Genomic DNA, 111,550 nt, shown 5'->3' with positions numbered 1-111,550 from the left:
TTCATCGACACGGCCGACGGCGCCCGCCTCGCCGTCGAGATCCACGGCTCTCCCGGGGCAGTGCCGGTCGTCGTGGTGCCCGGCGGACCATGCCGCGACCCCGCGTACCTCGGCGACCTCGCCGGCCTCGCCCAGACGCGGACGCTCGTCATCCTGCACCCGCGGGGCACTCCAGCGACCGGCGGGCTCTCACGCGGGTGGTGGACGGATGCCGCCGACCTCCTCGGCGTCGCCGACCACCTGCGGGCGCCGACCGTCGATGTCATCGCCCACTCCGCGGGCACGCGACTGGCCCTCGCGGGCGCTGCCCAGCACCCGGGGAGGATCCGATCTCTGGCGCTCGTGACACCCGCCGCCGCGTGGCTGACCGGTGCGCCGCACGACGGCGAGGCGCTGGCCGCGGAGCGCAACGAGCCCGAGATCGCCCGCGCGCTCGCGTCGATGAAGGGCGAAGCACCCACGGACGAGACCGCGTTCCAGCGAGCGGTCGCCGCCGAAGCGGCCGCCGGGTACGCCCGGTGGACGCCGACCGAGCGGCAGCACGCCGCCGTCGGTGCGATGACGTGGGCGGCGGCCTCGGCATGGTTCCGCGACATCCCGGGTGATGCGGCCGCGCGCATCAGGGCCGCTCCCCTGCCGCCGACGTTCGTCCTGGGCGGGCGCGCCGACATCCTCAGCGGCGTCGAGCCAGTGCGGGCCTACGCCGATGCGCTCGGCGCGGATCTGACGTTGCTGGAGAACTGCGGCCACTATCCCTGGGTGGAGCAGCCCGTCGCCTTCCGCGCCGCCCTCGACGACTGGCTGCTCTTGCGCACCAGTTCCGCGCCGTCGATCGGCAGCGTCTAGTCTCCTGGAATCCCTACGGACACCTGCCCGACGGCGTTCCGCGCTTCTCGGTGCAGCTGCAGGGTGGTGCGCCCGGACATGACGGCGAGGGTACCGAAGGTGAGAAGGATCCCAGCCCCCGTGAGGATCCCGAAGCTGCTGTCGCCCCTGACGAGGTGTGTGACCAAGATCGTCGCACCGGATGCGGCGGCGAGCACATAGACGATCGTCTGGGCGAGCGCGCCCCGGAAGCTGGTGGTCGTCGCGGACATGCCGCCACTGTATCGGCACCGATGAGGCGGACAGTAGCCTGTCGAGGTGTCCACTCGGTCAGACAAACTGCTCCTGCTCGACTCCGCGTCGCTGTACTTCCGGGCGTTCTACGGGGTGCCCGATTCGGTGCGCGCCGCGGACGGAACCCCCGTCAACGCCGTGCGGGGTCTCCTGGACATCGTGGCGAAGCTCGTGAGCACGTACCACCCGACGCATCTGGTGGCGTGCTGGGACGACGACTGGCGGCCGCAGTGGCGAGTCGACCTCATCCCGAGCTACAAGACGCATCGGGTCGCCGAGGTGGTGTCGGGCTCCCCTGATGTGGAGGTCGTACCCGATCCGCTCGAGGTGCAGGTCCCGATCATCCGCGAGGCGCTCGACGTCCTGGGGATCCCGATCGTCGGCGCCGCCGAGCACGAAGCGGACGACGTCATCGGCACCCTCGCGACGCGCGCCGACATGCCCGTCGACATCGTCACCGGCGACCGCGACCTCTTCCAGCTCATCGACGACGCCCGCGACGTCCGGGTCATCTACACCGCACGCGGCATGAGCAATCTCGAGATCGTGACGGATGCCACGGTCCTCACCAAGTACGGGGTGCATGCCGCCCAGTACGCCGACTACGCGGCGCTGCGGGGCGACAGCTCGGATGGGCTTCCCGGCGTCGCCGGCATCGGGGAGAAATCCGCTGCCACCCTCCTCACGGCGCACGGCGACCTCGCCGGGATCGTCGCCGCTGCCGAGGCGGGCGAGGGGATGCCGGCGGGCCAGCGTGCGAAGATCCTGGCCGGCGCCGACTACCTACGGGTCGCCCCGACGGTCGTGGAGGTCGTCCGTGACCTGGACCTGCCCCCGGTGGACGACCGTCTCCCGGACGTGGACGAATCGCGGCGCGCCGCCGCCGAGGCCCTCGCGCAGAAGTGGAATCTGGGCTCGTCCATGAACCGCGCCCTCGCCGCGCTCGCCGTCTGACGCTCCCCGAGCGGACGCGGGTTCAGCGGCCCGCGCGACGGACCGCGGCGAACGAGGCCGCCAGCAGGACGGTGTACACCGCCGCCACGACGATCAGCAGGGTCAGCACCCCCGACCAGTCCCCCGTGGCCGCGTACACGGCGCCCAGGACGGGCCCCGCCAGCGCGCCGATCGCGTAGCCACCGCCCTGCACGAGCGCCGACATGCCGGCCGCCTCGCTGTCCGAGCGTGCCCCCTGCACGAGCGCACTGAAGATCGCGACGAATCCGCCGGAATGGCCGATGGCGCCGATCGAGAGCCACAGGATCATGAGCGACGGCGCCGTGAGCACGCCCACGGTGAGGACGAGCCAGCTGCCGCTGATGATGGCGACGGTGACCCATGACGGCGCGACGCGCGTCAGCGCAGGGACCACGAAGGCACCGATGATGCCCGCCCCCTGGAAGATCGACGCCAAGGCGCCGGCGGCGGTCTGATCCAGCGCGAGCAGGTCGCCGGAGATCACCGGCAGCCACGTGGTGAGGCCGAAGTAGATGAACGTCTGGCACGCGAAGGTCGCCAGCAGCAGCCAGGGCACCGGGCGGCGCAGGAACGAGCCGCCCTTCGCCGAGATGACGGGCATGGGTCCGGTCAGGGTGCGCGGATCGATGTCGTCGGTCGGCCCCGGCCGCACGGCGTCCTCGCCGGAGTATCTCGTGGCGGGGTCGACGCCCGCGCGACGCCACCGGGCGAGGTGCGCTCCCCACAGGAGGATGCCCGCCACCGTCAGCAGCGACCACAGCAGCAGCGCCACCGGCCAGCCCGTGAGCGCGGCCAGTGGGGCCGTCAGCAGCGACGTCAGCAACGACCCGGCATTGAGCATCGCGACGTAGGCGGCGGTCACGAGGCTCACGCGCCCGGGCGGCACATCGCGGCGGATGATGACGGGGATCACGATATTGCCGACGGTGATCGCGGCGCCGATCACGACCGTGCCCGCCAGCATCCACCCGAAGCCCGGCACCGCCCGCATCACCGTGCCCACCAGCACACCGGCGAGGGTGATCAGCAGCGCCCGCTCGGGCCCGGAGCGGCGGATGACGAACGCGGCGACCGGCGTCAGGATCGCGAACATCAGCACGGGAACCGTCGTCAGCAGCGCGACGGATGCAGGCGTGAGCCCGAGGTCGCGCTCGATGTCGCGGAGCACGGGCGTCGGCGAGACAATGGGCCCGCGCAGGCTCAACGCCGCGACGAGCACACCCCAGATCAGCAGCCACGGGAGTGCCCGCCCGGCAGCAGGCGCACGCCCAGGGGTCATCCCCCCAGTTTACGAGCGCCTCATCGGTCGCGGCCGAGCCATTCCCGCAGCTTCGCGAGCGGCCACGTCGTCACGATCCGCTCGGCGGGAACCCCGGCACGCTCGGCGCGCGCCGCACCGTAGTCCAGCAGCGACAGCTGGCCGGGGGCATGCGCGTCGGAGTCGATGGCGAACAGGCAGCCCTTCTCCAGCGCGATCGCCAGCAGGTCATCGGGCGGATCCTGACGCTCCGGGCGGGAGTTGATCTCGACCGCGACGCCGTGCGCCGCACATGCCTCGAACACGGCCACCGGGTCGAACGTCGACGGCGGGCGGGTGCCCCGGGATCCCTCGACCAGCCGCCCCGTGACATGCCCGAGGACATCGACGTGCGGGCTGGAGACGGCGGCGACGAAACGCCGGGTCATGGGGCCGCGCTCCATCCGCAGCAGGGAATGCGCCGACGCGACCACGACATCCAGTTCATCCAGCAGGCCGGGCTCCTGGTCCAGGGCACCGTCTTCGAGGATGTCCACTTCGATTCCGCTGAGGAGCGTGAATCCGTCGCCGCGGAAACCCTCGACCACGCTCAGCTGTTCCCGCAGCCGCTCGGGAGACAGGCCGTTGGCCACGCGCAGCCGGGGCGAGTGGTCGGTCAGGGCCAGGTATTCGTGGCCCAGGCGCCGCGCGGCATCCACCATCGCCTCGATGGGCGTGAGCCCGTCGGACCACTCGCTGTGGCTGTGCAGATCCCCGCGGAGGGCGCCGCGCAGTTCTGAGGGGCCCGCCATGCCCGCTTTCTCGCGCAGGGTCGCCAGATACTCCGGCACGCCGCCGGCCAGCGCCTGCTGGATGACGGTGTAGGTCGACTCGCCGATGCCCTTGCGTCGGCGCAGAGCCGGATCGCGCAGCTGCGCGTCGTCGAGGCCGGCGATCGCGTCGGCGGCCGCACGGAACGCCTTGGACTTGTACCTGCTCGACCGCTCCCGCTCGAGCAGATACGCGATCTCGGTGAGGGCGTCGAGCGGGTCCACGGATCAGCCCGCCAGCTCCTGCGTGGCTGCGACCCACGCGTCCAGCTTCGCCGCGGCCCGGCCGTCGTCGATGGCAGCGGCCGCCTCGTCACGAGCCTGGGCGAGCCGCTCGACGATGGGCTGCTGGGCCTGCGCGGGGTCGCGGAACAGCCGGTAGGCGACGATGCCGGCGGCGGCGTTGAGCAGCACGATGTCGCGCACGGGACCCGGGTCGCCGGCGAGCACGCGGCGCACGACTGCGGCGTTGTGCGCGGGGTCTCCCCCGAGCAGATCGTCGATGTCGGCCAGGGGGATGTCGAGATCCCGCGGGTCGAGGTCGTGCTCGTGCACGTCGCCCAGGCTGATCTCCCACAGGCGGCTGTGGCCGGTCGTGGTCAGCTCGTCCAAGCCGTCGTCGCCGCGGAAGACCAGCGCCGTCGCCCCTCGCGTGCGGAAGACGCCGGTGATCAGCGGCACGCGATCCAGGTGCGCCACGCCGACGGCGTTGGCCTCGGCGCGGGCGGGGTTGCACAGCGGGCCGAGGAAGTTGAAGACGGTGGGCACGCCCAGTTCGGCGCGCGTGGGCCCCGCGTGGCGGAACCCGGGGTGGAATGCGGCGGCGAAAGCGAACGTGATGCCCGTGCGGGCGAGGGTCTCGGCGACGGCCTCGGGGCTCAGCGCGAGGTCGATGCCCAGTGCGGAGAGCACGTCCGAGGAGCCCGACGACGAACTGGCCGCCCGGTTGCCGTGCTTGACGACGGGCACACCGGATGCGGCGGCCACGATGGCCGCCATGCTCGAGACGTTCACAGTGCCGTAACGATCTCCGCCGGTGCCGACGATGTCGAGCACGCCGGCGGGGACGGGCAGCGGGAGCGCCGCCTCGAGGATCGCGTCGCGAAACCCCACGATCTCATCCACGGTCTCGCCCTTGGCCCGCAGCGCGACGAGGAAGCCGGCCAGCTGGGAGGGGGTCGCCTCACCGCGCATGATGCGGCGCATCGCCCAGGTCGACTCCGACACGCTCAGGTCTTCTCCGCCCAGAAGGCTCGTGAGAAGTTCGGGCCACGCATACTGCTCCGCCATGCAGCGATCCTATCCAGCGGCCCCGTCCCGGCGCCGGGACGGGCTCTGGGAGCACCCGCAGTCAACTCGCGGGGGATCCTTAGGCCTCCCTAAGTCCCGGGTAAGGCGAATCAGGCATCGCCGGTGCCAAACGACGGCCTCGGAATCGGCCATAATGGGGAGTGTGACCACGCCAGCGACATACCCCCAGGCCCTCCGGTCCGTGAAACGGCCCGACCCGGTCGCCGTTGGCACCATCGTCTGGCTGGGCAGCGAAGTCATGTTCTTCGCCGGCCTCTTCGCGATCTACTTCACCCTGCGCAGCACCTCCCCTGAGCTGTGGGCCGAAGAGACGCAACTGCTGAACGTCCCCTACGCGACCGTCAACACGATCATCCTCGTGCTGTCCTCGGTCACGTGCCAGATGGGTGTCTTCGCGGCCGAGCGCTACCAGCCGTACCGCACCGGCGGCAGCCCCCTGAAGTGGGGCATGGTCGAGTGGTTCTACCTCACCTTCTTCCTGGGCGCGATCTTCGTGTCGGGTCAGGTGTGGGAGTACGCGCAGCTGGTCGCCGAGGGCATGCCCATCACGGCCAACCCGTATGCGTCGGCGTTCTACCTGACCACCGGGTTCCACGCGCTGCACGTCACCGGCGGTCTCATCGCCTTCCTGTTCGTGATCGGCCGCGCGTACGCCGTCAAGAACTTCGGGCGCAAAGAGATGACCACCTCGATCGTCGTGTCCTACTACTGGCACTTCGTCGACGTCGTCTGGATCGCCCTGTTCCTCGTCATCTACTTCCTGAAATAGAGCGGAGCTGCACCTCGACATGGCACGTGAGAAGAAGCGACGCTCCACCGGCCGCCGGAGCCCCCTGGCCGCGGCCGTCCTGATCGGCGTGGGCCTGCTGATGACCGGCGGTCTCTACGCCGGTGCGACGGCAGCCATCGCCGCGACCGAAGACGAATCCCCCGCCAACGCCACCCTCACGGTGGAAGACGGCAAGAAGCTGTTCCAGGCGAACTGCGCGACCTGCCACGGACTCGACCTCCAGGGCAGCGAGAACGGCCCGTCGCTGTACGGCGTCGGTGAGCTGTCGGTGCACTTCCAGGTGTCCACCGGCCGCATGCCGATGCAGGCGCAGTCACCCCAGGCCCCGCAGAAGCCGGTGCAGTTCACCGAAGAGCAGATCGATGCGATGGCCGCCTTCGTGCAGTCCACCGCTCCCGGCCCGACCTACCCCGAGGCCGAGGTGCTCGAGGGTGAAGGCGCCGACCTGTCCCACGGTGCGGAGCTGTTCCGCATCAACTGCGCGATGTGCCACAACGTCGCCGGCGCCGGCGGTGCGCTCACCGAGGGCAAGTACGCCCCCGGCCTGCACACGACCACTCCGCTGAACATGTACGCGGCCATGGTCACCGGCCCGCAGAACATGCCCGTCTTCAACGACTTGAACCTGACCCTCGAGGACAAGCGCGACATCATCGCGTATCTGGTGTTCCTGCAGGAGAAGGACTCCCCCGGCGGCTACGCGCTCGGTTCGCTCGGCCCCGTCGCCGAGGGCCTGTTCATCTGGGTCTTCGGAATCGGCTCGCTGATCGCACTGACGGTGTGGATCACAGCGAAGTCCAACTGACACCCGCCGACCAACGACATTTCGGAACGCACGAGGAGCACCATGGCACACGAGGACGACGCGCTCGAGCACGAGAGGGCTTCATGGAAGCCGTCTTCCGGGCTCGCGGTCGCGGTGACGGATCCCGTGCGAAGCCCGGAACTCCCGCCGCACCGTGAGCGGATGACCGACAAGGACCCCAAGGCCATGCGCCGCGCGGTCCGCGTCGTCTACACGCTGTTCTACCTCTCGGTCGCCGCCAGCATCTGGGCCATCGCCGCCTACATGCTGTTCCCGATCGAGTCCGGCGCACTCATCGACATCCGCTACAACAACCTCTTCGTCGGACTCGGCATCGGTCTGGCCCTCCTGGCCATCGGCCTGGGCGCCATCCACTGGTCCAAGGCGATCATGTCCGACAAGGAGTACATCGAGCCGCGTCACGCCACGCGCGGTAAGGACTCCACGCGCGCCGCCGCAGTCCAGGCCTTCGCCGACGCCAACGAGGAGTCCGGCTTCGGACGGCGGACCATGATCCGCAACTCGCTGTTCGCCGCGCTGGCCGCGTCGATCCTGCCCGGCATCACGCTGTTCCGCGGCCTGGCACCGGAGAACACGCCGGAGCACCCGCACGCGGGTGACCCCGTGTACCTGATGAGCCACACGATGTGGAAGGAAGGCACGCGCCTGGCACACGACCCGTCGGGCCGCCCCATCCGCGCGTCCGAGGTCACCCTGGGATCGGCGTTCCACGTCATCCCCGAGGACCTCGCCGAGGTCAGCCATCACGACGGCTACCTCGAGGAGAAGGCCAAGGCCATCGTGCTGCTCATGCGCCTCATGCCCGAGGACCTCGTCGAGGCCGAGGACAAGAAGGACTGGTCGTACGACGGCATCGTCGCGTACTCCAAGGTCTGCACGCACGTCGGATGCCCCGTCGCCCTCTACGAACAGCACACGCACCACCTGCTGTGCCCCTGCCACCAGTCGCAGTTCGACGTCGCCAATGGTGCGGCCGTCATCTTCGGCCCCGCCGCCCGTCCCCTGCCGCAGCTTCCGATCACCGTGGATGACGAGGGTTACCTCGTCGCTCGCAGTGACTTCCACGAGCCCGTCGGCCCGAGCTTCTGGGAGCGCCATTGAGCACCACGACTCATCCCACGGATAACGTCACCACCGAACCGGCGAGCCACACCGGACCGGTGAACGCCGGCCGTGATGGAAAGCCCCTCGGCGGACGTTTCGTCGGCGCCGCGTCGAACTACATCGACGAGCGCACGAGCATCTCCGGTTTCGTCAAGGAACTCGGCCGCAAGATCTTCCCCGACCACTGGTCGTTCATGCTCGGTGAGATCGCGCTGTGGAGCTTCGTCGTCGTGCTGCTGTCCGGCACGTTCCTGACGTTCTTCTTCGACGCCTCGATGGTCGAGACCCACTACGACGGCGCCTACGAGCCCATGCGCGGCATCGCGATGTCGGCGGCGCTCGAGTCGACCCTCAGCATCTCCTTCGACCTGCGCGGTGGGCTCCTGGTCCGTCAGATCCACCACTGGGCCGCGCTCGTGTTCGTCGCCGGCATCGGCGTGCACATGCTGCGCGTGTTCTTCACCGGTGCCTTCCGCAAGCCGCGTGAGCTGAACTGGGTGGTCGGCTTCATCCTCTTCATCCTCGCGATGGGTGAGGGCTTCACCGGCTACTCCCTGCCCGACGACCTGCTCTCCGGCAACGGCCTGCGGATCATCGACGGCATGGTCAAGGGCATCCCGGTGGTGGGCACGTGGATCTCGTTCCTGCTGTTCGGCGGCGAGTTCCCCGGAACGGCGATCGTGGGACGCCTGTACACGCTGCACATCCTGCTGCTGCCGGCGATCCTGGTGGCGCTGCTGGTCGTGCACCTCATGCTCATGATCATCAACAAGCACACGCAGTTCGCCGGCCCCGGCCGCACGAACGACAACGTCGTGGGCTACCCGATGATGCCCGTCTACATGTCCAAGATGGGCGGGTTCTTCTTCATCACGTTCGGTGTGATCGTCCTGATCGCGTCGCTGTTCACGATCAACCCGATCTGGAACTACGGACCGTACGACCCGTCGCCGGTGTCTGCCGGTACGCAGCCCGACTGGTACATCGGATTCGCCGACGGTGCGCTGCGCCTGGTGCCCCCGCACCTCGAGTTCGTCCTGTGGGACCGCACGTGGTCGTGGAACATCCTGATCCCGCTGATCGTCCTGGGCCTGTTCATCGTGCTCGTCCTGATCTACCCCTTCATCGAGGCGTGGATCACCGGTGACAAGCGCGAGCACCACCTCGCCCAGCGTCCGCGCAACGCCCCGACCCGTACCGCCATCGGCGCCGCCGGTGTCACGTTCTACGCGGTCCTGTGGGCGGCGGCGTCCTCCGACATCATCGCGACCCACTTCTGGCTCACGATGGAGGGCGTCATCCACGCCCTGCAGGCTCTGCTGATCGTCGGGCCGATCATCGCCTACTTCGTCACGAAGCGCATCTGTCTCGCGCTGCAGAAGAAGGACCGCGAGATCGTCCTGCACGGCTACGAGTCCGGACGCATCGTGCGCCTCCCCGGTGGCGAGTACATCGAGGTGCACCAGCCCGTCGACGAGTACGAGCGCTGGAAGCTCATGGACGTCGACACCTACGCACCGCTGGTCGTGCGTCCCAACGCACAGGGACGCATCCCGTGGCACGAGCACCTGCGCGCCGGCTTCTCGCGGTGGTTCTTCGAAGACCGCCTCACCCCGCTCACGCAGGCGGAGCTGGATGCCGCGGCCGCACATCAGCACCACGACCTCGACCACGTCATGCACGACGCCGAGGAGGAGCTCGAGGCTTCCAACCAGCGCGCGATCGAGGAGGGACGCCCCGTGGCGGCCCCCCACGACCAGACCGCGGTCGGCGAATTCCCCTCGCCCAAGCGCCTGGACGAGATGAACGAACCGCGCGGCGACGACACCGCCAAGTAACATCCCCGGAAGGCCCCGGTCCGCCCTGCGGATCGGGGCCTTCCGCATGCCTGGCAGGATTCGAGCGCGGCTCGGCACCCGGGGCGGCGCACCGCTCGGTGGCGCTCCCCTAGCCTGAGGCCATGCCGCACCCCTCCGCATCTTCCGCGCGCGCCTGGCCGCGGAGACCGACCCCTCCGACGTCTACGCCGCACTGAACGCCGGCGAACCGCTCACCCTCGTCGATGTGCGAGGCGCCGATGCATGGGCCCAGGGCCGCATTCCCGGCGCCGTGCACCTCCCCTACCGCCAGATCGCCGAGCGCGCACCGTACGAGATCGATCCGGAGGTGCCGGTGGTGGTGTACTGCTGGAGCCCGGGCTGCAACGCCGGAGTGAAAGGCGCACTGGCCTTCGCCGAGCTCGGCTACTCCGTTCGGGAGATGATCGGCGGATACGAGTACTGGGTGCGCGAGGGCCAGCCCGTCGAGAACGACGAGGGACCCATCGCCCGGGTGTTCGACCCGCTCGTGATGACAGTGCGCTCCCCCGCGTCGCAGCCTGTGTAGCGACGGCTCTCCGCCCTGTAAAGCCCTTCCCTGCCCGGGGCGTGGACCGGGGAGGCTGGAATCATGACCACCTCCGACCCTGCCTCCGTCCCCTCGTCCGCCACGCTCCCCACTCCCGGGCAGCGGCGCGCCGCCCGGTCGGCCCAGAACGCCTGGTCGGGCGTGCTGTTCGGGTTGGGCCTCGTGGCCTTCGTCGACGAGGCCGTCTTCCATCAGCTCCTGCACTGGCACCACTTCTACGACCGGGGCACCACCGAGCTCGGCCTCGTCTCGGACGGCGTGTTCCACGCGATCAGCTGGTTCGCCACCATCGCGGGATTGTTCCTCCTCGCCGATCTCCGCCGACGGGATGCGCTGTGGTGGCCGCGCTGGCCCGGCGGCGTCCTGACGGGCGCAGGCGGCTTCCAGCTGTACGACGGTCTCATCCAGCACAAGGTGATGGGGCTGCATCAGATCCGGTATGTCGAGAACCTGTTGCCGTACGACATCGCCTGGAACCTCTCGGCGGCGGTGCTGCTGGCCGCAGGTGTGGTCCTGCTCGTGCGCACCTCCCCCGCCCGGGCGCTGGCGCGCGCGGAGGCGAGGTGAGCGTGCCCAGCATGGGCGGCCATGCCCACGGCGCCGCCGCCGGCGGCTTCCTGGACGGCGTCGTCGTCGCGCTGGCCGCCCTCGCGATCCTGAGCTACGTGGCGGCCGTGGTCGTCTCCCATCGGCGCGGGCGGGAATGGCCCCGGGTCCGGGTGGCCGCGTGGATCGCCGGCGTGGTCCTGGCGGCCGCCGCGGTGGCCGGGCCCCTCGCCGCCGCCGCGCATGGGGACTACGTCGCCCACATGGGCACGCACCTGCTGGCGGGCATGCTCGCGCCGGTGCTGCTCGTGCTGGCGGCGCCCGTCACCCTCGCCCTCCGCACGCTGTCCGTGACGCCTGCCCGGCGGCTGTCGGCGCTCCTGCGCTCCCCCGTGGCACGCGTGATCAGCCACCCCGTCACGGCGGCTCTCCTCAGCGCCGGCGGACTGTGGGTGATCTACCTGACACCCGTCTTCGAGGCGATGAGCGACCCCCTCGTGCACGTCCTCGTCCACGGGCACCTGCTGGCTGCGGGCTACCTCTTCACCTCGGCCGTCATCGGACGCGACCCCGCACCGCATCGGCCGTCGCGGCCGGTCGTCGCCGCCGTCCTGGTGCTCGCGATCGCGTCGCACGCGATCCTGGCGAAGTACCTGTACGCCCACCCACCGGCAGGCGTCCCGCTCGCCGACGCGCAGGCGGGGGCCCAGTTCATGTACTACGCCGGCGCGTGGGTCGAGGCGGCGATCATCCTCGTCTTCTGCGCCGACTGGTACCGCGCGGCCGGGCGCGACCTCCGCGTCGGTCCTCAGCCCGTCTCGACGTCCTCGGTGAAGTAGCCGGCGGCCGATCCGAAGAACACGGGGCCCGTCGCATCCGCGGAGTCGTCGACGACATCGCACACCACGGCCGTGACGTTGTCGGCGCTGCCGGCCTGCAGCGCGTATGCGACGATCTCCGCCGCCGTGTCGCGCGGGCTCCTACCGGCCGCCAGGAGCGCCGCCACTTCGGTCTCGGGGGCGTAGTCGGTGACCCCGTCGCTGCACAGCAGCCATCGGTCGCCGACCACCGGCTGCCGTTCGCTCACCGACACGACATCCTCCTCGCCGCCCCCGAGGGATGCCGTGATGATGTTGCGGCGAGGGTGTGTGGCTGCGGCCTCGGGGGCCAGCAGGCCGGAGTCCACGAGGGCCTGCACGTACGAGTCGTCACGCGTCTCGCGGGTGAACCACCCGTCGCGCAGGAGATAACCGCGGGAGTCGCCGGTGTGGGCGACGAGGAGGGAGCCGCCGGCGCCCACGAAGAGCCCCGTGAACGTCGTCGACATCCCCTGCAGCGAGGGATCGCGCAACACGTGCGCACGCAGGTCCCAATTCGCCTCGCGGATGCGGACGAGGAGCGCCTCCGCATCCGATGCGCCCACCGGGCCCGCCACCAGCCGGTGGACGAGTGCAGCGGAGGCCAGGTCGCCGGATGGCCCCCCGCCCACGCCGTCGGCCACCGCGGCACCCCAGGACGCCGTGAAGGCGGCGTCCTGGTTGGTCGCGCGGTGGGAGCCGATGTCGGAGACGGCGGCCGCGCTCAGGCGGATCGGCACGCGCCGCTCAGCGTGCGAAGTATCCGCGGTAGTACTCGAACACCCAGCCCACGATGGCCACGGCGAAGATGGCGATGCCGATGGGCATGAGCCACGCACCGACGGCCAGACCGATCATCGCGATGGCCGCCGAGAAGGCGAGCACGATCGGCCACCACGACCACGGGCTGAACTCGCCCATCTCGGGGTCGCCGTCGTCGATGTCGGCGGTGAGGGTGTCTTCGGGCAGCTCGCCGCCCTGTGCGCGGTGCACGCGCTGCACGTAGAACGCGATCAGCGCGGCCATCAGCGCGGCGAAGACGAGCGCGACGGTTCCGACCCACTCGATCCGTGTGAGGACGTCACCGGTGTAGAACAGCATCGCCCACACGGTGTAGGCGATGCCCACCACGAGGAAGAAGACCGACAGCAGCCACCACAGGCCCACGTTGGTGCGCATTTACTTGACCTCTCCCTCGGCGGCGTCGACGACCGGGGCGTCGGGGGCGTCCTTCGCCGGACCCACGCCGACCGGCACGCCGGCCTCGGGGTGGTTCAGGTCGAACGCCGGACGCTCGCTGCGAATGCGTGGGATCGACGTGAAGTTGTGGCGCGGCGGCGGGCACGACGTGGCCCACTCCAGCGACGCACCGTAGCCCCACGGGTCGTTGACGGTGATCTTCGGCGCCTTGCGGGCCGTGATCCACACGTTCAGCAGGAACGGGATCATCGAGGCGCCCAGGATCATCGCACCCACGGTGGAGACCTGGTTCTCCCACGTCCAGTTGTCCTGCGGCGAGTAGTCGGCGTACCGGCGGACCATGCCGTCGACGCCCAGCCAGTGCTGGATGAGGAACGTCATGTGGAAGCCGATGAACAGCATCCAGAAGTGGATGTAGCCCAGGCGCTCGTTGAGCATCCGCCCGGTCCACTTCGGCCACCAGAAGTAGAACCCGGCGAACATCGCGAACACGACCGTGCCGAACACGACGTAGTGGAAGTGCGCCACGACGAAGTAGGAGTCCGACAGGTGGAAGTCCAGGGGCGGCGAGGCGAGGATGACGCCGGTCAGACCGCCGAACACGAACGACACGAGGAAGCCGAGGGCGAAGACCATGGGCGTTTCGAAGGTGAGCGACCCGCGCCACATGGTGCCGATCCAGTTGAAGATCTTCACACCCGTTGGCACCGCGATGAGCATCGTCATCAAGGCGAAGAAGGGCAGCAGCACGGCTCCCGTGACGTACATGTGGTGCGCCCACACCGCGACCGAAAGCGCGGCGATCGCGATCGTGGCGTACACGAGGGTCTTGTACCCGAAGATCGGCTTGCGGCTGAAGACGGGGAAGATCTCCGAGACGATGCCGAAGAACGGCAGCGCGATGATGTACACCTCTGGGTGACCGAAGAACCAGAACAGGTGCTGCCACAGCAGCACGCCACCGGCGGCCGGGTCGTAGATGTGCGAACCGAGCACGCGGTCGGAGGCGGCGGCCAGGATCGCGGCGGCCAGCACCGGGAACGCCATCAGGATCAGGATGCTGGTGATCAGCGTGTTCCACGTGAAGATCGGCATGCGCCACATCGTCATGCCCGGGGCACGCATCGTCAGGATCGTGGTGATGAAGTTCACCGCGCCGAGGATCGTACCGAAACCGCTCATGCCCAGGCCCAGCATCCAGAGGTTCCCGCCGACACCTGGCGAGAAGCTGGCGTTGGCCAATGGCTGATAGGCGAACCATCCGAAGCCGGCCGCACCGGCGGGGGTGAGGAAGCCGGACACCGCGATGAGCGAGCCGAAGAGGAACAGCCAGAATGCGAAGGCGTTCAGGCGCGGGAAGGCCACGTCGGGCGCACCGATCTGCAGCGGCAGGATCGCGTTGGCGAAGCCGGCGAACAGCGGCGTCGCGAACATCAGCAGCATGATCGTGCCGTGCATCGTGAACAGCTGGTTGTACTGCTCCTTGGTCGGCACGATCTGCATGCCCGGCTCGAACAGCTCGGCGCGGATGATCAGCGCCATGACACCGCCGAGCATGAAGAACATCACCGAGGCGATGAGGTACAGGTACCCGATCGTCTTGTGGTCGGTGGAGGTGATCCACTTGACGATGATGTTGCCCTTGCGCTCGACGCGCGATCCGCTCATCAGCGCCGCCTGACGCGGCGGGAGCGTGGTGGGACGGCCCGGAGCGGACTCCTGGGGGGGAAGCGTGGTGGTCATGCTCGCTTAGCCTTCCTCGGCGCGCCCGAACCCGGTGTTGCCCTGGAGTCGGTCGTAGGCCTCGTCGATGTCGCCGGTCTGTCCCGCGTCGCGGAGGGTGTCGAGGTAGTCCTCGTACTCCGCCTCGCTGACGACCTTGACGTTGAACAGCATCGCGGAGTGGTACTCACCGCACAGCTCGGCGCACTTGCCGGCGTAGGTGCCCTCTCGCGTCGGGGTGAACGACCAGAAGTTGTCGCGCCCGAGGTACATGTCCTTCTTGTACAGGAAGTCGATGACCCAGAAGGAGTGCGCGACATCGCGCGACTGCAGTTCGATCCGCACCGTCTTGTCCACGGGCAGGTACAGCGTGGGCAGGGCGTCCTGGTCGACGTATCCGTCGCCCTCGGGCTCGGCCTGCACGCCCATGCTCCACACGGCGTCGGAGAAGTCTTCGTCCTCGCCGTTGTACTGGAAGTCCCACGCCCACTGCTTGCCGTACGCGGTGATGGAGACCTCGGGGTCTTCGTACTGGGTCTCGAGGATGTCCTGGTCGCGTGCCGTGAAGGCGAAGAAGCCGACCACGAGGATCAGGGGGACGACCGTGTAGAAGATCTCGATCGGCATGTTGTAGCGCAGCTGCACGGGCAGACCGGTCTGGCCCTTGCGGCGGCGGTACGCGACGGCGGCCCACAGCATGAGGCCCCACGTCACCAGACCGACGACCAGCAGCACGATCCACGAGTTCACCCACAGGCCGGCGACCATGTCGACGCGGTTGGTGGTGGGGACGCCATCCTCCTGGAAACCGGGCAGATACCCGTGGAGCTGGGTCGGGCTACACCCGGCGAGCACTGCAGCCGTCGCGATCCCAACCGGGAGGGCGGCCCAGCGGAGGCGGCGTTTCGAGGGCACGGTGCACCTTTCCGGGACGTGAATGTTGCTTCCGCCAGTCTAGAGCAAGCTCTCACGCTTCTCAGGCCAACCGCTCAGGCTGGCGGACGCGAAAACCCGCGGGACGGGGCGATTATCGCTCCCGAGCCGCGGGTCCTGGCGTGTCGTGCAGGGCCGGAATCAGCCGGCCCCAGGTGTCAGTGGAAGCTGTCGCCGCAGGCGCAGCTGCCGGCGGCGTTGGGGTTGTCGATCGTGAACCCCTGCTCCGAGATGGTGTCCTTGAAGTCGATCGTCGCGCCGTCCAGGTACGGCACGCTCATCTCGTCGACGATGACCTCCACGCCGTCGAAGTCCACGGCCTTGTCACCCTCGAGGAAACGCTCGTCGAAGTACAGCTGGTAGATCAGGCCGGAGCATCCGCCAGGCTGGACGGCCACGCGCAGGCGCAGATCGTCGCGGCCTTCCTGCTCGAGGAGGCTGCGGATCTTGCCGGCGGCGGCGTCGGTCAGTGCGACACCGTGGTCGCGGACGGTCTGGTCGGTCGACAGCGCGGTGTCGGTCATGACAGGCCCTTTCGTCGGTGCGGGGTCGCGGTTCGGACTCTGCGAGTCTACGCCGCCCCCGCGGGCGTGCGGCGGTTCACACCGTGCGCGCGTCGAGGCTCTCCAGCAGGAGCGCTTCGGCGGCCACGGCGTGACGGAACGTGTCCAGGTGCAGCGACTCGTTGGGGCTGTGCGCGCGGGAGTGCGGGTCTTCCACGCCGGTGACGAGGATCTGCGCCCCCGGGAACTGGCGCACGAGGTCCGCGATGAACGGGATCGATCCGCCCACGCCCACGTCGACGCTGGGCACGCCGTATCCCTCCTCGAACGCTGTGCGCACATCCGCCACGGCCCATCCGCCGGTGTCGACGAGGAAGCCGTCACCGAGGTCGACGTCGGAGAAGGTGAGCTCCGCGCCGAAGGGGGCGTGCGCGCGCAGATGCGCCTGCATCGCCGCGTACGCCTCCTGGGCGGACTGCCCGGGGGCCACGCGCGCGCTGATCACGACGGAGGTCTCCGGCGCGAGGGTGTTGGAGGCGGCCGCGACGCTCGTGGCGTCGATCCCCGTGATCGTGATCGACGGCTGGTTCCACATGCGGCTCAGGATCGGTCCCCGCCCGATCGGCGAGACGCCGTCGGGGAGCCCGGCCTCCGCGCGCAGAGTCTGCTCGCTGTAGTCGGGGGTCGCCGCATCCCGCGCCGTCATGCCCGCCACGGCCACGGCCCCGTCGTCGTCCCACAGGGTCGAGAGGAGCTTGACGGTGGCGAGCATCGCGTCGGGGACCGCTCCCCCGAACATGCCCGAGTGCGACGCGTGGTCGAGCGTGCGCACGCGCAGCGTGAAGCGCGCGTTCCCCCGCAGCGAGACCGTGAGCGCCGGGGTGCGCTCGTCCCAGTTGCCCGAGTCGGCCACGACGATGGCGTCGGCGCGGAGTGCGTCGGCGTTGTCGGAGAGGAACTGCCCGAACGAGCGCGAGCCGTACTCCTCCTCGCCCTCGATGAACACGGCGACGCCGAGGTCCACGTCGCGCCCGAGCGCCTCGATGACCGCGCGCAGAGCCGCCACGTGCGCCATCACGCCCGCCTTGTCATCGGCGGCACCCCGGCCGTACAGGCGGCCGTCGCGCACCGTCGGCTCGAACGGCGGCGAGTCCCACAGCGCCTCGTCGCCGGCGGGCTGGACGTCGTGGTGCGCGTACAGCAGCACGGTGGGGCGTCCGTTCCGCGCCGCGCGCGTGGCCAGCACCGCGGGCTGACCGTGCTCGTCGGTGCCGGGGATGGCGGCGGTGGCGACCTCGACCCGGTCGAAGAAGTCCAGATCGCGGAACAGGGCGGCGACAGCCTCGGCGCTGCGGGCCACCTGGGTCTGGTCGAACGCGGGCCACGCGACGGACGGGATGCGCACGAGGGTGCCGAGGTCGGCGAGGGCGGCGGGGATGACGGATGCGGCGGCTGCACGTACGGCGTCACGGCGGGACGGTTCGGGGGTCATGCGGGTAATCTTAGAGAGCCCGCATCCGATGTCTCCGAGGTTCCCCGTGGCCAAGACCCCCGCCCCCGCGTCCAACGACGCTCCCGTCGACCCCGCCCGCCCGGGCTCCGGCAAGGGACGCGCGACGCCGACGCGCGCCGAACGGGAGGCCGCGCGCAAGCGCCCGCTCGTAGCCGACACCAAGGAGGCGAAGGCGCGCGCCCGCGCCGAGCTGGCCGCCCGGCGCGAGAAGGCGCGCCTGGGCATGGCCGCCGGCGACGAGCGCTACCTGCCCGCCCGCGACAAGGGCCCGCAGCGCAAGTTCGCCCGCGACTTCGTCGACGCCGGATGGCACCTGGGAGAGGGCGTCATGCCCTTCATGGTCCTGGTCATCCTCGCCACCCTGATCCCGCTGGCCGTGTTCCAGTACTGGGCGTTCGTGGCGCTGTGGATCTACATCCTCTTCGTCGTCGGCGACATGATCCTCACCTCCATCCGCGTCAAGCGCGCCGCGCGCGAGAAGTTCGGTGCCACGCGCATGGAGAAGGGCCTGGGCTGGTACGCCGCGATGCGCACCGTCCAGATGCGCTTCATGCGCCTGCCCAAGCCGCAGGTCAAGCGCGGCCAGCACCCCGCCTGACCCGCCCCGGTCCCGCCCGCCGCCTCCGCCGGCCTCCCACATCCGCGAGACTGCACGCCACCGGCGAAACAGGGCCATAATGTCGCGGTCTCGCCGGTGGGCAGCAGTCTCGCGAAACTGCGATGCGCGGCGAGCGGATGCGACGCGGGTCAGAGGCCGCGGTTGATCTGCCGGGCCCACAGCGGCCCGCGGTACAGGAACCCGGTGTAGCCCTGCACGAGCGTCGCGCCGGCATCGAGGCGTGCGCGCACGTCGGCGGCGGTCTCGACCCCGCCGACGGAGATGACGACGAACTCCGGTGGCACGGCGGCGCGCACGAGTCGCAGCACCGCCATCGCGCGCTCCTTCAGCGGAGCGCCGGACAGGCCGCCCTCCCCTGCGGCCGCGACGACCTCCGGCGAGGTCCGCAGGCCCTCACGCGAGAGGGTCGTGTTCGTGGCGATGAGGCCGGCCAGCCCCAGCTCCACCGCGAGCCGCGCGATCGCCTGGACCTCGTCGTCGGCGAGGTCGGGCGCGATCTTCACCAGCAGCGGCGTCTCCCCCGCGGCATCCCGCACGGCCGTCAGGAGCGGTCGGAGCGTGTCCACCGCCTGGAGGCCGCGAAGCCCCGGCGTGTTCGGGGAGGAGACGTTGACCACGAGGTAGTCGGCCAGCCGGGCGAGGAGCCGGGTGCTGCGGACGTAGTCGGTCGTCGCGTCCTCGACCTGCACGACGCGGCTCTTGCCGATGTTCACGCCGATGACCGGGCGCGTGCGCCGGCGACGCAGCCGCTCCAGGCGCGCGGCGGCAGCCTCCGCGCCGGCGTTGTTGAACCCCATGCGGTTGATGACGGCGCGATCGGGGATCAAGCGGAACAGCCGCGGACGCGGGTTGCCCGGCTGCGCCAAAGCGGTGACCGTACCGATCTCCACATGCCCGAACCCCAGTGCCCACAGGCCCTGGACCATCCGCACGTCCTTGTCGAATCCCGCGGCCACCCCGAACGGCGAATCGAACACGAGGCCGAGCGCCTCGGTGCGCAGCGACGGAGCGGGTGCCGTCAGGCGGCGGGTGATCCACGAGAACGGCGGGACGCCGAGGAGCCGGATGACCGGGACGGCGAGGTGGTGGGCGCGCTCGGGATCGATGCGCGAGAGCACGAGGCGGAAGAGCGTGGGGTACATCCCCGCCAGCCTAGAGGACCGCGCTATTCGGCGACCGCGCTATTCGGCGAGCGAGGCGGCGCGGCGGGCGGAGTGGTCGGCGCGCAGCAGCCCGATCGCGGTCTCGAAGTCCTCCAGCGACTCGAACGCCTGGTACACGCTGGCGAACCGCAGGTACGCGACCTCGTCCAGCTCACGGAGCGGACCGAGGATCGCCAGGCCGATCTCGTTCGCCTCCACCTGCGAGGCGCCCGTCTGGCGCACGGCCTCCTCGACGCGCTGGGCCAGCATCGCGAGGTCGGCCTCGGTGACCGGCCGCCCCTGGCACGCCTTGCGGACGCCCGACATGACCTTCTCGCGGCTGAACGGCTCGACGACACCCGAACGCTTGATGACGTTCAGGCTCGCCGTCTCGACGGTCGAGAAGCGTCCGCCGCACTCGGGGCACTGGCGGCGGCGGCGGATGCTGAGGCCGTCGTCGCTCGTGCGGGAATCGATGACGCGGGAATCGGGATGACGGCAGAAAGGGCAATGCATGGCATCGACAGACTACGCGACGAGGTCACCCCTCGTGCGGCCCCGCATCCCCGGAGACTTGGAAGCGCGCAGTGACCGCCTCGCCGTGGGCGGGCAGGGCCTCGGCTTCGGCGAGGGCCACGATGGCCTCGCTGACGACCGACAGCGCGTCGCGGTCGTACTCGATGACCTGCTGAGGGCGCAGGAACGTCGCCGCCGACAGCCCGGCGGCATAGCGTGCCTGACCCCCCGTGGGCAGCACGTGGTTGCTGCCGGCGAGGTAGTCCCCGAGGCTCACGGGCGTGTACGGGCCGACGAAGACGGCGCCGGCGTGCACGAACCGCTCCGGATGCGGGTCGGCCATGTGCAGCTCGAGGTGCTCCGGCGCGTACGCGTTGCTGAAGGCGACGGCGCCGTCGGCGTCGTCGACGAGCACGATCGCCGACTGCGGTCCGCCGAGGGCGGCCTGCACCCGTTCGGAGTGCCGCGTGCGCCGGGCCCGCGCGGCCACGGCATCCGCCACCGCATCGGCCAGCTCGGGTGAATCCGTCACGAGCACGGCGGATGCCTGCTCGTCGTGCTCGGCCTGGCTCACCAGGTCGGCGGCGACGAGGTCGGCGTCGGCCGTGGCATCGGCCACGACGAGGATCTCGGTTGCTCCGGCTTCGGAGTCGGTGCCGACGCGGCCGGCGACGGCGCGCTTGGCGGATGCGACGAAGTTGTTCCCGGGCCCGGTGACGACGTCGACCGGTTCCAGGCCCAGCGACGGCACGCCGGAGGCGAACGCGCCGATCGCGCCGGCACCGCCCATCGCGTAGACCTCCGTGACGCCCAGCAGGTGCGCGGCGGCGAGGATGACCGGGTGCACACGGCCGCCGAACTCGCGCTGCGGGGGCGAGGCGAGCGCGACCTCGTCCACACCCGCGACCTGGGCCGGCACGACGTTCATGACGACGCTGGAGGGGTACACCGCCTTGCCGCCGGGCACGTACACGCCCACGCGCCGCACCGGCTGCCAGCGCTGCGTCACGCGCGCACCGGGGCCGAGCTCGGTGGTCACGGGCGGAGGCACCTGGGCTGCCGAGGCCTGCCGGACGCGCCGGATCGCCTCCTCCAGCGCCGCGCGCACCGTGGGATCCAGCGTCGCGACGGCTTCGGTCAGGTGTATCTCCGGAACGCGGACGGCGTGGCCACTGACGCCGTCGAAGCGTTCGGCCTGCTCCCGCAGGGCGGTCTCGCCACGCTCGGCGACGTCGGCGACGATCGCCGCGGCCGTCGCGAGGGCTTCATCGCGGGCGTCTGCCGCGCGCGGGACGGCCTCCAGAAGCTCGGCTGCGGTGAGGGCGCGACCGCGGAGATCGATGGTGCGAAGCATCCCTCCAGGCTACCGCGCGCCCTCCCCGCCGATGATGCGCGTCCGGGTCAGCCGCGGGTCACGCCGCTGACGTCGTGCAGGTAGCCGATGCGGCCGTCCTCGTGGCGCACGACGAAGACCTCGCCGCGGTCTTCGAGCACGAGCGCCCACGCGGTCGGGCCGATGCGGAACAGCGGAGCGCCGTACTCGTCGACCACGTCGCGCTCCACCGGAACGAGCGCCCAGAATGCCTGCTGCTGCGCCGGGGCGCTGTGCGAGGCGGATGCGACGGTGTCGTCGGTGGCCGTCCACTCCTGCGTCTGCGTGCCGGTCGCCGCGGGTGCCTGCTCGTCGCGCAGCGGGGCGAACACGTCGGTGTCGTAGGAGCCGGTGTCCTGCTGCGCGGCCGCCGGCTGCGCAGCGGCGTCGCCGGCCGTGTCGTGCGCGGCGGCAGGCTGCGGAGCGTCGTAAGACGTGGTGGGCGCGGCCGCCGGGTCGTAGGCGTGCTGCGGTCCGCCGCCGAACGCGGTTCCGTCGACGGGGGCGGGGACGGGGGCGTGCGCGGTCTGCTGGCGTGCGGGGCGCTCGCGGACCGGCCGCGGGGTGACCGCGCGGACGGGCCGTGCGTTGCGGTGGGCGGGCGCCTCGGGGCGGCCCTGGAAGTCCTGCTCGAGCACCGGGATGATCGGGGCGAACACGGTCAGCGCGACGCCGGCGAGCATGAGCACGACCTCGACCCACACGACCCACGAGCGCGTCCAGAAGTCGGTCTCGATCGCGATGGCGATCGTGTCCCACAGCCACGTCAGCCACACCAACGCGGCCACCGAGAACGCCACGGAGGCGAACTGGTCGATGCCGAGCGATCCGACGCGGCGGATGCCCTGCGGCGAGAGGCGACGCAGCACCAGGAGGAACACGGCGACGGTGGGCAGCCCGATCGCGAGGATCCAGGACAGGCCCGAGACCCACACGTTGTCGCCGCCGAAGAGCGGGCGCGCGTTGCCCCCGACGATGTTGAGCGGGAAGAAGGAGATGACGAAGGCCACCAGCCACACGCCGGTGAGTGCGACCTCACGGATGGTGAACGGTCCGACGCCGTACTGCGGCGGGTTCTCCTGGTCGGCTCCGCGGCTGTCGTCAGCCTGCGCAGGCGGTGCGTCGGCGGCCGACGCCTCGGTGGTCGTCGCCTCGGCGCCGGGGCCGTCGGCGGCCACAGCATCCTCGCGGGCGGGCGCGCGGGCGATGGTGGTGTCGTCCAGTTCGGGGTCAGTCACGATGGTCCTCTCCAAGGGGGCGGGGATGATCCTACTCAGGGTCGGCGGCGCATCGCAGGATCGCACCGCCGGTTGACAGCGGAGCTCAGCCCAGGCAGTTGGGGCCGAGCAGTCCCTTGAGTTCGCCGTACAGGTCGGCGGTCACCCGCACCGGATGCGGTACTTCGAACACCTTCGCGGTGCCCGACTTGTGGAGCTTGAGGGTCACCTCAGTCTCGCCGCGGTGACGGTGAAGGGTCTGCAGGAGTTCGCCCACGAGATCTTCGCTGGCGCGCTGCTCGGGCAGGATCAGCACGAGCGGACCCGACTCGTCCAGGGCCCCCAGGTCGGGCGAGAACGCCGACTGCGCGTGCAGGTTGAGGCCGTCGTCGCGCCGTGACACGCGCCCCCGCACGACGAGGATGGCATCGGCCTGCAGCACCGGCGAGAACTCCTGGTAGGTCTTGCCCATGAACATCACGGTGACCTCGCCGTTGAAGTCCTCGACGGTGATCATGCCGTATGGATTGCCGCTCTGCTTGGCCACGCGGTGCTGCACGGAGGTGACCAGTCCGGCGATCGTGACCTGGTCGCCGTCCTGGACGTCCTCCGAGGAGAGGAGGTCGTGGATGCCGATCGAGGCGTGCTTGGCCAGCGCCACCTCCAGGCCGGCGAGCGGGTGATCGGAGACGTACAGCCCGAGCATCTCCCGCTCGAAAGCGAGCTTGTCCTTCTTCGTCCACTCGGGGCGGTCGGGGACCTTGGCCACCTGGTGCGGCTCGTCCCACAGCGAGTCGAAGTCGAAGCCGACCTCGCCGTTGGCCTCGCGGCGCTTGTCGAGGACGGCCCCCTCCGTCGCATCCTCGTGGATCTCCAGCAGCGCGCGCCGCGTGGCGCCGAGGGAGTCGTACGCACCGGCCTTGATGAGCGATTCCACGGTGCGCTTGTTGGCCACGTGCAGCGGGACCTTGGCGAGGAAGTCGTGGAAGGAGGTGAACGGCGCCTCCTGACGGGCCGTGACGATCCCGTCCACGACGTTGGCCCCCACGTTACGCACGGCGCCCAGGCCGAAGCGGATGTCTTCACCGACGGCGGCGAAGAAGCGGATCGACTCGTTGACGTCGGGCGGGAGCACGCGGATGCCCATGCGGCGGCACTCGTTCAGGTACACCGCCATCTTGTCCTTCGAATCGCCCACGCTCGTCAGCAGCGCCGCCATGTACTCGGCGGGATAGTGCGACTTCAGGTACGCCGTCCAGTAGGAGACGAGCCCGTACGCGGCGGAGTGCGCCTTGTTGAAGGCGTAGTCGGAGAAGGGCAGCAGGATGTCCCACAGCGACTTGATGGCGGCCTCGCCGAAGCCGCGCGCGACCATGCCTCCGTGGAAGCCCTCGTACTGCTTGTCCAGCTCGGACTTCTTCTTCTTACCCATCGCGCGGCGCAGGATGTCTGCCTGACCGAGCGAGAACCCGGCGACGCGCTGGGCGATCGCCATGACCTGCTCCTGATAGATGATCAGGCCGTAGGTGGTGTCGAGGATGTCCTTGAGCGGCTCCTCCAGTTCGGGATGGATCGGGGTGATCTCCTGCTGGCCGTTCTTGCGCAGCGCGTAGTTGATGTGGGAGTTGGCGCCCATGGGGCCCGGGCGGTACAGCGCGATGACGGCGGAGATGTCTTCGAAGTTGTCCGGCTTCATCAGGCGCAGGAGGGAGCGCATCGGCCCGCCGTCGAGCTGGAAAACGCCGAGCGTGTCGCCGCGGGAGAGCAGGTCGTAGGAGGCCTGGTCATCCAGCGGCAGATCCTCCAGCACGAGGTCCTGACCGCGGTTGGCCTTGATGTTGTCGACCGCGTCGTTGATGATCGTGAGGTTGCGCAGCCCCAGGAAGTCCATCTTGATGAGGCCGAGCGACTCGCACGCGGGATAGTCGAACTGCGTGACGATCTGGCCGTCCTGCTCGCGCCGCATGATCGGGATGATGTCGATGAGCGGTTCGCTCGACATGATCACGCCGGCCGCGTGCACGCCCCACTGGCGCTTGAGGTTCTCCAGCCCCACGGCGGTGTCAAAGACCGTCTTGGCCTCGGGATCCGTCTCGATGAGGGTGCGGAACTCCCCCGCCTCCTTGTAACGCGGGTGCTCCTTGTTGAACATGCCGTCCAGCGGCATGTCCTTGCCCATGACCGCCGGCGGCATGGCCTTGGTGAGCTTCTCCCCCATGCTGAAGGGGAACCCCAGCACGCGCCCGGCGTCCTTGAGGGCCTGCTTGGCCTTGATGGTGCCGTACGTGACGATCTGCGCGACGCGCTCGTCGCCGTACTTCTCGGTGACGTACTGGATGACCTCGCCACGGCGGCGGTCGTCGAAGTCGACGTCGAAGTCGGGCATCGACACGCGATCGGGGTTGAGGAAGCGCTCGAAGATGAGCCCGTGCTGCAGCGGATCGAGGTCGGTGATGCGCATCGCGTACGCCGCCATCGAGCCGGCGCCGGATCCGCGGCCGGGACCCACACGGATGCCGTTGTCCTTGGCCCAGTTGATGAAGTCGGCGACGACGAGGAAGTACCCCGGGAAGCCCATCTGGGTGATGACGCCGGTCTCGTACTCGGCCTGCCGGCGGACGTCGGCGGGGATGCCGTCGGGGTAGCGGAACTCGAGGCCCTTCTCGACCTCCTTGATGAACCACGACTCCTCGGTCTCCCCCGCCGGAACGGGGAAGCGCGGCATGTAGTTCGCCGACGTGTTGAACTCCACGTCGCACCGCTCGGCGATCAGCAGCGTGCTGTCGCAGGCCTCGGGATGGTCGCGGAAGATCTGGCGCATCTCGGCCGGGGACTTCACGTAGTACCCGTCGCCGTCGAACTTGAACCGCTTCGGGTCGTCGAGCGTGGATCCCGACTGCACGCACAGCAGGGCGGCGTGGCTGGTGGCGTCGTGCTGGTGGGTGTAGTGCAGGTCGTTGGTGCCCACGAGCGGGATGTCGAGGTCTTTGGCGATCTTCAGCAGATCGCCCATGACGCGCCGCTCGATGGAGAGGCCGTGATCCATGATCTCGGCGAAGTAGTTCTCCTTGCCGAAGATGTCCTGGAACTCCGCCGCGGCCGCTCGTGCGGCGTCGTACTGACCGAGCCGCAGCCGCGTCTGCACCTCGCCGGAGGGGCACCCCGTCGTGGCGATGAGCCCCTTGCTGTAGGTCTGCAGCAGCTCGCGGTCCATGCGCGGCTTGAAGTAGTACCCCTCGATGGAGGCCTTGCTGGAGAGCCGGAAGAGGTTGTGCATGCCCTCGGTCGTCTCCGAGAGCAGCGTCATGTGCGTGTACGCGCCGGAGCCGGACACGTCGTCGCTGCTCTGCTCCGGCGTGCCCCAGCGCACGCGCGCCTTATCGGCACGGTGGGTGCCGGGGGTCACGTACGCCTCGATGCCGATGATCGGCTTGATGCCGGCATCCTTGGCGGTCTTGTAGAACTCGTACGCGGCGAAGGTGTTCCCGTGGTCGGTGACCGCGATCGCCGGCATCCCCTGGCGGACGGCCTCCTGGACCATCGGCCCGATGCGGGCGGCTCCGTCGAGCATCGAGTACTCGCTGTGCACATGGAGGTGAACGAAGGAGTCGGATGCCACGGAGTCGAGTCTACGTTCGGGGACCGACATGGTAGCTGCGGCGATGCGCGCGCCGCCTAGGGTGGAACCATGGCCACGCCCGAGTTCGTCCTGTCGCTGCGCGAGAAGATCGGGCACGATCCGCTGCCGCTGGTCGGGGTCACCGCGATCGTCTTCCGCGACGAGAAGGTGCTGATCGGCAAGCGGGCCGACAACGGCAGTTGGCAGCCGGTCTCGGGGATCGTGGACCCGGGCGAGGAGCCGGCGGATGCGGCGGTGCGGGAGTGCCGCGAGGAGGCCGGCGTCACCGTCCGCGCGACGCGCCTCGCCCTCGTGCAGCAGGTCCCGCGCATCACGTACGCCAACGGCGACCAGGTCGACTACCTCGACCTGGTCTTCCGGTGCGACTGGGTGTCGGGTGAGCCCCATCCGGCCGACGGCGAGCTCACCGAGGTCGGCTTCTACGGTCTGGGCGAACTGACGGATGTCGCCCAGGAGCACGTGCGCAAGATCGCCCTCGCCGTCGCGGAGGACGATCCGGCCTCCTTCGCCGGAGGGCGTTAGAGCGGCAGGCGCATCAGCACGCGCGGGAAACCATCCAGGCGCGATCCTGTCTCGGCCGCGACGGTGAACCCGGCTTTCTCGAACAGCGCCCTCGTGCCGACGTACGCCATCGTGAGGTTCACCTTCTCGCCGCCGTTGTCCACCGGGTAACCCTCCACCGCCGGTGCGCCGTGGGCGCGGGCGAACTCGACGGCACCGGCCAGGAGAGCGTGCGAGATGCCGGTGCCGCGATGGCCGGGGCGCACGCGGATGCACCACACCGACCACACCGGGAGGTCGTCGACGTGCGGGATCAGCCGGGCGGTCGCGAACGTCGTGTCGGCGCGGGGTGCCACCCCGGCCCATCCCACCACCTCACCGCCGTCGTAGGCGAGCACGCCGGGGGCGACGTCGCGGGCGCACAGCTCCCGCACGTACGCGCCGCGCGCCTCACCGACCAGCTCGCAGTTGAGCCGGCTCGGGATGCGGTAGCTCAAGCACCAGCACACGTTCGCGTCCGGCCGCTTGGGACCCACCATCGTCGCCACATCGTCGAAGGTCGACGCGGGCCGCACGTCCACTGTCATGCCCGCAGTGTGACATCCCCCTCCGACACCTCGCTCACCGGGGTCGGAGCATGCCGCGGAGGTCGGACGATGCGCGCGGCATCCTCCGACCTGCGTGCGATCCTCCGACCGGGCGAAGAGCGCCGACGCGTCAGTCGGCGCGCAGGAGGTCGAGCGCGTGCTGCAGGTCGGGCGGATACGGCGAGGTGAAGGTGCTCCACTCCCCCGTCGCGGGATGGGCGAAGGCCAGCTGACGGGCGTGCAGCCACTGGCGGGTGAGGCCGAGCCGGGCCGAGAGCGTCGGGTCGGCGCCGTAGAGGGGATCGCCGACGCACGGATGGCGGTGCGCGGCCATGTGCACGCGGATCTGATGCGTGCGCCCGGTCTCCAGGTGGATCTCCAGCAGCGCGGCGCCGGGGAACGCCTCGAGCGTCTCGTAGTGCGTGACGGAGTCCTTGCCGGCGGGGGTGACCGCGAACTTCCACGAGTGCGTGGGATGCCGCCCGATCGGTGCGTCGATCGTCCCGGCCAGCGGATCGGGGTGCCCCTGCACGACGGCGTGGTAGATCTTCTCCACCTCGCGCTCCTTGAACGCGCGCTTGAGCGCGGTGTAGGCGCGTTCGGTCTTGGCCACGACCATGAGCCCGCTCGTGCCGACGTCCAGGCGGTGCACCACGCCACGCCGCTCGGCGGCGCCGCTGGTGGCGATGCGGAAGCCGGCCGCCGCCAGTGCGCCGAGGACCGTCGGCCCCTCCCACCCCATGGAGGGGTGCGCGGCCACGCCGGCGGGCTTGTCGACGACGACGATGTCGTCGTCGTCGTAGACGATCCCTAGGTCGGCCACGGCGACGGGGACGATCTCGGGCTCGCGCTTGGGCGTCCACGACACCGTGAGCCATGCGCCCGCGCGCAGCCGGTCGGACTTGCCGAGCGTGCGTCCGTCCTGCTCGACGCCCCCCGCGTCGGCGACCTCGGCCGCGAAGGTCCGAGAGAACCCGAGCATCTTCGCCAGCGCGGCATCCACCCGCGCCCCCTCCAGGCCATCGGGCACCGGCAGGCTTCGTGACTCGGCCATCAGCGGGTGGGCGTGCCGGGGTCGTTGCGATCGGGGTCGGCGGCGGCATCCGGATCGGCGGTCGCCCCCGGATCGGCGGCGGACTCCGGATCGACGGCGGCCTCCGCCTCGGCGCGGGTCTCGCGGGTGCCGTCCAGGCGCAGCCCCAGCAGCACCAGCAGCGCGACGCAGATCATCATGGTCACGATGAAGATGTCGGCGACGTTGTAGATCGCGGGCATCATCCACGGCGTGGAGATGAAGTCGACCACGTGCCCGACCGGGAACCCCGGCGCGCGCAGCAGGCGGTCGGTGAGGTTGCCCAGCACGCCGCCCAGGAGCAGACCCAGGATGACCGCCCACGCGCGCGAGGTCACGCGCGTGAGTGCCAGCCACACGATACCGACGGCCACTGCGGCCAGCGCGATCGTGAACAGCCACGTGACGCTCTCTCCGAGGGAGAAGGCGGCGCCGGGGTTTCGGACGAGGTAGAACTGCAGGAACTCGCCGAGAACGGGCACCGGCTCTTCCGGTGGAAGATCGGCGATCGCGAGGATCTTCGTGAACTGGTCGGCGGCCAGCACCGTCACCGCGAGGATCGCGATGAGGGTGCCGGCCGCCGCCTTACGCAGGGGTGTCCGGCTGCGCACCGTCCGGGCCTAGAGACCGATCGCCGAGACCGGGGTGGATCCGGACGGCGTTGCGGTGGTGTCGAGGTCGCGGAGCTTGCCCTCGATGTAGCTGCGCAGCTGGGCGCGGTAGTCGCGCTCGAACGCGTTGAGCTCGGAGATGCGACCCTCCAGCACGACGCGCTCCTTCTCCAGGCGCGCGATCTCGTCGCGGCCCTTGGCCTCGGCCTCGGCGACGATGGCCGCCGCGCGGGACTGCGCCTCGGAGATGAGCTGGTCACGCTGCGCCTTGCCCTCGGCGACGTGCTCGTCATGCAGGCGCTGGGCGAGCTCGATGATGCCGGCGGAGGTGGACGCGGGGTCGCCGGAGGTGGCGGGAGCGGGGGCGGGAACCTCCGACACCACCGTCTCGGCCGGGGCCTCGGCGGCCGGCTGCTCGGCGGCGGCGGGCTGCTCGCCCGACTCGTACGCGGCGAGCTTGGCCTTCAGTTCCTCGTTCTCGGCGAGGGCCTTGCGCCACTCGACGACGATCTCGTCGAGGAAGTCGTCGACCTCGTCGGGGTCGAAGCCCTCCTTGAACCGGACGTGCTGGAACTGCTTGGTGACGACGTCATCGGGGGTCAATGCCATGGTGGTTCCTCTTTCGAGAGCTGGTCGCTGGCCGGTTCGGACGGCGCTGCGGGCCGTGCGTGCTTCGAGCAAGCATAGTCCGCGGCTCCGGAGGCTGTCGAAGCCCCCTGGCCGTTCAGCCTGCGGCCAGCGAACGGGTGACGCCCAGCAGCACGAAGCACAGCAGCATCGTCAGTGCGAAGGCGAAGTCGATCGCGACGGGGCCGACCCGCAGCGGAGGGATGAAGCGACGGAACAGCTTGATCGGCGGGTCGGTCACGGTGTAGACCACCTCGGCGGCGACGAGCGCCGCTCCCCGAGGCCGCCACGAACGATTGAACATCGGGATGTACTCCAGCACGAGCCGCACCAGCAGCGCGATCACGTACAGGAACAGCAGCGCGTTGAGGACCGTCGCGACCAGGCGCAACACTTCCACGATCGGTTACGGCTGAGCGAACGCGACGGACTCGGGGTCCGCCTGCGCGAGCGCGCCATCGCCGGAGACGGCGATGTTCTCGGGAGAGAGCAGGAACACCTTGCTGGTGACCCGCTCGATCCGGCCGTACAGCCCCATCGACAGACCGCTCGCGAAATCGATCAGGCGGCGCGCGTCGGCGTCGCTCATCTGCGACAGGTTGATGATGACCGGAACGCCCTCGCGGAAGCTCTCGGCGATCACCTGCGCGTCGCGGTACTGCTTGGGGTGCACCGTCAGGATCTCGCTGACCGGCCCGGGGGTGGGCTGTCGCACCACCGAGGGCCGATGGATCGGCGTGATGGGTGCGGCCTTCTCGACGGCCTGTGGCTTGCGGCTCGTAGGCTGCGTCGCCGGCTCGTCGAAGGTTTCCTCTTCGTCCGCGAGGCCCAGGTACACCATCGTCTTCTTGAGCGGGTTCGACATCGCATCCTCCGTTCGCTCGTCTGTTCCGAGGCTAGCCGCGCACGGGCCTCGGACCCGTGATTGCCGAGCCGATCCGCAGGTGTGTCGCGCCCATCGCGACCGCCTCGGGGTAATCGCCGGTCATTCCGGCCGAGATCCAGTCCGCATCGGGCACGACGCGCCGCACGGCCTCTGCAGCCCCGCGCAGGCGCTCGAAGGCACGGGCGGGCTGCTCGTCCAGCGGAGCGACGGCCATGACCCCGCGCAGGCGCAGCGTCGGGCAGCCGGCGACATGCGCGGCGAGGGATTCCGCCTCGCCCGGGGCGACGCCGCCGCGCCCGGTGTCGTCGGTGAGGTTCACCTGCACGAGCACGTCCAGCAGGTCGCCCTCCTCGGGCGCCGCCGCATCCAGGGAATCGGCCAGGCGCGCGCGATCGACCGAGTGCACCGCCGAGGCGACGGCGCGGATGGCGCGGGCCTTGTTCGTCTGCGCCTGCCCGATGAAATGCCACTTCAGGCCGGGCAGCGCGCCCACCTCGGTGGCCTTCGCCGACAGCTCCTGCTGCCGGTTCTCCCCCACGTCGCGCACGCCCAGGTCGTACAGGTCGGTCACCAGGCGCGCGGGGTGGAACTTCGTCACCACGATTCGGGTGATGCCGCCCGGGTCCCTTCCGGCAGCACGGGCGGATGCGGCGATCCCCTCGTCGACGGCGGCCAGACGCTCGGCCAGTGCGGTGTCCATATGCCCTCCCGGCAGACGACGAGGCGGGCCCGGGGCATGCCGGGCCCGCCTCGTTCGATCGGTTCCTACTTCAGGAAGTCGGGGATGTCGAGATCGTCGTCGCCGAACGCGGAGTCGTAGGCCGGCTCCGGCATCCGCGCCGCGACGGGCACCGACTCCCGGGCCACCTGCTTCTCCTCCGCCGCCGATGCGGGCGCCGACGCCGAGGCGAGCGGGTCCTCCACCGGAAGCGGCGGCAGGACGGGCGTCGCGGGGCGCTGCGCGGCCCCCACGGCGTCCAGGCGCAGCGAGGGCTCGCCACCGTCGAAGCCGGCGGCGATGACCGTGACGCGCACCTCGTCGCCGAGGGTGTCGTCGATGACGGTTCCGAAGATGATGTTGGCCTCGGGGTGCGCGGCCTCCTTCACCAGCTGGGCGGCGTCGTTGATCTCGAAGATGCCGAGGTTCGATCCGCCCTGGATGGACAGCAGCACTCCGTGCGCGCCTTCGATCGACGCTTCCAGCAGCGGCGACTCGACGGCCAGCTCGGCCGCCTTGATCGCCCGGTCGGCACCACGTGCCGATCCGATGCCCATGAGCGCGGATCCCGCACCCTGCATGACCGACTTGACGTCGGCGAAGTCGAGGTTGATCAGTCCGGGGGTGGTGATCAGGTCGGTGATCCCCTGCACACCGGCAAGGAGCACCTGATCGGCGGTGGCGAAGGCCTCGATCATCGAGATGCCGCGGTCGCTGATCTCCAGGAGGCGATCGTTGGGCACGACGATGAGGGTGTCGACCTCTTCCTTGAGCTTTCCGACGCCCGCCTCGGCCTGGCTCTGGCGGCGGCGCCCCTCGAAGGAGAAGGGCTTGGTCACGACACCGATGGTCAGGGCGCCGATCGACTTGGCGATGCGGGCCACGACCGGCGCGCCACCGGTTCCGGTGCCACCACCCTCGCCCGCCGTCACGAACACCATGTCGGCGCCCGCGAGTGCTTCCTCGATCTCCTCGGCGTGGTCTTCCGCGGCGCGACGACCCACCTCGGGGTCGGCACCGGCACCGAGTCCTCGCGTGAGCTCGCGCCCCACATCGAGCTTGACGTCGGCGTCGCTCATGAGCAGCGCCTGCGCGTCGGTGTTGATCGCGATGAACTCCACGCCGCGAAGGCCCAACTCGATCATGCGGTTGACGGCGTTGACGCCACCCCCGCCGACCCCGACGACCTTGATCACGGCGAGGTAGTTCTGGTTCTGGCTCATGCCGGCCTCCATATCCCGAACTTTAAACCTCATCTAGAGGGTTAAAGAATTGCGCGGTATGCAATTCCTGATCTGAACGTAGGTGGATGCGGCGGCGCCGGCGGCAACGGCGCGGGCGTGTCGCGACATCCCCTCACGAACTCGTGTCAGCGCACCACGACGGCCGTCGGCGACGACACGTCGTACACGCTCGTCTGCGCGGGAGGGCGGGCCTGCATCGTCTTGTCCAGCGTGAGCGCCTTCATGGCGGAGTTCTCCGCGCTCCCCCACACCACCGTCGTGTTCGTCGCGCCCAGGGTCAGGGTCACATCGTCCGCGGTGGAGGCGGAGACGGCGGTGACCTGGAGCCGGATGGGCTCGGGCAGCGCGCGCATCACCGTGCCGGCGGCGCGGAAGGCCGGCGAATCCAGCCCGCCCGTGATCGACAGCAGCGGCTGCCCCGACGGGGCCGTCGGCGTGGTGGAGAGGGCGACACCGGCGGCGTCGACAACGGTGAAGCCGGCAGGCGATTCCAGGACGCCGACGGGCGTGCGCTCCACGATCCGCACCACCAGGTCGTGCGGCGGGCGCGCCTCCAGCGTGTACGACTCCACCAGCGGGAACCGCACGAGCGCGGCCTTCACGGCGCTGTCGTCCACGAGCGGCAGTGGCGTGCCGAGCTGTCCCTCGAGCGCCTCCGTGACGGCGGCGGCATCCAGCGCGCTCGTGCCGGCCACCTCGATGCGCTGCACGGCGAACAACGGGCTGTACGCGGCGCCGACCGTGCCCAGCACGAGCAGCGCGACCGATGACGCGACACCGATCCACAGCATCCGCCGCCGGCGCTGGCGCACCGTGAACCGGCGGACCTCTGCCCGCAGCGCGCGCCGGCGGTTGCGCGAGGCACGCCAGACATCGCGGAGGTGCCAGCGTCCGGGCGTCGGTTCCGGCGGCGGCTCGGGCGCCGGGCGCCGCGGTTCTCCCGGCAGGAGCGGGATGATCGGCGCTGGGACCTCGTCCTCGAGGGCCGGCCGGCTCGGGCGCGACTCCGCAGGGGGCGGCGGCAGCGGGTGGGGCCGACGCATCCCGGTCATCCCGCGGCGTTCTCGTCGGTGCGCGCGAGGGCCTCGAGCACCTGGGGGATGATGAGGTTCACGTTGCCGCAGCCGAGCGTGATGACGTAGTCACCCTGCCGTGCGACGGCGGCGGTGTAGTCGGCCGCCTCCTGCCAGTCCGCCACGAAGTGCACGCGGCGGGGGTCGGTGAACGCCTCGCTGACGAGGGCGCCGGTGACGCCGGGAACCGGATCCTCCCGCGCGCCGTAGACGTCCAGCACGACGGTGTGGTCGGCGTGGGATTCGAGCACCTCGGCGAACTCCCGGTACATCGCCTGCGTGCGCGAGTACGTGTGCGGCTGGTGCAGCGCGATGATGCGCCCGTCCCCCACGACGGTGCGGGCAGCCGCCAGCGCCGCGGCGACCTCGGTGGGATGGTGCGCGTAATCGTCGTACACGCTGACGCCGCGGCGCACGTCGTGCAGCTCGAACCGGCGGGCCGTGCCGCCGAACCCGGACACCGCGTCGGCGGCGGCGGCGAGGTCGTGGCCGAGGGCGAGCAGAACCGCCACCGCGCCCGCGGCGTTGATCGCGTTGTGGGCGCCGGGCACCTGGAGCCGGACGGGGACCGAGGTGCCGCCGGCGGTCAGGGTGAAGGACACCGGCCCCTCGGTGCGGAGGTCTTCCACGCGCACGTCGGCGGCGGCATCCTGCCCGAACGTCACGACATGGCGGTGGGTGAGACGCTCGCGCACGCGCTGCGCGCCGGCGTCGTCGGCGGAGATCACGACGGCCTCGCGCGCCCCGTCCGCGAAGCGGGCGAACGCCGCGTCGAACGCGTCGAACGAGCCGTAGTGGTCGAGGTGGTCGGGGTCGACGTTCGTGATGAGGGCGATGGAGGTGTCGTAGAGGAGGAACGTGCCGTCGGATTCGTCGGCCTCGATGACGACGACGTCGTCGGAGCCGGTCGCGCTGGAGACGCCATACTCGGCGATGACGCCGCCGTTGACGAAGGTCGGATCCTCACCCAGTCCGCGCAGGGCCGTGACGATCATGCCGGTGGACGTGGTCTTCCCGTGCGCTCCGGCGACGGCCACCAGCCGTCGCCCGCCGATCAGCCAGTGCAGGGCCTGGGACCGGTGGATGACGGCGAGGCCGCGCTGCTTCGCGGTGACGAACTCGGGGTTCTCCGGCCAGATGGCGCCCGTGTGCACGACGGTGTCGGCGTCGCCGAGGTGGGCGGCATCGTGCCCCACGTGCACCGTCGCCCCCCGGGCCGCCAGATCGCGCAGCGCCGGGCTGTCCGCGCGATCCGAACCGGACACGCGGATGCCGCGGTCCAGGAACATGCGCGCGAGCCCCGACATGCCGGAGCCGCCGATTCCGATGAAGTGGGCGGCCTCGATGTGCTCGGGGATGGGCAGGCTCAGGTCGGGGCGAATCATGACCCGATCATCCTAGGTCGGCGCACCTGGGCGTCCGCTCCGGCGCGCGGGGCGGCCGTGGCGCGGCCGCGGCGTCTGCCGAGGCGCTGGCCCGCGGCCATCCGCCGTCCGCACGCTTGCCGGAATCAGGAGAATCGCCGGAATCAGGACGGATCAGGGCCCAAACGTCCTGATTCCGGCCGTTCTCCTGACTTCGGCGGCGGTGACGCGGCCGACGCCGACGCCGGCGGGGTCAGCGGCGGCGCGCGAGGGCCTCGTCGATCAGGCCGATGACGTTCTGCGTACCGGTGCGCGTGCCCACCGAGGCCGCGGCATCCCGCATCGCCTGCAGGGCGCCGGCGTCCTGCAGGAGCGGGACCACCTCGGCGCGCACGCGCTCGGGGGTGAGTTCGGCGTCGGGGATGATGCGGGCAGCACCTGCGCGCACCGCCGACGCCGCATTGAGGCGCTGCTCGCCGTTGCCGACGGCGTAGGGGACGTACACCGCGGGGATCCCCAGCGCGCTGACCTCGCTCACCGTCGCCGCCCCCGAACGGGAGACGATCGCGTCGGCGAGGGCGTAGGCCAGGTCCATCCGGTCGACGTAGCGGACGACTGCGTAGCCGGGCACGCCGGGGTCGGGCAGGTCCGACCGGTCGCCGGTGACGTGCAGCAGCTGCCATCCGGCCTCCAGCACGTCCTGCCACGAGGCGCCGAACGCCGCGTTGAGGCGCTCGGCCCCGAGCGAGCCGCCGAAGACGAGGAGCGTCGGACGCGCCGCGTCGAGACCGAAGTGCTCGGCGGCGGCGGAGCGGGATGCGGCGGCATCCAGGTCGACGATCTCCTGTCGCAGGGGCATCCCGACCACGCGGGCCCCGCGCAGCGGCGTGCCCGCGAAGGCGACGCCCACCGCGGCGGCACCGCGTGCGCCGAGCACGTTCGCCAGGCCCGGCTTGGCGTTGGCCTCGTGCACGACGACCGGCACGCCCGCGCGGCGGGCGGCGACGTAGGCGGGGGCCGAGGCGTAGCCGCCGAAGCCGGTGACCACGTCCACGCCGCGGTCGCGGATGTGGGCGCGCACCTGCGCGATGGCGCGGCGGAAGCGGGTGGGGAAGGTCGCGGCGGCGCGGTCGGGGCGGCGCGGGAACGGGACCTTGTCGACGAAGAGCAGCTCGTATCCGCGCAGCGGGACGAGCCGGGCCTCCAGGCCCTCGCGCGTGCCGAGGACGTACACGGCGGCGTCGGGATCGCGCTCGCGCAGGCCGTCGGCCACCGCCAGCAGCGGGTTGACGTGGCCGGCCGTGCCGCCGCCGGCGAGGAGGTAGGTGGTCACCATCCGACCCTAACGGCCGCCGCCTGAGCGTTCCCGCAGGGCGCGGTCAGCGCTGGCGGACGGGGAGCGTGCGGGCGAAGGACAGCAGCACTCCGCACGCCAGGAGCACGGAGAGCAGGCTCGTGCCGCCCTGCGACATGAACGGCAGCGGGACACCGAGCACGGGGAAGACCCGCAGCACGACGCCGATGTTGATGAGCGCCTGCCCCACGATCCAGATCGTGATGGCACCGGAGACGATGCGCACGAACGGGTCGTCGGTCTTGCGGATGATGTGGAAGGCCCCCACGGCGAACAGCGCGAACAGGCCCAGCACGACGGCACAGCCGATGAGCCCGAGCTCCTCCCCCACGATCGCGAAGATGTAGTCGTTCGCGGCGGCGGGGAGCCAGTCGTACTTCTCCTTGGAGTTGCCCAACCCCAGCCCGAAGATGCCGCCGGACGCCAGGCCCCACACCGCGTGCAGCGACTGATAGCACGTGTCGTAGTAGCAGTCGACGGTGTCGGGGTTGAGGAAGCTGAAGATGCGCGCACGGCGGTTCTCGCTGCTGAGCGCGAGGGTCAGCACGGCACCCACGGCCAGGATCGCCGGCAGGATGAAGATCCGCAGGCGAACGCCGGAGAAGAACAGCGCCGCCAGCACCACGAGGAACAGGATCATGGCGGTGCCGAGGTCGCGGCCGGCGAGGACCGTGGCGATCACGAGCGCGCCGACCGGGACGACGGGGATGAACACGTGCGCCCAGGAGCGCAGGAGGGTGCGCTTGCGGTACAGCACCGCGCCCATCCACAGTGCCAGGGCGATCTTGAGGAACTCCGCCGGCTGGAACTGGATGCCGCCGAGGGAGACCCAGTTGCGGTTTCCGTACGACTCCACGCCGAGGCCGGGCACGAAGACCAGGAGCTGGAACGCGGTCGCACCGATGAGGGCGAGCCACGCGACCTTGCGCCAGAAGCTCACCGGGAACCGGCTCGCGACGAACATCAGCGGGATGCCGAGGACGGCGAAGATCCCCTGCTTGATGACGTGCTCGAACGGGTCCTGCGCCCCGCCGAGGGCGGAGGTGGCCGAGAGCACCATCACGAGGCCGAAGCCGGTCAGGAGCAGCGCGGTGGAGGCGATGAGGAGGAACTCGCTCGGCACCGGCGTGAACACGCGGCCGAGCGAGACGCGTGCGGCCAGTCCGCGGCGCGAGGGCCCCTCGGGGTCAGGCGCCTGGGTCGGGGGCGGTGTCGTCGTGGTCACGTGCACCCCCCTCTCCTGCGCTGATGCGTTCCCTCACCGCGTCGGCGAAGCGCCGGCCGCGGTCGGCGTAGGACGAGAACTGGTCGAAGGACGCCGCCGCCGGTGCCAGCAGCACCACGTCTCCGTCGCGGGCGATGTCCAGCGCCAGGTCGACGACCCGTGCCATGACGTTCTCAGTCTCTGCGGCGTCGACCTCGAAGACGGGGACTTCGGGGGCGTGTCGCGCGAACGCCCCCACCACCTCTGTGCGGTCGGCTCCGATGACGATCGCCGCCTTCGCGCCGCCCCCTCGGCCCGCCACGAGGGGGGCGATGTCCACGCCCTTGAGCATGCCGCCGACGATCCACAGCGCGCCGGGATAGGCGGCGAGGGAGGATGCCGCGGCGTGCGGGTTCGTGGCCTTGGAGTCGTCGATCCACGTGACACCCTCGTGCACGGCGACGACCTCGATGCGGTGCGGGTCCAGGGCGAACGACCGCAGCGCCGCGCGGATCGCCGCCGGCTCGACGTCGCGCGAGCGGGCCAGGGCGCTGGCGGCGAGGATATTGGAGACGATGTGCGGAGCGCCGAGCCCCTCGGCGGCGAGCTCGGACACCGTCGTCAGCTCGAGGGCCGACGAGCGCCGCTCGGCCAGGAACGCGCGGTCCACGAGGATGCCGTCGACGACGCCGAGGTCGCTGGGGCCGGGGACGCCCAGGTCGAACCCGATCGCGCGGGCCCCCTCGACCACATCGGCGTCCTCGACCATCTCGCGCGTGGCGACGTCGGCCTTGTTATAGACGCAGGCCACGCGCGTGTTGCGGTACACGACCGCTTTCGCGTCGCGGTAGGCCTGGAAGGAACCGTGCCACTCCAGGTGGTCGTCGGCGAGGTTCAGGCACACGGCGGCATACGGCGACAGCGGGTCGGGGCCCGCCACGTCGGCCAGCCCGAGGTACCACAGCTGGTGGCTGGAGAGTTCGACCACGAGCACGTCGAAGCCGCCGGGGTCGCGCACGGCGTCGAGCACCGGCACCCCGATGTTGCCCACCGGTGCGGCGCGCAGGCCCCCGGCCACGAGCATGGAGGCGGTCAGGCGCGTCGTCGTGGTCTTGCCGTTGGTGCCGGTGATCAGCATCCAGTCCGCGGGAGATCCGTCCGGGCGCAGCACCTTGTCGCGCACGCGCCACGCCAGTTCGATGTCGCCCCACAGCGGCGTGCCGCGCTCCTGCGTCCACGCGATGACCGGATGCTGCGGCGCGAAGCCGGGCGAGGCGATCACGACCTCGGGGTCGAACGTCGCGAGCTCCTCCGGCACCTCCTGCAGCGGACCGGTCCACAACCGCGCACCGATGACCGGCAGCAGCCGCGCGTACTCCTCGTCGGCCGATTCGGTGAAGACGTACACGTCCGCGCCGAGCTCGGCGAGGGTGTCGGCGACGGAGAAGCCGGTCGTCGACAGCCCGAGCACGGCGACCCGCAGTCCGCGCCAGTCGGCGTGCCAGCTGGTCAGGGTGTCCACGCGTGCGGTGCTCATGCGCGGGAGAGCCATTCGACGTAGAAGAATCCGACGCCCGAGACCGCCAGCATCCCGGCGATGATCCACATCCGCACGACGATCGTGACCTCCGACCATCCGCGCATCTCGAGGTGATGGTGGAGCGGACTCATGAGGAACAGCCGTTTGCCGCGCGTGATCTTGAAGTACGCCCGCTGCAGGATGACCGAGCCGGACGCGATGACGTACACGCCGGCGACGAGGACGAGGAGCAGTTCCGTGCGGGTGAGGATCGCCATGGCGGCGATGACGCCGCCGATGGCCATCGATCCGCAGTCGCCCATGAAGACCTTCGCCTTGGGCGCGTTCCACCAGAGGAAGCCCACGAGCGCGCCGACGAACGCGGCGGAGACGATCGCGAGATCGAACGGGTCACGGGTGTTGTAGCACGCCGGCTGCACGGCCTCGGCGACGTTGGTGCACACCTGCTGCACCTGCCAGAAGGCGATGAGGCTGTACGCGCCGGTGACGAAGATGCCCGAGCCTGCGGCCAGGCCGTCCAGCCCGTCGGTGACGTTGACGGAGTTGGATGCGGCCACCCCGATGAAGGAGACCCACGCGAGGTACAGCAGCCAGCCCAGGATCGGGCCGAGCGCGAACAGCGACAGCAGCGGGATGTCGCGGAAGACCGAGATGTACTCCGACGCCGGGGTCTGGTTGACGCGGTTGGGGAAGTTCAGCGCGACGATGCCGAACGGGATCGTCACGATCACCTGGCCGACGATCTTGCGCCAGCCCGAGAGCCCGAGACTGCGCTGGCTGCGCACCTTCATGAAGTCGTCGATGAAGCCCACGGTGCCGAATCCGACCATCATCCAGATCACGAGCCAGCCGGAGATGGTGGGCGGATTGTTGCCGGTGAACGTCCCGACGAGATAGCCGACGATCGTGCCGACGATGAAGATCGTCCCGCCCATCGTGGGGGTGCCGCGCTTGGCGGCGTGCGAGGGGTTGTGGATGTCTTCGGGGGTGCGGATGACCTGACCCCAGCCCCACTTGCGGAACAGCCGCAGGAAGACGGGCGTGAGGAAGAGAGTGAAGGCCAGCGAGATCGCGGCTGCCGTCAGGAGGGATCTCACGAGAACGATTCTCCCAGACGATCGCCGAGGAACCTCAGGCCGGCGGAGTTGGACGACTTCACCAGGACGCGGTCACCGTCGCGGAGCTCGGTCAGGAGGTAGGCGTGCGCGGCGTCGGCGTCGGGGAAGAACACCGCCTCACCGTCCCACGAGCCCTGCGACACGGCCTCCAGGAACATGCGCCGCGCCTCGGCGCCGACGACGACGATGCGCTGGATGCCCAGGCGCACCGCGAGCAGGCCGATGCGGTCGTGCTCCTCGCCCGCGTACTCCCCCAGTTCGCTCATGGCGCCCAGCACCGCGACGGTGCGCTCGCCGGGCCGTGTGATCTGCGCGAGGGTGCGCAGGGCCGCGGCCATCGAGTCGGGGCTGGCGTTGTAGGCGTCGTTGAGGATGCGGACCCGCTCCGACCCCAGCGGCTGCATGCGCCACCGCTCGGCGATCTCCAGGGTCTCCAGGCGCGCCACGGCGTCGCGGGCGTCGACACCCAGCGCGGTGGCGGCGGCGATGGCGGCGAGGGCGTTCATGATGTGGTGCTCGCCGAGCACCTGCAGGTGCAGGGGCATCGCCTCCCCGTCGACCTCGAGGTCGGCGCGCGTGCCCGCTGCCGTCACCTCGACGTCGGTGGCCCGCACGTGCGCGCTGGGCCCGCGGCCGAACCAGCGCACCGAGACGTCGCGCTCGGCGGCGAGTGGCGCCATGGCGCTCACACGCGGATCGTCGGCGTTGAGCACGGCCAGCCCGCCGGGGCGGAGGGCGCGGACGAGCTCTGACTTGGCGGCGAAGGTCGCCTCGATGCCGCCGAATCCGCCGGCGTGCGCCATCCCGACCATCAGCACGACGCCCACATCGGGCGTGACGAGTCCGGCCAGCCGTGCGATCTCGCCGGGGCCGCTCGCGCCGAACTCGCTCACGAGGAAACGGGTGTCCTCGCGCACGCGCAGCATGGTCAGCGGTGCGCCCACGGAGTTGTTGAACGACGCGCGCGGTGCGACCGTCTCGCCTTCGCCCTCGAGGATGCGGGCGAGCATGTTCTTCGTCGTGGTCTTGCCGTTGGACCCGGTGATCCCGACGATCCGCAGGTGGCCGCGTTCGCGCACGCGTGCGACGACCTCCCGCGCGAGATCGGCGAGGGCGCCGACGGCGTCGGGCACGACGATCTGGGTGATCGCGTCGTCGACGGGGCGTTCCACGAGCGCCACGGCGGCGCCGCGCTGCAGCGCGGCATCCACGAAGCGATGGCCGTCCGTGGTCTCCCCCGGCTTGGCGACGAAGATGCCGCCGGGTTCGATCAGGCGCGAGTCGGTGTCGACGGCGCCGGACACCACCGTGTCGGGGGTGTCGGAGCCACTGAGGCGGAGGTCGCCGCGGACGGCGTCGGTGAGCTGGGTGAGGGTGAAGGGGATCATGAGTGTGGGGGCCGCGCGTCAGCCGAACTTGGGCAGCTCGGGAGTGGCGGAGCCGGAGGGCATGACGCGGTAGGTCTTCAAGACCTGCGTCATCGCCTTCTGGAACGCCGGCGCGTTGGCCGCAGACGATTTTACCGTCGCCGGCTCGTCCAGCGTGACCGCGACGACGAACTTCGGGTCGTCGGCCGGCGCGTAGCCGATCATCGTCGTGAAGTAGGCGCCGGCCTTGTACCCGCCCGCGCCGTCGGATTTCTCGCCCGTTCCGGTCTTGATGGCGACGCGGTATCCGGGGATCTCCACCTGCTTGGCGAGCGTGCCCTGCGTCGCGACGTTCTCGAGCATGAGCGACACCTCGTCGGCGGCCTTCTCGCTCACGACCTGCTGACCGGTGGCGTCGGGGACGTCGGTGACCGTGCCGTCGGGGCGCGTGCAGCCCTCGACGAGCGACAGCGGCATCCGGGTGCCGTCATTGGCGAGGGTCTGGTAGGCGCCCACCAGCTGCGGGACCGTCGTGGTCAGGCCCTGCCCGAAGTTGACGTTGTAGAACGTCTGGTTGTCCCACTGGTCGATGGGGCGCAGCACACCGGGTTCCTCACCCTGGAAGTCGATGGGCGTGTCGACGCCGACGCCGAAGCGCTGCAGGTAGTCGTAGCGGGTCTGTGCGCTCACGGTGTCGCCGAACTTGGAGATGCCGACGTTGGAGGAGTCGACGAGCACGCCGGTGAGGGTGTAGTTGTTCACCGGGTGCACGAAGGGGTCGCGGACCCGCGCACCGTTGGGGAACGACTCCTTCCAATCGGCCGTGACGGTGGAACCGGGGTTCGCGCCGCCGGCGTCGATGGCGATCGCCGCCGTGAGCGCCTTGAAGGTGGAGCCGGGCTCGAACGTGTTCGTGAAGATGCGGCTGCCGCGATCGTCCGGATGCGACCCGTCGACGTTGTTCGGGTCGACGGTGGGGTACTCCGCCATGCCGCGAACCTTGCCCGTCTCCACCTCCACGACCGTGATCGTGGCCGATTTCGCGCCCGTGTTCTGCGCCTGCTCGGCCGCGAGCTGCTGGAGGTACCACTGCAGGTCGCGGTTGATCGTGAGCTGCAGCGTCCCGCCGTCCACGGCCGGGTCTTCCACCGCGGTGCCGGGGATCGTGACGCCGTCCTTGCCGCGCTGGAACAGGAGCTTGCCGTCCGTCGCGGTCAGGCAGTCGTCCTCTGCCTGCTCGATGCCCGCCAGCGGTTTGCCGTCGGTGCCCACGAAGCCCACGAGGTTTCCGCCGACGGCGCCGTCGGGGTACATGCGCGAGGGGTGCTGGTCGAAGTAGAGGAACGGGATGCCGAGCGCGACGAGGCTGCGGTACTGCTCCGTGGTGAGGCCACGTTTGAGGAGCGCGTACTGCGAATCGGGGTCGTTCGCCTTCGCGTCCTCGACGACCTGCTGCACCTCCTGGGGCGTCTGACCGGTGATGGCGGCGATCTCCGCCGCCAGTTCCGGCCAGCTCACCTCGATGCGTTCACCGTCGGGTCCCTCGCGGCGGATCCCGTTGACGTTCGAGGGGTCCAGCTGGGCGTCGTACAGCAGGATGCTGCCGGCCAGGGTCGCGCCCTGCTCGTCGACGATCGTGCCGCGGGTTCCGTACAGCGTGCGCTCGGCGGCGAAACCCAGTGAGAGCGAGTCCTCGATGTGCTCGCCGGCGTTGACGACCTGGATGTCGACGAGGCGCACGACGAAACCGACCAGCACGGCCAGGACCACCGCGAGGGCGACCACCGTGCGACGGCGCGGGCTTCTCGTGCTGCGGGTCGTCATGGCGCCTATCGTGTCGCGGGAGTGGGCAGGCCGTCGGTGATCGGCGGGGGTGTCGTCGATCCGGTCTCCCCGGCCGCCTCATCCGCCGCATCGGGGACGAGGGGGACGCCCTTGATCGTGGCGTCCGGCGCGGTGACCAGCGGCGTGTCGGTGATGAGGGCGTTGGGGACGGCGCCGCGGTTGATGGCGTCGACCGCCGACGCGTCGGCGGCGGCGGAACCGGTGCCGATGATCGCCCCGTCGCTCAGCCGCAGGTACGACGGCGACTCGTTGATGACCATGCCCAGCGCCGCGGCGTTCGCGGCGAGGTACTGGGGCGAACCCAGGCCCGCGACGTCGTCGTAGAGGATCTGCTTCTCGTAGGTGAGGTCGCGCTGCTGCTGCGTCAGGGCGGCGACTTCGTACGTCCCCTGGGTGGTCAGGATCGACAGGCCCATCTGGGCGAGCGCGATCGCGACGGCACCGGCGACGGCGATGACGCCGTAGGCGAGCTTGGGGCGCTTGTGCCGCGCGGGTGCTTCGACGACGTGCAGGCGCCGCGCCGGCGTCTCGGCCGGGCGGCGCAGCGGCAGGGCATGGGCGAGATCGGTCATGCCGCCTCCCGGATCCGTTCGGCCGCGCGCAGGCGCACGGGGGTGGCACGTGGATTGCGGGCGCGCTCCTCGTCGGAGGCGAGTTCGGCGCCCTTGACCAGCAGGCGGAACCGCGGGGCGTGCTCGGGGAGCTCGACGGGCAGGCCTGCGGGAGAAGTGGAGGCGGTGGCCTCGGCGAGGAGCCGCTTGACGAAGCGGTCCTCCAGCGACTGGTAGGACAGCACGACGATGCGCCCGCCGAGGTTCAGCAGGTCCAGCGCCGCCGGCAGCGCCCGCTCGAGAGCGGCCAGTTCGCCGTTGACCTCGATGCGCAGGGCCTGGAAGACGCGCTTGGCGGGGTGCCCGGCGTTCAGGAGCGCGGCGGGGGTGGCGGCGGAGAGGATCTCCACCAGGCGCCCCGAGCGGACGATGGGCTCCTGCGCACGGGCGGCCAGGATGGCGCGCGCGTAGCGGCCGGCGAGCTTCTCCTCGCCGTAGCGCTCGAAGATGCGACGCAGGTCGCCTTCGCCGTAAGTGGCCAGGACGTCGGCGGCGGTCATCCCCGCGCTCTGATCCATGCGCATGTCCAGCGGGGCATCCTTCGCATACGCGAAACCGCGGTCGGCGACATCCAGTTGCAGCGAGGAGACGCCGAGGTCGAACAGGATCCCATCCACGCGGCGAACACCGGCCGAGGCGACGGCCTCCGCGATGCCGTCGTACACGGTGTGCACGAGGGTCACGCGGTCGCCGAAGGCGGCGAGGCGCTCCCCCGCGATGCGCAGGGCGTCGGTGTCGCGGTCCAGGCCGATCAGGCGCGCATGCGGGAACCGCTTCAAAAAGGCCTCGGAGTGGCCGCCCATGCCCAGCGTCGCGTCGACGAACACCGCGCCGGGCCGCTCGAGGGCGGGGGCGAGCAGCTCGACGCAGCGCTCGAGCAGAACCGGGGTGTGGATGTCGCGGGAGTCCATGATGCGGGGGCTTCGGCCCGGGGCTCTGATCCCCATCCGCGTCGACCTGGCGCCGGGGAAGTGCGTCAGGGCGAGCGGCTGGGAATCACAGCCGGGGGTCAGAACAAGCCCGGGATCACCTCCTGCTCCATCTCGGCGTACGTCTCTTCGTTGCTCTCGGCGTAGGCGTTCCACGCGTCGGCGTTCCAGATCTCCGCGTGCGCTCCCACGCCGGTGACGACGAGGTCGCGCTCGAGTCCCGCGTACGCACGGAGCGCGGGCGGGAGGGTGATGCGGTTCTGGCTGTCGGGCTTCTCGGCGCTGGCTCCCGACAGGAACATGCGCAGGAAGTCCCGCGCCTGCTTGTTGCTCAGTGGTGCTTCCCGGATGCGCTCGTGCACCCGTTCGAACTCCGCCGTGGAGAACACGTACAGGCAGCGTTCCTGCCCACGCGTGACCACCACGCCCGCGCCGAGGTCGTCGCGGAACTTCGCCGGGAGGATGACGCGGCCCTTGTCGTCGAGCTTGGGGGTGTGCGTGCCGAGCAGCATCCGTGCACCCCCTCCGTCCCGGCCCTGCGAAGTACCACCACTTTACTCCACTGTCCTCCACTTGGCTATCACTTGGCGCGAGATACCGGGCTTCGCGACGCCTCGGCCGCCACGAGGGCACAAAAAAAGCACCGACTCCGCAGAGTCGGTGCTTCGTGTCGTCCCGGGCGTTTCGCCCGGGTCAGCGGCGGGTCAGTTCCCGTCCTGCCGCCGGTCCCAGCGATCGTTCATGCGATCCATGAACGACGCGCCGCGGCTCGGGGCGGCGGCCTGGGGGCGGGAAGTGGAGGGACGTGCCGGGCTCGCCCCGCGCATGGGGGTCACGGCGAGGATGACGCCGCCCAGCATGACGGCGAATCCCACGACGCCCAGGATGACGCCCAGGGTGTTCATGCCCACGGTCACGCCGAAGATCAGACCGCCCAGTCCGACGAGGACGAGGATCGTGCCGTAGACGATATTGCGGTAGCTCAGAGCGTGTCCGGGCGCGGTGACGACATCGGCGTCGTTGCGCATGAGATGGCGTTCCATCTCATCCAGCAGACGCTGCTCCTGTTCGGAGAGTGGCATGGAACCCCCTCGGATGCTTCTTGGCGACAATTCTACGCGTGCGGTCAATCACTAGGCTAGGGCCGTGTCACCCTCCCCGGAGTCCATCGAGGCTGTTTCCCAGCGACTGAACACCTTCCTCACCATCCGACGGAGCGAGGCCGGTGAGCTCGGGGCCGAAGCCGGACTGCTGGCGGACACCGCCGCCGACGCGCTGGAGGGCGGCAAGCGGCTGCGAGCCCGCTTCTGCCTGACCGGATGGCGCGCGGTCGCCTCCCCCCGCGCCGGCTCCCCCACCCCCGACGATGCGGTCGGCGCAGCCGCCGCGCTGGAGATCTTCCACGCCGCCGCGCTCGTGCACGACGACCTGATCGACAACTCCGACACGCGCCGCGGCCGCCCGGCCGCGCATCGCCGGCTCGAGGCAGACCACCGCCGCCGCGGCTGGCACGGCGACGCCACGGCCTTCGGCCGCTCCGGCGCGGTCCTGCTGGGCGATCTGCTCGTGGCGTGGAGTGACGACCTGCTGGAGGAGGCGATCGCCGCGACGGCGGTCGACCGTGCAGTGGCGACGCGAGCGGCGTACGCGCGGATGCGGCGCGACGTCACCGTCGGCCAGTTCCTCGACGTCGCCGAGGAGTCCGCCTTCTCGACGCAGCCCGACGCCGAGCACGCCGAGCGGGCACTGCGGATCGCGTCGCTGAAGTCGGCGCGGTACAGCATCCAGCAGCCCCTGCTGATCGGCGCAGCCTTGGCCGGCGCCGATGCAGCCCAGGAGGAGGCGCTGTCCGCCTTCGGCCACCCCGTGGGGATGGCCTTCCAGCTGCGCGACGACGTCCTGGGGGTCTTCGGCGACGCATCCGTCACCGGCAAGCCCTCCGGCGACGACCTGCGCGAGGGGAAGCGGACGGTCCTGGTGGCCTTCGCACGCGAGGAGCTGCCCACGGGCGCCCGCCGCGTGTTCGATGAGCTGATCGGCGATCCCACCCTCGACGAGGAGCAGATCGCCTCGCTGCAGCGGACGATCCGTGACACCGGCGCGCTGCAGCGCACGGAGGAGCTCATCTCCTCCTACGCCCTCGAAGCCGACCGGGCGCTCTCGGGCGCGCGGCTGGACAACGCCGCCGTCGGGGAACTGCGCGACCTGGCGCGGGCTGCCACGACGCGCACGTCCTGACTCCGCGGGCCGCGCCTCACGCGAGGGTCTGAGCGACCCGCCGCACCTCGCTCTTGCGGCCCGCGCGCAGCGCCTCCAGCGGAGCGACGCCGATCGTGTCGTCGGGCGTGAGCAGCCAGTCGATGGCCTCGTCGTCGGTGAAGCCGGCGTCATGCAGCACGATCACGGTGCCGCGCAGGGACGACAGTGGACGGTCGTCGACGAGGAACAGCGCGGGTACGGCGAGCGGCCCGTTCCGGCGCGACCCGATCAGGTGGGAATCGTCCAGGAGGCGTCGCACGCGTCCGAGCGGCTCACCCAGCACCTCGACGAGTTCGGGAAGGGTCAGCCAGGTGGTTTCGAGGGGAGTGCCTGTCACGCTTTCACTATCTCACCTCCGCCGGGTCGCCGGCACGGCGATCCTCGGCCGCGCCGGCGGCGCTATCTCTCACTATTCACATCCGTCACAGCCTTCACTCTGGTTGACACCCGCACCGGATCCGTGACAGCGTGACGGAAACCGAGAACGGAGCATCCCCCCATGCGACCCTCAGGGCGAACCCCCCGCGCCCGCTCGCTGGTTTCCGGCCTGCCCTTGGCACTCGCCGGATCCATCGCGCTGGCCCTCACTGCTGAATCCGCGCACGCCGCACCGGCACCCGCAGACCACACCGACGCCGTGCCCGAGAGACGCGATGCCGCCGGCGGCAAAGTCGTGGCCCACCGCGCCGCGCTGGCACTGGCCGCACCGGCCGACCACGTCGTCGTGGCCGGTGGCACCGTGAGCACGATCGCCGCGCGCTACGGCCTGCGCACCCCCGACGTGCTCGCCGCCAACGGGCTGGACTGGTCCTCCGTCATCTACCCCGGGCAGGTGCTGCGCCTGGCCGCCCCCGCCCCCGCCGCCGCGGCTGCACCCGCCCCGTCCCCGGTGGCCGTGCTGCACACCGTGCAGGCCGGCGACACCGTCAGCGCGATCGCGCGCGGCAACGGCGTCAGCACGCAGGCCGTGCTCGACGCCAACGGCCTCACGCGGGAGTCCATCATCTACCCGGGCCAGACCCTGGCGATCCCCGCCCCCGTCCTCTCGGCAGCGCCCGCCGCCGCCGCCTCCCCCGCGCCGGCGGCCGACGGACTCGATGCCGAGCAGATCGCGAACGCGCAGCTGATCATCGCCATCGGGCGCGAGCTCGGCGTCTCCGAGCGCGGCATCGCCATCGCGCTGGGCACCGCCATGCAGGAGTCGTGGCTGCGCAACCTCGACTGGGGCGATCGCGACTCGCTCGGCTTGTTCCAGCAGCGGCCCAGCACCGGATGGGGCACGGCGGAGGAGATCCGCGACCCCGCACGATCCACGCGGGCGTTCTTCGGCGGTGCCGCCGACCCCAACGGCACGCTCACGCGCGGCCTGCTCGACATCCCCGGGTGGGAGGGCATGTCGTATACCGACGCCGCGCAGGCGGTGCAGATCTCCGCATTCCCCGAGCGGTATGCACAGTGGGAGCAGCCGGCGTACGCGTGGCTCGCGGCGCTGGGGTGAGCGGGAATCGTCAGGGAACAGCTGTGTAACGGGGTGAGCCGCTCCCAGGCCTTGCCGGGCCCGCTCCGTAGACTCTCTCCGTGAGTACGAGCCAGGCCGACCCGCTGATCGGACGTCTCGTCGACGGCCGATACCGGGTTCGCGCGCGGATCGCGCGCGGCGGCATGGCGACCGTGTACGTCGCGACCGACCTGCGCCTGGAGCGTCGCGTCGCACTCAAGGTCATGCACGGGCACCTCAGCGACGACGCGGTGTTCCAGAGCCGCTTCATCCAGGAGGCTCGTGCAGCGGCGCGCCTGGCCGATCCGCACGTGGTCAACGTGTTCGACCAGGGCCAGGACGGCGACATGGCGTACCTCGTCATGGAGTACCTGCCCGGCATCACGCTGCGCGAGCTTCTGCGCGAGCACCGCCGGCTCACCGTCCCCCAGACCATCACGATCATGGATGCGATCCTCTCGGGCCTCGCCGCCGCCCACCGCGCGGGGATCGTGCACCGCGACGTCAAACCCGAGAACGTGCTGCTGGCCGAGGACGGCCGCATCAAGATCGGCGACTTCGGGCTCGCACGGGCCACGACCGCGAACACCGCGTCGGGCCAGATGCTGCTCGGCACGATCGCCTATCTCGCCCCCGAGCTGGTCACACGGGGCACCGCCGACGCCCGCAGCGACATCTACGCCCTGGGCATCATGCTCTACGAGATGCTCACGGGCGAGCAGCCGTACAAGGGCGAGCAGCCCATGCAGATCGCGTTCCAGCACGCCACCGATTCGGTGCCGCGCCCGAGCGTGAAGAACCCGGGCGTGCCCGAGCAGCTGGACGAGCTCGTGCTGTGGGCCACCGAGAAGGTGCCGGATGAACGGCCTCTCGATGCCGGCGCGATGCTGGATCGCCTGCGGGAAATCGAACGCGACCTCGGCGTGGCCCCGCAGGTGGCGCGCGCCGTCGCGGTGGGCACCGCCACCGCCGACGACGTGACCGACTCCGCCGAGCTGACCAAGGTGCTGCCCCCCAGTGTCGTCACCGCACCGGCGCCGCCGGAGGAGTCGGACAACGGCGCGCGGCTGCGGGCGCGCACCAGGCGCCGCGCCGCCAAGGGCGGCTGGCTCTTCGCCCTCGTGCTGCTGATGGCGGGCCTGGCCGGCGGTGCCGGCTGGTGGTTCGGATCGGGGCCGGGATCCATGGTCGTGGTGGCCGACGTGACCGGGGGCACCTTCCCCGAGGCACAGGCCCGGCTGCTGCAGGACACCCTCATCTCCGCCGAGGAGGGGATCTACAACCTCGACATCGCCGCCGGCACGGTCGTCGGCACCGACCCTGAGCCGGGGACGCGGGTGGATCGCGAGACCACCGTCACGGTGCTCGTCTCGCTCGGGCCGCGCCCGCAGCAGGTCGAACCCCTCGCGGGGATGTCGGCCGAGCAGGCCCGCGGCATCCTCACCGGCATCAACCTCCTCGTCACCGACCCCGATGCGCAGGAGTTCACCGACGCGCCCGCCGGCTCGGTCCTGGGCGCGACCCTCACGCCGCGCGCGGGCGGCGACCCCGCCGACTGCACGCAGGGATGCGCCGCGCTCGAGGGCGACACGGTGTCGCTGCTCGTATCGCTCGGCCCCATCCCCGACGTGACCGGCGACAGCGTCGACCGTGCCACCGCGCGCCTCTCCGACGCCGGCCTGCAGGTCTCCGGCGACCGGGCGTCGGAGTACAGCAATTCCATCGCGGAGGGCGATGTCATCGGCATCCTCGCCCGCGACGGCGGAGGCAACTGGCGCCCGGGCGATACCGTCCAGCTGCTCGTGTCGGAGGGGCCGCGCCCCATCCAGGTTCCCGACGTCGTCGGCCGCACGGTGTCCGAGGCGTTCGACATCCTCCGCGACGCCGGCTTCGAGCCCGGCACGGCCCTCCCCGAGCTCGTGTGGGGCCTGTTCACGGTGAGCCGCACGGATCCCGCCGCCGGCACGTCGCACCGCCCCGGCACGTCCGTCCGGATCTTCGCCACCGGCTGACCCCGGTCCCCCACCTCACCCCCGCGAGACTGCACGCCACCGGCGAGACCGCGACATTATGCCGCTGTCTCGCCGGTGGGCTGCAGTCTCGCGGATCGCGCGCGGGCCGAGGGGCGCGGGGCGCGCGCGGGTCAGAGCTGCTCGAGCTCCTCGGCGACGAGGAAGGCCAGCTCGAGGGACTGCATGTGATTCAGGCGCGGATCGCACAGGGACTCGTAGCGCGTCGCGAGGGTGGCCTCGTCGATCATCTCCGAGCCGCCCAGGCACTCCGTCACGTCGTCGCCCGTGAGCTCGACGTGGATGCCGCCGGGGAACGTGCCCACCGCACGGTGCGCCTCGAAGAAGCCGCGGACCTCGTCCACGACGTCGTCGAACCGCCGCGTCTTGTAGCCGTTCTCCGACGTGATGCCGTTGCCGTGCATGGGGTCGGTCACCCACAGCGGCGTGGCGCCGGAGTCCTTCACCGCCTCAAGCAGCGGGGGCAGCGCGTCGCGGATCTTGCCCGCACCCATGCGCGTGATGAAGGTGAGGCGGCCGGGCTCGCGCTCGGGGTCGAGCTTGTCGATGAGGGCCAGCGCGGTCTCGGGCGTCGTGCTCGGACCGAGCTTCACGCCGATGGGATTGCGGATGCGGGAGAAGTAGTCCACGTGCGCACCGTCGAGGTCGCGCGTGCGCTCCCCGATCCACACGAAGTGCGCCGAGGTGTTGTACGGCGTGCCCGTGCGCGAGTCGATGCGCGTCATGGGCCGCTCGTAGTCCATCAGCAGGCCCTCGTGGCCGGTGTAGAACTCCACGCGCCGCAGCTCGTCGAAGTCGGCGCCCGCCGCCTCCATGAAGTTGATGGCGCGGTCGATCTCGGCCGCGAGGCGCTCGTACCGCTGGTTGGCCGGGTTGGAGGCGAAGCCCTTGTTCCAGCTGTGCACCTCGCGGAGGTCGGCGAAACCACCCTGCGTGAACGCGCGGATGAGGTTCAGCGTCGACGCGGCGGTGTGGTAGCCCTTCAGCAGCCGCGCGGGGTCGGGCTTGCGCGACTCCTCGGTGAAGTCGTAGCCGTTGACGATGTCGCCGCGGTACGCCGGCAGCGTCACGTCGCCGCGGGTCTCGGTGTCGCTGGAGCGCGGCTTGGCGAACTGCCCGGCCATGCGGCCCATCTTCACGATCGGCATCGAGGCGCCGTAGGTGAGCACGACGGCCATCTGCAGCACGGTCTTGACCCGGTTGCGGATCTGCTCGGCGGTCGCCCCCGCGAAGGTCTCGGCGCAGTCGCCGCCCTGCAGCAGGAACGCACGCCCTGACGCCGCGCGCGCCAGGCGCTCGCGCAGCGTGTCCACCTCACCGGCGAACACCAGCGGGGGCAGCGTCGCGATCTCGGCGGATGTCGCGGCCACCGCATCGGCGTCATACCACTGCGGCTGCTGCTTGATGGGCAGTGTCCGCCAATGATCGAGACCGTCGAGGTGCTGAAGCATCCTCGAAGTCTATCGCCGCGCCGCAGCCCCGGATCGCGCGCGGTCGGCGAGGATGCGGTCCTTCACGGTGGAGGCGTAGACGTCCTCGTACTCCTGCTCGCCGAGCCGCTGGAGGGCGAGGGTGATCTCGTCGGTGACCGAGCGGAGGATGTACCGGTCGCTCTCCATGCCGGCGAAACGGGAGAAATCCAGCGGCTCGCCGATCACGATGCCCACGCGCCCGATCCGCGGGATGCGCTTGCCGATCGGCTGGATGGTGTCGGTGTCGACCATGACGACCGGCACCACCGGCACGTGGGCTTCCAACGCCATCCGCGCGATGCCCGTACGGCCGCGGTAGAGCTTCCCGTCGGGGCTGCGCGTGCCTTCGGGGTAGATGCCGAGGAGTTCGCCCCGGCCGAGGACCCGGAGTCCGGTGTTGAGGGATGCTTCCGATGCCTTGCCGCCGGTGCGGTCGATCGGGATCTGACCCGTGGCGCTGAGGAAGGCGCGCGTGGCCCATCCCTTCAGTCCCTTGCCGGTGAAGTAGTCGCTCTTGGCGAGGAAGGCCATTCGCCGGTCGATCATGAGCGGCAGGAACACCGAGTCGGCGAATGACAAGTGGTTGCTCGCGAGGATCGCCGCGCCCTCGGTCGGGATGTTGCGGCGGCCGATGATCCACGGGCGGAAGATGGCCTTGAGGACCGGTCCGATCACGACGTACTTCATCAGCCAGTAGAACATCGTCAGCGACCCCTGCCCGCCAGGTCGGCGACGCCGATGAGTCCGGCGTCGTTGCCGAGCCGCGCGAGGGCGAACTCGGCCATCGGGCGGTCTCCGCCGCCGGGCAGCGAGGCCGCGTAGGCGGCGCGCACGGACTCGAGGACGACGTCGCCCAGTTGGGCCACTCCCCCACCGATGACGAAGACTTCGGGATCCAGGACCGCCTGGAATCCCCCGCACGCCTCCCCCAGCGCGCTCGCGACGCGACGCAGCGCCTCGAGGGCGCCAGGATCACCGGCCTGCACGAGATGGGAGATGTCGGTGCCGTGGATCGTGCCGTCGGCGTCGCGCACGTCGGCCAGGGCCTGACCGATCCCACCGCGGGCGGCGATCTCCGCGGCTTCGCGCTGCAGCGCCCGGCCGGAGGCGTACTGCTCGAGGCACCCCTTCTGCCCGCAGCCGCACAGCAGGCCGTCGCGGAGAAAGCGGACGTGCCCGAGCTCGCCACCGGAGCCGAATCCGCCGCGGTACAGCGCCCCGTCGGAGACGACGGCACCGCCCACGCCGGTTCCCATCGTGAGCATCACCATGTGCGAGCGGCCGCGGCCGGCGCCGAACCGGAATTCGCCCCATCCGGCCGCGTTGGCGTCGTTCTCGATCGACACCGGGGCCTGCAGCCGCGACTCCAGCACGGCGCGCAGCGGCTCGTTGCGCCACGCGATGTTGGGGGCGTGGATCACGGTGGAGCGGTCGCGGTCGATGAACCCGGCCGCCGCCACCCCGATCGCGGTGACGTCGTGACGCGAACGCAGCTCCTCGGCCATCGCGACGACGGCGTCCACCAGTGCGGGCACCTCCACGGGGGTGTCCACGCGGCGCTTGTCGAGGATGCCGCCGGCGGCATCGACGACTCCGCCGGCGATCTTGGTCCCGCCGATGTCGATTCCGACGTTGAGCACCGCGCTCCCTTCCGGCCGACGACGCGACGACGGCGCCTGCGAGTCTAGTCGCGCCTGCTCGGGGCCCACCTCGGCGTCCGGATACACTCGATCCATCCGAAACATGTGCTTTCCGGTACCGAAGGAGCTGCCGTGACCGAATTCGTTGTCCCGCCGATCGTGCCCGCCGATCCGTCCGCCAACATCTCAGACCTGCTCGCCGAACGCGTCGCCGCGACGCCCGAGCGCGCCCTGTTCGCCGTCCCCGACGGGCCGGGGTGGCGGGAGGTGTCGGCCGTCGAGTTCCAGCGGCAGGTCATCGCTCTGGCCAAGGGCTTCGCCGCCTCGGGCATCCAGCCCGGCGACAAGGTCGCCTTCCTCGCGCGCACCACGTACGACTGGACGCTCGTGGACTTCGCGCTGTTCTACGCCGGGGCCGTCATGGTGCCGGTGTACGAGACGAGCTCGCCCGCCCAGATCCAGTGGATCCTCTCCGACTCCGGTGCCATCGCCGTCATCGTGGAGTCACCGGATCACTCCGCGCGCCTGGACGAGGTCCGCGCCGACCTCCCGCTCCTGCGCGAGGTGTGGGGCATGCACCTGGGCGACCTGGACAAGCTGGTCACCGCGGGCGCCTCGGTGGAGGATGCCGAGATCGAACGCCGTCGCGCCATCGCCAACGGTGACGACATCGCCACCCTCATCTACACCTCCGGCTCCACGGGTCGCCCGAAGGGCTGCGTGCTCACGCACAGCAACTTCGTCGAGCTCTCCCGCAACTCCGCCAAGGCGCTGCACGAGGTCGTGGAGGCGCCGGGGGCGTCCACGCTGCTGTTCATCACCACCGCGCACGTGTTCGCGCGTTTCATCTCGATCCTCAGCATCCACGCGGGGGTGAAGGTCGGGCACCAGCCCGACACGCGTCAGCTGCTGCCGGCGCTGGGGTCGTTCAAACCGACGTTCCTGCTCGCGGTGCCGCGCGTGTTCGAGAAGGTGTACAACTCCGCCGAGCAGAAGGCCGAAGCCGGCGGCAAGGGCAAGATCTTCCGCGCCGCCGCCGCGGCCGCGATCGAGCACTCCAAGCTCCTGCAGGACGGCAAGAAGGTCCCGCTGGGCCTGAAGGTCAAGTTCGCGCTGTTCGACCGCCTCGTCTACTCCAAGCTCCGCACCGCCATGGGCGGCCGCGTGCAGTTCGCGGTGTCGGGGTCGGCGCCGCTGGGCGAGCGCCTCGGACACTTCTTCCACAGCCTGGGCGTGGTGATCCTGGAGGGCTACGGCCTCACCGAGACCACGGCGCCGGCGACGGTGAACCTCGCGACCAAGTCCAAGATCGGCACGGTGGGTCCGGCGCTGCCGGGCGTGGGCGTGCGCCTGGCCGAGGACGGCGAGATCGAGGTGCGCGGGGTCAACGTGTTCAAGGAGTACTGGCGCAATCCAGAGGCCACCGCCGCGGCGTTCGACGGCGACTGGTTCAAGACCGGTGACCTGGGCTCCTTCGACTCCGACGGCTTCCTCACCATCACGGGGCGCAAGAAGGAGATCATCGTCACCGCCGGCGGCAAGAACGTCGCCCCCGCGGCGCTGGAGGATCCCATCCGCGCGAACCCCATCATCGGGCAGGTCGTGGTCGTGGGCGACCAGAAGCCGTTCATCTCCGCACTCATCACGCTGGATTCGGAGATGCTGCCCACGTGGCTGGCGAACAACGGCCTGGCCGCCGACATGCCGCTGGCCCAGGCGGCGCAGCACGAGGTCGTCCACCTCGAGGTGCAGCGCGCGATCGACGGCGCCAATGCGCACGTGTCGCGGGCGGAGTCGATCCGCAAGTTCACGATCCTGCCGGTGGAGTGGACCGAGGCGAGCGGACACCTGACCCCGAAGCTCAGCATCAAGCGCACGGTCATCCTGAGCGACTTCGCCGAGCACGTCGAGGAGATCTACAGCGCACCGGTCAACACGACCAACGTCTCGCTGCCGTAAGACGCGATCCGCCGGGGCTCCTGGTCAGAACCAGGAGCTCTCGCGGATCTCCTTCATCGCCTCCCGGCGGGCGTCGGCGGGCAGCCGCTGCAGGAAGAGCTTCCCGTCGAGGTGGTCGGTCTCGTGCTGCAGGGCCTGCGCCATGAGGCCCTCCCCCTCCAGCACCAGCTCGTTGCCGTCCAGGTCGATGCCGACGACCTTCGCGTAGGGGTGACGCAGTGCGTCGTGCCATACGCCGGGGATGGAGAGGCAGCCTTCGCCGGTGGGCACGGGGTCACCGGCGGTCTCCACGAGCACCGGGTTGAGGATGTAGCCGATGTCGCCGTCGATGTTGTAGCTGAAGGCGCGCAGCCCCACGCCGATCTGCGGCGCCGCGACACCGGCGCGGCCGGGGGGCTCGACGGTGTCGAGCAGGTCGCGCACGAGGGCGCGCACGCCGTCGTCGATGTCGGTGATCGGTGCGCTGACGGCGCGGAGAACGGGGTCGCCGAAGAGGCGGATGCTGCGGACGGTCACAGCGTCACGCGGCCGGAGCCATCGACCGCAGGCCTTCGACGACCGCGGCGGCCAGCTGGCGCGCCGCCTGCCGCGTGGCCGGCTGCAGGTCGCGGAAGGTGATCTCGCTGCCCGCTCCGATGAGCGGGTCGTACGGCATGCGCACGACCGAGCGCACGCGCGTGCGGAAGTGCGTCTCCAGTTCCCGCTCGCTCACCAGCGGCGTGCCGGGGCGGCCGTTGTTGAGCACGACCACGGCGTTGCGCACCTGATCGGCGTACCCGTTCGTCTCCAGCCACGTCAGGGTCTCGGACGCCAGCCGCGCTTCGTCGACGCTGAGCCCTGCCACGATCACGAGCTCGTCGGCCATCTCCAGGGTCGCCCCCATGACGGAGTGGACGATGCCGGTACCGGTGTCGGTGAGGACGATGGAGTAGTAGTGCGCGGCGACGGCGGCGACGTCGTGGTAGTCGCGGTCGCTGAAGGCCTCCGACACGCGCGGGTCGGAGTCCGAGGCCAGCACGTCCAGGCGCGTCTCGTCGCGCGCCACGATCGTGGAGATGTCGTTGAAGCCGGTGACCTCGCCGCGCACGCGCGCGAGGTCGCGGACGGTGCGGCCGCCCACGCGGCCGATCCGGTCGGCGAGCGTGCCACGGTCGGGGTTCGCGTCGATCGCGATGATGCGGTCATCCCGCGCGGAGGCCAGCGCCATCCCGAGCAGCGTCGTGATCGTGGTCTTGCCCACGCCGCCCTTGCGCGAGAGCACTGGCACGAACCGCGCGCCGCCGGGAAGGGGTGCGGCGATCCGGACGTCGAGCTGCTTGCGCTCGCGGGCCTTGCGGCTGTCGCCGAGGTTGATGCGGTGCCGTGAGAGCGAGTAGACGATCTGCTGCCACAGCCCCTCCGGCTCGGCACCGCTGAGCTGTCCCCGGTCCAGAAGGCGGTCGGCCGTCAGCAGGTCGGAGGTCTCGCGGTTCGGCTCGAACTCGCCGAGGCGCTTGGAGGTCAGCGCGATCTCCGGCTGGGGCGGGTGCACCCGCTCGACGGCGTGCGCGCGGTCGAGGCGCGCGTGCTCGTCGGCGTGGTGCGCGGCGCGCCGCGTGGTCGGGATGGCGCCGGTGAGCGGCACGGGGTCGCCGACCGGAACGGATCGGCGCGTGGATGCCGCGGGCTGCGTGGATACGGCAGCGGCCACCGTCTCGGGTTCGGGCGCGGTCTCCTCCCCCGCCGGCGGCGCGTCGGCCGCATCCGCGGGGGCGTCCTGGGCGACCGGAGCGTCGGAGGCGACGGTGCCCGTGGCGACGGTGTCATCGGAGGCGGTGTCCTCGGAGGCGGTGTCCGCGGCGACCGTGTCATGAGAGGCGGTCTCGTCGGCGACAGTGGCGGCGGGAGCGTCGTCGTGGACTTCCTCCGCGTCGTGGATGTCGTCCGAGCGCCACGCGGCGGCGTCGCCCTCCGGCGCGTGCTCGAGGATGATGTCGCCGGTGGGGATGTGCTCGATGGAGATGTCGTCGACGACCTCGTCCTCGGCGAACTCGTCGTCATCCGCGTTCGGAAGCGTCACGCGCACCTGCGCGGTCGCGGCCCCGAGGATGCCGATGCCGGCGGTGTCGACGCTCCCGGCGTCGGTGAGCATGCCGTGTTCGGGCTGCTCCTCAGGGGTCTCATCGAGTCGGTCGGGGGTCACAGCAGGTCTCCAAACGGGATCAGGGCGCGCGCACCCATCCCCCCAGGCTACTGCGCGGGGCGGATGACGACCAAAAGGTCCCCTGCGTCCACCTGCTGCGTGCTGCCCACCACGAGCCGCTCCACGACGCCGTCGACGGGGCTGGTGATCGCCGCCTCCATCTTCATCGCCTCGATCGAGGCGACCGCCTGACCGGCCGCGACGGTGTCGCCGACGGCGGTCTTCAGGGTCACGACACCCGAGAAGGGGGCCGCGACCTGACCGGGCTTGGAGGTGTCGGCGCGTTCGGCCGACCGCGTCTCCACCGCGATCGAGCGGTCGCGGACGAAGACGGGCCGCAACTGGCCGTTGAGCGTGGTCATGACGGTGCGCATGCCCTTGTCGTCGGCGTCGCCGATGGCCTCGAGACCGACGAACAGCTGCACGCCCTTCTCGATCTCGACCATGTGCTCGGAGCCGGGCACGAGCCCGTACAGGTAGTCGGCGGTGTCCAGGACGCTGAGGTCGCCGTAGGTCTCCCGCACCTCCGTGAAGGTGCGCGTCGGCCCGGGGAACAGCAGGGTGTTCAGGCGCTCGCGGCGCTGGACCGACGTGCCGGCCAGGTGCACCGCATCCTCGTCGGTCAACGGCGTCACGCCGATCTTCACGTCGCGCCCGGCGAGCACCTTGGTGCGGAACGGCTCGGGCCATCCGCCCGGGAGATCGCCCAGCTCGCCGGCCATGAAGCCGACCACGGAGTCGGGCACGTCGTACTTCTCCGGGTTCGCGGCGAAGTCGGCCGGGTCGGCCTTGACCGCCGCGAGGTGCAGCGCGAGGTCGCCGACGACCTTGGACGACGGGGTCACCTTGGGCACGCGGCCGAGGATGTCGTTGGCGGCGGCGTACATCTCCTCGATGAGCTCGAAGTCCTCCGACAGGCCCAGCGCGATGGCCTGCTGGCGCAGGTTCGACAGCTGGCCGCCGGGGATCTCGTGCCGGTACACGCGTCCCGTGGGGCCCGGGAGCCCCGACTCGAACGGGCGGTACAGGTGGCGGACGGCCTCCCAGTACGGCTCGAGGTCGGACACCGCCTGCAGGTCCAGTCCGGTGTCGCGCTCGGTGTGGGCCAGGGCTGCCACGAGGGCAGACAGCGAGGGCTGGCTCGTGGTGCCCGCCATCGGCGCGGACGCCGCGTCCACCGCATCCGCACCGGCCGCCGACGCGGCCAGCAGAGTCGCGAGCTGTCCGCCGGCGGTGTCGTGCGTGTGCACGTGCACGGGGAGGTCGAACTGCTCGCGCAGCGCCGACACCAGGCGCGCGGCCGCCGCGGGACGCAGGAGCCCCGCCATGTCCTTGATCGCCAGGACGTGCGCGCCGGCGTCGACGATCTGCTCGGCCAGGCGCAGGTAGTAATCCAGCGTGTAGAGGTTCTCGGCCGGATCCAGCAGGTCGCCGGTGTAGCACACGGCCACCTCGGCCACCGAGCGGCCCGTCGCCAGCACCGCATCGATCGCGGGGCGCATCTGCGCGACGTCGTTGAGCGCGTCGAAGATGCGGAAGATGTCGATGCCGCTGTCGGATGCCTCGGCCACGAACGCGTCGGTCACCTCGGTCGGGTACGGCGTGTAACCGACCGTGTTGCGCCCGCGCAGGAGCATCTGCACCGCCACGTTGGGCAGCGCGCTGCGCAGGGCGTCCAGTCGCTCCCACGGGTCCTCGCCGAGGAAGCGCAGCGCGACGTCGTACGTGGCACCGCCCCACGCCTCCACCGAGAGCAGCTGAGGCGTCAGGCGCGCGACGTACGGCGCGACGATCGCGAGGTCCTTGGTGCGCACGCGCGTGGCCAGCAGCGACTGGTGGGCGTCGCGGAACGTCGTCTCCGTCACCGCGAGGGCGTTCTGCTCGCGCAGTGCGCGGGCGAAGCCCTCCGGGCCGAGCTGCTCCAGTCGCTGGCGCGATCCCGCGGGCGCGGGGGTCAGCACATCGAGCGCGGGCAGCTTCAGCTTCGGGTTCACCGAGACGGGGTTCTCCCCGTGCGGACGGTTCACCGTCGCATCCACGAGCCAGTTGAGGATCTTCGAGCCGCGGTCCTTGGACTCCCGGCCGCGCAGCAGCTCGGGGCGCTCGTCGATGAACGACGTGCTGACATCGCCGGCGAGGAAGGCGGGGTCATCCAGCACCGCCTGCAGGAACGGGATGTTGGTGGACACCCCGCGGATGCGGAATTCCGCGAGCGAGCGCCGCGCACGGGCGACGGCGGCGGGGAAGTCGCGCCCGCGGCACGTGAGCTTGGCCAGCATCGAGTCGAAGTGCGGGCTGATCTGCGCGCCCGCGGCCGTCGTGCCGCCGTCCAGGCGGACGCCTGCGCCGCCGGGCGAGCGGTAGGTGGTGATCTTCCCGGTGTCGGGGCGGAAGCCCTGCGCCGGGTCCTCCGTCGTGATGCGGCACTGCAGGGCGGCGCCGCGCAGGCGGATGTCGTCCTGCGCGAGGTGCAGCTCGTCAAGGGTCTGCCCCGCCGCGATGCGCATCTGCGACTGCACGAGGTCGACGTCGGTGACCTCTTCGGTCACGGTGTGCTCGACCTGGATGCGGGGGTTCATCTCGATGAAGACCACCTCGCCGGTGCGCGGTCCCGCCGTCTCCAGGAGGAACTCCACGGTGCCGGCGTTCTGGTAGCCGATCGACTGCGCGAAAGCGATGGCGTACCGGTGCAGCGCGTCGCGCACGTCGTCGGAGAGGTTGGGGGCCGGCGCGATCTCGATGACCTTCTGGTGCCGGCGCTGCACGGAGCAGTCGCGCTCGAACAGGTGGACGGTGTGCCCGGCCTGATCGGCGAGGATCTGCACCTCCACGTGACGCGGGCGCTGCACGGCCTGCTCGAGGAACATCCGGGGGTCGCCGAACGCGCTCTGCGCCTCGCGCATCGCCTCGGCCAGCGCGGGTGCCAGCTCGCCGGCGGAGTCCACCCGGCGCATGCCGCGCCCGCCGCCGCCGGCGACGGCCTTGGCGAACAGCGGGAACCCGATGTCCTCGCCCTGCGCCACGAGCGCGTCGATGTCGTCGGATGCTTCGGTGGAGCGCAGGACCGGGACGCCCGCGGCGACCGCGTGCTCCTTGGCCGTGACCTTGTTGCCGGCCATCTCCAGCACTGCGGCGGGCGGACCGATGAAGGCGATGCCGTTGGCGGCGGCCTTCTCGGCCAGCTCCGGGTTCTCGGAGAGGAAGCCGTAGCCGGGGTAGATCGCGTCGGCTCCGCTCTCGCGTGCGACGCGGATGATCTCGTCGACGTTCAGGTAGGCGCGCACGGGATGCCCGCGCTCGCCGATCTGGTACGCCTCATCCGCTTTCAGGCGGTGAAGGGAGAACCGATCCTCGTAGGGGTACACCGCAACGGTGCGGGCTCCCACCTCGTAGGCGGCTCGAAAAGCACGGATGGCGATCTCGCCGCGATTGGCGACCAGGATCTTTCGGAACATGCACACCTCACATGGCGGCCGGTTGAGTGTGCACTCAGCCTAGGGGACGGTAACGTAGACCCTTGTGCACGTACTCTCCGTCAGCTCGCTCAAGGGCGGCGTCGGCAAGACCACCGTCACGCTCGGTCTGGCCTCCGCGGCCTTCGCCCGCGGCGTGCGCACCCTCGTCGTCGACCTCGACCCTCAATCCGACGTGTCCACGGGCATGGACATCCAGGTGGCGGGCCGGCTGAACATCGCCGATGTCCTCGCCAATCCGCGCGAGAAGGTCGTGCGTCAGGCGATCACGACGAGCGGGTGGGCCAAGGTGCACCCCGGCACGATCGACGTGCTGATCGGCAGTCCGTCCGCGATCAACTTCGACGGCCCGCATCCGAGCGTCCGTGACGTGTGGAAGCTCGAAGAGGCGCTCGCCACCATCGAGGCCGACTACGACCTCGTGCTGATCGACTGCGCGCCGTCGCTGAATGCACTCACGCGCACCGCGTGGGCCGCGAGCGACCGCGTCATCGTCGTGACCGAGCCCGGCCTGTTCTCCGTCGCCGCCGCCGACCGTGCGCTGCGGGCGATCGAGGAGATCCGTCGCGGTCTCTCCCCCCGCCTTCAGCCCCTCGGCGTCGTGGTCAACCGCGTGCGCCCGCAGTCGATCGAGCACCAGTTCCGTATCAAGGAGCTGCGCGACATGTTCGGCCCGCTGGTGCTGAACCCGCAGCTGCCCGAGCGCACGTCGCTGCAGCAGGCCCAGGGCGCGGCCAAGCCGCTGCACGTGTGGCCGGGCGATTCCGCACAGGAGCTCGCCGCCGACTTCGACGCACTGCTGGACCGCGTCATGCGCACCGGCCGCATCCCGATCCCCGGCGACGTCGCCAGCGTCTGACCCGCCGCCGGCCCGCATCCCGAAATCAGGCGATTCGCCCGGATCAGGATGGAAACAGGCGGAATCGGCCTGATTTCGGCGATCTTCCTGATCTCGGGCGCGCACGATCGACCGCACGAGGCGGGCGGATGCGGCGGAGGAGCGTTACGCGGTGCGCTTCGCGCGGTGGGCTGCGAGTTCGTCGACCGGGTCCGGCGCGGTCGCGTCGAACTCCACGAGCGTCGACTCGACTTCCCGCAGCACCTTGCCCACGGCGATGCCGAACACGCCCTGGCCGCGGCTGACGAGGTCGATGACCTCGTCGTTGGACGTGCACAGGTACACCGATGCGCCGTCGCTCATGAGCGTCGTGCCGGCGAGGTCGCGGATGCCGGCGGCGCGGAGCTGGTCCACGGCGGTGCGGATCTGCTGGAGCGAGATTCCGGTGTCCAGCAGGCGTTTGACGAGCTTGAGGACGAGGATGTCGCGGAAGCCGTAGAGCCGCTGCGAGCCGGAGCCGGAGGCGCCGCGCACGGTCGGTTCGACCAGTTCGGTGCGCGCCCAGTAGTCCAGCTGGCGGTAGGTGATGCCGGCCGCACGAGCGGCGACGGCACCGCGGTACCCGACTTCGTCGTCCATCTCCGGCAGACCGTCGGTGAACAGGAGGTCCGAGACGAACCGAGGTTCGCCGACTGCTTTTCCAGCGGTCATGCCAGGAACCTCCTCGGGGAATCGGATACATCCACGCTAGAGGAGCGAGGGGCCTGCGGCAACGACATCCGCATCGCGGGTTCGGCGTGTCGCGCCATCACGACATGATGCGATCGATCGCGTCGCGCACGAACACCGCGCGCACGTCCTCGAGACGCTTGGCGAGCTCCGGGGCGAGCTCGCTCGCCCGCGCGCGGGACGCAGCATCCGGGCGACGCATGAGCGTCGCCAGCGCCGACTCGATGAGCGATGCCTCGCGCTCCGCGCTCTGGCGGAGGCTCCGCAGATGGCGCGGCTCGATGCCGTGGCGATCCAGCGCCACGAGCGCCCGCAGCAGCGCCAGCGTCTGATCCGTGTACGTCTCGGACGCCGTGATCATGCCGGTGCTGATCGCATCGTTGAGCAACTGCGGCGCGGCCCCCGCGGCGGCCAGCAGCTCCGCGCGGCGGTACCGGCGCGGAGCGGGCACGATGGAGGGGACGGAGCTGGGCGGCGACGGATTGCGGCCGGCGTCGAGCTCGGCGAGGTAGTCGCGGATGACGTTCAGCGGCAGGTAGTGGTCGCGCTGCAGCGTCAGCGCCAGGCGCAGCCGGTCGAGGTCGGCGGCGCAGAACTTTCGGTACCCCGACTCCGTCCGCGTGGGCGAGACGATCCCCTGCACCTCGAGGAAGCGGAGCTTGCTGGAGGTCAGCGAGGGGAATTCCGGCGTCAGCCGTGCCAGCACCTGGCCGATGCTGAGCAGCCCCGCGGACGACGAACGTCCACGGGCGGATGCGGCGGGCATCAGGCGTCGGCGGCCGGCGGGAGGTCCGCGGGCGAGACGAAGAAGGTCAGGCGGAACTTGCCGATGCGCACCTCGGCGCCGTTGGCGAGCGTCGTGCGGTCCACGCGCTCCCCGTTGACATAGGTGCCGTTGAGGGAGCGCTGGTCGACGATGTCGAAGCGCACGCCCTCGCGGATGATCTCGGCGTGCCGGCGCGAGACCGTCACGTCGTCGAAGAAGATGTCGGCCTCGGGGTGACGACCGACGGTGGTGACGTCGGTGTCGAGCAGGTAGCGGGCGCCGGCGGTGGGACCGGAGCGCACGAGCAGCAGGGCCGCTCCCGAGGGCAGCGCCCCGATCGCCTCGATCTCGGTCTCGCTCAGTTCGCTCCCGAACGGCACGAAGGACAGGTCGGCGTCGTGGCCGAAGGTCTGCGTGGTGTCGTGCGAACGGACCTCCGAAGAGCCGTTATCGGCGTCGCGCCGGATCTCGCCCGGCTCGGGTCGACGTGTTTCGTCCACGAGTCCTCCTTCCTCATCCACACTAACCGAAAGCGGCGGGCCTGATGCGGCCTCTCCCCGGGCCGACACGGCGCTGGGCCGCGCTGCGCGTCGGCGTTCGGGCGCCGGATTCCGGATCCGCCGAGCCCGGCGGGAATTCGAACCTACTGACAAGGAGTCCACCGTGTCGAGTCCGCACCTGCCTCGGCTGTCTCCCGAGCTGCCCGGACGGGCGGCCTGCGGCCCCAACGGGGCCCCGGGTAGGCTCGGAAACGTGACCCCCGACCGCTTCCGCATCCACCCGCTGACCGTCCTCGCGACGGTCCTCCTGATGGCTCTCACCGTGCTGTGGGGCGCCGCTTCGCCGGCCGCGGCGCACGATGAGCTCGTGTCCACCGACCCGCCCGCCGGAGCCGAGCTCACGGCCCTGCCCGAGGCCCTCACACTCACCTTCAGCGCGGAGCTGCTCGGCGGCGACGAGGCGAACCAGGTGCAGGTGACGGATGCCGCGGGCACGGCGCTGACCGACGGACCCGCCGTCGTGGCGGGCACGACGCTCACGCAGGCGCTCGCCGGCGACGCGAGCGGCAGCATCCAGGTGGTGTGGCGCGTTGTCTCCAGCGACGGCCACCCGATCTCCGGTGAGTTCGCCTTCACGGTGACACCGCCCGTCCCGGCGGAGACCCCGACCGCCACCCCGGAGCCCATCGAGACGGCTCAGCCCACCCCGTCCGCCGAGCCCTCCCCCGCCGCCACGCCGATCTCCGACGAGGACGCCGCGGGAGCTGCGGACCCCCTGCCGTGGATCGTCGGCGCGATCGTGCTGGTGGTCGTGATCGGCCTCGTTCTGTACCTCCTGGTCATCCGCCCGCGGCGCGCTCGCGCCGGCTCCGGCACGCGCGACGGACGATAGGCTGGGAGTCATGCCTCACTACGACGTCGTCATCCTCGGCGCGGGCCCCGGCGGTTACGTCGCGGCGATCCGCAGCGCTCAACTGGGCCTCTCTGTCGCGGTCATCGAAGAGAAGTACTGGGGCGGTGTCTGCCTCAACGTCGGCTGCATCCCCTCGAAGGCGCTGCTGCGCAACGCCGACCTGGCGCACACGTTCCACGCCAAGGCCGACCTGTTCGGCATCTCCGGCGACGTGCACTTCGACTTCGGCACCGCGTGGGATCGCAGCCGCAAGGTCGCCGACCAGCACGTCAAGGGCATCCACTACCTGATGAAGAAGAACAAGGTCACGGAGTACGACGGACGTGGCACGTTCGTCGACGCGAACTCCATCGACGTCGCCGGCGCCAACGGCTCGGTCGAGCGCGTGACCTTCGACAACGCCATCATCGCCACCGGCTCCACCGTGCGGCTGCTGCCGGGCGTGAGCCTGAGCGAGAACGTCGTGACGTACGAGGAGCAGATCCTCAACCGCGAGCTGCCGAAGTCGATGGTCATCGTCGGCGCCGGCGCGATCGGCATGGAGTTCGCGTACGTCCTGACCAACTACGGCGTCAAGGTCACCATCATCGAGTTCCTCGACCGCGCCCTCCCCAACGAGGACGCCGAGGTCTCCAAGGAGATCCAGAAGCAGTACCGCGGGTACGGCGTGGACATCCTCACCTCCACCAAGGTGGAGAAGGTGGAGGACTCCGGCGACAAGGTCACCGTCACCTACACCGGCAAGGACGGCGCGCAGGGCTCGATCGAGGCCGACCGCGTACTCATGTCGATCGGCTTCGCTCCGCGCGTGGAGGGCTTCGGTCTCGAGCACACCGGGGTCAAGCTCACCGAGCGCGGCGCCATCGGCATCGACGACCACATGCGCACCAACGTCCCGCACATCTACGCCATCGGCGACGTCACGGCCAAGCTGCAGCTGGCCCACGTGGCCGAGGCGCAGGGCGTCGTGGCCGCCGAGACGATCGGCAAGGCCGAGACGATGACCCTGGGCGACTACCGGATGATGCCGCGCGCGACCTTCTGCACGCCGCAGGTCGCCTCCTTCGGCCTGACCGAGCAGCAGGCCCGCGACGCCGGCCACGACGTCAAGGTCGCGAAGTTCCCCTTCACCGCCAACGGCAAGGCCAACGGCCTGGGCGAGCCGATCGGCTTCGTCAAGCTCATCGCCGACGCCGAGCACCTCGAGCTGCTGGGCGGGCACCTCATCGGCCCCGATGTCTCCGAGCTGCTGCCCGAGCTGACCCTCGCGCAGAAGTGGGACCTGACGGCCCTCGAGCTGGCACGCAACGTGCACACCCACCCCACGCTGTCGGAGGCGCTGCAGGAGGCGTTCCACGGCCTGTCGGGTCACATGATCAACATCTGAGGTCTCACCCGCCCGACCTGCGGCGCCGCCCCGATCGAAGCCGGGGGCGGCGCCGCAGTGTTTTCCGCTCGCCGGTCAGCGGCCGAGGGTGCGGGCGAGCTTGGAATCGGATGCGGCGGGGCGGGCGCCCACAGTCGCCACCGCGGCATCCACCGCGGCGAAGAACGCCGCCTGCCAGGCGGGATCGGCCGGGGCGGCGGGGCCGAGCTCCACCTCCCATTCGCGCCACGCCGTTTCGCGGCCGCTGCGCTCGTCGCGGGCGCGCACGCGGTCATCGACGAACTCCGCGACGAGGGCGCCGGCGGTGTCGCGGAGTGCGTACGCCGTGCGGGTGTTGCGCACGCGGGCGAGCGGGGTGAACGGCGGCTCGGCCCACTGCGCGATCGCGGCGGCGACGGCCTCGGGGACCACCGGATCCTCCGCATCCTCGTCGAGGGGCCACTGCCACTCGTGCCGTCCGTCGGGCGCCGACACCTTCACGTGCCACCCGGCGTCGGGGCCGCCGGAGCGGCGGCGCACGGCAACGCGCGCCCGCGCGAGCGCGCCGTCGGCGGTGTCGAGATAGCGCGCGTCGAGCTCGCGGACTTCCGCCTCGTCGGCGTGCGCGATGCCCGGCAGCGCCGACCAGTCCGGCAGCTCGGTGCCGTCGTCGACGTCGTACTTGCGCTCGACCTCGATCGAGCGGCGCGGTTCGGCGTCAGCCGTCACTCCAGGCGCCCGTCCTCATTGGGGTTGATGTCCTCGGTGCCCTCCACGAAACGGAACGTCGCCTCGGTGGGGCCGTCGTCCTCACCCGTGTGCGTGAAGCCGCCTTCACGGCGGTAGACCAGCTGGCCCTCGCCGTAGCCGACGATCATCGTGTCGTCGGTGTCGTCGTCGAGGGGAAGCACCTGGCCGTCCAGCGGCCCTCCGGTCAGTCGTGCGATAGCCATGCCCACAGCGTAGTCCCGGGCAGGAGCCACGGAGCCGGGGCGGGCGAGAGCCTAGACTCACTCGGATGAAGGCCCTGCGCACGTTCACCGTCCGACCCGTCCTCTCCGAGCGCCTCGCGCCGCTGGACCGGCTGGCGTCCAACTGGCGCTGGTCGTGGAGCCGCGCGACGCACGCCCTGTTCGCGTCGATGGACCCCGGCCTGTGGGCGCAGGTGGGCGAGAACCCCTCGCGGATGCTGGGAGCCCTCGGCCAGGCACGGCTGGACGAACTGGGCCGCGACGAGCAGTTCGTCGCGCGGGTGAACGAGGAGGACGAGCGCCTGCGGGCCTACCTCACCGGCGACCGCTGGTTCCAGTCGCTGCCGGGCCCCAAGCCCGCCCACATCGCGTACTTCTCCCCCGAGTTCGGCGTCGACGGCTCGCTGCCGCAGTACTCCGGGGGCCTCGGCATCCTCGCCGGCGACCACCTCAAGAGCGCCTCCGACCTGGGCGTCCCTCTCACCGGCGTCGGGCTGTTCTACCGGGCGGGCTATTTCCGTCAGTCCATCGCCGACGACGGATGGCAGCGCGAGAGCTATCCCGTGCTCGACCCGTACGGGCTCGGCCTGACTCTCCTGCGCGAGGACGACGACACCCCCGTGGAGATCACCCTCGCCGTCACCGGCGGGCGCACCCTGTCGGCGCGCGTGTGGGTCGCCGACATCGGCCGCGTCCCCCTCCTGCTGCTGGATTCGGAGACCCCCGCCAACCCGGAGGACCTCCGCCACGTCACCGACCGCCTCTACGGCGGCGGCGGCGAGCACCGCCTGCTGCAGGAGCTGCTCCTGGGCATCGGCGGCGTGCGGGCCGTGCGGGCGTGGTGCCGCATCACCGGCCGGGAAGAGCCCGACGTCTACCACACCAACGAGGGGCACGCCGGCTTCCAGGGCCTGGAGCGGATGGCGGAGCTCATCACGGGCGAAGATCTCGGGTTCGACGCCGCCCTCGCGCAGGTGCGCGCCTCGACGGTGTTCACCACGCACACGCCGGTGCCCGCCGGCATCGACCGGTTCTCCCGCGACCTCGTCGCCGAATACCTCGCGACGGACCTTCTCGCCGGCCTGGACGCCGACCGCGCCCTGGCCCTCGGTGCCGAGGACTATCCGGGAGGGGACGCCGGCGTGTTCAACATGGCCGTGCTCGGCCTGCACCTCGGGCAGCACGCCAACGGCGTCTCGCGTCTGCACGGCACCGTCAGCCGGGCGATGTTCGGGACGCTGTGGCCGGGGGTGGACACCGACGAGGTCCCGATCGGGTCGATCACCAACGGCGTGCACGCGCCGACGTGGGTGCATCCCGCTCTCAAGGCACTCAGCGAACGGGCCTTCGGCGACGCCCTCACGACCGAGCACGACTGGCGCGACCGCGACGTCGTCGGCGACGGCGAGCTGTGGGCGGTGCGCACCGCGATGAAGCAGGAGCTCATCGCCGAGGCGCGCGGGCGCCTCGCCGCCGCCGGGTCGACCGCGGGCGCGTGGGCGGGGAACGTGCTCGACCCCGACGTACTGACGATCGGCTTCGCCCGCCGCGTGCCCACGTACAAGCGGCTCACGCTCATGCTGCGCGACCCCGAACGGCTCACGCGGCTACTGACCGACCCCGAGCGCCCCGTGCAGATCGTGATCGGAGGCAAGTCGCATCCGGCCGATGACTCCGGCAAGCTGCTCATCCAGCAGCTCGTGCGCTTCAGCCGCGACCCCAAGGTGCGCGACCGCATCGTCTTCCTGCCCGACTACGACATCACCCTCGCCAAGACGCTGTACCCGGGGTGCGACGTGTGGCTGAACAACCCGCTGCGTCCCCTCGAGGCGTGCGGGACCTCGGGCATGAAGGCGGCGCTGAACGGCGCCCTGAACCTGTCGGTGCTCGACGGATGGTGGGACGAGTGGTTCGACGGACGCAACGGCTGGGCGATCCCCACCGCCGACACGGCCACGAGCGACTCCGAGCGCGATGACCTCGAAGCCGCCGCGCTGTACGACCTCATCGAGCATCAGCTGGTGCCGGCGTTCTACGACCGCGACGGCGGGATCCCGGTGGGCTGGCTCGAGCGCGTGCGCCACACCATGACGGATCTGGGCGCCAAGGCCACGAGCGACCGGATGGTGCGGGAGTACGTCGGCGCCCTCTACACGCCCGCCGCCGTCCACGCGCACGCCCTCGCCGCCGACGGCCACGCCGCCGCGATCGAGCTGGCCGCCTACATCGCACGGGTTCAGGCGGCGTGGGCCGGCGTGCGCGTGCGCAGCGTGGATGCCTCAGGGCTCGCCCAGCAGGCGAGGGCGGGCGAGCGCCTGATCGTGCGGGCTGAGGTGGAGCTCAGCGGCCTCGACCCGGCCGACGTGGCCGTGCAGCTGGTGTCGGGGCGCGCCGACGCCGACGGCGACCTCACCGGCGAACGGAGCGTGCGCGCACTGGACCCGACCGGCGCCCACGAGGGCGCGACGGTGTTCGAGACGATGCTGGACCTGGATGTCACCGGTCCCTTCGGCTACACGGTGCGCGTCGTGCCGCAGCATCCGCACCTGGTCTCGGCGGTGGAGTTCGGCCTGGTCGCCTTCGCGTCATGACCGCGCGACCTTTCGTCCTCCTCGCCACGCGCGCGGAGGACGGCCCCGCCGACGAGGAGTACGCGCTCTTCCTGCGCGCCAGCGGACTGCGCCCCGAGCAGCTGCGTCGCGTGCGCCTGGAGGCCGAGCCGATGCCCGACCTCGACCTGGACGCGGTGTCGGGCATCTTCGTGGGCGGCAGCCCGTTCAACGCCTCCGACCCCGACGAGGGCAAGTCGGCGGTGCAGCGGCGCGTGGAGGCGGAGTTCGCCGATCTGCTCGCCGAGGTCGTCGCGCGGGACGTGCCCTTCCTCGGCGCGTGCTACGGCGTGGGGACGATCGGCACGCATCTGGGGGCGAGGATCGACCGGCGGTACTCCGAGCCGATCAGCATCGTGCCGGTGACCCTCACCGACGCCGGTCTCCTCGATCCGCTGCTGGCGGGGATGCCGCGCACCTTCGACGCCTTCGTGGGGCACAAGGAGGCCATCAGCGACCTGCCGGCACCCGCCGTGCTGCTGGCGTCCTCGCCGTCGTGCCCCGTGCAGATGTTCCGCGTCGGCCACAACGTGTACGCGACCCAGTTCCACCCCGAGCTGGATGTGGACGGGATCACGACGCGCATCCACGCGTACGCCGCGCACGGCTACTTCGCCCCCGACGAACTGGATGCCACCCTCGCCGCCGTGCGCCGGGTGCGCGTGAGCGAGCCGGCGCGGATCCTGCGGACCTACGTCGCCCGCTACGCGCGCTGACGCCGCGCGACCGAGACGACCGGGATGGGGCCGGTCACCTCGGGCCGGGCGCGCGCGAGTGCGGGGCCGAGCCCGAGATCCACCAGACGCACCTCGCCGGAGAGCTCGGGCCCGCGTCCGCGCACGAGACCGGCCTTCACCGCACCGAAAGTCACGGTGATCGTCGCCGGCAGCACCACGTCGTCGGCGCCGCCGTCGTCGGGGTGCAGACCGCTGGGCAGGTCGACGGCGATGACGCTCGCCCCGCCCCCGCGCACCACGGGCAGCAGGGATTCCACGACCGCGCGGGCCACGCCACGCAGGCGCGGATCGGCGGAGACCCCGATGCCGAGGACGCCGTCGAGGATCACGGCGTACTCCCCCGCACCCTCCCGCAGCTCACCCGCGCCGCGGAGCACGGCCCCCGCCGACAGCGCCGCGGCGAGGGCCTCGCGGTGGGCCCGGTCGGAGGTCAGGACGATGTCGACGCGCTGTCGCGGCCCGGCGAGCTCGGCCGCCGCATACAGCGCGTCGCCGCCGTTGTCCCCGCCGCCCGCGAGCACGAGGAGGCTCCCCGGAGTCTGCGTCAGTCGCTCACGCACGACGTCGGCCAGGGCGGTCGCCGCCTGACGCATGAGCGGTTCGCCCGCGGCCAGCAGCGGAGCCTCCGCGGCACGCACGGCGTCGGCGCTGTAGGCGGAGCCCAGGACGTTCTCACGCATTCTCCCGCTCCTTCTCCTCTGCTTCGCGCGCGGCGGTGAGTTCGGCCGAGACCGCCTGGACCTCCTTCTCCGCACGCCGGACGCGGAACTGGGCCAAGGTGGCGGCACCGAAGCGGGCGCTCACGCGGTCCTCGTCCTCCTCCACGCCCATGACGATGTACGCGGCGGCGATGAGGATCACCTGGCTGGAGAGGTTCAGCCACAGCAGCAGCGCGATGAAGGAGGCGAAGGTGGTCAGCAGCGGGTTCGCGGCGGCGCCCCCGACGAACAGGCCGGACAGCTGCTGAAGGACCGTGAGACCGAATCCGCCGAGCATCGCACCGAGCCACAGGGTCCGCGGCCGGGCCCGGATGCCGGAGAGCAGGCGGAAGGACACTCCGACGACGAGGGTGTCCAGGACGAAGACGACGAGCGCGGAGACCAGCCAGGCCACGAATCCCAGCGCCGGCTCGCCCTCGGGGATGCCGAGCCAGCCGGTCAGGACCGACAGGCCGGCCGTGGCCAGGAAGGTCGCCGCCGCGGCGGCGGCCAGGCCGAGTCCGATGCCGATCGCCAGGAGGAGGTTCCGCAGGATCACCCAGATGAACAGGACGTCGTCGACGGCGACGCCGGCGATCGACCGCAGCGCCGAGCGCAGCGACCCGACGGCGCCGATCGCGGCACCGACGAGACCGATCGCCGAGACGATCCCGGCCACGGTCAGCCCCGTCGGGGCCCGGACCGCATCCAGGTCGATGACTCCGACCAGGCCCGGGACGGCCGCATCCAGGGCACCGACGAGGGCGTTCCATGCCTCCCGGTTGCCGGCGAGCCACAGCGCCGCGACGGAGAAACCGAGCAGCACGCCGGCGAAGAGGGCGAACAGGGTGCGGTAGGTGACCGAATCGGCCAGCATCGGCCCGCGGTGGCGGCTGTACAGCAGGAAGGCGCGCACGGGACGGCGGGCCAGCGCCCAGGCGGTGAGGCGGGACACGACCGTACTCGACATGTCGCCAATCTAGCCGCGGCCGTGAGCCGCGCCCCGGGGCTTGACGCTCATCGCGCGCGGGGTCAGTCGCCGGTGAAGGCGGGCACGGCGGCGGCGAGGATCGCGAACCAGGCCCCGCCCAGCATCCACGGGCCGAACGGGATCGCCGTGCGCGCCCGGGCGCGGCGGATCAGCAGCAGCGCCACGGCGTAGAACCCGGCGAGGAGGAACCCCGCGAGCGCACCCACGAGCACGCTCTCCCAGCCGAGGAACCCCAGGTACGCACCGATGACGCCGGCGAGCTTGACGTCGCCGCCGCCCATCGCGGCGGGGCGCAGCATCCGCAGCGCCAGGTAGAACGCGAACAGGGCGAGGGCTCCCCCGACCGCCGGCAGGAGTCGCTCCGGCGCGCCCTGGGCGATCGCCGACACCGTCAGCAGCACGGCGGCGATCGGGTAGCCGGGCAGCACGTACCGATCGGGCAGGCGGTGCGTGCGCGCGTCGATGACGGCCAGGACGACGGACTGCACCGCGAACAGGGCGTACGCGAGGAGCGCGCACGCCACGGCGGCACCGAGCGCGACGGTCATCTCAGCCGTCCAGGATGTCCAGGTCCACCGTGACGGGGCCGCCTTCCACGAGCCCCTCTCCTTCACGCACCGCGCGCTTGAGCGGCAGCGCGTAGGTGCCCGACGAGCCGGGGAAGATCGAGGTGCGCCACGTCGTCTCCCCCACCGTCGCCGCCACGCGCACGGCGCCGAAGCCGCGCGCGACCGGCTGCATGACTTCGCGCACCTCCGCGCTCAGCTCCTCCGGCACGTCGGCGAAGAACCACGCCGTGTCCTGGCGCGCCTGCCACCGGTAGACGCGGGTCTCGAAGCGCAGGTGCATCGTCACCGCCGGTTCCCGGGAGCGGGCGCGTCGTCGCGAGGCCACGTGATGTCGCCCGCGCGCAGGGGCCGGGCGCTCTGCGCCTCGTGCGCACGATGCCACGGCGAGCCTTCCGGCCAGCTCGCGGCGAACGTCGGGACGACCCGCCACACCCGTCGCAGCAGCGCCGACGGGCGGGCGAACGGGCGTGCCGACACCGGCATCCGCAGGTCGGGGTCGTAACGGACGCCGTCGCTCGGGCGCAGGTGGATGGTGAGGTCGAGGTCGTCGTGGATGATCGGGTTGGTCCGCTCGACCTGATCGCGCACGCGCTCCCACACGCGCGAGCGCATGGCGAAGTTCGATCCGAACACCAGCGGGACGCCCAGCCACTGCTTGACCCAGAACGTGCCGCCGCCGATGTACCAGTGGTCGCCGAGATAGCGCACGAGGGGTGTGGCGCCGTAGAACTCCGAGCCGCCGGTGAGCACGCCGAGGTCGGGGTCGGCGGCGAAGGCCTGCGCGATGCGGGCCACCCAATCCCGGTGCGGACGGGAATCCGCGTCCAGGCGGGCGATGAGGTCGAACCCGCGTGCCTCGTCGTATCCCCGCGCCGCCGCCGGCCAGATCCCCACGAGCGACTCTGTGATCACTCGCGCGCCGTGCCTCCGGGCGACGTCGGCGGAGTCGTCGGTGCTGACGTTGTCCACGACGATCACCTCGTCGGGCCGGCGCGTCTGCGCCGCCAGGGCCTGCAGACACTCCTCGAGGTAGGGCGCGTCGTTGCGGCACGGGATGACGACGGCGATGCGCGGGAAGACGGACACAGGGGCCAGGCTACTCGCGCCTCTCGCCGGGTGCGGTGGTGGCCGCGCCGCATGCGGCGACCGTCCCGGTCAGCGGATGACGACGGGGGTGCCCACCGGCAGCTGCCCGAGCCGCGCGATCGCCTCGGGGCCGAGCCGCAGGCAGCCGTTGGAGATGCCGCCGGAGCGGGCGTCGTGGTAGTGGAAGGCCGTGACGGCCACCGGCGCGCCGCCGAAGCCGTCGAGGGTGGGCGACTGGACCGAGAGGTAGACCAGCGGATGACCGCGCGTGTACGTCAGCGACGGCTCCGAGCGCACCATCATGACGAAGGAGCGGCCGCGCGGGGTCGGAGTGCCCTCCGCTCCCCACGCGTAGTCGTCGGCGACGCGCTCGCGGGCGCCGTCGCGGCCGACGACGTCGATCGTGCGTGCGGAAAGGTCCACCTCGATGCTCTGCTCCCACGCCGACAGCTCCACGTCCTGCGCGCGCACCCACCCGGTCACCTGCCCCGGGTTCCCCGCCGACGGCAGTGCCGCGCGGCCGGTGAGCAGCACGTGCAGCCAGTGCTCCTGGCGTTCGATCACGGGCACCGTCGTGCCGTCGTAGAAATGGTCGCGGGGCAGGGTCGCCACCGGCGCCTGCCCGGGGACGGCGAAGACGGGGATGCGTTCGGCGTTGGCGCGGGCCAGATCGCCCGTGAACGCCCCGGCCGGGTCGGTGTCCACCGGAAGCGCGGGGATCACGGCGTACACATCGACCTGGGGAAGCTGGTCGAGCGGATACGCCGTGGTGTCGGCGGGAGCGCCGCTCGGAGTCGGAGTCGGCGTGGGCGTGGCGCTCGGCACCGCGGCCGGGCTGGTGGCGGCAGGTGAGGCCGCGGGCGGTGCGGCGGGCCGCGTGGATGCGATCCACACGGTCACCGCGCCGGCGGCGACCAGCACGGCGGCGACCGCCATCGCGATGGCGCGGGCACCGCGCGAGCGGGGCGCGGGTCGGGGGTCGGTCACCGTCCCATGCTCCGCTGTGCGGCGCCACGGGGCAAGCCGCCCGAGCCGTCCGGCCGCGCCCGCCGCGTCACCAGAACGTCGACAGCGGCCGCCGCGGCGACGGCGCAGACGTAGACGACCAGATCGCGCGGGTCGAAGACGGTTCCCAGCACGAGCAGAACGGGCGGGAAGGCGGCACCCCACGTCAGGGGCAGGCCCGTCAGCTGGAACACCTCCACGGCGACGCACCACGCCGCGGCGGCGAGCGCCACGCCGACCCGCCGGCGCGGAAGCAGCAGCACGCCGGCGGCATACACCGCCGCGGCGTACAGCGCGTCACCCGCGATGTCGGTGGCCGCCGTGTCGGGCGCGAGGCCGTGGACGGCGAGCCCGGCCACCACGATGACCGCGAGCGCGGCCGAGGCGGCCCACCGTCGCAGCCGCACGGGAGACATCATGCTCCCCATCATGGACGACTCCCGCTAGCGCTCGGGCGTGGGGTTCTCGCCGTGAGGGCTGGGCCTGGGCCACTGATCCGCCCCGCGGGGCCTATCCCTCCGGACAGGGCGGACTGATCGTGCGGCCGGGGTGCGCGGCATCCGCGGTGCGCAGGCTGGAGTCATGGATGCACAGACCCCCACCCCCACCCCCACCTCGACCCCCGATCGGCGTCGCGCCCCGCGGGGACGCATCGCGCTGGCGGCGACGACGGCCGCCGTGCTCGTCGCCGGTGCGCTGGCCTTCGGCGCGGCCGCCCGCACGAGCGCGGCCGACCCTGCCGAGAGCGCGCTGGAGGAACGCCTGCAGTCGCTCGTGGACGCCGGTTACCCCGCCGCGCTGGCCTCGGTCACCCGCCCTGACGGCACGAGCATCGACGTGTCCGTCGGCGACGGCGACCTCGGCTCCGACCGCGAGACCCCCGAGAATGCGGAGGTGCGCGTGGGCAGCAACACGAAGATGTTCGTCGCCACCGTGGTGATGCAGCTGATCGAGGAAGGCGCCGTCTCCCTCGACGAACCGATCGAGACCTACCTGCCCGGCGTCGTCACCGGCGACGGGATCGACGGCGCCGCCATCACCGTCCGCGATCTGCTGCGTCAGACCTCGGGCCTGCCCGAGTCGTCCGAGGTCATCGCCACGGACCCGTTCGGCATGCAGGACGTGTACATCTCCGGACGCGACCTGCTGGACATCGCCCTGGCCCAGCCCGCGACGTTCGCGCCGGGCGACCGCTGGGAGTACAGCAACACCAACTACATCGTGCTGGGCCTCCTGGTCGAACGCGTCTCGCAGCGCCCGCTGTGGGAGCAGATCGACGAGCGGATCGTGCAGCCGCTGGAGCTCGAGCACACCTACCTGCCCGTGCCCGGCGAACGCGAACTGCGCGGGGCGCACGTGGAGGGATACCACGCCGACTTCCCCGGCGAGCTGAGGGAGATCACCGACATGGATCCCGCCTTCGGATGGGCCGCCGGCGCGGTGGTGTCCACGCCCACGGAGATGAACCGCTTCATGCAGGCGCTGCTGGGCGGCGAGCTGGTGAGCGAGGAGAGCCTGGCGCTCATGCAGGACACCGTGCCCGCCGACGATCCGTTCCACCCCGACCTCGGCTACGGGCTCGGGCTGCAGACCTACTCGCTCGAGTGCGGGGTCGTGTGGGGTCACGGCGGCGACATCCCCGGCACGCAGACGCGCAATGCCGTGGCACCCGACGGCACCGCCGTGACGATCGCGGTGACCGCGCTGCCGTGGGCGATCGCCGACCCCGCCGACGAGGCGCTCCTGCTGCCGAAGTACGAGCTCGTGATGGATGCCCTCGACGAGACGCTGTGCGACTCGTGAGCACGGCCTACCACGACCCGGCTGCCGACGCGGATCCGCGTCGGCAGCCGGCGTGGTTGACTTCCTCCATGCCCGACGCTCCCGCCACCCCGGCGTCCCGGGTGCGCGCGGCGGTGGCTCCGGTGCTCACGGCCGCCGTCGCCCTGGGATACGTCGGCATCGACCTCACCGGCGTCGACGAACCGGTGCTCTCGCCGCTGCCTCCCCTGGCCCACGCCGCCCTGGTGGTGCTGCAGGCCGTCGCCCTGCTGTGGCGCGATCGCGCGCCGCGCACGGTGCTGGGTGTCGTCGTGGCGCTGGATCTGCTGATCCTCGCCACCAGCGGAGGCCAGCTGGGCATCGGCTCCCTGGCCGTGCTGATCGCCGTCTACGCCGTGTGGCGGCGGGAGTCACCGGGCGCCGTGGCGACTCTCGCCGGCGCGGCCATCGCGACCATCGTGGTCAGCGCGACCGCGATGGCGGTCGCCGGCCTTCCCGTGCTCTTGATCGTCGTCGCCGCGACGGCACGGGTTCTCCTCCTGTACGCGCTGCCCGTCGGAGCCGCCGAATACGTCCGCAACCGCGCACGCCTGACCGTGGCGGAGCGCGAGCGCGCGGCACTGATCGAACGGGGCCGGCGCGAGGAAACCGAGCGCGCCCTCCGCGCCGAGCGCACCGCCCTCGCCCGGGAGCTCCACGACATCGCCGGCCATCACCTCTCCGGCATCATCGTCACCGCCCAGGCCGCCTCCGCCCTCGCTGCCACCGACCCGGCGCGCACACGCGACCTGCTCGGCACCGTGCAGGAGGAGGCGCGCACGGCACTGGCCGACCTCCGCCGCACCGTGGGGCTTCTGCGCGACGATGCCGCGGACGCCGACGGGCCCCACGCACCGGTCGCGACGCCGTCGCTGGCGCGCGTGCCTGACCTCGTGGCGCACGCGCGCGCGGCCGGACGCGGTGTCGAGCTCGAGATGGACGACGCCCTCCCCTCGCTGTCTCCGCTGGCCGACGCCACCGTCTACCGCATGGTGCAGGAGTCGCTCGCCAACGTCGCGCACCACGCCCCCGGCGCCGCATCCGTCGTGCGCATCGAGTCCGCCACCCGGATGCTGCGGGCTGCCGTGAGCAACGACCGCCCGCCGGCTCCGGCGCCCGCGCCCCGCCGGACCGACGGCTACGGCCTCGCCGGGATGCGTGAACGCGCCGACCTCATCGGGGCCCGGCTCACCACCGGCCCCACGCCGGACGGCGGCTGGCGCAATGAGCTGGTCGTCCCCCTCGGGGCCGACGTGGAGGAGGAACGCGCATGATCAGGGTGCTCATCGCCGATGACCAGACCATCGTCCGCGCCGGCCTGTCGGTCATCCTCGGCGCCGAAGCCGACCTGGATGTGGTCGGTGAGGCCGCCGACGGCGCCGAGGCGATCGCGCTGACCCGGTCCCTGCGCCCCGACGTGGTGTGCATGGACATCCGGATGCCCGGCACCGACGGCATCGCGGCGACCCGCGCCATCTCCGCGGACGCGGAGCTCGACACCGAGGTCCTCGTGCTCACGACCTTCGACATCGACGACGACGTGTTCGCGGCGCTGGAGGCGGGCGCCGCGGGCTTCCTGCTGAAGGGAGCCGATGAGGCGACCCTGGTCGCCGCCATCCGCTCGGTGGCCGCCGGCGAGGGCACCCTCGATCAGCGGCTGACCCGCCGCATCCTGCGGGAGTTCACCGCGCGCCGCCGCGCACCCCAGCCGCCGGCGGCCCTCCCCGTCGCCCTCACCGAGCGTGAGCACGACGTGCTCGCGCTGCTGGCCGAGGGGCTGTCCAACAGCGAGATCGCCGCACGCCTGTACGTCGAGCCGACCACCGTGAAGTACCACCTCGCCCAGATCCTGCAGAAGACCGGCGCCCGCGATCGCCTGCAGGCGGTGCTGTGGGGCATCCGCGCCGGCGCGATCGAGGTGCGCTGAGGCGGGTCAGGGCAGGACGCCGGCCGCACGCGCGGGGGCGGCATACGCCTCGGCGAGCGTACTCACGGTGTCATGGGCGTTGAGCCCGCTCGGGTTGGGCACGACCCACGTCTCCGCTCCGCCGATGCGCTGCTCCTGCCGCCCCGCCTTCGCACGGGGACGGTCGAAGCCCTGCCGGTACGCCGTCATCCCCACGACCGCCACGACGCGGGGGCGCCAGCGCGCCGCATCCGCCGCCACCCGCTCCGCCCCCGCGCGCAGCTCGGGGCGCGTGAGCTCGTCCGCGCGCGCGGTTGCACGGCGGACGAGGTTCGTGATGCCGATGCCCGCCTCCAGGATCATCGTGCGGTCGGCCTCGTTCAGCGGACCCGAGAACGCGGGGAGCCTCGGCAGGATTCCCGCTGCCACGAGCGCCGGGTAGAAGCGGTTGCCGGGGTGGGCGAACGGTGTCCCCGTGGCCGCCGTCCACAGCCCCGGATTGATTCCGACGAACACGAGCCGGGGCCGGGCGGGCATCAGATCGGGGATCGTCGCGTCGCGGTACGACTCCAGTTCGGCGCGCGTGAAGCCCATGTCAGCAGGGTGTCACCACAGGGGGTGGATGTGCGCGCGCAGCCGCTCGTCGTAGACGCGGTGCACGGCGGCATCGAAGCCGGCCAGGTCGCCGCTGTCCACGAGCGCCGCGGCATCCGCGTTCGCCTCGGCCTGTGCGGGGTTGCGCGCGCCGGGGATGACGCTCGTGATGCCCGGCTGCGCGGCGATCCATGCCAGCGTCGCCGCCGGCAGCGGCACACCCGCCGGCAGGGCTGCGGCCAGCTCGGCTGCCGCGGCGACCCCGGTCTCGAAATCCACGCCCGAGAACGTCTCGCCCCGATCGAACGCCTCGCCGTGACGGTTGAAGGAGCGGTGGTCGTTCGCGGCGAACGTCGTGGCGGCGGTGTAGCGGCCGGAGAGCAGGCCGGAGGCCAGCGGCACCCGGGCGAACACGGCGACCCCGGCGGCGCGCGCGGCGGGAAGCACCTCGTCGAGGGGCTTCAGCCGGAACGGGTTGACGATGATCTGCACGTTCGTCACATGCGGGCGGGCGATGGCGGCGAGCGCCTGGGCGCACGTCTCCACCGAGACGCCGTACGCGGCGATCGCCCCCTCGGCCACGAGCGCGTCCAGCGCGTCGTAGGTCTCGTCCGCCTCGATGACGGCCGAGGGTGGGCAGTGCAGCTGCACGAGGTCGAGCGTGTCAACACCGAGGTTGCGCCGGGAGCGCTCCGTCCAGGCCCGGAAGTTCTCCGGCGTGTAGTTGCCCGGCTCCTGCGCCATGCGCCGGCCCATCTTGGTCGCCACCGTAATGCCCGCTCCCGGCCGCGAGGCGAGGAAGCGGCCGATGATAGTCTCGCTGCGCCCGTCGCCGTAGACGTCGGCGGTGTCGAAGAGGGTCACCCCGCGGTCTGCGGATGCGGCCAGCACGGCCGTCGCGTCATCCTCGCCGACATCGCCCCAGTCGCCCCCGAGCTGCCACGTGCCCAATCCGATGACCGAGACCGAGCGGCCGGTGCGGGCGAGTTCGCGCTGCTGCATGGGGGATCCTCTCGTGCCCGGCGGTGTGCCGGCCGACTACGACCCTGCCACACCCGCGCCGCGTGCGGCGGGCACGGTCACGGGAAAGGTGACCGTGCGCGGGACCGCTCGCTCGCGTTCACCGCTGAGGGCGCCGCGCCGCGGATCGGCGACGAAGACCTCGACCGCCCGGGGATCGGGGAAGCGCAGCAGCTGCACCTCGTCGGGGTCGGTCTCCGCGCCGTCGCCGAAGACGCGCAGGAACACCTCCGCACCGTGATCGGGGAGAAACGCCAGGACGGCGTCCTCGTAGTCGTGCAGATCCTGGAGCCGCCCCTCACGGGCCCACAGGAGGCAGCACAGCAGGTGATCGTTCTGCGAGTCGTCGCGTGCGGCCATGCCTCACACCCTCGCAGAAGCGCCGGCGCGCGTCATCAGGTATTCCGGCCACGTGACCGCTCCCCGTGCCGCTCCGGGCCCGGCGAGGTTGCGTCCTTCGCGGTAGGCGGCACCGATCGCCCCGCCCAGCGGCACGCGCACCGTCGGCCGTCGTCGCCGTCTGATCCGCAGCAGCGGGCCCACGATCTCCGGCACGTCCAGCACGGCCGGCCCGGCGAGGTCGGGGACCCGGCCTGCCGGCGCGCCCAGCGCGATGCGCGTGAGTCTCGCGGCCACCTCGGCGACCTCGACCGGCTCGAAGCGCAGGCCCCGCGGCGCGGGGACGACCGGGAACCGGGCCATCGCCCCGATCGTGGTGAGGATGAAGTCGTGGAACTGCGCCGCGCGCAGGATGCTGTACGGAACCCCGCACGCGCGGAACTCCTCCTCCGCCGCCGCCTTGGCGCGGAAGTAGCCGATCGGCATCGCGTCGGCCCCGATGACGGAGATCAGGACGAGGTGCGCGACACCGGCGCGGCCGGCCGCGGCGGCCACGTTGCGCGCCGCGACATCGTCGCCCTTGCGTCCGCCGGCCAGATGCAGCACCACGTCGGCGCCATCCATCGCGGCGTCCAGCCCGGTCCCGGCGACGGTGTCGCCGCGCAGGACGGCGATGCCGTCCGCGCCGGAGTGCGCCGTGCGGCTGAGGACACGCACGGCCGCGCCCTCGGCGCACAGCAGTGGCACGACATGGCGTCCGAGGTTCCCGGTTCCTCCGGTCACGAGCATCGCGGGCATGGTGGTCTCCGTCTCCGGGCGGGATGTCGCCCGATGCGATGACGGCGCAGCGTGCCGCGGTGTGACCGCCGCGTCGGCGCACCGCGCTTGTTGTATGCAATGTCGTGTTGTGCATGCAATACTCGCCGCATGGCTGAGGTGTACGAAGCATTGAAGGACCTCGTCCTCTCCGGCGCCATCCATCCGGGCGTGCGCGTATCGGAGGCCGAACTGTCGGAGCGGCTGCATGTGTCCCGCACTCCGGTCCGCGAGGCGCTGGCCCGCTTGGAAGGGGACGGCCTCGTGCATGCGCGCGGCCGGGGCGTGCGCGTCGCGTCGTTGGACGTCGCGGCGCTGGTCCTGGTTCTGGAGGCCCGAGAGGCGCTGGAGTCGTGGGCGGTGGGCCGCGCGGCCGAACGCGTCGCCGCCGGGCTGGTCCCCCCGGCGCGCCTGGCCCGCCTGCGTACGCTCGCCGCGGAGGCGGACGAACGCACGCGCGCGGGCGAACTCGCGTCAGCCGTGTCGGCCAACCGTGAGTTCCACCTCGCCGCAACGGCGCTGTGCGAGAACGCGCTCGTGCAGCGCACGCTCGAGGGGTACTGGAACCTCATCGCCATCGCCACCCGCGCCGGTTTGGACGAGGCCCGCCGGGCCGACAGCGTCGACCGGGAACACCGCGGGATGCTGGATGCGCTCACCGGCGGCGACGCGGCGGCTGCGGCCCGCCTGGCCGCCGACCATGTCCGTCGGACGCGAGAGGTCCTGTCGAAGGAGGACTCATGAGCCGCGCGCACACCTACTCCCTGTCGCTGGAGTGGACCGGCAACCGGGGCACCGGGACATCCGGCTACCGGGACTACTCCCGCGATCACGTCGTCGCCCATCCCATGGCCCCGCCCATCCCCGGCTCCTCGGATCCGGCCTTCCGCGGGGATCCCAGCCGCTGGAACCCCGAACAGCTCCTCGTCGCCTCCCTCTCGCAGTGCCACATGCTGTGGTACCTCCACCTCGCCGGAACGGCGGGGATCGTCGTGACGGAGTACCGCGACGACGCGACCGGCACGATGACGGAGGACGCCACCGGCGCCGGCAGGTTCTCCGAGGTCGTGCTCCGCCCGCGGGTCCTCATCACTCCCGACAGCGACCTGGACCTCGCCGAACGATTGCACGGCCAGGTGGGCGACTACTGCTTCATCGCCCGCTCGGTGAACTTCCCGGTGCGCCACATCCCGGTCGTCACACGTGGGGCGCCCATCCCGTCATAGCCCTGACGGAAGAGAGCGAGCGGCGACATGACCGACCCCCGGATGCTGGCCCGATGGTACGAGTCGCAGCGCCCGCGCCTGGTCGCCATCGCCGTCAACCTCCTGAGCGACGCCGCTGAGGCCGAGGACGTCGTCCAGGAGGCATGGCTGCGCTTGCAGCGCACCGACCCCGCGGGAATCGACAACCTCGCCGCATGGATGACGACGGTGGTGTCCCGGCTGAGTCTCGACGTTCTCCGCTCCGCCCGCCGGCGACATGAGGCACCACTGAGCGCCGAGCGATGGCGCTCGCACGCGTATGTTGCGCCCACCCCGGAGGAGGACGCAGCCGCCGCCGACCGCGTCGGCGTCGCCCTGCTCGTGGTGCTCGAGACCCTGGGACCTGCCGAGCGGCTCGCGTTCGTCCTGCATGACGTCTTCGGCCTCTCCTTCCCCGAAGTGGCCGCCATCCTCGACCGCAGCGAAGCGGGGTCCCGGAAACTCGCTTCGCGCGCGCGTGCCCGTGTGCGCGGCGCGGCGCCGTCGCGCACGGCGTCGCGCGCGGACGACCGGCTGGTCGCGGCGTGGCTGCGCGCGGCGCGGGAGGGCGAGTTCGCGACGCTGCTGGAGCTGCTGGATGAAGGCGCCGTGCTGCGGGCCGACTACGGCACGCACAGCGAGACGATCCGCGGCGCCCGCGACATCGCGGGGCGTGCGGCGCTGTCGGCAGCGCTCGCGGCTCGCTCCACGCGCATCCTCGTCAACGGACGTCCCGCCGTGGCGGCGGTGGTGCGCGGCCGCGTCGTGTCGGTGATGATCTTCGGCATCCACCACGGGCGCATCACCGCCCTGGAGGTACTGGCCGGCGCCGAACGACTGCGCACCATCGCGGGGCTGGATGAGGCGGTTGGGCTCGCCTGACACGAAACTGGGGCTCCCGCTCGCGCTCGCCGCTCCGCTACTCTCGCCTGCATGGCATACACGAAGCACGGGGCGTTCGGCCGCCTCGCCCTGACGCGGCTGCGCAGCGCCTGACGGCGCGCCCCGCTGACTGAACAGCCGGTCGCTCCGCTCCGGACCCTGCACCCGGACCCGCGAGCGTGACCCTCCGCCCCTCTCCAGGGGCGACTCGCGCCGCGTCGTCCGCGTGCTCCGCACCCGAGTACGACTGGATCTTTTCGCATGCCCATGCACTCTCCGTACGGCGGCCGCGCCGAGCTCGGCCAGAACTTCCTCCGCGACCCCCGCGCCATCGCACGCGCGATCGATCTCGTGCGCTCGACGCCCGGCCCCATCCTCGAGATCGGAGCCGGCGACGGCGCCCTGACTCTCCCGCTGTCCCGCCTGGCCCGCCCTCTGCGCGCGATCGAGATCGACCCCGTGCGCGCTCAGGCGCTGCGCAGACGCGCGCCCCACATCGACGTCCTCGCCGCGGACGGGCTCGCCGTGCCGCTGGATCGGCCCACCGTGGTCAGCAACGTCCCGTTCCACCTCACCACGCCGCTGCTGCGCCGCCTCCTGCACTCCGGGACGTGGACGCACGCCGTCCTCGTGCTGCAATGGGAGGTCGCCCGCAAGCGGGCCGGGGTGGGCGGTCGCACGATGATGACCGCTCAGACCGACCCCTGGTTCTCGTTCTCACTGGAGGGGCGCATCCCCTCCCACGCGTTCTCGCCCCGCCCGGGCGTGGACGCGGGCCTGCTGCGCATCCAGCGGCGCGCCACTCCGCTCGTGCCCCTCGCCGAGCGCGGGTCGTACGCCGCGTTCGTCCGCCGGGTGTTCACCGGACGCGGCGGCACGCTGGCGCGCCTGGTCCCCCGCGCCGCGCCGGGTTCCTCGGCCGCCGCGGTGGCGGATGCGCTGGCGCGTGCGGGTGTGGCCCCCTCGGCGCTCCCCCGCGACGTGCGGCCTGTGCAGTGGGCGGAGATCTGGCGCGCGACCCGGCCCACCGCTGTAGACAGGCGACAGCGGTGAGCCGGCCGGCTCAGGGGGTCAGGACGTTGCCGGCGATGCGCCCTCGACCCACTCCACCAGTTGCCAGATCAGACCGTTGGGGTCGGCGAACTGGCAGAATCGCTCGCCCCACGGCTCCGTCTCCGGCGCCGTCACGACACGCGCGCCGGAGGCCTGGATGCGCGCGAACTCCGCGTCCAGACCGTCGACGACGAACACCAGAAGAAGGCCCTGACCGGCCGCTCCGGCCACCTCGGCCGGCCGGAAGGTCGCCAGGCCGGTGGCCAGGAAGATGAGGTTGACCCCCGCTGTGGAGTGCCCCAGGGACACGAAGCCCTCGGAGGACATCTGGTCCTGGAATCCGAAGTTGCTCCGGGCGAAGTCCGCCGACGCCTCCACGTCAGGCACGTTGACAGAGATCGCTGTTTGGTTGATGTGCATGGACACTCCCTTCCGAGTTACCGCGTACACTGTACGGATAAAGGGGGTGCGACACAATGGGGAACGTGCCGAAGACGCTGATCGACCTGCTGTGGCGCGGGCACCCGAACGCCCCCGACGGCGGGAGCCGCGGCCCCCGCGCGAAGCGATCGACGACCGCCGTGGTCGACGGGGCGATCGCGCTGGCGGACACCGAAGGGCTGGACGCACTGACCGTGCGGGCGCTGGCGCAGTCGCTCGGGATGTCGACGATGTCGGTGTACACCCACGTGAATTCGCGCGACGACCTACTGGTGCTCATGACCGACAGCGCGCACGCGGCGATGTCGCTGCCGCCGTACCGGGGCACAGACTGGCGCGCGCGCGTGCGCGCGGTCGCCGACTCCAACCTCGCGCTCCTGACCGCCCACCCCTGGCTTCTCGAGGTCCATGACCCGCGCTCGGCCCTGGGACCGGGCACCATCGCCAAGTACGATCACGAGCTGCACGCGTTCGACGACACCGGGATCGACGGCGTGGAGCGCGATGCCGCCCTCACCTTCGTCCTCGATTTCGTCCGGGCCAACACATCCGCCCGGCTCGTGGCCACGGGGTTCGACGCGGTCTGGTCGGACGCGACCGTGAAGCTCGGCGAGTACGTCGGGCGGGACTACCCACTCGCGCGCCGCGTGGGTGCAGCGGCGGGCGAGCGAATGGGCGGCCCGTACAGCCCGGCCGCCGCCTGGGAGTTCGGCCTGGGCCGCATCATCGCCGGGCTGGCCGCCATCATCGACGAGTAGCCCGCCGCCGCGGCGTCGTCCTATCCGGCGTCGTCCGACCCGGCGGATGCCGTTCGCTGCGACTCGTTCCACAGCCCCGACGTGAGCGCACCCACCGCGCCATCGTGGATCTCCTGCCAGTTGCGCCCGCCCCGCGCGAAGGTCCGGTGCACGCCCGGCGGCACGTCACCGTCGGGGATCGGCGCATCCAGCCACGTGCAGGGGCGGACGTGCACGAGGTCGACGCCTGCCGCATCGGCGCTCCCGTCGTAGCGCCACCCGCCGCCCAGGCGGCCCAGCCAGAAGAGCCCTTCGGCATCCCGCGTCCACACGAACGCACCCTCGGGTGCCGCCGCGAACCGCTCCAGCCGGCGCGCCATCCGCTCGTCGTAGCGGGCCGCCACCTGCTCGGCCGCCGCGACGAGGGCAGCGGGTGGGGATGCCAGGACGCCGCCGATCCCGCACAGGCCGTGCGTGAGGGCGCGTTCCACGGCCGCTCCCCCGTCCACGTCGGCCCGCCGCGACCGCAGAGGCGCGCGGAAGACCCGGGTCGATGCCGTCACGGATCCATTCTCACGGGCGGAGGCCCGGTCGAAAGCCCGTCCACCGCAGGTCCACGGGAAGGTGACTCATGTCGTTGAACATCATGATCGTCGGAGCGGCTCCCGCACGGTAGGTGAGCACGGTCAGCCCGGCATTCGCGCTGGTGAGGTCCAGCCAACGCGCGGGAGGGGCCTCCAGCGCGTGGCGCACAAGCCATGCGATCGGGTAGTCGTGCGTGATGAGCACTTCATGCCGCTCCGTCACACCGTTTCCCGCGGGCCCCGCCGTCGCGAAGCGTTCCGTGAGCGCATCCGCTGTCCGGCGGCCCGCGGCTGCGTCGGCCTCGGCATAACCGTCGAAGAAACCCGCCCAGCTCGCGGGCATCGTCTCGGCGGGCGGGACGTAGGGGATGTTGTCGATGAGCTCGGCAGCTTCGGCTACGGGTGCGTCTGTAAGGTGCCGGACGAGCTCGAGGGCAGTGGCGGCGGCACGGGGCAACGGTGAGTGCCAGATCGCGGTGATGGGCAGTGCGGCGAGCCGTTTCCCCAGCAGTTCCGCCTGCCGACGGCCGGTCTCGGTGAGTGTTCCGAACGGGTCGGCTGCGCCGTGACGTGCGATGTAGAGGTGTCGTGTCGTCATGGTCGCGCGTGATGCGGGATGGGCGTGGCGGGTGTTCTCACTTCTGCTCCTTCGGATGTCTGGGCGCGAGGTGGATGTCGACGGTGCCGCGCGCCCCATCGATGGTGAGCGCGGCGGATTCGATGATGCGGCCGGTGGCGCCCGGGACGCCCAGGACAGCGGGAATACCGTGCTCGCGGGCCACGATCGCGGCGTGGGAGAGGGCACCGCCGGTCTCGGTGACGACGCCTGCCGCCACGCGCAGGAGGGGCGTCCAGCTGGGGTCGGTGTACCGGCATACGAGGATGTCCCCGCGCCGGACTCGCGCGAAATCCGCCGGTCCCGTGACGATCCGCGCCGGACCACGCGCGATCCCCCGGCTGCCCGCGATGCCGCGGAGGGGGGAGGACGCCGTGGCGCTGGCGGGCGAGGGGACCTCAGCGGTCACGGGACGTGCCTGGAGGATCCAGATCCCTCCGCCATCCATGGCCCACTCGATGTCCTGCGGTGCGCCGAGCAGGTCGGCGATGCCCTCGCCCAGCCCTCTCAGAGTGTTCGCCAGAGCGTCATCGAGTGTCGGTGCGACGCGCTGCGGCTCCGGGACGCGGCGCGTGCGGATGGTGTCTCCCGAGCGGTCGGAACGGGTGAGCTTCCGCCCGATCGTGCGCATCACGGTGCCGTCGTCGTGGACCTCGTACCGGTCGGGATCGACGGTTCCGCCCACCGTGCCGATTCCCAATCCCCACGCGCTTTCGATGCGAGTGACGTGCCCCCGGCTCGAGGTGAACATCACCCCGGAGACACGCGCGTCGACGAGGCGCTGGACGAGAACGGCCATCGCCCCCGGCCCGGCGGGCGCCCGACGAGCGCGGCCATGGCGATACGAACGGGCACGGTCGGAGTGCAAGGAGGACCAGCAGGTGCGGACGGCGGCGCTCACCGACGCGACGTCGCGCGCGCCCAGCACTGTGGCGTACTGGCCGGCGGCGGATGCTCCCCGGGTGTCCTCGTCGCGTGCGGAGGAGCGCACCGCCACGGGGGCGCCACTCCAGCGCGACAGGTGTCGCGCGATCGACTCCGTCAGCTCCGGCGGGATCACCGGCACCCCGGCGCCGGACCGGACCGCGTCATCGTGGACGTCGGCGTCCGGCGGAGCGCTCGGCGTCGCTGCGGCGAGGTATGCGGAGAAAGGGATGACGAAGCCCTCCGGAACGGGGAACCCCGACCTGCGCAACGCGCCCATGGTCGCCGCTTTCCCCCCGCAATCCTGCGCGACGGCGTCCTCGAGCCAGCGGATCACGACACCTCCTTCAACATAATGTTGACAACGGTTCGTTGATTCTTCATGCTGGTGCCGTGATCCGCAAGACCCCCATGGCCGATGCTGCGCGAGAAGACCACGCAGCGGCAGACCGTTACCGGACGGCGCGAGCGGCCCTGCACGAGCACGGCGCGAACGCGCTGGACCCCCGACCGTGGCGACCGGCGTCGCACCCGTCCGCGGTCGACCTCGCCCAGTTCGCCCTCTGGCGGTCAGCCGACCTCCCCACCGACGGACTGCTCAGCGCGCTCACGCTTCTCGCCGAGGCCCGCGCCGAAGTCGAGGGGCTGGAAGCGGGGCTGCTGTTCGTCGCCCGCAGCGCTGGTCTGACGTGGGCTCAGATCGCCGAATCGATGGGGTTCAACTCCCCGCAGGCCTGCCAGCAGCACTACAACCGCCTGACCGAGCGGAGCAGCCGCCGATGACGCACGCCTCGGCGTTCGGAGTGCTCGTCCTGCACTCCGTGCGCCTCACCGGTTTCGCCGGCACCCGCGAGGTCGCGGAGCGGTTCAATCTCGAGCCTGCGCCGACCGCCGACGCACTGCGCGTCTTCCAGGAGCAGGGGTGGGTCCAGTACTCGACGTTCCTCGACATCGCGGGGTGGTCGCTGACGGAGACGGGGAAGGCCGAGAACGAGCAACAGCTCGCGAAGGAGCTCGACGACGCCGGCGCACGAGAAGCGCTCACCAGGGCCCACACGGACTTTCTACCCGCCAACGCACGCCTGTTGGCGGCCTGCACCGACTGGCAGGTGCGCCCCTCCCCCACGGACGTGCTCGCCCACAACGACCACCGGGACGTGCAGTGGGACGGCGGCGTCCTGGCGGAACTGGACTCAGTCGAGGGATTCCTGAGACCGTTCACCCGGCGGCTCAGCGGTCGATTGGAGCGGTTCGCCGGATATGACACCCGTTTCGCGGCCGCACTGCGGCGGGCGCGGGCGGGAGACCATGACTGGGTCGACCGGGAAGGTGTCGACTCGTGTCACCGCGTCTGGTTCCAGCTTCACGAGGACCTCATCGCAACCCTCGGGCTCACACGCGGGCAAGCCGCCTGAGGCGGGCGAGGCCGCGCCGCACGAAGGTCGGCTCACCTCGCTGCGCGTGGCGCGACGGGTTGCCGCAGGAGAGTCCGGAGCTTCTCCGGCGCGACCGTGCGGAAATCGCTGAAGTAGATCTCGTGATGCCGACCGGCCATCCGCAGGCCCTGCGCGGGGATGACCTCCTCGTGCATCCGTTCGAGCACGGGCGCCTCGTCGTCGAACGAGCCGACGTGCAGCGTCTGCACGCAGCGGCCCTCCGAGAGCCCCTCGAGGCGGACGTCGGCCAGGCGCGCCGGCGGCGCCTTCGCTCCGGCCTGGGCGACGGCATCCGCGATCATGGCGGTCTCGATCCAGTCGGGGACCAGGAGCATCATGGTCCAGTCCCACCGGGACTTATCGCGCGATGCGGTGAACGCCGCCATGTCATCGGCCCACCACAGCCCTTCCAGGGGCGGGACGACGTAATCGCGCCCGAGCTCGCGTTTGCTGCCGAACTTCACCTTGTACGCCACCGGGTACAGCGCCTCCAGCGCCTCGGCGTAGGCCGGTGAGGTGTTCGGGTCACCGTGCCCGTCGATCATCAGATACTGCAGGTCTGGCACATCGACGAGGCGGAACTCACCGCGCCGCGCCCGGTAGCTGTCGAGCGTCTTCTTCAGGTCGATCTTCTCGGTCATCGGACACCTGGGCCCGCTCCGCGAGCCACGACCTCTCTGCCTTCATGAGGCTCAGCGAGTAGGAGAGAACTTCGGATGCTGGCTTCGGGACGGGTCCGAGGGCGCGCTCGGCGGCCTCGACCGCCGAGATCCGCGCATCCACGTGCACCAGCCGGGCGCCCAGCGCCGCGGCGTACTCGCGCTCGGAGAGCAGCGGAGAGTTCGCGACCCCGACCAGCACGGGGTGCGGGGTGGGAGCCGTGTCAGCGATGAGTGCGCGTGCGCTGCGGGCCGCAGCATCCCGCCCCTCCGCCGTGGCGCGGAACACACGGCGCGACTTCGCACCGCCGCGTGCGTGCTCGGCTGCCATGAGACCGCGCTTCTCCAGTTTGGCGAGCAGGTAGTAGATGGAGGAGAAGCCGATCTCGGTCCACTGCCGGATGCCGCGCTGCTCGATGACCTGCTCGAGCTCGTAGCCGTGCTGCGGGCGCTCGACCACGAGCCCCAGGACGGTCAACTCGGCGGGGGTGAGTTCCACACGGCTATCCTAGCGCCAGAATAGAAGTGTGTCTCCTCCCCGGCCTACGTGCGCGGGAGGCTCAAGTTCCGCGTCGGCCGGCTCGTGTACGTCGCCTTCTCGCGGGACGAGCGCATCATGGGGTTCGCCTTCCCCAAGGAGGAGCGGGAGGCGCTCGTGGGCGGCGACCCGCGCAAGTTCCAGCTGCCCGCGGAGCCCGACCTCCGCTTCAACTGGGTGCACGCGGATCTTGCGGCACTGGAAGCCGGCGAGGCGCGGGAGTGGGTGGTCGACGCGTGGCGCATGGTCGTCCCGCAGAAGCTCTCGCGCGCCTACGACCTCGCCCACCCCGACGGACCGGCCTGATCCGCAGGTTCCGCCCTCACCTGGCGGCTGCGCCGTCCTCGCGGCGGTCGTACTCGTTGCGGGCACGCACGATGTACTCGGTGTTCTCCTCTGTCCAGGTCACCAGCGACTGCACCGTCGCATGCAGGCCGCGTCCGACGGAGGTGAGGCTGTACTCCACGCGAGGGGGGATGACCGCATAGACCTCCCGGTGCACCAGGCCGTCGCGCTCCAGGTTCCGCAGCGTCACGGTGAGCATGCGCTGGCTGATGCCGTCCACGGCGCGCTGAAGCTCGGTGAACCGCATCGGGGCGCCGTCGAGCAGGGCGATCACCAGCAACGACCACTTGTCGGCGATGCGGTCGAGGATCTGCCGGACCTCGCAGTCCTCGCGCCGGTCCCACTGGAAGGCGTCCCACCCCTCGGTTCCCCTGGGGTAACCGGGTGACTGCAAAGTGCCTTCTTCCGTCATGCGTCCATGGTGACCCAGGATGGGGCCTCGAACAATAGGTAACCGAACGCGGAGACCCCATGCCACGCCCCATTCCCACAGCTCCCCTGGCGAGAGCCGTCCTCCTCGCCGTCCTCTGCGGCGCAGCCTTCCTCGAGGGCATGGACGTCGCGATGTTCAACGTCGCCCTTCCCTCCATCCGCGCCGACCTGGGCCTGACGACCGCGGAGGTGCAGTGGATCGTCAGCGGATACGTCGTCAGTTACGGCGCCCTGATGCTCGTCGGCGGGCGCGTCGCCGACGCGTACGGGCATCGACGCGTCTTCCTCGTCGGGTTGGCGGCGTTCATCGGGTTCTCCCTCGTGGGCGGGCTCGCCGGCGACGCCTGGCTCGTGATCGCGATGCGCGTCCTCACCGGCGCGTGCGCGGCCTTCCTCATGCCCGCGGGCCTCGCGATCCTCAACACGACGTATCCGGCCGGCCACGTCCGGGATCGTGCGGTTCTCATCTACGCCGGCATCGGGGCGGCGGGGTTCTCGGTCGGCCTGGTCGCCGGCGGCGTGCTGTCGCTGCTGGGATGGCGGTGGGTCTTCCTCTTCCCCGCAGGGGTCGGACTCCTCTTGTTCGCCGGGGCGTCCGCGCTGATCCCCCGCGATGATGTGCGTCCGCGCGCGTCGCGCGTGGACTACCCCGGAGCCGTGCTCATCGCTGCCGCCGTCGCGTTCGCGATGCTCGGCATCGAGTCCCTCGCCCACCACGCCGGTCCGTTCCCCCCGGTGGCGTGGACCGTCGCGGCCGTGGCCGCGTTCCTGCTGTTCATCGCGCGACTTCGACGTGCGCCCGAGCCACTCCTGTCCCTCGCAGTGCTGTCGCAGTCGTCGGCGGCGCCGGCGGTGATCGGAGCCGCGTCCCTCGCCGCCGGTTTCGCGGGTTTCCAGCTCGTCTTCGTCATCTATCTGCAGGAATCCCTGGGGTGGTCGGCGCTGCACTCCGCGCTGGCGATGCTGGTGGTGGCGATGGATGCGGTCCTGGCACCCCTGGTCACGCCCCTTCTGGTCCGGCGATTCGGGGTATGGCCGGTGGCCACCGCCGGGCTCGGCTTCGCGCTCCTCGCCTACACGCTGTTCCTCCCGCTGGATGGCACGGACCATTACCTGGACTTCCTTCCGGGGCTGGTCGCCGTGGGGCTGGCCTTCACCCTCGCCTACGGCCCGCTCACGATCGCCGCCACCGAGCGCGCCCCACGCGAGGATCAGGGCGTCGTCAGCGCGGTCCTGTACACGTGCTTCCAGTTCGGTGCCGCTCTCGGCATCGCCGGGGCTTCGGCCCTGCATTCGAGCGCCACCGAGACGATCGGAGACGGCCTGACGGCGCTGAAGATCGCGCTGATCGCGCCCATCGCGGCGGCCGCGCTCGGGTTCGCGTCGGCCGTGGTGACGACGATCCGGCGGCGGTCGCGGCCCCGGCCGGCAGCATCCGTCCCCGCGACCTCCCCCACCGAAAGGTCAGCGTGAGCCGTCGGACGCGACCGGCGGATCGGGCGCCGGCCCCACCGCGGCGAGGCGACTGCGCAGAAAGAAGATGTACGGGATCATCACGGCCGCGATGATCCCCGCCACGACGGTCTCACCCCAGACGGAGTCGGACGTGAGCGTGCCGCTGAGGTTGAACAACGCGTGGAAGACGGCTCCGGGCAGGATGCTGCCGGTCAGAACGACCCCGTAGGCCAGCGCGATGCCGACCAGGATCGCCAGCACGATCTGCACCGGCTGCTCGGGGAGCGAGTACCCGCGGAGCAGGTTGACGACGTGCCCGACCCCGAACGTGACACCGGAGACGACGATCGCCCACGTCAACCGTCCCTCCGCCCTCAGTGCGCGCAGCAGGAACCCGCGGAAGACGAGCTCCTCGACGAACCCCACACCCGCGACCAGCAGGATCGCGAAGACCACCGTCTCCGTGTCCAGTCCGGGAGCCCATCCCTTGCCGTAGGACACGAAGGCGGTGACGAAGAGCGGGATGAAGAAGGCCGTCGCCGGCAGCGTGCCCGGTTGCACGCGGCGCACCCCGTAGAAGGCGAGCCGGCGCGTGCGCCGGAGATAGACGAGCAGGACTGCGGAGAGGATGAGGAGGACGATGCTCGTCGCCCCCGGGAAGTGCAGCACTCCCCCCACGACGTCGCCCACGTTGACGGCGACGATGTAGATCCCGATCCAGATCAACGCGTGCCAGAGGGGCTGGCTGTCCTGGAGCTTCCGCATGCGACCCCACCCTCCGACGCTGCGCGGGCGCCGTCGGACCCGACGCTAGACCCCGCCGCGTCAGGGAGACAGGGCCGGGTCGGGGATCACCACCGTGCGCCCTTCGCGCGCGTGGATCGAGCCCGGTGACGCGAGGATCGGCTAGCGCGGCCGGGAGGCTCCGCGTCGCGCGTCGGAGAGCCGTCGGCGCGCCAGGAGGCCCGGAAGCCCGCCGGGGCCGACCCGGGTGAAGACCAGGACGAGCGACAGGACGGCGAAGACGAACGCCAGGCCGCCCCATCCGCCGGGCAGAGCACTCAGCAGAAGGTACCCGCCGATGCCACCGAGATAGCGCATGAGCCTTGCGACCCACTCGTCACCGGGGCCGCCGGCGAATCGGACTCCGACGGCGATGTCTCCGATGGTCCGCCCCGTCGCCATCACGACGGCCAGCGTTCCGATGATGGCGGCGAGGGTGCCGGTGACGCCTGCGATCGTGCCGGCGATGACGGCCGATCGATCCTGGACGACGAACTGCAGCCAGAGCTGGACGAGGATCCCGGTGCTCCCCTGAATGATCAGCGCGGCGACGAGGTCGCTGACCATCGCATAGATGCGGCGCCCGCGCGTCACCTCGCCGCCCGGTGCCGCACTCGTCGACGCGACGCCTGCACGCATCGCGCGAGGCAGCGCCAGCGCGAGCAGCGACCCGATCACCGCACCGATCGTATTCGTGAGCAGGTCGTCCACGTCGAAGACTCGGTACGCACACGGATAGAGGCCCCACACCCCCGTGAGCTGCGTGAACTCCACAATGGCCGAGATGCTCAGACCCAGCACAGCGGAGACGACGACGCCACGCTGCCCGAGCACGCGGACGAAGCAGCCGAGCGGTACGAACAGCGCGACGTTCAGGAGCAGCTGCAAGACCGCGGGGTTGGTCAGGAATGCGCCCGGCGCGGAGATCGCCTCGAGGATGTCGGCGACGAACTGCGCGGGATTGAGATTCACCCCCGCGCACACCATCGTGTCGGGGTCGGGAAGCGGCAGGAGCGTGTACGTCCAGATCGCCCAGAAGTAGACGAGGGCCGCCGACCACATCGCGAGTCGGCTCAGCGGCAGCCGCCCCCCGCGCCGATAGCTGGCCGCCACGAAAGGCACGAACAAGAGGAAGCCGACGATTCCGCCGATGAGGACGGCGAGGAGGGCGAGCACGAGTTGGTCGCGCATGATGCTGAGCGTAACGAATCGCCCACCGGCCGGCGCACACGGAATCTCCGAACCGTCTGCGGTGTCGTCGATGAGCACCACCGCGAGCCTCGCGGCACGCCGGGAAGGCCGTGTACCGCCGGTGGTTCCGCCTCCCCGGGTCGGGCGCGCGGATGCGCCGGGACTTCCGCGCCGGCGGCGGGGAGGACGCGCACAGCGACTTCCGGAGCATGGACAGCGCACCCGAGGCACTGGAGTACCGGTCGCACTATCTCGACATCGTTCCCGGGAGCCGGATCGTCTTCACCTACGAGTCGATCATCGACGACGTCGTGAGGTGGGCGTCCCTCGTCACCGTGCTCCTGGCCGACGCCGCCGCCGCCACGCTGTTGACCTGGACCGAGCAGGTCGCCTTCCTCGTCCGCACCGGTGACGGCAGCGCGGATCTTCCGCACCTGCGGGGCGGCATCGCCCTGCGCCTGAACGGGCTCTCCGCCGTGCTCGGCGAGGAAGCGACGCGCCTGCGAGGCTGAGCCTCGCCGCGTCAGGGAGACAGACCCGGGTCGGGGATCAGCACCGTGCGATCGTGGGTGCCGCCGACGGCGTCGCGATACCCCACCCGGACGAGCGTCCCGCCCGCCGTCGAGTCGACGACGGTGACCTTTCGCACCCGTGGATCGAGCGGGGTCAGATCGCCGGTGCGCGAATCCATCAGGCCGATGACGACGGAGTCATCGTCGCGGTCGCGATGCTGGACGACGAGGACCGTGGCGCCGTCGATGTCGCCGCGGGTGTCGATCGTCCATCCCGTCGGCAGCTCCCGCGTCGTGAGCTCGCCGTCACGCCCGTCCACCCACTGCACGGAGGCCCGGTTCACCAGACGCACATCCCCGCCCACCGGCTCATACGACTCGAGCCAGTCGCCACCGGTGATCTCCGTCGTCCAGCCGCGACCGCCCGTCAGCGGCGTGCCCACGGCAACGGGCCGGTCGTCCTCGTAGCCGAACGTGACGAACGTGTCGCCCGCGATCACCCACGCGTTGTGCGAATCGTCCGCCAGCTCCACGGTGGTGGCGGTCTGCCCCGTGCGGGAATCCACGACGGTGTGCCGGCCCGCTTCCGCGTCGGACAGGACGATCCACTGAGCCTCGGGAGTCCACCGGCGCGGGTTGAAGGACGATCTACCCCCGCTGCTCGCGACCGCCCCGGACTCCGCCTCCCACACGCCCTCGCCCGTGCGGCGGTCCACGCCGAGGGTGCGCTCTCCGTCGGTGAAGACGACGACGTCGGCGTTCGCGGAGAAGGGTTCCGCATCACCGACCTCGGCAGACCACTCGGTCTCCCCCGTCGCCGTGGAGACGGACATCGCCGATCCCTCCGACGTCCCATCGGCGAACACCACGACCGAGTCTTCCGCCGAGACGGCGGACCAACTCGGCGCCCGGGCGGCGTCGTCGTTGACCCAGAGGACCGACCCGTCCGGGGAGTACCCGACGAGGGCGTTCCGATCCCGTTCGACCACGACGCGCACGTCGCCCGTGCCGCCCACTTCCCAGTAGTCGTCGACGTCCTCGCTGGGCGAGATGCCGGCGAGCACCCGCGAGCCCGACGGCACGGGCGGCTGAACATCGATCGCGATGCATCCGCCAGCCACCACAGCGGCGCCGGCGACAAGGCCGATGAGGGCCGAGCGCCGCGTTCCGCTCAGTGCGCACACGAGCGCCAGTCCGACGACGACCAGCGACGCCACCCACACCGCCCAGCCGAGGTCCAGGACGACCGCGGCCACTCCGCCGGCCACACCCACCGCGCCGAGAATCGCGGCGGCGATCGCTGCGCCACGCCGGGGCCCGGCGAAAAAGGGCGCGCGCGACGGTGGGTGAGCCTCGGTCATGGTGTCTCCGCTCTGCAGGATCAGCACGTGGCCGGGGTTTCCCACGCTATCGGGCGCGCCACCCGGACGTCGGTGGGCGCGCCTATCCTCACCGCATGTCGACTCCCCTCAACGAACACCTGCTCAGCCGCCCGCCCGACCACGCATCATCCGAGACCTTCGGCCGGTTCATCGGCTCGTGGCGGCTCGAGTGGTCGCGACCGGGTGACCCGGCTGCGCCGGATCATGCCGTCGGCGAGGTCCACTTCGGCTGGGTGCTCGGCGGCCGCGCGGTCCAGGACGTGTGGACGGTGCCGGGGCCCGGGCAGCCGGGCGCCGGCGAGGCGCCCTATGGTTTCCACGGCACGACGGTGAGATTCTTCGACGAGGTGCTGGGGGCGTGGCGATCCACGTGGATGGAGCCGGTCAACGGGCGGGTGCGGAAGTTCATCGGCCGAGAGGTGGGCGACGAGATCCACCTCGTCAGCACCGACGACGCGCCTTTCCTCCGGTGGCGATTTACCGAGATCGGCCCCGACCGGTTCGTGTGGCTGGGCGAGTACTCCGACGACGAGGCGCGCACGTGGCACGTGGAGGAACGCATGCTCGCCCGCCGGCGCTGACGGTCGGGAGCCCGCCGTGTGATGAACCCGGTTCTCACCACTCGGTGGAAATAAGGGTGAGCTACCGACGCGAAGCCGCCGGTGCCACTGCCATCGTGGCTGCATGCTCGAAGAACACGGAGAACCCCTGACGACGCAGCGGAGGCCGGCGGCGCGGCCCGGCGCCCTGACCGGGACACGCGACACCACGCCGCATCCCCTGACCCGGCCGGCCGCGCCCGGGAGCGAGCGTGCGACCCGCTACGCCGGGGCGATCAGCCTTGCCGCGGCGCTGGGTGGCACCCTGCTGTGCGCAGCCGGGACGCGCGGCCCGGTTGCGCGCTGAGGAGGGCCGACGCATGGCCTGGAGCACACGTGAGCTCGCCGACCTGGCGGGCACGACCGTGAACACCGTCCGTCACTACCACCGGGTCGGTCTGCTCGACGAACCCGATCGCAGGTACAACGGCTACAAGCAGTACGGCGTGCGCCACCTGGTGCGGTTGCTGCGGATCCGGCGGCTGGCCGACCTCGGGGTGCCGCTGTCGCAGGTGGGAGTGGTCGGCGCAGGTGGGGAGAACACTCCCGAGGTGCTGCACGCGCTGGATGCCGAACTGGCGGAGAACATCGCACGTCTGCAGCAGGCCCGTGCCGACATCGCGGCGATCCTGGATGACGGAGCCCCCGCCGACGCGCCCCCGGGTTTCGCGTCCGTCGCCTCGCACCTGTCCGAGGCCGACAGTTCGATCATCCACATCTACTCGCAGCTCTACGACGAGGAGGCGATGGCGGATCTGCGGCGCATGGTCGAAGTGGATGCCGAAGCCGGCGCCGTCGGCGACGAGATCGGCGCTCTCCCCGCGGATGCGGACGAGGTCACCCGGCAGCAACTCGCCGAGAAGCTCGCGCCCTCGCTCGCGCAGAACCTGATCGAGTACCCGTGGCTGTCGGATCCGGCGGGGCACCTGTCCAAGAGCGCCCCTGTGACCCGACAGACCTTCATCCAGGCCGTGACCGAGCTGTACAACCCCGCCCAGCTCGACGTGCTCGCGCGCGCGGGATTGCTTGCGCAAGAGCTGCTTTCCGCGCACCGCTCGGCGGATGACGACGCTTCGCCGTCCGTGCGACACACCTCTTGACCTGGTTCTGAGAACACGGTTTCTACTGGGCACCGGGTCGAGAGATCTCCCGATCCGCCGTCCCGAAGAAAGAAGTCGGAGCCATGAATCCCCTGCAGGAACTCGTCAGCAACTTCCAACAGCTCGTGAGCCAGGTGCCCGAACTCGTTCAGCCCCTCATCGTGATGCTCGCCGCCGCCATCCCCTTCCTCGAGGGGGAGTTGGGAGCCACGATCGGCATCATCGGCGGCCTCCCTCCCCTGGTCGCCGGCATCGCCGCGGCCATCGGCAACTTCGTGAGCGTGCTCCTCGTGGTGCTGCTCACGTCCGGGGCACGCACCGCCGTCGCCACCCGCCGACCGATCCGGGTGGGAGCAGGTGTGGGGGCAGGATCATCCGAGGCATCACGCTTCGATGAGCCGGCCGACACGTTCGATGAGATCACCTCCGCCAAGCCCGAATCCAAGGGGCGGGCGCGCTTCAAGAAGTGGCTCGTCCGCTTCGGCGTCCCCGGCGCGAGCATCCTGGGTCCCCTGGCCATCCCGACCCAGATCACCTCCGCCATCCTCGTCGGCAGCGGCGTCGCCCGCGCATGGGTTCTGCTCTGGCAGGCGGTGGCGATCATCTTCTGGACGACCGTGACGACCGTCTCGGTGTGGGCCGCACTCACCTTCGTCGTCGGCGTCTGACCCCAGCGGAGTGGAGAGGACATCCCATGTCGCGCGATGAGCCGGTCACCCTCGGTGGGGGCGAGCGACTGCCCCGGTACCGCTGGTGGCAGGCGTTCTCCCGCTCCCTTTTCCATCTGCAGCTCGCGGGCGGGAACGGATCACTGCAGACCTGGTCGGTGGATGTCCGTCCGGGGGGCGATGCCGACAGCGTGGTGCGCGCACGACTGTACCTCGACGGTGTGCACCAGGCCACGGCGAAAGTCCCGGCAGCGTTTCCGGTGCCCGGCGGAACCATCGAGGTCGCCGTGAGCGCCTTCGGGGTCAAACGGAGTCACTACGTCACTTTCGACGGGAGGGAGCGTCAGCTCTCCCCCGATCCCTCCTCCGCCGAGGGACGGCGTGCCCGATTGGATCGAACGCACCCCGGGGTCAGCCGCACCCTGGGCGTCGCGTCGATGGTCGTCCTCGCGGTCGCCCTCGTTCTCGGCATACCGCAGATTCTCGAGCAGATCACCCAGATCCCTCCGGTCGCCGAGACGGTGGGCACATTCTCCAGCCCCGTCCAACTCCCCGGGTGGGTGAACATCTCACTCCTCGTGGCGACGCTGGCCGCCAGCACCGAGCGGGCGCTGCGGCTGCGCTACAACTGGCTCCTCGACGGCGGGCTCTTCGGCGGCGACTAGAGACCGCGTCCCGCAGACTCGTCCGAACTCACCCACGGCGTTCCCGCCAGCCCAGCCCAGGAGAGCCCCATGTACGTGCCCCGCCCCGGTGACATCGCCCTGCCGCCGACCGTATCCATCGACCTGAGTCACCTCGTCGCCGCGGCGCTCGACTCGGCGTCGCCGGCGCCGTCGCCACGGGCGGAGAGCATGGCCCTGATCTCGGCCCTCGCGAGCTGAAGCCGGTCGATACTCGCCGACAGATCCGCCTCGATCAGGCGGAGCATCCGCTCGTCTGAGTGCGATTCGGCGTCCGGGGGGATCTCCGCGATGGGAACGCCGCGCTCCCTCAGACGCCGGATGTGGAGCAGTTGCCGCAGGTGGCTGCTCCCGTAGTGCTTGTAGCCGTTGGCGCCTCTCTCGGGTTCGTCGAGAAGGCCTATCCGGTGATAGTGCCGCACGGCGTTGACCGTGGTTCCGGCAAGTTCCGCCAGCTCTCGTGTGCTCCAGGACATTCGATCGACCTCATCTCCGTCGATCTCAGTCCACGCCCTGTGGTCGGGACCGGGTCAAGCTCGGCGCCGGGTCCTGAGGCATCGAGCCCAGGTCAGAGCTGCAGTTCCTTGAGGTGGCGACGGGAAGTGATGCCCAGCTTCCGGAAGATGCTCCGCAGGTGAGCCTCGATCGTCCGCGGACTGAGGAACAGCGTCGCGGCGACCTCCCGGGAGGTGGCTCCGGTGGCGACCAGACGTGCGATGTGCAGCTCCTGCTCCGTCAGCACCACGCCGGGCGCGGATGCGCGTGCACGCGGGTGCTCGCCTGTGGCGCGCAATTCCTTCGCCGCACGTTCGGCGAACCCCGCCGCGCTCATGTCGGTCAGCATGTCGTGCGCCGTACGCAGCTGCTCGCGCGCATCGCGGCGGCGGCCTTCCCGGCGGAGCCATTCACCGTAGACGAGGTGGGTTCGGGCGAGGTGACCCGCGGCGCGGGAACCGGTCAGCTGCTCGATCGCTTCGCGGTAGTGCCCTTCCGCATCGCTGTCCTGGGCGATCAGCGCCTGTGCACCGGCCGCCAGACCGCGCGCCCAGTGCGTGCCGCTCGCCTGCGCTCGCACGCCCAGCTCGTCGGCGGCTGCGCGAGCCTGATCCAGGCGCCCGGACCGCGCGGCCGCTTCGACGAGCTCCGGGAGAGCCAGGCTCACGACGGCGAGCTCATCGGACTCCACCGCGCGCTGGGCCGCGGTCAGGGCGGGAAGGAACTCGCCGGTGGCGTTGTGGAGCACGGCGAGCGCGTAGTGCGCCAGCGTGACCTCCGCTCCCCGACCCTCCTCCCTCCCCCGGACGCTTTCCCGGTGGAGCGCGGTGGTCTCCGCCGTCCGTCCGCGCCACGACGCCAGGATGAGGTCCCCGTACCGCAGGGAGGCCGCCCCTGTCGCGCGAGCGATCGCCGCGGCTTCCGCCACGATCGCCTCCGCACCGGTGAAGTCGCCACTCAGGGCGAGGGCGACGGAGTGCGAGACCAGGGCGGCGCGAAGGGTCGCCAACGCCCCCGCCTTGCGGGTGATGGCGACATTGCGCACCGCCAGGTCGTGCATCAGATCGTCGTCGAAGAGCGCGAGGGCCGTGCGGTTCGCGAGCCACAGCCAGCGGTCGCTGTCGGTCTGCCCGACGGCGTCTCTATCGAGTTCCTCGTCGCAGAACGATGTCAGCGCCGCCCGGAGCCGGCTCACACCGGCGGTGTAGCCCTCCGTATAGATCGACACGAGACCGTCGAGCAGCAGGTCGAGGGGCCGGGGAGGCTCCGGCGCGCGAGGTGCGGCCCGGGCGGCCTCGGCGGCGCCGCGCACATCGCCGCCGATGATGATGGCGGCGTTGAGGGCGAACAGAAAAGACTCCCGCGCCATCCTCGGCTCAAGCGGCGTCAACGCACGCGCAGCATCCAGGAATTCCAAGGGGACATCGTTGCCCTGCGCGAGGTAGAAGGTCGTGTGCGCGCGGAACAGAATGAGCCGAGCCGCCTCAAAAGGACTGAGCGGTCCTTGCGCGGCGAGCGCGAGCAGCGTCAACGCCTCGTCCGCCGCGCCCGCCTCGTATTTCGCCTGCGCCGCGAGGGTCGCCCGCTGTGTGCGCAGCGCGGGTTCGGGCGTGAGCTCGGCCGCACGCTGGAGGAACGCAGCAGCCGCCGCCATACCGCCGCGGGCGAGCGACCGGTGGCCGGCGCGCTCCAACTCGTCGGCGACGTCCTGGTCCGGGCCGAGGGCGGCCTGCCCCCGATGCCACGCGTGGCGATCCGGATCGATGCGTGCGTCGCCGGCAGCCGCCAGCGCCTCGTGCGCGCGACGGCGTTCGGACGGCGTGGCGGCGGCGTAGACGGCAGAGCGCACCAGGGGGTGACGAAATCGGACCGCCGAGTCGATGCGGAACAGTCCGGCGTTCTCCGCCGGAGCGGCGGCGGAGCGGGGGATGCCGAGGTGCGACGCTGCCCGGAACAGCAACGCCACCTCACCGGTCGGTTCGGCAGCAGCGACCAGGAGCAGCCCTTGCGTCTCCCCTGGCAGCGCCGCCGACCGCTGCAGGAAGGCTTCCTCCATCCGGCGTGCGACGCTCGGTCGCTCCCGCGCCCCGAACCCGCTCGCCAGGATCTCGGGGCGGGAGTTCCGCGGCAGCTCCAGCAGCGCCAGCGGATTCCCGTGTGCTTCCGCGACGACGCGATCGCGGACCGCGTCGTCGATCGGGATGCGGATCTCCGCAGCCAGCAGCGCCCGCGCGTCGCTCTCCCCGAGCCCGCCGAGAGTCAGTGCCGGCAATCCGTCGAAGGGTGCGGACTCGCCGTGGTCGGAATCGCGAGCTGCGATGAGCAGTGCCAGGCGTTCGGCGTACACGCGCCGGGCCGCGAAGGCGATGACCTCTGCCGAGGCCTGGTCCAGCCATTGCGCGTCGTCGATGAGGCAGAGGAGCGGCCGCTCGTCAGCGCTCTCCGCCAGCAGATTCAAGACGGCGAGGCCGACGAGGAACCGGTCGGGCGGGGAGCCCGCCTTCGTGCCGAACGCGATGGCGAGCGCGTCGTGCTGGGGCTCGGCCAGCGCGGCGACGTGCTCCAGAAGAGGGGCACACAGCTGGTGCAGCGCCGCGTAGGCGAACTGCCGCTCCGACTCCATGCCGATCGCACGCACGACCCGGAACCCCGACGGCTCGGCCACGGCGCCGGCGTAGTCCAGCAGTGTCGACTTCCCGATCCCGGCCTCACCGCGGGCGACCAGGACGCCGCCTCGGCCGGCCTGCGCTTCCGCCAGGACGCCTTCGACCCTCGCCCGCTCCTCCTGGCGTCCGAACAACCGCACGCGTCACCCCCGTGAACATCAGTCAGGAACGGGACCGGCGTCATCGGTTCGCACCTGACGCGCCCCTCAACCCTGTGCTCACCCCACACTATGGCCCCGGCGCTGCATCCCGTCCCGGTCGGCGCGACGGGCCCCACATCTCGAGCTTCTGCGGATTGCGGACAGCCCACACCCGCGCGATGCGGCCGTCGTCGGTCGCGGCGAGCGCGAGCACGGCGAGCGTGCGGTCTTCGCCGTCGGTTGCCGCGAGCCCCGGCTCCCCGTTGACCAGTTCCTCGCCGATGATGAGGTCGGGCTGACGATCGCGCACGCCCAGGAGGAACGTCGCGATGGCCTCCGCCCCGTGCAGCGGTTCCAGGGACGCGGATACGAGGCCGCCGCCGTCCGTGATGGCCGTGGCCTCGGGGTCGAGCACGTCGATGAGTGCGGCCAGATCCCCCCGCTGCCATGCGGCCTTGAATGCCTGCACGGCTGCAGCATGCTGGGCGGGCCGGACGGGCGTCCGCTGCTGCTCACCGATGCGACGACGAGCCGACCAGGCGAGCTGGCGGCACGCCGCCGGTGTGCGCCCCACGACGTCGGCGATCTCGCCGAAGGTGTACCGGAAGACGTCGTGGAGCACGAACGCGACCCGTTCGGCCGGCGTCATGGATTCCAGGACGATGAGCAGCGCCATCGACACCGAGTCGTCCAGGGCCACCCTGTCCGCGGGGTCCATCTCTCCCGCCGCCCCCTGGCTGCTCCATCGACCGACTGCGGGCAGGGGTTCAGGAAGCCATTCGCCGACGTAGTGCTCCCGGCGCGCACGGGCGGAGTCGAGCATGTCCAGCCCGATGCGGCTGGCCGTCTTGATGAGCCACGCGCGCGGGTGCGAGATGCTCCGTCGTTCGTGATCGCTGAGCCGGTACCAGCGGCTGTAGGTCTCCTGCACCGCATCCTCCGCGTCGGCGAGCGAGCCGAGCAGGCGGTAACTCAGCCCCAGAAGGACGCTTCGTTCGCGGATCGCGTCCGCGAACTCCGGCGGCTCGCCGGGCTGCGATGTGGCGCCTGCCGGCATCCTTCGTCCCTTCGCCGCATCCGTACGGTCATTGTGCATGGGATATCCCCTCGCGTCGTCGGTCCTGGCTTCGGAGAGGCCCGACATGCCCATGGACCTCGACGTACTCGCCTCCCGGACGGCGGAGGATCCTGCCCGTCTCGTGGCCGCGGAGGGCGACATCGCGGTCTCTGCGCTGCAGTCCGAGGCAGATCCGTCTCGTCAGGGAGAACGCGGCGAGGGGGCCGAGGACGAGGGTGAGCCGTAGGGCGAAGGTCAGGCCTTCGTTGCTCAGCGCGAGCTTCATCGCGATCACATCGCTTCCGCCTGCCAGCCACAGCACCCCGTAGACGACCACGCCCGCGACGCCGATGCCGGTGCGTGCCGGTGCGTCCCGCGGCCTGGTCAGCACGTGGTGCGCGTCCTGGTCGCCCGTGAACCAGCCCTCGACGAACGGGTAGCTCATCGCCGCCAGGAAGAACAGCCCGGCTGCCCCGATGGGCACGAGGAGCGCGGGTGTCCAGGTGCGGTCGAACAGCACCACCTCCCATCCCGGTGGCACCAGGCGCTGAGCACCGTCGAGGAACGCGAGGTACCACAGCGCTCCCCCGCCCGCCGAGGCGACGGCAGGATCGGCCGGCCCGTACACCCAGATGGGATTGACCGTGGTGGTCGCGGCGATCACGGTCAGGATCCCGGAGACGACCATGAAGAGGCCGACGCTTGTGACCAGGGCGACCTTCATCGGCCGCCCGACGACGTTGTGCTCGGTGCGCCCGGGCCCCGGGAACTGCGGAGGGCGGTGCAGGAGGCTCAGCGCGCCGATAGCGACCAGAAGCACGACGATGATGCCGGGGAGCACCATGACGTGCACAGGGTAGAAGGTTGCGATCGCACCGCCGGGGAAACGGCCCTGGAAGATGAGCGCCGACAGCCATGTGCCGATGACCGGGATGCCCCTGAGCAGGCCGTCCATCACCATGAGGCTCGTGCCCGACAGGGCGTCGTCGGGGAGGATGTGGCCCAGCAGCCCGGCCGCCATGCTCGACAGGAGGACGCCGATCCACAGCAGCCAGGTCAGCTCACGAGGCTTCCGGAACGCGCCCGTGAAGAAGACGCGCAGGATGTGCAGCATCACCGCCGCGATCATCGCCGACGCGCTCCAGTGATGAAGCTGGCGCACCAGCAGGCCGCCGCGGGTCTCGAACGAGACCTCGAGCGTCGATTCGAACGCTTTCGACACCTCCATACCGCGCAACGGTCGGTAGGCGCCTTCGTAGATCACCGCAGTCGTCGAGGGCTCGTAGAAGAACAGCAGGAAGACCCCGGACAGCCCGCACACCACGGCACTCGCCACGGCGACCTGCCCGAACAGCAGCGACCAATGATCCGGGATCACCCGTCGCTGCCAGGACGAGATCACCGTCGCGATGTTGGTGCGGTCGTCCAGCCAGCGCGCCAATCGGTCCGTGAGCTGCCCGGTTCCGTGCTCTGAACGACTCAACGACTCGCCTCCTCTCGCGGCCGGCCGATGCGCGCCGCGTAGACAAGGACGACGTAACCCGTCGAAACGTCAGGCGAGACGCCACGCCGCTCGCCGCCCTGACAATCCGCACGACCGTCTCGTCTCCCTCACTGAGAGGGACCCTCCCGTCCCGTGGATGCGAATGAAGGAGAAGAACATGTCCCAGCCCGTCACGTTCGTCAACGTCATCGAGGTGGAGCCGTCGAACCAGCAGGAGTTGATCGACCTGCTGATCGAGGGCACCGAGAAGGTCATCTCCACACGGCAGGGATTCATCTCGGTCACGCTGCTCGCCAGCCTCGACAGGACGCGCGTCATCAACATCGCCGTCTGGGAGAGCGCCGAGGATGTGAAGGCCACGCAGAGCGACCCGGCGGCAGTCGAGTACGCCCGTCGCACGGCAGCCATCGCGCGGCCCGGTCCCGGTCGGTACGCCGTGGCAGCCGAGTTCACCGCCTGACCCGAGCGACGGGGGCGGCACGGGCGCATCTGAACGACAGCGAGCCGTCTTCGGTCGCACCCTCCCCTCCGTGGCAGATTCGGGCTTGACCTTGATCCTGCATCAACCCCGCATCCTGAGTGCAGCGGCCCCCGCAAAGGCGGCGCGGCGCATCGAGAGAGGCGGATGATGTCGGGTTTCATCGAGAAGGTCGTCGGCGACATCGGCAACGGGTCAGAGAACGGGAGCCGCCGGTCATGACCGCGGGGACGACAGGTGCGCCGGCGATCCGGGTGCACGCGCTGGAGAAGTCGTACGGGAAGCTCGCGGTGCTGCGCGGGGTGGACTTCGAGGTCGCCCCGGGGAGCATCTTCGCCCTCCTCGGCTCCAACGGCGCGGGCAAGACCACCGTCGTGAGGATCCTGTCCACACTCCTGCGCTCCGACGCGGGGACGGCCGCCGTCAACGGCTTCGACGTCTCCTCCCAGCCGGCACAGGTACGGGAGTCCATCAGCCTCACCGGTCAGTTCGCCGCCGTGGACGACATCCTCACCGGGCGGGAGAATCTGGTCCTCGTGGCCAGGCTCCGCCACCTGACGAACCCGGGTGCGATCGCCGACGACCTGCTCGGCCGGTTCTCACTGACGGATGCCGGCGGGCGGAAGGTCGGCACGTACTCGGGCGGCATGCGCCGACGGCTGGACATCGCGATGAGCCTGATCGGGAACCCGCCGGTGGTGTTCCTGGACGAGCCGACCACCGGCCTTGACCCGGAGCTGCGCATCGAGGTGTGGAAGGCCGTCGAAAAGCTCGCAGCGAGGGGGACGACGGTGCTGCTGACGACGCAGTATCTGGATGAAGCCGAGGAGCTGGCCGATCGGATCGCCATCCTGCACAAGGGCCGGATCATCGTCGAGGGAACCCTGGACGAGCTGAAGCGACTGCTGCCGCCCACCAGAGTCGAGTACGTCGAGAAACAGCCTTCCCTCGAAGACATCTTCCTCGCGCTCGTGGGCGCGGACAGCGACAGCGGCGCCCGGTACGACGGTGCGGACGAGAAGGGATCATCATGACCACGCGCTTCTTCGGCGACACCGCCACCCTCACCGGGCGTTCGATGAAGCACGTCACCCGCAGCCCCGACACGATCATCACGACAGCCGTGATGCCGATCGCGATCATGCTGCTGTTCGTCTACGTGCTCGGCGGCGCCGTGGACACCGGCCCCGACTCCGCTTCGGGGGGATACATCGACTATGTGCTGCCCGGCGTCCTCCTGATCACGGTGGCGATGGGCATCTCGTACACCGCGTACCGGCTCTTCACCGACATGCAGGGCGGTATCTTCGACCGGTTCCACTCCATGCCCATCGCCCGCTCGGCAGCGCTCTGGGCGCACGTGCTGACCTCGCTGATGGCCAACCTCATCTCGGTTGTGCTGGTGATCGGCGTCGCGCTGCTGCTCGGTTTCCGCGCGGATGCCGGCGTGCTCGGGTGGCTTGCTGTGGCGGGCATCCTGCTCCTGTTCATCCTTGCGCTCACCTGGGTCGCAGTCATCGCCGGTCTGTCGGCGAAGTCGATCGAGGGCGCCAGTGCCTTCTCCTACCCGCTGATCTTCCTGCCGTTCATCAGCTCCGCGTTCGTGCCGACCGAGTCGATGCCCGGCCCTGTGCGATGGTTCGCGGAGCACCAGCCGGTGACCTCCATCGTGAACACCATCCGCGATCTGTTCACCCAGCAGCCGGTGAGCGGCGACATCTGGATCGCGCTCGCGTGGTGCGTCGGCATCTTCGTCGCAGCGTACGTCGCCGCGAAGGTCGTCTACCGGCGGAAGATCTCCTGAGGCAGGGTGAGTGCCATGCTCGCGATCAGCCAACTCGCCGCGTATGCCGGGGTGACGGTGGCCACCGTCCGGCACTACCACAAGATCGGGCTGCTGCCCGAGCCGGAACGCGACCGCTCCGGGTACCGCAGCTACGACGCCGCTGCCGTCGTGCGGCTGATCCGCATCCACGTGCTGGCCGGCGCCGGCGTACCTCTTGCCCAGGTGGAGGACCTCCTCGACGCCGGCCCGGACGAGTTCGCCGTGGGGGTGCGGGCCATCGACAAGCGGCTGCGTGCCGAGGTTCGACGGCTGCAGGACTCCCGGAGGCGCCTCGCCCGGCTCGCTGCCGGCGAGTTGGCCGCGCTCCCCGCGAGCGTGGTCGGCTACCTGGACCGGCTGCGCCGGCTCGGCATCGCAGAGCGGTACATCGAGATGGAAAGAAACGCCTGGATCATGGTCGCCGCCCAGCTACCAGACCAGATCGACGCCGTGATCGCCCAGAAGCACGCCGACCTGGATGACCCCGACATGGTGCGGCTCTACACGCTCTTGAGCGACGGGATGGATTGGACGGCGGACGACCCGCGCGTGGTCGAGGCCGCCGACGTCCTGCACCGGATCAACACGCGTGCCGTCGAGGCGGGCACGGCCGGCGGCGACGGGTTGGACGACCGCTTCGTCGCCCTGCTGGACGCGACCATGGTTCAGGCCGCACCGGCTGCGAGGCGGCTGCTGACTCTCCTGGAGGAGCGGGGCTGGAAAGGCTGGACCCGCGTCCAGCGAGTACTCGCCGACGAACACGCCCCGTAGCCGACCCCGCCGACTGCACCCGGTGATGCCGCGCCCGGCCTCGCCGCATTCGCTGCGCGCTGCCCGCGCGCTCTCAACGAACCCCCTACGAACGGACCCATCCACATGTCCATGACCGACAATCCGATCGAAGTCATCGATCTGCGCAAGTCGTTCGGCTCCGTCGCAGCGCTCGACGGCCTCAACCTGACCGTCCGTCCCGGGGAGATCGCCGGCTTCCTCGGGCCGAACGGCGCCGGCAAATCGACCACGATCCGGGCTCTGCTGGGGTTGCAGCGGACGGATTCCGGCATCGCCCGGCTCTTCGGCGGTGACGCGTGGCGCGATGCTGTCGCCTTGCACCGCCGGTTGGCGTACGTTCCCGGAGATGTGAGCCTCTGGCCGAACCTCACCGGCGGGGAGGCGATCGATTACCTCACACGGCTGCATCGCCAGTCGTACGACAGCGCGACCCGACAATCCCGCAAGGCCGAACTGCTGGACCGCTTCGACCTGGACCCGACGAAGAAGGCACGGACCTATTCGAAGGGAAACCGCCAGAAGGTGGCACTGGTCGCCGCGTTCCTCACCGACCCGGAGCTCTACATCTTCGACGAGCCGACCTCGGGTCTGGACCCGCTCATGGAGGCGATCTTCACCGAGCAGGTCCAGCAGGCCAAGGCCGCCGGCAAGTCTGTTCTGCTGTCCTCCCACATCCTGAGCGAGGTCGAGAAGCTCTGTGACACCGTGACCATCATCCGTAACGGTCGCACTGTGGAGAGCGGCAGTATCACCGAGTTGCGCCACTTGTCCCGCACTGCGGTCACCGCCGTGGTCGCGCAGGATCCGACCACGCTGCGGTCCATCACCGGAATCCACGACCTCACCATCTCGGCGGGAGAGGACGGCACCCGGGTCGGGTTCGCGGTCGACGCGGCCGCCATGGGCCACGTTCTCGTTGCACTCACCCAGCTCGGCGTGCACGCGCTCGCCGCCGCACCACCGTCGCTCGAGGGACTGTTCCTGCGGCACTACGGCGATTCCGCCGGCGCCGTCGGCGGCCTCGAACAGTCCAGGGCGGTCCCCCGATGACGTCGGAAACTGTCGCGCGCACCCGCCCCATGGGTCAGACACCCATCTGGGTTTCGGCCACGGCGGGCACCGGACACCTTCTGCGGTTCCTGCTCCGACGCGACTGGAGGCGCCTGGCCGTGTGGGTCGGGTCGCTCGCAGTGTTCTGCGTGTACTACGCGACAGCGACCAGCGCGCTCTACCCGACGGCAGAGGACCGCCAGAACCGCGCCGCATCCATATCCAACCCGGGTGGCGTCTTTCTCAGCGGCCCGGGCTACGGAACGGACGCCTACACCGCCGGCGCGATGTTCGCCAACGAGATGACCATCTGGCTCATAGTGCTCCTGGCGGTCATGAACATCCTCCAGATCACCCGCAACACCCGCTCTGAGGAAGCAAGCGGCCGGGCCGAGCTGGTTCGCGCTCTGCCTGTCGGGCGACACGCGGCGCAGGTGGCCGCCTTCCTTCTGGTCGTGATCGCGGATGCAGCTTTCGCCCTCCTGGGCAGCGGGCTTCTGGTCGCTGCAGGGCTGCCCGTTGCCGACACCGTCGCGATGATGGCCGGCCTCCTGACGACTGCGCTGGTGTTCGCTGGGGTCGCCACGGTCACCTGCCAGCTCACCCCGCACCCACGAGGCGCGTCAGGTCTGGCCATGGCTGCCCTCGGGCTCGCATTGATGATCCGTGGTCTGGGGGACATCGTGCAGCAGCACGGCAGCCCGCTCTCCTGGTTCTCGCCCCTCGCCTGGCCGCAGCAGTTGAGGGCGTACGTCGACCTGCGGGTGTGGCCGCTCGGGCTGAGCGTGGTCGCGATCATCCTCACCATCGCGATCGGCGCTCTCCTCGCATCGCGTCGAGACCTCGGCGATGCGCTCCTGCCCGAACGCGCGGGTCGCTCCGACGCAGCGCCCGCCTTATCCCATCCATTCGCGCTGGCCCTCCGACAGCAGCGGACCTCGCTGCTGTCGTGGCTCGTCGGCTGCGTCGCGATGTTCGGACTCACCGGCCTGTTCGTCGGCGAAGGCTTCGGCGACGTCCTACGGGACATCGCGGATCAGAACGACCTCACCGCGGCGATCTTCGGAGGCGATCCGCTGGCGGCGTTCTTGGGCCTGATGATGCTGCACAACGCGCTCGCCGCCGCCGTTTACGCCATCGCCACGACCTTGCGCATCAAGTCCGAAGAGGAGGAGGGGCGCCTGGGAATGACCCTGTCGCGCCCCGTACCGCGGGCCACCGTGCTGCTCTCGCATCTGACGGTGGTCGGGCTGGGCACATTCGTTCTGGTCGCCGTGGGCGGCGCGGTCGCCCTGTGGATCGGAGTCTTCATCTCCGGGGGCGACGTCAGCCTCGGAACCCTGCTCACCAGTGCCGGGGCGTTCTCGCTCGCCATCGACGTGATGCTCGCGTTCACCGCCGCGCTCTACGCGTGGACACCTCGAGCGACCCCGCTTGCGTGGACGCTGTTCGCGTACGTCGTC

The 111,550-nt window shown here is 70.9% G+C and carries 116 protein-coding genes (2 of these 116 running past the window's edge); 44 read left to right on the top strand and 72 right to left on the bottom strand.

The annotated features are described in order from the left end of the window. Window positions 1–846: the 3' portion of an alpha/beta fold hydrolase gene (locus E4K62_RS07200; RefSeq protein ID WP_240742851.1), read on the top strand. The gene continues 6 nt to the left of window position 1, outside the view; the window shows 846 of its 852 coding nt (coding positions 7–852); the start codon falls outside the window, past its left edge; the stop codon is at window positions 844–846. Here the strand turns inward: E4K62_RS07200 and E4K62_RS07195 are convergent. Continuing rightward, complete coding sequence (locus tag E4K62_RS07195; RefSeq protein ID WP_135065475.1) at window positions 843–1,097, bottom strand: hypothetical protein; 255 nt, start codon at window positions 1,095–1,097, stop codon at window positions 843–845. The two genes, E4K62_RS07200 and E4K62_RS07195, sit on opposite strands and share 4 nt — an antisense overlap. A 46-nt stretch (window positions 1,098–1,143) precedes the next feature. On the opposite strand from E4K62_RS07195, the gene E4K62_RS07190 reads away from it, so the two are divergent. Further along, on the top strand, window positions 1,144–2,073 hold the full coding sequence (locus E4K62_RS07190) for a 5'-3' exonuclease (protein WP_135065472.1): 930 nt from the start codon (window positions 1,144–1,146) through the stop codon (window positions 2,071–2,073). 22 nt (window positions 2,074–2,095) lie between these two features. Here the strand turns inward: E4K62_RS07190 and E4K62_RS07185 are convergent, their stop codons facing one another. From E4K62_RS07185 to trpD, 3 genes are read right to left on the bottom strand one after another with little or no spacing between them, the layout of a single operon-like run. After that, entirely contained in the window at window positions 2,096–3,373 is a 1,278-nt protein-coding gene (locus E4K62_RS07185; protein WP_135065469.1) for an MFS transporter, read from the bottom strand. Between the two features lie 20 nt (window positions 3,374–3,393). Continuing rightward, entirely contained in the window at window positions 3,394–4,386 is a 993-nt protein-coding gene (locus tag E4K62_RS07180) for a PHP domain-containing protein (RefSeq protein WP_135065466.1), read from the bottom strand. A 3-nt stretch (window positions 4,387–4,389) separates the two neighbouring features. Continuing rightward, window positions 4,390–5,451 (bottom strand): anthranilate phosphoribosyltransferase, encoded by a 1,062-nt coding sequence (trpD, locus tag E4K62_RS07175; protein WP_135065463.1) that lies wholly within the window; start codon window positions 5,449–5,451, stop codon window positions 4,390–4,392. A gap of 154 nt (window positions 5,452–5,605) precedes the next feature. Here trpD and ctaE point away from each other — a divergent pair, with 154 nt between their 5' ends. The 7 genes from ctaE to E4K62_RS07140 all read left to right on the top strand — a co-directional run bounded on the left by ctaE (window position 5,606) and on the right by E4K62_RS07140 (window position 11,983). Then, window positions 5,606–6,241, top strand: coding sequence for an aa3-type cytochrome oxidase subunit III (gene ctaE, locus E4K62_RS07170; RefSeq protein WP_135065460.1), 636 nt, complete (start codon window positions 5,606–5,608; stop codon window positions 6,239–6,241). A 19-nt stretch (window positions 6,242–6,260) separates the two neighbouring features. After that, window positions 6,261–7,067 (top strand): cytochrome bc1 complex diheme cytochrome c subunit, encoded by an 807-nt coding sequence (gene qcrC, locus E4K62_RS07165; protein WP_135065457.1) that lies wholly within the window; start codon window positions 6,261–6,263, stop codon window positions 7,065–7,067. A gap of 42 nt (window positions 7,068–7,109) precedes the next feature. Beyond that, window positions 7,110–8,189, top strand: coding sequence for a cytochrome bc1 complex Rieske iron-sulfur subunit (qcrA, locus tag E4K62_RS07160; protein WP_135065454.1), 1,080 nt, complete (start codon window positions 7,110–7,112; stop codon window positions 8,187–8,189). A gap of 59 nt (window positions 8,190–8,248) precedes the next feature. After that, entirely contained in the window at window positions 8,249–10,030 is a 1,782-nt protein-coding gene (qcrB, locus tag E4K62_RS07155) for a cytochrome bc1 complex cytochrome b subunit (protein WP_135071067.1), read from the top strand. 139 nt (window positions 10,031–10,169) lie between these two features. Further along, on the top strand, window positions 10,170–10,577 hold the full coding sequence (locus E4K62_RS07150) for a rhodanese-like domain-containing protein (RefSeq protein WP_135065451.1): 408 nt from the start codon (window positions 10,170–10,172) through the stop codon (window positions 10,575–10,577). Between the two features lie 63 nt (window positions 10,578–10,640). Continuing rightward, window positions 10,641–11,165 (top strand): DUF2243 domain-containing protein, encoded by a 525-nt coding sequence (locus tag E4K62_RS07145; RefSeq protein ID WP_135065449.1) that lies wholly within the window; start codon window positions 10,641–10,643, stop codon window positions 11,163–11,165. Then, window positions 11,162–11,983 carry a cytochrome c oxidase assembly protein gene (locus tag E4K62_RS07140; RefSeq protein WP_240742850.1) on the top strand — a complete coding sequence of 274 codons (822 nt, stop codon included), beginning with the start codon at window positions 11,162–11,164 and terminating at the stop codon, window positions 11,981–11,983. Before E4K62_RS07145 ends, E4K62_RS07140 begins: the two co-directional genes overlap by 4 nt. On the opposite strand, the gene E4K62_RS07135 is transcribed toward E4K62_RS07140, so the two are convergent. The 6 genes from E4K62_RS07135 to E4K62_RS07110 form a co-directional block, all read right to left on the bottom strand. After that, entirely contained in the window at window positions 11,953–12,741 is a 789-nt protein-coding gene (locus tag E4K62_RS07135) for a PP2C family protein-serine/threonine phosphatase (RefSeq protein ID WP_135065446.1), read from the bottom strand. The genes E4K62_RS07140 and E4K62_RS07135 overlap by 31 nt on opposite strands. 7 nt (window positions 12,742–12,748) lie before the next feature. Next, window positions 12,749–13,180, bottom strand: coding sequence for a cytochrome c oxidase subunit 4 (locus E4K62_RS07130; RefSeq protein ID WP_135065443.1), 432 nt, complete (start codon window positions 13,178–13,180; stop codon window positions 12,749–12,751). After that, window positions 13,181–14,944 carry an aa3-type cytochrome oxidase subunit I gene (ctaD, locus tag E4K62_RS07125; RefSeq protein ID WP_135065440.1) on the bottom strand — a complete coding sequence of 588 codons (1,764 nt, stop codon included), beginning with the start codon at window positions 14,942–14,944 and terminating at the stop codon, window positions 13,181–13,183. A gap of 6 nt (window positions 14,945–14,950) precedes the next feature. Next, the gene (ctaC, locus tag E4K62_RS07120; RefSeq protein ID WP_135065437.1) at window positions 14,951–15,838 is read right to left on the bottom strand and encodes an aa3-type cytochrome oxidase subunit II; all 888 of its coding nucleotides are present in this window, start codon (window positions 15,836–15,838) and stop codon (window positions 14,951–14,953) included. Between the two features lie 176 nt (window positions 15,839–16,014). Continuing rightward, window positions 16,015–16,380, bottom strand: a complete 366-nt coding sequence (locus tag E4K62_RS07115; protein ID WP_135065434.1) for a HesB/IscA family protein — start codon at window positions 16,378–16,380, stop codon at window positions 16,015–16,017. A 76-nt stretch (window positions 16,381–16,456) separates the two neighbouring features. Next, on the bottom strand, window positions 16,457–17,851 hold the full coding sequence (locus E4K62_RS07110; protein WP_135065431.1) for a dipeptidase: 1,395 nt from the start codon (window positions 17,849–17,851) through the stop codon (window positions 16,457–16,459). Between the two features lie 46 nt (window positions 17,852–17,897). Between E4K62_RS07110 and E4K62_RS07105 the strand changes: the two genes are divergently transcribed. Then, the gene (locus tag E4K62_RS07105; RefSeq protein WP_135065428.1) at window positions 17,898–18,470 is read left to right on the top strand and encodes a DUF3043 domain-containing protein; all 573 of its coding nucleotides are present in this window, start codon (window positions 17,898–17,900) and stop codon (window positions 18,468–18,470) included. A gap of 149 nt (window positions 18,471–18,619) precedes the next feature. Here E4K62_RS07105 and E4K62_RS07100 read toward each other — a convergent pair whose 3' ends face one another. From E4K62_RS07100 to dnaE, 5 genes are all read right to left on the bottom strand, one after another. After that, on the bottom strand, window positions 18,620–19,633 hold the full coding sequence (locus E4K62_RS07100; RefSeq protein ID WP_135065425.1) for a quinone-dependent dihydroorotate dehydrogenase: 1,014 nt from the start codon (window positions 19,631–19,633) through the stop codon (window positions 18,620–18,622). Window positions 19,634–19,672: 39 nt separating this feature from the next. Beyond that, window positions 19,673–20,149 (bottom strand): transcriptional regulator NrdR, encoded by a 477-nt coding sequence (gene nrdR / locus E4K62_RS07095; protein ID WP_135065423.1) that lies wholly within the window; start codon window positions 20,147–20,149, stop codon window positions 19,673–19,675. Window positions 20,150–20,174: 25 nt separating this feature from the next. Then, on the bottom strand, window positions 20,175–21,503 hold the full coding sequence (hisD, locus tag E4K62_RS07090) for a histidinol dehydrogenase (protein ID WP_135065420.1): 1,329 nt from the start codon (window positions 21,501–21,503) through the stop codon (window positions 20,175–20,177). Window positions 21,504–21,550: 47 nt separating this feature from the next. Further along, window positions 21,551–22,759 (bottom strand): hypothetical protein, encoded by a 1,209-nt coding sequence (locus E4K62_RS18865; RefSeq protein ID WP_240742849.1) that lies wholly within the window; start codon window positions 22,757–22,759, stop codon window positions 21,551–21,553. A gap of 85 nt (window positions 22,760–22,844) precedes the next feature. Beyond that, window positions 22,845–26,387 carry a DNA polymerase III subunit alpha gene (dnaE, locus tag E4K62_RS07080; RefSeq protein WP_135065417.1) on the bottom strand — a complete coding sequence of 1,181 codons (3,543 nt, stop codon included), beginning with the start codon at window positions 26,385–26,387 and terminating at the stop codon, window positions 22,845–22,847. A gap of 39 nt (window positions 26,388–26,426) precedes the next feature. Here dnaE and E4K62_RS07075 point away from each other — a divergent pair, with 39 nt between their 5' ends. Then, window positions 26,427–26,900: an NUDIX hydrolase gene (locus E4K62_RS07075; protein WP_135065414.1), complete on the top strand. Its 474-nt coding sequence runs from the start codon at window positions 26,427–26,429 to the stop codon at window positions 26,898–26,900. On the opposite strand, the gene E4K62_RS07070 is transcribed toward E4K62_RS07075, so the two are convergent. The 20 genes from E4K62_RS07070 to E4K62_RS06975 form a co-directional block, all read right to left on the bottom strand. Next, on the bottom strand, window positions 26,897–27,466 hold the full coding sequence (locus tag E4K62_RS07070; protein WP_135065411.1) for a GNAT family N-acetyltransferase: 570 nt from the start codon (window positions 27,464–27,466) through the stop codon (window positions 26,897–26,899). The genes E4K62_RS07075 and E4K62_RS07070 overlap by 4 nt on opposite strands. A gap of 130 nt (window positions 27,467–27,596) precedes the next feature. After that, complete coding sequence (locus E4K62_RS07065; RefSeq protein ID WP_135065408.1) at window positions 27,597–28,520, bottom strand: RluA family pseudouridine synthase; 924 nt, start codon at window positions 28,518–28,520, stop codon at window positions 27,597–27,599. After that, window positions 28,520–29,149 carry a signal peptidase II gene (gene lspA, locus E4K62_RS07060; protein WP_135065405.1) on the bottom strand — a complete coding sequence of 210 codons (630 nt, stop codon included), beginning with the start codon at window positions 29,147–29,149 and terminating at the stop codon, window positions 28,520–28,522. The genes E4K62_RS07065 and lspA overlap by 1 nt, the downstream gene beginning before the upstream one ends. Before the next feature lie 9 nt (window positions 29,150–29,158). Beyond that, window positions 29,159–29,758 (bottom strand): DivIVA domain-containing protein, encoded by a 600-nt coding sequence (locus E4K62_RS07055; protein ID WP_135065402.1) that lies wholly within the window; start codon window positions 29,756–29,758, stop codon window positions 29,159–29,161. Window positions 29,759–29,873: 115 nt separating this feature from the next. Then, window positions 29,874–30,176, bottom strand: a complete 303-nt coding sequence (locus E4K62_RS07050; RefSeq protein WP_135065399.1) for a YggT family protein — start codon at window positions 30,174–30,176, stop codon at window positions 29,874–29,876. A 6-nt stretch (window positions 30,177–30,182) separates the two neighbouring features. Then, complete coding sequence (locus E4K62_RS07045) at window positions 30,183–30,641, bottom strand: cell division protein SepF (RefSeq protein WP_135065396.1); 459 nt, start codon at window positions 30,639–30,641, stop codon at window positions 30,183–30,185. A gap of 31 nt (window positions 30,642–30,672) precedes the next feature. Beyond that, window positions 30,673–31,362, bottom strand: coding sequence for a YggS family pyridoxal phosphate-dependent enzyme (locus tag E4K62_RS07040; protein ID WP_135065393.1), 690 nt, complete (start codon window positions 31,360–31,362; stop codon window positions 30,673–30,675). A gap of 65 nt (window positions 31,363–31,427) precedes the next feature. Next, entirely contained in the window at window positions 31,428–32,603 is a 1,176-nt protein-coding gene (gene ftsZ, locus E4K62_RS07035) for a cell division protein FtsZ (protein WP_135065390.1), read from the bottom strand. A 146-nt stretch (window positions 32,604–32,749) separates the two neighbouring features. After that, window positions 32,750–33,667, bottom strand: coding sequence for an FtsQ-type POTRA domain-containing protein (locus E4K62_RS07030; RefSeq protein ID WP_135065387.1), 918 nt, complete (start codon window positions 33,665–33,667; stop codon window positions 32,750–32,752). A gap of 5 nt (window positions 33,668–33,672) precedes the next feature. Then, window positions 33,673–35,082, bottom strand: coding sequence for a UDP-N-acetylmuramate--L-alanine ligase (gene murC / locus E4K62_RS07025; protein ID WP_135065384.1), 1,410 nt, complete (start codon window positions 35,080–35,082; stop codon window positions 33,673–33,675). Between the two features lie 232 nt (window positions 35,083–35,314). Then, on the bottom strand, window positions 35,315–36,394 hold the full coding sequence (locus tag E4K62_RS07020) for a UDP-N-acetylglucosamine--N-acetylmuramyl-(pentapeptide) pyrophosphoryl-undecaprenol N-acetylglucosamine transferase (RefSeq protein ID WP_135065381.1): 1,080 nt from the start codon (window positions 36,392–36,394) through the stop codon (window positions 35,315–35,317). Window positions 36,395–36,440: 46 nt separating this feature from the next. Beyond that, the gene (gene ftsW / locus E4K62_RS07015; protein WP_135065378.1) at window positions 36,441–37,640 is read right to left on the bottom strand and encodes a putative lipid II flippase FtsW; all 1,200 of its coding nucleotides are present in this window, start codon (window positions 37,638–37,640) and stop codon (window positions 36,441–36,443) included. After that, the gene (gene murD / locus E4K62_RS07010) at window positions 37,603–39,156 is read right to left on the bottom strand and encodes a UDP-N-acetylmuramoyl-L-alanine--D-glutamate ligase (protein WP_187270365.1); all 1,554 of its coding nucleotides are present in this window, start codon (window positions 39,154–39,156) and stop codon (window positions 37,603–37,605) included. Before murD ends, ftsW begins: the two co-directional genes overlap by 38 nt. Next, a complete protein-coding gene (gene mraY / locus E4K62_RS07005; RefSeq protein ID WP_135065372.1) occupies window positions 39,153–40,256 on the bottom strand; it encodes a phospho-N-acetylmuramoyl-pentapeptide-transferase in 1,104 nt (367 codons plus the stop codon). Before mraY ends, murD begins: the two co-directional genes overlap by 4 nt. Next, window positions 40,253–41,665, bottom strand: coding sequence for a UDP-N-acetylmuramoyl-tripeptide--D-alanyl-D-alanine ligase (locus tag E4K62_RS07000; protein WP_135065369.1), 1,413 nt, complete (start codon window positions 41,663–41,665; stop codon window positions 40,253–40,255). Before E4K62_RS07000 ends, mraY begins: the two co-directional genes overlap by 4 nt. A gap of 18 nt (window positions 41,666–41,683) precedes the next feature. Further along, the gene (locus E4K62_RS06995; protein ID WP_135065367.1) at window positions 41,684–43,468 is read right to left on the bottom strand and encodes a peptidoglycan D,D-transpeptidase FtsI family protein; all 1,785 of its coding nucleotides are present in this window, start codon (window positions 43,466–43,468) and stop codon (window positions 41,684–41,686) included. A 5-nt stretch (window positions 43,469–43,473) separates the two neighbouring features. Continuing rightward, a complete protein-coding gene (gene ftsL, locus E4K62_RS06990; RefSeq protein ID WP_135065364.1) occupies window positions 43,474–44,061 on the bottom strand; it encodes a cell division protein FtsL in 588 nt (195 codons plus the stop codon). Continuing rightward, window positions 44,058–45,011 carry a 16S rRNA (cytosine(1402)-N(4))-methyltransferase RsmH gene (gene rsmH / locus E4K62_RS06985; protein ID WP_187270364.1) on the bottom strand — a complete coding sequence of 318 codons (954 nt, stop codon included), beginning with the start codon at window positions 45,009–45,011 and terminating at the stop codon, window positions 44,058–44,060. Before rsmH ends, ftsL begins: the two co-directional genes overlap by 4 nt. Window positions 45,012–45,109: 98 nt before the next feature. After that, entirely contained in the window at window positions 45,110–45,541 is a 432-nt protein-coding gene (gene mraZ, locus E4K62_RS06980; RefSeq protein ID WP_135065358.1) for a division/cell wall cluster transcriptional repressor MraZ, read from the bottom strand. Between the two features lie 192 nt (window positions 45,542–45,733). Further along, complete coding sequence (locus E4K62_RS06975) at window positions 45,734–46,111, bottom strand: DUF3040 domain-containing protein (protein WP_135065355.1); 378 nt, start codon at window positions 46,109–46,111, stop codon at window positions 45,734–45,736. Between the two features lie 64 nt (window positions 46,112–46,175). On the opposite strand from E4K62_RS06975, the gene E4K62_RS06970 reads away from it, so the two are divergent. Continuing rightward, complete coding sequence (locus tag E4K62_RS06970) at window positions 46,176–47,267, top strand: polyprenyl synthetase family protein (protein ID WP_135065352.1); 1,092 nt, start codon at window positions 46,176–46,178, stop codon at window positions 47,265–47,267. Window positions 47,268–47,283: 16 nt separating this feature from the next. On the opposite strand, the gene E4K62_RS06965 is transcribed toward E4K62_RS06970, so the two are convergent. Next, complete coding sequence (locus E4K62_RS06965; protein ID WP_135065349.1) at window positions 47,284–47,625, bottom strand: Rv2175c family DNA-binding protein; 342 nt, start codon at window positions 47,623–47,625, stop codon at window positions 47,284–47,286. Between the two features lie 162 nt (window positions 47,626–47,787). On the opposite strand from E4K62_RS06965, the gene E4K62_RS06960 reads away from it, so the two are divergent. After that, a complete protein-coding gene (locus tag E4K62_RS06960; RefSeq protein WP_135065347.1) occupies window positions 47,788–48,786 on the top strand; it encodes a LysM peptidoglycan-binding domain-containing protein in 999 nt (332 codons plus the stop codon). An 80-nt stretch (window positions 48,787–48,866) separates the two neighbouring features. Then, on the top strand, window positions 48,867–50,798 hold the full coding sequence (gene pknB, locus E4K62_RS06955; RefSeq protein WP_135065344.1) for a Stk1 family PASTA domain-containing Ser/Thr kinase: 1,932 nt from the start codon (window positions 48,867–48,869) through the stop codon (window positions 50,796–50,798). A gap of 131 nt (window positions 50,799–50,929) precedes the next feature. Here pknB and E4K62_RS06950 read toward each other — a convergent pair whose 3' ends face one another. The 3 genes from E4K62_RS06950 to E4K62_RS06940 are packed head-to-tail and all read right to left on the bottom strand — an operon-like array spanning window position 50,930 to window position 53,928. Then, the gene (locus E4K62_RS06950; RefSeq protein ID WP_135065341.1) at window positions 50,930–52,267 is read right to left on the bottom strand and encodes a class II 3-deoxy-7-phosphoheptulonate synthase; all 1,338 of its coding nucleotides are present in this window, start codon (window positions 52,265–52,267) and stop codon (window positions 50,930–50,932) included. 9 nt (window positions 52,268–52,276) lie between these two features. Continuing rightward, entirely contained in the window at window positions 52,277–52,990 is a 714-nt protein-coding gene (locus E4K62_RS06945; RefSeq protein WP_135065338.1) for a lysophospholipid acyltransferase family protein, read from the bottom strand. 2 nt (window positions 52,991–52,992) lie between these two features. Then, the gene (locus tag E4K62_RS06940) at window positions 52,993–53,928 is read right to left on the bottom strand and encodes an ROK family glucokinase (protein ID WP_135071061.1); all 936 of its coding nucleotides are present in this window, start codon (window positions 53,926–53,928) and stop codon (window positions 52,993–52,995) included. Window positions 53,929–54,060: 132 nt separating this feature from the next. On the opposite strand from E4K62_RS06940, the gene E4K62_RS06935 reads away from it, so the two are divergent. Next, the gene (locus tag E4K62_RS06935; protein WP_135065335.1) at window positions 54,061–55,887 is read left to right on the top strand and encodes an AMP-dependent synthetase/ligase; all 1,827 of its coding nucleotides are present in this window, start codon (window positions 54,061–54,063) and stop codon (window positions 55,885–55,887) included. A gap of 24 nt (window positions 55,888–55,911) precedes the next feature. Here E4K62_RS06935 and E4K62_RS06930 read toward each other — a convergent pair whose 3' ends face one another. From E4K62_RS06930 to E4K62_RS06920, 3 genes are read right to left on the bottom strand one after another with little or no spacing between them, the layout of a single operon-like run. Further along, window positions 55,912–56,403, bottom strand: a complete 492-nt coding sequence (locus E4K62_RS06930; RefSeq protein WP_135065332.1) for a peptide deformylase — start codon at window positions 56,401–56,403, stop codon at window positions 55,912–55,914. A gap of 4 nt (window positions 56,404–56,407) precedes the next feature. Continuing rightward, on the bottom strand, window positions 56,408–58,069 hold the full coding sequence (locus E4K62_RS06925) for a MinD/ParA family ATP-binding protein (RefSeq protein WP_240742848.1): 1,662 nt from the start codon (window positions 58,067–58,069) through the stop codon (window positions 56,408–56,410). A 47-nt stretch (window positions 58,070–58,116) separates the two neighbouring features. Then, window positions 58,117–61,524, bottom strand: a complete 3,408-nt coding sequence (locus E4K62_RS06920) for a pyruvate carboxylase (RefSeq protein ID WP_135065329.1) — start codon at window positions 61,522–61,524, stop codon at window positions 58,117–58,119. 64 nt (window positions 61,525–61,588) lie between these two features. On the opposite strand from E4K62_RS06920, the gene E4K62_RS06915 reads away from it, so the two are divergent. Continuing rightward, window positions 61,589–62,401, top strand: a complete 813-nt coding sequence (locus E4K62_RS06915) for a ParA family protein (protein WP_135065326.1) — start codon at window positions 61,589–61,591, stop codon at window positions 62,399–62,401. A gap of 144 nt (window positions 62,402–62,545) precedes the next feature. On the opposite strand, the gene E4K62_RS06910 is transcribed toward E4K62_RS06915, so the two are convergent. The 3 genes from E4K62_RS06910 to E4K62_RS06900 all read right to left on the bottom strand — a co-directional run bounded on the left by E4K62_RS06910 (window position 62,546) and on the right by E4K62_RS06900 (window position 64,375). Then, window positions 62,546–63,091, bottom strand: coding sequence for a MerR family transcriptional regulator (locus E4K62_RS06910; protein ID WP_135065323.1), 546 nt, complete (start codon window positions 63,089–63,091; stop codon window positions 62,546–62,548). Between the two features lie 97 nt (window positions 63,092–63,188). Then, window positions 63,189–63,875 (bottom strand): transcriptional regulator FtsR, encoded by a 687-nt coding sequence (ftsR, locus tag E4K62_RS06905; RefSeq protein WP_135065320.1) that lies wholly within the window; start codon window positions 63,873–63,875, stop codon window positions 63,189–63,191. After that, on the bottom strand, window positions 63,875–64,375 hold the full coding sequence (locus E4K62_RS06900) for an FHA domain-containing protein (RefSeq protein ID WP_135065317.1): 501 nt from the start codon (window positions 64,373–64,375) through the stop codon (window positions 63,875–63,877). The genes ftsR and E4K62_RS06900 overlap by 1 nt, the downstream gene beginning before the upstream one ends. Before the next feature lie 253 nt (window positions 64,376–64,628). Here E4K62_RS06900 and E4K62_RS06895 point away from each other — a divergent pair, with 253 nt between their 5' ends. Beyond that, complete coding sequence (locus E4K62_RS06895) at window positions 64,629–65,267, top strand: copper resistance CopC family protein (RefSeq protein WP_135065313.1); 639 nt, start codon at window positions 64,629–64,631, stop codon at window positions 65,265–65,267. 10 nt (window positions 65,268–65,277) lie between these two features. After that, window positions 65,278–66,675 carry a dihydrolipoyl dehydrogenase gene (gene lpdA / locus E4K62_RS06890; RefSeq protein WP_135065310.1) on the top strand — a complete coding sequence of 466 codons (1,398 nt, stop codon included), beginning with the start codon at window positions 65,278–65,280 and terminating at the stop codon, window positions 66,673–66,675. 75 nt (window positions 66,676–66,750) lie between these two features. Here lpdA and E4K62_RS06885 read toward each other — a convergent pair whose 3' ends face one another. Together E4K62_RS06885 and E4K62_RS06880 are read right to left on the bottom strand one after the other, a co-directional pair. After that, the gene (locus E4K62_RS06885; protein ID WP_135065307.1) at window positions 66,751–67,383 is read right to left on the bottom strand and encodes a CYTH domain-containing protein; all 633 of its coding nucleotides are present in this window, start codon (window positions 67,381–67,383) and stop codon (window positions 66,751–66,753) included. Beyond that, window positions 67,380–67,607 (bottom strand): response regulator, encoded by a 228-nt coding sequence (locus tag E4K62_RS06880; RefSeq protein WP_135065304.1) that lies wholly within the window; start codon window positions 67,605–67,607, stop codon window positions 67,380–67,382. Before E4K62_RS06880 ends, E4K62_RS06885 begins: the two co-directional genes overlap by 4 nt. 65 nt (window positions 67,608–67,672) lie before the next feature. Here E4K62_RS06880 and glgP point away from each other — a divergent pair, with 65 nt between their 5' ends. Continuing rightward, the gene (gene glgP, locus E4K62_RS06875) at window positions 67,673–70,216 is read left to right on the top strand and encodes an alpha-glucan family phosphorylase (RefSeq protein WP_135065301.1); all 2,544 of its coding nucleotides are present in this window, start codon (window positions 67,673–67,675) and stop codon (window positions 70,214–70,216) included. After that, entirely contained in the window at window positions 70,213–70,950 is a 738-nt protein-coding gene (locus tag E4K62_RS06870; RefSeq protein ID WP_135065298.1) for a glutamine amidotransferase, read from the top strand. The genes glgP and E4K62_RS06870 overlap by 4 nt, the downstream gene beginning before the upstream one ends. Here E4K62_RS06870 and E4K62_RS06865 read toward each other — a convergent pair. The 7 genes from E4K62_RS06865 to E4K62_RS06835 all read right to left on the bottom strand — a co-directional run bounded on the left by E4K62_RS06865 (window position 70,938) and on the right by E4K62_RS06835 (window position 75,739). Beyond that, window positions 70,938–71,651 carry an NAD(P)H-hydrate epimerase gene (locus tag E4K62_RS06865; protein ID WP_135065295.1) on the bottom strand — a complete coding sequence of 238 codons (714 nt, stop codon included), beginning with the start codon at window positions 71,649–71,651 and terminating at the stop codon, window positions 70,938–70,940. The genes E4K62_RS06870 and E4K62_RS06865 overlap by 13 nt on opposite strands. After that, window positions 71,644–72,639 carry a YihY/virulence factor BrkB family protein gene (locus E4K62_RS06860; protein ID WP_187270363.1) on the bottom strand — a complete coding sequence of 332 codons (996 nt, stop codon included), beginning with the start codon at window positions 72,637–72,639 and terminating at the stop codon, window positions 71,644–71,646. Before E4K62_RS06860 ends, E4K62_RS06865 begins: the two co-directional genes overlap by 8 nt. A 62-nt stretch (window positions 72,640–72,701) precedes the next feature. Continuing rightward, complete coding sequence (locus tag E4K62_RS06855; protein ID WP_135065289.1) at window positions 72,702–73,208, bottom strand: prepilin peptidase; 507 nt, start codon at window positions 73,206–73,208, stop codon at window positions 72,702–72,704. A gap of 1 nt (window position 73,209) precedes the next feature. After that, window positions 73,210–73,509, bottom strand: a complete 300-nt coding sequence (locus E4K62_RS06850; protein ID WP_135071055.1) for a DUF1905 domain-containing protein — start codon at window positions 73,507–73,509, stop codon at window positions 73,210–73,212. 2 nt (window positions 73,510–73,511) lie between these two features. Next, on the bottom strand, window positions 73,512–74,315 hold the full coding sequence (locus E4K62_RS06845) for a glycosyltransferase family A protein (protein WP_135065286.1): 804 nt from the start codon (window positions 74,313–74,315) through the stop codon (window positions 73,512–73,514). 69 nt (window positions 74,316–74,384) lie between these two features. Beyond that, window positions 74,385–75,302: a L,D-transpeptidase gene (locus E4K62_RS06840; protein ID WP_240742847.1), complete on the bottom strand. Its 918-nt coding sequence runs from the start codon at window positions 75,300–75,302 to the stop codon at window positions 74,385–74,387. Beyond that, window positions 75,299–75,739, bottom strand: coding sequence for a DUF2809 domain-containing protein (locus E4K62_RS06835; RefSeq protein WP_240742846.1), 441 nt, complete (start codon window positions 75,737–75,739; stop codon window positions 75,299–75,301). Before E4K62_RS06835 ends, E4K62_RS06840 begins: the two co-directional genes overlap by 4 nt. 163 nt (window positions 75,740–75,902) lie before the next feature. On the opposite strand from E4K62_RS06835, the gene E4K62_RS06830 reads away from it, so the two are divergent. The 3 genes from E4K62_RS06830 to E4K62_RS06820 all read left to right on the top strand — a co-directional run bounded on the left by E4K62_RS06830 (window position 75,903) and on the right by E4K62_RS06820 (window position 79,068). Beyond that, window positions 75,903–77,123 carry a serine hydrolase domain-containing protein gene (locus tag E4K62_RS06830; protein ID WP_135065283.1) on the top strand — a complete coding sequence of 407 codons (1,221 nt, stop codon included), beginning with the start codon at window positions 75,903–75,905 and terminating at the stop codon, window positions 77,121–77,123. Between the two features lie 68 nt (window positions 77,124–77,191). Further along, window positions 77,192–78,415 (top strand): sensor histidine kinase, encoded by a 1,224-nt coding sequence (locus tag E4K62_RS06825; protein WP_135065280.1) that lies wholly within the window; start codon window positions 77,192–77,194, stop codon window positions 78,413–78,415. After that, a complete protein-coding gene (locus E4K62_RS06820; RefSeq protein WP_135065277.1) occupies window positions 78,412–79,068 on the top strand; it encodes a response regulator in 657 nt (218 codons plus the stop codon). The genes E4K62_RS06825 and E4K62_RS06820 overlap by 4 nt, the downstream gene beginning before the upstream one ends. 6 nt (window positions 79,069–79,074) lie before the next feature. Here E4K62_RS06820 and E4K62_RS06815 read toward each other — a convergent pair whose 3' ends face one another. Genes E4K62_RS06815 through E4K62_RS06800 form a run of 4 tightly spaced genes read right to left on the bottom strand, consistent with a single transcriptional unit; the run spans window position 79,075 to window position 81,798 of the window. After that, window positions 79,075–79,641, bottom strand: a complete 567-nt coding sequence (locus E4K62_RS06815) for a mismatch-specific DNA-glycosylase (RefSeq protein WP_135065274.1) — start codon at window positions 79,639–79,641, stop codon at window positions 79,075–79,077. A 12-nt stretch (window positions 79,642–79,653) separates the two neighbouring features. Further along, on the bottom strand, window positions 79,654–80,643 hold the full coding sequence (locus E4K62_RS06810) for an aldo/keto reductase (protein WP_135065271.1): 990 nt from the start codon (window positions 80,641–80,643) through the stop codon (window positions 79,654–79,656). 36 nt (window positions 80,644–80,679) lie between these two features. Continuing rightward, window positions 80,680–81,021, bottom strand: a complete 342-nt coding sequence (locus E4K62_RS06805) for a hypothetical protein (protein WP_135065268.1) — start codon at window positions 81,019–81,021, stop codon at window positions 80,680–80,682. Window positions 81,022–81,024: 3 nt separating this feature from the next. Beyond that, window positions 81,025–81,798 carry an SDR family oxidoreductase gene (locus E4K62_RS06800; RefSeq protein WP_135065265.1) on the bottom strand — a complete coding sequence of 258 codons (774 nt, stop codon included), beginning with the start codon at window positions 81,796–81,798 and terminating at the stop codon, window positions 81,025–81,027. A 129-nt stretch (window positions 81,799–81,927) separates the two neighbouring features. Here E4K62_RS06800 and E4K62_RS06795 point away from each other — a divergent pair, with 129 nt between their 5' ends. The 4 genes from E4K62_RS06795 (at window position 81,928) to erm (ending at window position 84,995) form a co-directional block, all read left to right on the top strand. After that, on the top strand, window positions 81,928–82,560 hold the full coding sequence (locus E4K62_RS06795; protein WP_167747752.1) for a GntR family transcriptional regulator: 633 nt from the start codon (window positions 81,928–81,930) through the stop codon (window positions 82,558–82,560). After that, window positions 82,557–83,042, top strand: coding sequence for an OsmC family protein (locus E4K62_RS06790; RefSeq protein ID WP_135065259.1), 486 nt, complete (start codon window positions 82,557–82,559; stop codon window positions 83,040–83,042). Before E4K62_RS06795 ends, E4K62_RS06790 begins: the two co-directional genes overlap by 4 nt. A gap of 27 nt (window positions 83,043–83,069) precedes the next feature. Next, complete coding sequence (locus tag E4K62_RS06785; RefSeq protein WP_135065256.1) at window positions 83,070–83,942, top strand: sigma-70 family RNA polymerase sigma factor; 873 nt, start codon at window positions 83,070–83,072, stop codon at window positions 83,940–83,942. Window positions 83,943–84,209: 267 nt separating this feature from the next. Continuing rightward, complete coding sequence (erm, locus tag E4K62_RS06780) at window positions 84,210–84,995, top strand: 23S ribosomal RNA methyltransferase Erm (RefSeq protein WP_374108112.1); 786 nt, start codon at window positions 84,210–84,212, stop codon at window positions 84,993–84,995. Between the two features lie 18 nt (window positions 84,996–85,013). On the opposite strand, the gene E4K62_RS06775 is transcribed toward erm, so the two are convergent. Next, a complete protein-coding gene (locus E4K62_RS06775) occupies window positions 85,014–85,415 on the bottom strand; it encodes a VOC family protein (protein WP_135065250.1) in 402 nt (133 codons plus the stop codon). A 65-nt stretch (window positions 85,416–85,480) separates the two neighbouring features. On the opposite strand from E4K62_RS06775, the gene E4K62_RS06770 reads away from it, so the two are divergent. Beyond that, window positions 85,481–86,194 carry a TetR/AcrR family transcriptional regulator gene (locus tag E4K62_RS06770; protein ID WP_135065247.1) on the top strand — a complete coding sequence of 238 codons (714 nt, stop codon included), beginning with the start codon at window positions 85,481–85,483 and terminating at the stop codon, window positions 86,192–86,194. Between the two features lie 20 nt (window positions 86,195–86,214). On the opposite strand, the gene E4K62_RS06765 is transcribed toward E4K62_RS06770, so the two are convergent. From E4K62_RS06765 to E4K62_RS06755, 3 genes are read right to left on the bottom strand one after another with little or no spacing between them, the layout of a single operon-like run. After that, a complete protein-coding gene (locus E4K62_RS06765) occupies window positions 86,215–86,736 on the bottom strand; it encodes a GAF domain-containing protein (protein WP_135065244.1) in 522 nt (173 codons plus the stop codon). 10 nt (window positions 86,737–86,746) lie between these two features. After that, entirely contained in the window at window positions 86,747–87,355 is a 609-nt protein-coding gene (locus tag E4K62_RS06760) for a histidine phosphatase family protein (RefSeq protein WP_135065241.1), read from the bottom strand. Window positions 87,356–87,392: 37 nt separating this feature from the next. Then, window positions 87,393–88,634, bottom strand: a complete 1,242-nt coding sequence (locus E4K62_RS06755; protein WP_135065237.1) for a PEP/pyruvate-binding domain-containing protein — start codon at window positions 88,632–88,634, stop codon at window positions 87,393–87,395. A gap of 56 nt (window positions 88,635–88,690) precedes the next feature. Here E4K62_RS06755 and E4K62_RS06750 point away from each other — a divergent pair, with 56 nt between their 5' ends. Further along, on the top strand, window positions 88,691–89,080 hold the full coding sequence (locus E4K62_RS06750; RefSeq protein WP_240742845.1) for a DNA-binding protein: 390 nt from the start codon (window positions 88,691–88,693) through the stop codon (window positions 89,078–89,080). Beyond that, complete coding sequence (locus tag E4K62_RS06745) at window positions 89,077–89,712, top strand: transcriptional regulator (protein ID WP_135065234.1); 636 nt, start codon at window positions 89,077–89,079, stop codon at window positions 89,710–89,712. The genes E4K62_RS06750 and E4K62_RS06745 overlap by 4 nt, the downstream gene beginning before the upstream one ends. A 32-nt stretch (window positions 89,713–89,744) precedes the next feature. Here E4K62_RS06745 and E4K62_RS06740 read toward each other — a convergent pair whose 3' ends face one another. Together E4K62_RS06740 and E4K62_RS06735 are read right to left on the bottom strand one after the other, a co-directional pair. Then, window positions 89,745–90,374: a GyrI-like domain-containing protein gene (locus tag E4K62_RS06740; protein WP_135065231.1), complete on the bottom strand. Its 630-nt coding sequence runs from the start codon at window positions 90,372–90,374 to the stop codon at window positions 89,745–89,747. Then, window positions 90,316–90,891, bottom strand: coding sequence for a PadR family transcriptional regulator (locus E4K62_RS06735; protein WP_135065228.1), 576 nt, complete (start codon window positions 90,889–90,891; stop codon window positions 90,316–90,318). Before E4K62_RS06735 ends, E4K62_RS06740 begins: the two co-directional genes overlap by 59 nt. Before the next feature lie 48 nt (window positions 90,892–90,939). Here E4K62_RS06735 and E4K62_RS06730 point away from each other — a divergent pair, with 48 nt between their 5' ends. Beyond that, window positions 90,940–91,236: an MmcQ/YjbR family DNA-binding protein gene (locus E4K62_RS06730; protein WP_205805893.1), complete on the top strand. Its 297-nt coding sequence runs from the start codon at window positions 90,940–90,942 to the stop codon at window positions 91,234–91,236. A 16-nt stretch (window positions 91,237–91,252) separates the two neighbouring features. Here E4K62_RS06730 and E4K62_RS06725 read toward each other — a convergent pair whose 3' ends face one another. Next, a complete protein-coding gene (locus E4K62_RS06725) occupies window positions 91,253–91,687 on the bottom strand; it encodes a winged helix-turn-helix transcriptional regulator (protein ID WP_187270362.1) in 435 nt (144 codons plus the stop codon). A 59-nt stretch (window positions 91,688–91,746) separates the two neighbouring features. Between E4K62_RS06725 and E4K62_RS06720 the strand changes: the two genes are divergently transcribed. Next, a complete protein-coding gene (locus tag E4K62_RS06720; protein ID WP_135065225.1) occupies window positions 91,747–93,180 on the top strand; it encodes an MFS transporter in 1,434 nt (477 codons plus the stop codon). On the opposite strand, the gene E4K62_RS06715 is transcribed toward E4K62_RS06720, so the two are convergent. Both E4K62_RS06715 and E4K62_RS06710 read right to left on the bottom strand, forming a co-directional pair. Further along, window positions 93,172–93,927 carry a CPBP family intramembrane glutamic endopeptidase gene (locus E4K62_RS06715; protein WP_135065223.1) on the bottom strand — a complete coding sequence of 252 codons (756 nt, stop codon included), beginning with the start codon at window positions 93,925–93,927 and terminating at the stop codon, window positions 93,172–93,174. The genes E4K62_RS06720 and E4K62_RS06715 overlap by 9 nt on opposite strands. 141 nt (window positions 93,928–94,068) lie before the next feature. After that, the gene (locus E4K62_RS06710) at window positions 94,069–95,136 is read right to left on the bottom strand and encodes a VanZ family protein (RefSeq protein WP_135065220.1); all 1,068 of its coding nucleotides are present in this window, start codon (window positions 95,134–95,136) and stop codon (window positions 94,069–94,071) included. A gap of 110 nt (window positions 95,137–95,246) precedes the next feature. Here E4K62_RS06710 and E4K62_RS06705 point away from each other — a divergent pair, with 110 nt between their 5' ends. Beyond that, window positions 95,247–95,648, top strand: a complete 402-nt coding sequence (locus E4K62_RS06705; protein ID WP_261799163.1) for an SRPBCC domain-containing protein — start codon at window positions 95,247–95,249, stop codon at window positions 95,646–95,648. Window positions 95,649–95,659: 11 nt separating this feature from the next. Here the strand turns inward: E4K62_RS06705 and E4K62_RS06700 are convergent, their stop codons facing one another. Next, entirely contained in the window at window positions 95,660–97,009 is a 1,350-nt protein-coding gene (locus E4K62_RS06700; RefSeq protein WP_135065213.1) for a hypothetical protein, read from the bottom strand. Window positions 97,010–97,104: 95 nt separating this feature from the next. Here E4K62_RS06700 and E4K62_RS06695 point away from each other — a divergent pair, with 95 nt between their 5' ends. The 5 genes from E4K62_RS06695 (at window position 97,105) to E4K62_RS06675 (ending at window position 100,062) form a co-directional block, all read left to right on the top strand. Further along, window positions 97,105–97,611 carry a hypothetical protein gene (locus E4K62_RS06695; RefSeq protein ID WP_135065211.1) on the top strand — a complete coding sequence of 169 codons (507 nt, stop codon included), beginning with the start codon at window positions 97,105–97,107 and terminating at the stop codon, window positions 97,609–97,611. A gap of 103 nt (window positions 97,612–97,714) precedes the next feature. Further along, the gene (locus E4K62_RS06690; RefSeq protein WP_135065208.1) at window positions 97,715–97,936 is read left to right on the top strand and encodes a hypothetical protein; all 222 of its coding nucleotides are present in this window, start codon (window positions 97,715–97,717) and stop codon (window positions 97,934–97,936) included. A gap of 13 nt (window positions 97,937–97,949) precedes the next feature. Next, a complete protein-coding gene (locus tag E4K62_RS06685; RefSeq protein ID WP_135065205.1) occupies window positions 97,950–98,729 on the top strand; it encodes a MerR family transcriptional regulator in 780 nt (259 codons plus the stop codon). 83 nt (window positions 98,730–98,812) lie between these two features. Next, the gene (locus E4K62_RS06680) at window positions 98,813–99,397 is read left to right on the top strand and encodes a small multidrug efflux protein (RefSeq protein WP_135065202.1); all 585 of its coding nucleotides are present in this window, start codon (window positions 98,813–98,815) and stop codon (window positions 99,395–99,397) included. Window positions 99,398–99,423: 26 nt separating this feature from the next. Further along, window positions 99,424–100,062 (top strand): hypothetical protein, encoded by a 639-nt coding sequence (locus tag E4K62_RS06675; protein WP_135065199.1) that lies wholly within the window; start codon window positions 99,424–99,426, stop codon window positions 100,060–100,062. Between the two features lie 128 nt (window positions 100,063–100,190). Here the strand turns inward: E4K62_RS06675 and E4K62_RS06670 are convergent, their stop codons facing one another. The 4 genes from E4K62_RS06670 to qcrB (E4K62_RS06655) form a co-directional block, all read right to left on the bottom strand. Beyond that, on the bottom strand, window positions 100,191–100,556 hold the full coding sequence (locus E4K62_RS06670) for a MerR family transcriptional regulator (protein WP_135065196.1): 366 nt from the start codon (window positions 100,554–100,556) through the stop codon (window positions 100,191–100,193). Window positions 100,557–100,648: 92 nt separating this feature from the next. Continuing rightward, window positions 100,649–103,381, bottom strand: coding sequence for an ATP-binding protein (locus E4K62_RS06665; RefSeq protein ID WP_135065193.1), 2,733 nt, complete (start codon window positions 103,379–103,381; stop codon window positions 100,649–100,651). A gap of 88 nt (window positions 103,382–103,469) precedes the next feature. After that, window positions 103,470–104,477, bottom strand: coding sequence for an RNA polymerase sigma factor SigJ (sigJ, locus tag E4K62_RS06660; protein ID WP_240742844.1), 1,008 nt, complete (start codon window positions 104,475–104,477; stop codon window positions 103,470–103,472). Next, entirely contained in the window at window positions 104,467–105,921 is a 1,455-nt protein-coding gene (gene qcrB, locus E4K62_RS06655; RefSeq protein WP_240742843.1) for a cytochrome bc1 complex cytochrome b subunit, read from the bottom strand. Before qcrB (E4K62_RS06655) ends, sigJ begins: the two co-directional genes overlap by 11 nt. A 178-nt stretch (window positions 105,922–106,099) precedes the next feature. Between qcrB (E4K62_RS06655) and E4K62_RS06650 the strand changes: the two genes are divergently transcribed. The 6 genes from E4K62_RS06650 to E4K62_RS06625 all read left to right on the top strand — a co-directional run. Next, entirely contained in the window at window positions 106,100–106,402 is a 303-nt protein-coding gene (locus tag E4K62_RS06650) for an antibiotic biosynthesis monooxygenase (RefSeq protein WP_135065190.1), read from the top strand. Window positions 106,403–106,638: 236 nt separating this feature from the next. Beyond that, on the top strand, window positions 106,639–107,454 hold the full coding sequence (locus E4K62_RS06645; RefSeq protein ID WP_135065187.1) for an ABC transporter ATP-binding protein: 816 nt from the start codon (window positions 106,639–106,641) through the stop codon (window positions 107,452–107,454). Continuing rightward, entirely contained in the window at window positions 107,451–108,224 is a 774-nt protein-coding gene (locus tag E4K62_RS06640; protein WP_135065184.1) for an ABC transporter permease, read from the top strand. The genes E4K62_RS06645 and E4K62_RS06640 overlap by 4 nt, the downstream gene beginning before the upstream one ends. A 15-nt stretch (window positions 108,225–108,239) precedes the next feature. After that, window positions 108,240–109,016 carry a helix-turn-helix domain-containing protein gene (locus E4K62_RS06635; RefSeq protein ID WP_135065181.1) on the top strand — a complete coding sequence of 259 codons (777 nt, stop codon included), beginning with the start codon at window positions 108,240–108,242 and terminating at the stop codon, window positions 109,014–109,016. Window positions 109,017–109,121: 105 nt separating this feature from the next. Beyond that, window positions 109,122–110,087, top strand: a complete 966-nt coding sequence (locus E4K62_RS06630) for an ABC transporter ATP-binding protein (RefSeq protein WP_167747751.1) — start codon at window positions 109,122–109,124, stop codon at window positions 110,085–110,087. After that, on the top strand, window positions 110,084–111,550 hold the 5' portion of the coding sequence (locus E4K62_RS06625) for an ABC transporter permease (protein WP_205805891.1). It continues 192 nt past the right edge of the window; only the first 1,467 of its 1,659 coding nucleotides appear in the window; it begins with the start codon at window positions 110,084–110,086; its stop codon lies off the right edge, out of view. Before E4K62_RS06630 ends, E4K62_RS06625 begins: the two co-directional genes overlap by 4 nt.

The sequence above is a fragment of the Microbacterium wangchenii genome (genome assembly GCF_004564355.1).
GTDB lineage: Bacteria > Actinomycetota > Actinomycetes > Actinomycetales > Microbacteriaceae > Microbacterium > Microbacterium wangchenii.
This window is presented reverse-complemented; position numbering and strand designations above follow the sequence as displayed.

Bases quoted from the DNA above. Each gene is read 5' to 3' on its own strand.
- E4K62_RS06775 (WP_135065250.1), bottom strand. From the start codon at position 85,415: ATGCACATCAACCAAACAGCGATCTCTGTCAACGTGCCTGACGTGGAG.
- E4K62_RS06695 (WP_135065211.1), top strand. From the start codon at position 97,105: ATGTCGACTCCCCTCAACGAACACCTGCTCAGCCGCCCGCCCGACCAC.
- E4K62_RS06880 (WP_135065304.1), bottom strand. From the start codon at position 67,607: ATGGCTATCGCACGACTGACCGGAGGGCCGCTGGACGGCCAGGTGCTT.
- E4K62_RS06950 (WP_135065341.1), bottom strand. From the start codon at position 52,267: ATGCTTCAGCACCTCGACGGTCTCGATCATTGGCGGACACTGCCCATC.
- murC (WP_135065384.1), bottom strand. From the start codon at position 35,082: ATGATTCGCCCCGACCTGAGCCTGCCCATCCCCGAGCACATCGAGGCC.
- E4K62_RS06745 (WP_135065234.1), top strand. From the start codon at position 89,077: ATGACGCACGCCTCGGCGTTCGGAGTGCTCGTCCTGCACTCCGTGCGC.
- E4K62_RS06945 (WP_135065338.1), bottom strand. From the start codon at position 52,990: ATGTTCTACTGGCTGATGAAGTACGTCGTGATCGGACCGGTCCTCAAG.
- E4K62_RS07045 (WP_135065396.1), bottom strand. From the start codon at position 30,641: ATGTCGAACCCGCTCAAGAAGACGATGGTGTACCTGGGCCTCGCGGAC.
- qcrA (WP_135065454.1), top strand. From the start codon at position 7,110: ATGGCACACGAGGACGACGCGCTCGAGCACGAGAGGGCTTCATGGAAG.
- E4K62_RS06910 (WP_135065323.1), bottom strand. From the start codon at position 63,091: ATGACCGCTGGAAAAGCAGTCGGCGAACCTCGGTTCGTCTCGGACCTC.
- E4K62_RS06790 (WP_135065259.1), top strand. From the start codon at position 82,557: ATGAGCCGCGCGCACACCTACTCCCTGTCGCTGGAGTGGACCGGCAAC.
- ftsL (WP_135065364.1), bottom strand. From the start codon at position 44,061: ATGACCGATCTCGCCCATGCCCTGCCGCTGCGCCGCCCGGCCGAGACG.
- E4K62_RS06690 (WP_135065208.1), top strand. From the start codon at position 97,715: ATGCTCGAAGAACACGGAGAACCCCTGACGACGCAGCGGAGGCCGGCG.
- erm (WP_374108112.1), top strand. From the start codon at position 84,210: ATGCACTCTCCGTACGGCGGCCGCGCCGAGCTCGGCCAGAACTTCCTC.
- E4K62_RS07145 (WP_135065449.1), top strand. From the start codon at position 10,641: ATGACCACCTCCGACCCTGCCTCCGTCCCCTCGTCCGCCACGCTCCCC.
- E4K62_RS07065 (WP_135065408.1), bottom strand. From the start codon at position 28,520: ATGGCCGAGTCACGAAGCCTGCCGGTGCCCGATGGCCTGGAGGGGGCG.
- E4K62_RS06640 (WP_135065184.1), top strand. From the start codon at position 107,451: ATGACCACGCGCTTCTTCGGCGACACCGCCACCCTCACCGGGCGTTCG.
- E4K62_RS06805 (WP_135065268.1), bottom strand. From the start codon at position 81,021: ATGGCCGCACGCGACGACTCGCAGAACGATCACCTGCTGTGCTGCCTC.
- E4K62_RS06715 (WP_135065223.1), bottom strand. From the start codon at position 93,927: ATGCGGAAGCTCCAGGACAGCCAGCCCCTCTGGCACGCGTTGATCTGG.
- E4K62_RS06760 (WP_135065241.1), bottom strand. From the start codon at position 87,355: ATGACGACACGACACCTCTACATCGCACGTCACGGCGCAGCCGACCCG.
- E4K62_RS06680 (WP_135065202.1), top strand. From the start codon at position 98,813: ATGAATCCCCTGCAGGAACTCGTCAGCAACTTCCAACAGCTCGTGAGC.
- E4K62_RS06785 (WP_135065256.1), top strand. From the start codon at position 83,070: ATGACCGACCCCCGGATGCTGGCCCGATGGTACGAGTCGCAGCGCCCG.
- E4K62_RS06960 (WP_135065347.1), top strand. From the start codon at position 47,788: ATGCGACCCTCAGGGCGAACCCCCCGCGCCCGCTCGCTGGTTTCCGGC.
- E4K62_RS06700 (WP_135065213.1), bottom strand. From the start codon at position 97,009: ATGACCGAGGCTCACCCACCGTCGCGCGCGCCCTTTTTCGCCGGGCCC.
- E4K62_RS06830 (WP_135065283.1), top strand. From the start codon at position 75,903: ATGGATGCACAGACCCCCACCCCCACCCCCACCTCGACCCCCGATCGG.
- E4K62_RS07100 (WP_135065425.1), bottom strand. From the start codon at position 19,633: ATGTACCCCACGCTCTTCCGCCTCGTGCTCTCGCGCATCGATCCCGAG.
- E4K62_RS06795 (WP_167747752.1), top strand. From the start codon at position 81,928: ATGGCTGAGGTGTACGAAGCATTGAAGGACCTCGTCCTCTCCGGCGCC.
- E4K62_RS06860 (WP_187270363.1), bottom strand. From the start codon at position 72,639: ATGTCGAGTACGGTCGTGTCCCGCCTCACCGCCTGGGCGCTGGCCCGC.
- E4K62_RS06850 (WP_135071055.1), bottom strand. From the start codon at position 73,509: ATGCACCTGCGCTTCGAGACCCGCGTCTACCGGTGGCAGGCGCGCCAG.
- rsmH (WP_187270364.1), bottom strand. From the start codon at position 45,011: ATGGACTCCCGCGACATCCACACCCCGGTTCTGCTCGAGCGCTGCGTC.
- E4K62_RS07030 (WP_135065387.1), bottom strand. From the start codon at position 33,667: ATGCGTCGGCCCCACCCGCTGCCGCCGCCCCCTGCGGAGTCGCGCCCG.
- E4K62_RS06820 (WP_135065277.1), top strand. From the start codon at position 78,412: ATGATCAGGGTGCTCATCGCCGATGACCAGACCATCGTCCGCGCCGGC.
- E4K62_RS07000 (WP_135065369.1), bottom strand. From the start codon at position 41,665: ATGATCCCCTTCACCCTCACCCAGCTCACCGACGCCGTCCGCGGCGAC.
- mraZ (WP_135065358.1), bottom strand. From the start codon at position 45,541: ATGCTGCTCGGCACGCACACCCCCAAGCTCGACGACAAGGGCCGCGTC.
- E4K62_RS06815 (WP_135065274.1), bottom strand. From the start codon at position 79,641: ATGGGCTTCACGCGCGCCGAACTGGAGTCGTACCGCGACGCGACGATC.
- E4K62_RS06810 (WP_135065271.1), bottom strand. From the start codon at position 80,643: ATGCAGCAGCGCGAACTCGCCCGCACCGGCCGCTCGGTCTCGGTCATC.
- trpD (WP_135065463.1), bottom strand. From the start codon at position 5,451: ATGGCGGAGCAGTATGCGTGGCCCGAACTTCTCACGAGCCTTCTGGGC.
- E4K62_RS06675 (WP_135065199.1), top strand. From the start codon at position 99,424: ATGTCGCGCGATGAGCCGGTCACCCTCGGTGGGGGCGAGCGACTGCCC.
- lpdA (WP_135065310.1), top strand. From the start codon at position 65,278: ATGCCTCACTACGACGTCGTCATCCTCGGCGCGGGCCCCGGCGGTTAC.
- E4K62_RS06720 (WP_135065225.1), top strand. From the start codon at position 91,747: ATGCCACGCCCCATTCCCACAGCTCCCCTGGCGAGAGCCGTCCTCCTC.
- E4K62_RS06725 (WP_187270362.1), bottom strand. From the start codon at position 91,687: ATGACGGAAGAAGGCACTTTGCAGTCACCCGGTTACCCCAGGGGAACC.
- sigJ (WP_240742844.1), bottom strand. From the start codon at position 104,477: ATGCACAATGACCGTACGGATGCGGCGAAGGGACGAAGGATGCCGGCA.
- glgP (WP_135065301.1), top strand. From the start codon at position 67,673: ATGAAGGCCCTGCGCACGTTCACCGTCCGACCCGTCCTCTCCGAGCGC.
- E4K62_RS07130 (WP_135065443.1), bottom strand. From the start codon at position 13,180: ATGCGCACCAACGTGGGCCTGTGGTGGCTGCTGTCGGTCTTCTTCCTC.
- E4K62_RS06835 (WP_240742846.1), bottom strand. From the start codon at position 75,739: ATGATGTCTCCCGTGCGGCTGCGACGGTGGGCCGCCTCGGCCGCGCTC.
- E4K62_RS07075 (WP_135065414.1), top strand. From the start codon at position 26,427: ATGGCCACGCCCGAGTTCGTCCTGTCGCTGCGCGAGAAGATCGGGCAC.
- hisD (WP_135065420.1), bottom strand. From the start codon at position 21,503: ATGCTTCGCACCATCGATCTCCGCGGTCGCGCCCTCACCGCAGCCGAG.
- E4K62_RS07195 (WP_135065475.1), bottom strand. From the start codon at position 1,097: ATGTCCGCGACGACCACCAGCTTCCGGGGCGCGCTCGCCCAGACGATC.
- E4K62_RS06710 (WP_135065220.1), bottom strand. From the start codon at position 95,136: ATGCGCGACCAACTCGTGCTCGCCCTCCTCGCCGTCCTCATCGGCGGA.
- E4K62_RS06635 (WP_135065181.1), top strand. From the start codon at position 108,240: ATGCTCGCGATCAGCCAACTCGCCGCGTATGCCGGGGTGACGGTGGCC.
- E4K62_RS06975 (WP_135065355.1), bottom strand. From the start codon at position 46,111: ATGCCACTCTCCGAACAGGAGCAGCGTCTGCTGGATGAGATGGAACGC.
- E4K62_RS06870 (WP_135065298.1), top strand. From the start codon at position 70,213: ATGACCGCGCGACCTTTCGTCCTCCTCGCCACGCGCGCGGAGGACGGC.
- E4K62_RS06630 (WP_167747751.1), top strand. From the start codon at position 109,122: ATGTCCATGACCGACAATCCGATCGAAGTCATCGATCTGCGCAAGTCG.
- E4K62_RS07115 (WP_135065434.1), bottom strand. From the start codon at position 16,380: ATGACCGACACCGCGCTGTCGACCGACCAGACCGTCCGCGACCACGGT.
- E4K62_RS07040 (WP_135065393.1), bottom strand. From the start codon at position 31,362: ATGGACACCGCACTGGCCGAGCGTCTGGCCGCCGTCGACGAGGGGATC.
- E4K62_RS06995 (WP_135065367.1), bottom strand. From the start codon at position 43,468: ATGACGACCCGCAGCACGAGAAGCCCGCGCCGTCGCACGGTGGTCGCC.
- ftsZ (WP_135065390.1), bottom strand. From the start codon at position 32,603: ATGAGCCAGAACCAGAACTACCTCGCCGTGATCAAGGTCGTCGGGGTC.
- E4K62_RS06685 (WP_135065205.1), top strand. From the start codon at position 97,950: ATGGCCTGGAGCACACGTGAGCTCGCCGACCTGGCGGGCACGACCGTG.
- E4K62_RS06645 (WP_135065187.1), top strand. From the start codon at position 106,639: ATGACCGCGGGGACGACAGGTGCGCCGGCGATCCGGGTGCACGCGCTG.
- ftsR (WP_135065320.1), bottom strand. From the start codon at position 63,875: ATGCCCGCCGCATCCGCCCGTGGACGTTCGTCGTCCGCGGGGCTGCTC.
- qcrC (WP_135065457.1), top strand. From the start codon at position 6,261: ATGGCACGTGAGAAGAAGCGACGCTCCACCGGCCGCCGGAGCCCCCTG.
- E4K62_RS06800 (WP_135065265.1), bottom strand. From the start codon at position 81,798: ATGCCCGCGATGCTCGTGACCGGAGGAACCGGGAACCTCGGACGCCAT.
- E4K62_RS07055 (WP_135065402.1), bottom strand. From the start codon at position 29,758: ATGGCATTGACCCCCGATGACGTCGTCACCAAGCAGTTCCAGCACGTC.
- murD (WP_187270365.1), bottom strand. From the start codon at position 39,156: ATGAGCACCGCACGCGTGGACACCCTGACCAGCTGGCACGCCGACTGG.
- E4K62_RS07070 (WP_135065411.1), bottom strand. From the start codon at position 27,466: ATGACAGTGGACGTGCGGCCCGCGTCGACCTTCGACGATGTGGCGACG.
- E4K62_RS06740 (WP_135065231.1), bottom strand. From the start codon at position 90,374: ATGACCGAGAAGATCGACCTGAAGAAGACGCTCGACAGCTACCGGGCG.
- E4K62_RS06825 (WP_135065280.1), top strand. From the start codon at position 77,192: ATGCCCGACGCTCCCGCCACCCCGGCGTCCCGGGTGCGCGCGGCGGTG.
- E4K62_RS06920 (WP_135065329.1), bottom strand. From the start codon at position 61,524: ATGTTCCGAAAGATCCTGGTCGCCAATCGCGGCGAGATCGCCATCCGT.
- E4K62_RS07110 (WP_135065431.1), bottom strand. From the start codon at position 17,851: ATGACCCCCGAACCGTCCCGCCGTGACGCCGTACGTGCAGCCGCCGCA.
- dnaE (WP_135065417.1), bottom strand. From the start codon at position 26,387: ATGTCGGTCCCCGAACGTAGACTCGACTCCGTGGCATCCGACTCCTTC.
- E4K62_RS07185 (WP_135065469.1), bottom strand. From the start codon at position 3,373: ATGACCCCTGGGCGTGCGCCTGCTGCCGGGCGGGCACTCCCGTGGCTG.
- E4K62_RS06855 (WP_135065289.1), bottom strand. From the start codon at position 73,208: ATGACCGTCGCGCTCGGTGCCGCCGTGGCGTGCGCGCTCCTCGCGTAC.
- E4K62_RS06650 (WP_135065190.1), top strand. From the start codon at position 106,100: ATGTCCCAGCCCGTCACGTTCGTCAACGTCATCGAGGTGGAGCCGTCG.
- E4K62_RS06670 (WP_135065196.1), bottom strand. From the start codon at position 100,556: ATGTCCTGGAGCACACGAGAGCTGGCGGAACTTGCCGGAACCACGGTC.
- nrdR (WP_135065423.1), bottom strand. From the start codon at position 20,149: ATGCATTGCCCTTTCTGCCGTCATCCCGATTCCCGCGTCATCGATTCC.
- ctaD (WP_135065440.1), bottom strand. From the start codon at position 14,944: ATGACCACCACGCTTCCCCCCCAGGAGTCCGCTCCGGGCCGTCCCACC.
- ctaE (WP_135065460.1), top strand. From the start codon at position 5,606: ATGGGGAGTGTGACCACGCCAGCGACATACCCCCAGGCCCTCCGGTCC.
- E4K62_RS06865 (WP_135065295.1), bottom strand. From the start codon at position 71,651: ATGCGTGAGAACGTCCTGGGCTCCGCCTACAGCGCCGACGCCGTGCGT.